The following is a 112,111-nucleotide window of genomic DNA, read 5'->3' on the forward strand; positions in this document are numbered from 1 at the left end:
CCTCAGCCTGTGGACGCTCCGCTGGCGCTTCCCGACAAACCATCCATCGCGGTGCTTCCCTTCCAGAATATGAGCGGCGATCCCGAGCAGGAATACTTCGCCGACGGCATGGTCGAGGACATCATCACCGCGCTTTCGCGATTCAAATCGTTGTTCGTCATCGCGCGCAATTCGAGCTTCACCTACAAAGGTAGAGCCGTCGATGTGAAGCAGGTCGGTCGGGAGTTGGGCGTCCGCTATGTTCTTGAGGGAAGCGTACGCAAGGCGGGTGGCCGCGTGCGCATCACCGGCCAGCTCATCGATAGCGCGACTGGCACTCATCTCTGGGCCGACCGCTTCGACGGATCGTTGGAGGACGTGTTCGAGCTTCAGGACCAGGTGACGACGAGTGTTGTCGGTGCGATCGCGCCGAAGCTCGATCAGGTGGAAATCGAGCGCGCCCGACGCAAGCCGGGCGAAAAACTCGATGCCTACGATTGCTACCTTCGAGGCATGTCGTACGTTCGTGTCCTGACACGGGAGGCGCAAGACCAGGCGCTACGATTGTTCTATCGCGCCATTGAACTCGACCCCGACTTCGCCACCGCCTACGGTATGGCGGCACGTTGCTATTCGACCCGCAAGCTCCAGGGCTGGACGGTCGATAAGATTGGGGAGGAAGCCGAGATCAGACGCTTGGCGTCGCGCGTCTCGGCCATCGGCCGTGACGATGCGTTAGCACTCTGTTGGGCGGCTCATCCAATGGTGTTCGTCTGTCGAGAATACGACACCGGAGCGGAGCTGACGGACCAGGCGCTTGCCATCAACCCCAATCTAGCTGTTGCATGGCAAAATCGTGCGTGGGTTAGCGTGTATCTCGGGCAGCACGAAGCGGCGCTGGGCCAGATTGCCCGGGCCCAGCGATTGAACCCTGTAGACCCGGAAATCCATCGCTCGGAAGTGGCAATGGCGTTCGCTCTCATGTTCTTAGGCAGGTATGAGGAAGCGTCGCAATGGGCTGCCAAAGCCCTGAGACATCAACCGGACAGTATAGCGGTACTGCGCATCTCGGCGGCCTCGAATGGCTTGGCCGGGAACTTCGACAAGGCACGCAAGTTCATGGCGAGACTACGCCAACTGGTCCCCGACATGCGTTTGTCCGTCGAAGAGGACTTCGCCCCTTTCCGCCGGCCGCAGGACGCTGAACGGATGACTGAAGGCCTGCGCCTCGCCGGGATGCCCGAATGAGGGAGCAGCGCCGCCTCGCCGCGATCATGTTAGCCGGCGTCGCCGGCTAAACATTGCCGAGGACGGCTATGGGTCAAGAGATGACATCCCGGGGGCGTCGCTGCATGTCCGCTTTGCCTCGAAAAGCGGACAGTCCCGTATTTATAAGTTTACGCCCTGGTAGCGTCGCCTTGGGCGGCATGACCAGTTCCTGGCGCGCACTCACCACGTCGAGCGTCGCTTCGAGGGGTGCCCGATCGAAGGCCGGCGCCTGTATCAACGACTACATCTTTACGTGAGCTTGTATTGCCTCTGAAAAAACGCCGAATGCAGTCCGCCGTCGGGCGGTCTGGCGGCGATGTGTTGTGTGACCTGGGAATTTTCCGAACCGTTCCCGGCGACCATCAGCATGACGCGGTTGACCGGAATGGTCTTGAGCGTCTCCCGCTTCAACATTTCATGGAGAATATTCTCCGGCTCACCCTCGGGAACGGCAATCCAGTATCGCAATGCCTTGATCATGCTCTGCGTTTCGGGGTCATACGCCCTGTAATCGCCGGCAAGGTAGTGCGTTCCCAGGGTTTCGATCCTGGCGATGCAGATCGGTTCTCCCGCGCCCGCAGGATCCTCCGCACTATGGTCGGTATGCAGGCCATGCGGCTGAGGAGCCGTGAATTTTCCGTACGAATAATGCCCCTTGCGATAGCGCGCGGGAGGGACGAGGACGCCCATCATCTCGTCGACGTCGTCGTTATAGAAGCGCACAAAATGCGCCATCGTGTCGGGCGTACCGCGGCCAAAGTTTTCTGCAAACCATCCGTCATCGACAGCTACCGTCGTGACATCATCGAACTGCGTCGCATGTTCTTGGATCTTTTTCGTTGCGGTCTCGCGGAAGCGGGCAATCGGTATGGGCAAATGAGTGTGCGCTTCGCGGTCGTTGAAGCTCACATGCAGGCGCTCGATCAGAGACCATTGGTCGGAAGAGAACGGCAATGGCTCCAATATCTTCAGCCTGGGCTGCAGGGCCGCCCATGCCTGATGAAGAGATGTCATCGTCAGATGGCAAGCCCTCTCAAATCCTGAGATTGGTCCGCGCCAGATCGATCAGCTCCGAGGCGCGGCCGTCCATCACCGCCTTCAGGGTGAACAGGCCGAAGTGATAGGCCTGGTCGAGCGTCGCCTTGGGCGGCATGACCAGCTCCTGGCGCGCGCTCACCACGTCGACCAGCACCGGGCCCTTGTGCGCCAGCGCTTCCTTGAGCACACCCTCGAGCTGGGCGGGGTCCTCGACCCGGAAGCCCTTGATGCCCATCGCCTCGGCCATCGCCGCGAAGTTGGGGTTTTTCAGGTCGACGGCGGTATCGACGAAACCGCTCGCCTTCATCTCCAGTTCGACGAAGCCCAGCGTGCCGTTGTTCAGCACCACCACCTTCACCGGCAGGCCGAGCTGGGTGAGGCTGATGAAGTCGCCCATCATCATGGCGAAGCCGCCGTCGCCCGACATGGAAATCACCTGCCGGTCCTTGTGCGAGGCCTGGGCGCCGATCGCCTGCGGCATGGCATTGGCCATCGAGGCGTGGTTGAACGAGCCGAGCAGCCGCCGCTTGCCGTTCATCTTCAGGTAGCGCGCCGCCCATACCGACTGCGTGCCGACATCGCAGGTGAAGACAGCGTCGTCGTCGGCGAGTTCGCTCAGCAGCCGGGCGACATACTGGGGATGGATCTTGCCGCCGGCCGGGCCGCCCTCGGCCAGCTTGTCGAGGTCGGCGCGCGCCTTCCTGTAATGCGCGAGGGCGGCGTCGAGGAAGGCGCGCTCGCGCTTGGCCTTCAGCCGCGGCAGCAGAGCGGCGATCGTGTCGGCGACGTCGCCCACCACGCCGATGTCGAGCCGGCAGCGGTTGCCCAGGCTCTCGGCGCGGAGGTCGACCTGCGCCACCTTGGCGTGTTCGGGATAGAACTGCCGGTAGGGGAAGTCGGTGCCCAAGAGCAGCAGCGTGTCGCACTCCTTCATCGCCGCGTAGCCCGAGGCGAAGCCGATCAGGCCGGTCATGCCGACGTCGAAGGGATTGTCGTATTCGACATATTCCTTGCCGCGCAGCGAATGGACCATCGGCGCGTTCAGGACCCGCGCGAGCTCGATCACGGCATCATGGGCGCCGGCGCAGCCCGCACCGCACATCAGGGTGACCTTCTCGCCGTCGTTCAGCAGGGCCGCCAGGGCATCGAGTTCGGAGTCGGAGGGCCGCACCACTGGCGGCTTGGGCGCCAGCCACTTTGCCGCCTTGGCGGCTGTGGTCTGCAGCGCCACGTCGCCCGGGATCACCACCACCGACACGCCGCGCTCGGCCACGGCGACGCGGATCGCCTTGTCGAGGACGCGCGGCATCTGCTCGGGATTGGAGATCGTCTCGACATAGTGCGAGCACTCGGCGAAGAGCTGTTCGGGGTGGGTCTCCTGGAAATAATGGCCGCCGATCTCGTTGCTCGGGATGTGGGCGGCGATGGCCAGCACCGGCACGCGGCTGCGGTAGCAGTCGAACAGGCCGTTGATCAGATGCATGTTGCCGGGTCCGCAGCTGCCGGCGCAGACGGCAAGCTGGCCGGTCAGATGGGCCTCGGCGCCGGCGGCGAAAGCGCCCGCCTCCTCGTGGCGCATGTGGACCCAGTCGATCTCCTTCATGCGACGCAGCGAATCGGTGAAGCCGTTCAGGGAGTCGCCGGCCACGCCGTAGATGCGCTGCACGCCGGCGGCACGCAGGGTCTCGGCCATCAGGTCGGCAATCGTTCGCGCCATGTCGGGACTCCGTCACGAGAAATGAGGTTGACGGCGACTATGCCATGTTTGCTGCAATGTTTGCTAAGGAGTTGATGTCAGCCCGAGTCCGTATCAGGCACGACCCCTTTCGAAGCCCGCCAGGAACTGCACCAGATTGTGGCCGAGGTCGTCGCTGAGATAGCCGCCCTCCTGGACCAGCACCGTCGGCAGGCCGAGGCGGGCGATCTTTCCCGCCATGGCGGCAAAGCCCGCGGCTGTCACCTTCAGGCCCTGCAGCGGATCGCTTTCGCTGGCGTCGAGACCCAGCGCCACGACCAGCGCGCCCGGCTTGAAATCGCGAATGCGCGCCAGCGCCGTGTCGCCTGCGGCGAGCCACGGCGCATCGGCGGAGCCCAGGGGCAACGGCAGGTTGAGATTGAAGCCGTCGCCCTCGCCGGCGCCGGTTTCGTGCGCATGTCCCCAGAAGTACGGGTAGTACGCACTGGGATCGGCATGGATCGAGACGGTGAGCACGTCGGCGCGCTCGAAGAAGATGCCCTGCGTGCCGTTGCCGTGATGGACGTCGACGTCGAGTACGGCGACGCGTGCGTGCGTCGCGCGCAGATGCTGGGCCGCGATGGCGGTATTATTGAGGAAGCAGAAGCCGCCCGCCATGTCGGCATAGGCATGATGGCCGGGCGGCCGGCAGAGCGCATAGGCTTCGCGCGTGCCCGACAACACCATGTCGGCTGCGGTCGTGGCGACCTCGGCCGACGCGAGGGCGGCCGCCCAGGTGCCCGGCCCGATCGGACAGCCGGTATCGACCTGATGCCAGCCGGCGCGGCCGACCAGGCTTTTCGGGTAGGTCGCGGGATAGCGCGCGGGATGGACATTGGGCACGACTTCGGGCGAAGCGCCTGGCAGCTTCGCCCATTCGCGCGCGGCGATCTGGAGGAAGTCGATGTATTCCGGCCGGTGGATCGCCTGGACGGGGGCGAGGCCGAAGGCTTTTGGTGCGATGACCTCGTGGCCGGCGTCTTTCGCTGCCGCCAACAGGCGCGTCGCGCGCTCGGGCTGCTCGGCGCTCCTCTGCTTCACGCCGCGGACGATGAAGGTCTGCGGGTCGTGCTGGGCGTGCTTGTCGGAATAGACGATCTTCATGGCGCACCGACGGCCTTGGAGTGGCGGAGCGCCGCGATCTCGGTGTCGCTGAAACCGACGTCGCGCATGATCTCGATCGTGTGCTCGCCGACCCGCGGGGCGAGGCGTCTCACTTCCAGCGGCGCCTCGGAGAGTTTTATGGGATTGGACGCGGCCTTCACCGGGCCGAGGCCGGGATAGTCGTACTCGACGATGCTGCCGCGCGCCTTCGCATGTTCGTTGTCCATCAGGTCGCTCACCTTCTGGACGGCCGAGCACGGCATGCCGGCAGGCAACAGCACGTCCAGGAGCGCCTCGCAGGTATGCTCGGCAAAATGCTGCTCCATCATCGGCTCGAGAATGGCGCGATGGGAGACGCGGCCCTCGTTGGTGGCAAAACGTGGATCGGCCAGCCACTCCTCGCAACCCAGCGCCTTGCACAGGATCTTCCAGAAAGGGTCGTTAGTGCCGGCGATGTAGATCGGCTTGGTCCTGGTCTCGAACACGCGGAGCGGAAACAGGATCGAATTGCCGGTGCCCATGCGCACCGGATCCTCGCCGGTGAGGCCATGATTGGTGATCCAGTGGCTCATCAGATGCACGCCGACGTCGAACAGCGAGAGGTCGAGGCGCTGGCCGCGGCCGGTCTTGTGGCGGGCGAGCAGAGCGAAGGCGATGCCGCCGGCGCAGGCCAGGCCGGTCGAGTAGTCGACCGCCGCCGTGCCGACCCGGCACATCTCGCCATCCATCGGCCCGGTCGCCTCGATCAGGCCGACCTCGGCCTGGATGCAGGGATCGTAGCCGGCGCGGCCCGAGTAGGGGCCGGTCTGGCCGTATCCCGAGACCGAGGCATAGACCAGTTTCGGATTCGCCTTCGATACGGTTTCCCAGCCGAAGCCCAGCTTGTCGATGACGCCCGGCGTAAAGGCTTCCATGAACACGTCGGCTTTACGGACCAGACGCATCAGCACGTCGCGGCCGCCCTCGGTGCGGAGATCGAGGGCGAGACCGCGCTTGTTGCGGTTCATCGACGGTACCCAGGCGCCGCCGAAGTGCGGCCGGAAATGCTCGCCCTGGAGCGGTTCGACCTTGATGACGTCGGCACCCATGTCGCCCAGGATCTGGCCGGCGGTGGGACCGGCGATGACCTGCGTGAGATCGAGAACGAGCGTGTCGGAGAGCGGAAGCATGCGGACGGGATTCCTCCTGGGAGCCGCACCCTTGCAAGCGGATGGGGCCAAGCTCAAGCACTACCTTTCGCTGGCTGGCATTTGCCGCCGGCACGGCTATTTTGGCCGCCTGTTTATCCGGAGTTCGCCATGAAGACCCCCGACCGTCCCAACCTCAGCATCGATCCCGACCGGCTGTGGTCGAGCCTGATGGAACTGGCCGAGATCGGCGGCACCGAGAAGGGCGGCGTCTGCCGCATTGCGCTGACCGACCTGGACCGGATCGGGCGTGACCTGTTCGTGCGCTGGGCCAAAGAGGCGGGCTGCACGATCAAGATCGACAAGCTCGGCAACGTCTTCGCCCGCCGCGAGGGCCGCGATCCCGCGCGGCCGCCCGTGATGACTGGTTCGCACCTCGATACTCAGCCGACCGGCGGCAAGTTCGACGGCGCCTATGGCGTGATGGCGGGGCTCGAAGTGCTGCGCGTGCTGCACGATTCCAACTACGTCACCGAGGCGCCGATCGAGGTCGCGGTGTGGACCAACGAGGAGGGCTGCCGCTTCGCGCCGGCCATGGTGGCCTCGGGCGTGTTCGGCGGCGCCTTCGAGCTCGACTATGCGCTCGGGATCAAGGACCGCGATGGCGTGAGCTTCGGCGAGGCGCTGAAGAAGATCGGCTATGACGGCAAGGAACCGGTCGGTGGCCGCGAGGTCGGTGCCTTCTTCGAGGCCCATATCGAGCAGGGCCCGATCCTGGAGCGCGAGAAGAAGACCATCGGCGTGGTGACGGGCGCCCAGGGCCAGCGCTGGTACGAGATCAACTGGACCGGCATGGAAAGCCACGCCGGCACCACGCCCATGGAAGGCCGGCGCGATGCGCTGGTGGGCGCGGCCGAGCTGATCGTGGCGGCGCGAAAAATCGGCAACAGGCCGAACGGCCGCTCGACGGTGGGCGTGATCGAGAGTCAGCCGCAGTCGCGCAACACCATTCCGGGCCGCCTGTTCATGACCCTCGACTTCCGTCATCCCGACGACGCCGAACTCACGAAGATGGACGCCGAGATGCGCGCCGCCGTGGCCGACATCGCTGCACGGCATCGGCTGGACGTGAAGGTCGAGCAGATCTGGTACTTCCCACCGTCGCCCTTCGCCAAGGACCTGGTCGAGGCGGTGCGTCGCGGCGCCCAGCAGGCGGGCTACCCCCACATGGATATCGTGAGCGGCGCCGGCCACGACGCCTGTTATGTCAGCCGCGTGGCACCGACGGCGATGATCTTCGTGCCCTGCAAGGACGGCATCAGCCACAACGAGATCGAGGACGCGACCAAGACCGACATCGGCGCGGGCGCGCAGATTCTCCTGCAGGCGATGGTGGAACGGGCGAATGCTTGAGCAAGCTCTCCTCCTCTGCGCGGAGTCCGCGCAGGGGAGGTGTCGTCGTCACACGACGACGGAGGGGTCATGAGTCAGACGAGTCGCCTCGACCCCTCCGTCCGCGAAGACGCGGACACCTCAGGTGCTAGGTCGCACGACGACCTAGCACCGACTTCGCGGAGTCCGCGAAGGGGAGGAGGTCTGATTTCCGTCGCGACCGCAGCTCTGGTCGCGACCATCGCCGGCGTGGGCGGCACCCTTCCGATCGTGCTGGCGGCGGCGCAGGCCGTCGGCGCCACGCCGGAGCAGGCGAGTTCGTGGGTGTCGGGACTTGGCCTCGCCACCGCGCTCAGCGCACTGGCGCTCAGTGTCCGCTATCGCATGCCGATCATCACCGCCTGGTCGACGCCGGGGGCCGCGCTGATCGCCTCCACGGCGGGCGTGCCGAGCTTTGCCGCCGCGGTCGGCGCCTTCGTGCTGGCGGCCATCCTGATCCTGCTCACCGCCGCGATCCGGCCGCTCGGCCGGCTGATCGAGCGGATTCCGGCCAGCATTGCCGCCGCCATGCTGGCCGGCATCCTGTTGCGGCTGGTCGTGGCGATGGTCGAGCATGTGCCGTCCTCGCCGCTGCTGGTCCTGCCGCTGATCGCATTGTTCCTGATCGCACGCGCCTTCCTGCCGGCGCTCGCCTCGCTGGTCGTGCTGGTGGCCGGCGCGCTGCTCGCCTGGTCGCTGGGGCTGGTGAAGCCGATGCCGGGGATCGGCCTCTCGACTCTCGTCGTCACGGCGCCGGCGTGGGACGCGGCCACGCTCGTGGGGCTGGGAGTGCCGCTCTATCTCGTCACCATGGCGTCGCAGAACCTGCCGGGCTTCGCCGTGCTGCGCGCTTCGGGCTACCAGCCGCCGACGCAGCCGATCCTGGCCGTCACGGGTGCCGTCTCGCTCGGCACGGCGTTCATGGGAGCGCACACCTCCAATCTCGCGGCGATCTCGGCCGCGCTCTGCACCGGGCCCGACGCACACCCCGATCCGGCGAAGCGCTGGATGACGGGACCCTTCTATGCCCTCTTCTGGGGCCTGATCGCCCTGTTCGGCGCGTCGCTGGTCGGCATCTTCGGGGCTTTGCCGCCGGCCCTGCTGGTCACCGTCGCCGGCACGGCGCTGTTGGGCTCGATGGCTGGCGCCATGGGGGCTGCGCTTGCGGGCGACCAGGATCGCCTCGCCGCCGCCGGCACGCTCGCCGTCACCGTCTCGGGCGTGACCTTGATGGGCGTGGGCTCGGCCTTCTGGGGCCTGGTGTTCGGCTTGCTGATCCTCGGGATCGACCGCTTCCTCAAGCGCTAGGAAAGCGAGCGGCATAGGGTTCCAGCGGCAGTTCCAGTCCGCGGCAGAGGAAGCTGATGGTGTGGTAGTAGCCCACCAGCGCGATCGTCTCGAGGATCTGCGCATCGTCGAAATGCTGCTTGAGAGCGGTCCAGGTCGCGTCAGTGATCGTGCGACGGTCGACGAGATCGTCGACGGCGGCGAGCAGGGCCTGCTCGTCGGATGCCCAGCAGGCGTCGTCGGCCGGCCCATGGACGATGGCGGACACCTGTTCGCCATCCATCGCCACACGCTCGGCAAAGAAGGCGATATGGACGCCCCATTCATATTCGCAGCCCAGCCGCGCTGTCGTGCGGTCGATCGCGATCTCGCGCTGGCGCAGCGACAGCGGGCCTTTGTCGAGGAGGCCAGCGGCAAACATCTTTTCGAACACGCGCGGGCTTTTCGCCATCGTGCGGAACAGGACCAACGGCTCGACGCCCCTCGGCATGATGCGGGCGAGTTCGGCCGCGATCTGCGGCGGATAGGGGGCTTGGGCGGGGGCGATGCGGGGCATGGTTGGTCTCCGGTTCAGGTGCTACAATTTATGTAGTGTGGCAGATCGGCGGGCGCTACAGAAAATGTAGTAACGGAGTGTAATAGATGGTGAAGCGAGTCCGTGGCTCCCGGACGGGCCGGCCGATTATGGTGCTGCTCGACCTGCTGGGCAGGCGGTGGGTGCTGCGCATCGTCTGGGAGCTGCGCGAGGAACCCCGGCGCTTCCGCGAGCTGCAGGACCTGATCGGCGCCAGCCCGACCATCGTGAACGGCCGGCTGGCCGAACTGCGCGAGGCGAAGCTGGTCGAACTCGACGCCGACTCGGGCTATCGCCTGACGGCGCTCGGCAAGGAGTTGCTGCGCCTGTTCCTGCCGCTGCACGCCTGGTCGGAGAAGTGGGCGAAGGCTACTTGAGAAACGGATTGTCGGCGTTGCGGCCACGCCGGCGCGGCGGGAACTGCTCGGTGAGATAGTCGAGAACCTCGGCACGCTCGGCCGGCTTGACCGGCGGCATGCGGTGTTTCTCGATCATCAGGTCGATACTCGAATCCCAGAGATCGCGCGTCAGGCCCTGCGCCTTGATCAGCGCCACGCCGTGGCAGGCGGTGCAGGTGTAGAAGGTGATCTCGCGGCCCTTGCCCTCGGGCAGATCGTCGACCGTATCATTGTGCGGCGGCGGCTTGCCCTTCTCGCTGTCGACCGCGGGCGCCGCCGCCTGGACGGGCGCTGGCGGCGTGTAGGTCGGCTGGGGGCCGCGCAACGCGCCGCCGCGATCCATGGCGACGAGGACGAACACCGCCGTCAGGGAAATGACGACGACATGCGTGATGTTGAGCTGGGTCAAGAAGCGACGAGCACCCGGATGCGGTTGATCGGATTGCCACCGTAGCCCTGCGGGTTCCAGTTGCCGGCGACGAAGGGCTGGGTGACGCCCTTGCTGTCGGTCGCCTTGGCCCAGACCTCGTAGTAGCCGGCCGACGGCAGATCCACCGATGCGGTGAAGCGCTGCCAGGCATACTTGTTGGGCGGTGCGTCGACCTTGGCCGGCTTCCAGGTCACGCCATAGTCGGTCGAGATGTCGACCGTCTTGACGTCGTTCTCGCCGGCCCAGGCGTGGCCGCGCAGATCGAGCTTCCTGGTGCCGGCGGCGAGGCGGCTGCCGTCGGCCGGAAAACTGATGACCGCGCGGACCGGCATTGCCTCCAGGATCACGGTATCCTTCTCGTCGCCCTTGCTGCCGGGCACGATCGGCGTCTTGGCGAGGCGGTAGGAGAAGCCGCCCATGCCGGGACCGTCGTGTATCTTGTCGCGCACCCAGATGCGGGTCAGCCACTTGGTCGAGGTCGAGCCAGCCCAGCCCGGCACGATCAGGCGTACCGGTCCGCCGTGGATCAGCGGCAGGTCCTTGCCGTTCATCTTGAAGACGATCAGCGTGTGCGGCTCCATCGCCTTGGCGATCGGCACGCCGCGCGAGATCGAGGGCTTGGTGGCATCGCCGCTGAGGTGCGGATCGGCACCATACTGGCCCGTGTAGACCGCGCTCGGCTTCACGCCGGCGGCCTTGAGTACGTCGGCCAGTCGCACGCCGGTCCACTCGGCGCAACCGGCGCCGCCGTTGGTCCACTGGTTGCCGCGCGCCTCGGGCGAGAAGAACGAGCGGCCGTTGCCGCCGCACTCCAGCATCATCTTGTAGGAGACGTTGGGGAAGCGGCTCATGAGATCGCCCAGCGTGATCTCCATGGGCTTGTCGACCTCACCGTCGACCTTGATCTTCCACGCCTTGGCGTCGGCCGGCGCGTCGGGCACCAGGCCGTTGTTGCGGATGAAGAACTTGTCGATGGGTGTGACGTCGTCGTCCATCAGCTCGGCCTGGGTCTCGGCGACCAGCGGCTTGTCGCCCAGCACCGCGAGCTTGGCCTTGCCGTCCATCTCGAGAAGTTTCGGTCCCTTCGGCGCGGCGACGGGCGCCGTCCCTTGGGCCAAGGCCGCCCCGGCGGGCGGCAGTGAAGCACCGACAGCGGCCATTCCGACCCCCTTCAGCACGTTACGCCGTGACGCCTTGATGGTTCCGGATTTCGGCATTTTTTCCTCCCGAGTTGAGGATTCTTAGCTCAAACTTTCCTGCGCGTCAGCCAGCCGGAGAAGATAAGTGCACAGGCCGCCACCACCACGATCACGGTGGCCAGCACGTTGATCTGCGGGTCGACGCCCAGGCGGACGCTGGAATAGACGCGCATCGGCAGGGTCTGCGACTGCGCGCCGGCCACGAACTGGGTCATGATCAAATCGTCCAACGACAATGTGAACGCCAGCAGCCAGCCCGAGGCGACGGCCGGCGCGATCAGCGGCAGGGTGACCGTCAGGAACGTGACCCAGGGCGTGGCGCCGAGATCCATTGCCGCCTCTTCGAGCGAGTGGTCGAAATCGGCGAGCCGCGCCTGTACCACGATGGCCACGAAAGCGATCGAGAAGGTAGCGTGGGCAATGGCGATGGTGAGGAAGCCACGCTCCGGTCCGCCGAACATGCGCTCGGCGCCGACGAACAGCAGCAGCATGGAAATGCCCATCACCACCTCGGGCATCACCATGGGCGCGATCACCAGGCTGCCGAACAGGCCGCGGCCCGGGAACCGCGGCGCGCGGGCCAGCGCATAGCCCGCCGCCAGGCCGATGATCGCGGCCACCGTGGCGCTCACGAAGGCGATCCGGATCGACAACCAGGCAGCCTGCAGCATCGCCTCGTTGGCGAACAGCGCGCTCCACCACTTCGTCGAGAAGCCACCCCATACCGTCACCAGGCGCGACTCGTTGAAGGAGTAGATCATCACCAGGGCGAGCGGCAGGTAGAGGAAGGCGTAGCCGAAGCCCAGCACGGTGAAGGCGAAACGGGCGCGACCGATCATCGGCGTCGCTCCCGTGCGGGTTCGGGGCCGCGCGCCTGCTGGCGCTGGAACAGCGCGATCGGAGCCGCCAGCAGCACCAGCAGGCAGATCGCCACGGCGGAGGCGAGCGGCCAGTCGGCGTTGGTGAAGAACTCGTCCCATAGCACCTTGCCGATCATCAGCGTCTCGGTGCCGCCCAGGAGGTCAGGGATCACGAATTCGCCAACCGCGGGGATGAACACCAGCAGGCAGCCGGCGACGACGCCGGGCAGCGACAGTGGCAGGGTGATGGTCAAGAAGGCCGCGATCGGCCGGGCGCCGAGATCGGCCGCGGCTTCGAGCAGGCTCACGTCGAGCTTCTCCAGCACGGCGTAGAGCGGCAGCACCATGAATGGCAGGTAGGCATAGACGATGCCGAGCTGGACCGCCCATTCGGTACCCAGGATCGTGCCGGGATTTGCAGCGATTCCGCTCCAGCGCAGGAACTGGTTCAGGAGTCCGTTCTCGTCCAGCAGGCCCATCCAGGCGTAGACCCGGATCAGGAACGAGGTCCAGAAGGGCAGCACCACCAGCATCAGCAGCAGCGGCCGGCGCCGGGGCGCCGCGCGGGCGATGGCGTAGGCCATGGGATAACCCAGGAGCAGCGCCACCAGGGTCGAGGTGGCGGCGATGCGAAGCGAAGTGAGCCAGGCCGCGAGGTAGAGATCGTCGGTGAACAGCAGCGTGAAGCTTTTTAAGCCAATGCCAAGGTCGACCGGCGGCACCGAGTCGGGGGCATTGGTGCCGAGCGCGATCGCCAGCACCAGGGCAAACGGCAGCAGGAAGAAGATCCCGAGCCAGAGAAAGGGAAGGGCGATCACGTAGCGCATGGTGTCACGCGTCGAGCGGATGCCCGGCGTCGGCCGCCCAGCCCAGCCAGACCGAATCGCCGCGACGATGCGAGAGGTTGGGCGTGGTCGACACGATCATCACGGCACCGTCGGTGGCGATCCTGTAAAGCGAGCGATCGCCCTCGTAGGCGATGTCGACGATCTTGCCGGCGGCGACATTTGGGAGGCCGGGGCGTTCGACCGACAGGGCGATCTTCTCAGGCCGCAACGCCAGCCAACCGCCCTCGATCTTCAGTATGTTGGCGACGCCGATGAAGTCGGCGACGAAGCGCGAGGCGGGACGTTCGTAGATGTCGTACGGCGTGCCGACCTGGACGATGCGGCCGGCGTCCATCACGGCAAGCCGCGTCGCCATCGACATCGCCTCCTCCTGATCGTGCGTCACCATCACGAAGGTGATGCCGAGTTCGGCCTGCAATCGCACCAGTTCGAAGCGCGTGCCTTCGCGCAGCTTGCGGTCGAGCGCCGCCAGCGGCTCGTCGAGCAGCAGGATCTTGGGCCGTTTCACCAGCGCGCGTGCCAAGGCAACGCGCTGGCGCTGGCCGCCTGAGAGTTGCGCCGGGCGGCGCTGGGCATATTCGGCGAGACGGACCTGTTCGAGCACATCGGCAACGCGCGTCGCGGCTTCGGCCTTGGCCATGCCTTCGCGACGCAGCCCATAACCCACGTTCTCTGCCACGTTCATGTGCGGGAAAAGGGCGTAGGACTGGAACATCATGTTGACCGGCCGAAAATGCGGCGGCACGCCGGTCATGTCCTGGCCGTCGATCAGCAGTCGGCCCGCGTCGGGCGTCTCGAAGCCCGCCAGCAGGCGCAAGAGCGTGGTCTTGCCGCAGCCTGAGCCACCGAGGAGGGCGAACAGCTCGCCGCGCGCGATCTCGAGATCGACCCTGTCGACGGCGGCGACGGCCCCGAAGCGCTTGGTCAGGCCTTCTATCTTGACGATGGGTCCGCTCACCGGCCCGTCTTCACGGTGGTCCACAGCCGTGTCCGCTCGCGCGTCTGTTCGGGCGTCCCGGCAGTGATGGTGTAGAACCTGTTGCGCACGTCGGCCGGCGGATAGATCAGCGGATTGCCGGAAATGTCCTTGGGCAGCAGCGCGAAAGCAGCCCTGTTGCCGTTGGCATAGCCGGTGAGCTCGCTCGAGGCGGCGGCGACCTTGGGCTCGAGCAGGAAATCGAGGAAGCGCAGCGCATTGGCTGGGTTCGGCGCGTCCTTGGGGATGGCCGCCACGTCGATCCAGAGCAGCGAGCCTTCCTTCGGAATGGCATAGGCGATGTCACGCTTGTCCTTGGCCTTGGCGGCGCGGTCGCGCGCCTGGAAGACGTCGCCGGAGAAGCCGAAGGCAAGGCAGATGTTCCCGCCCGCCAACGCATTGATGTACTCCGAGGAATGGAACTTGCGGATGAAGGGCCGCACCGCCTTCACGACGTCGGTTGCCTTGGCGAGGTCCTCGGTCTTCTTCGAGTCGGGATCGAGGCCGAGATACTTCAGCGCGGCCGGCAGCACGTCGGTGGCGCTGTCGAGCATCATGACGCCGCAATCCTTGAACTTCGACACCACCGCCGGGTCGAAGATCATGCGCAGGGAATCGACCGGCGCGTCGGGCAGGCGCTTGCTGATCTCGGCCACGTTGTAGCCGATGCCCGTCGTTCCCCACATCCACGGGATGCCGTGGGCGTTGCCGGGATCATACTTTGCCAGTGCCGCCATGATCTCGGGATCGAGATTGTTCCAGTTCTTGAGCTTCGCCTTGTCGAGCGGCAGGTAGAGGGAGGCCGCGAGCTGGCGCACGAAGAAGGGCGAGGCCGTAGGCACCACGATGTCGTAGCCCGATTTGCCGGTCCTGAGCTTGGCGTCGAGGATCTCGTTGGAATCGTAGGTCGTGTAATTGACCTTTGTGCCGGTGTCCTTCTCGAAGACTTTCAACTGGTCCTCGGCGATGTAGTCGGACCAGTTGTAGACATTGACCGAGCCCTGAGCCCATGCCTGAACGGGTGCGACGAGAGCGAGCAGAGAGGCGAGAGCAAGAAGACGCATCGAAAACTCCGCAGGATCAGACGCCAAGATACCTGTGCTGCAATTCCTTGTCGCGGGCCAGGGCGTCGGACGTGCCGGACCAGACGACGCGGCCCTTCTCGACGATGTGATGGCGGTCGGCGAGGCCGATCAGGGCGCCCACGTTCTTGTCGATCACCAGGATCGCCTGGCCTTCGCGCTTCAGCCGGCCGAGGCAGGACCAGATCTCGTAGCGAACCAGTGGCGCCAGCCCCTCGGTCGCCTCGTCGAGGATCAGGAGCTTGGGATTGGTCATCAGGGCGCGGCCGACCGCGAGCATTTGCTGCTCACCGCCGGAAAGCTGGTTGCCCATGTTGCGCTGGCGTTCGGCCAGACGCGGGAAGAACTCGAAAGCGCGCTCGATGGTCCAGGGATTGGCGCGGGCGCTGCGGTTGGCGGCGGCAGCCAAAAGATTCTCACGCACCGAGAGATTGGGGAATATCTGCCGCCCCTCGGGCACCAGGCCGAGGCCGAGACGGGCGATGCGGAATGAGGCCATCTGGTCGACTCGGCTGCCCTCGAACTCGACGATGCCGCGCCGGGTCTCGAGCAGCCCCATGACCGCGTGCACGGTCGTGGTCTTGCCCATGCCGTTGCGGCCCATCAAGGTCACGACCTCGCCGGCATCGACGCTGAGCTCCATGCCGAACAGCGCCTGGCTGGCGCCGTAGAAAGCCTCGAGGTCGCGTACCCGCAGCATCATGCGATCTCTGCAATTTCGTCGCCGAGATAGGCTTGGCGGACCTCGCCATTGGCGCGGATCTCGTCGGGCGTGCCGCTGGCGATGGCGCGGCCGTAGACCAGGACGGTGATGCGGTCGGCGAGTTGGAACACGGCATCCATGTCGTGCTCGATCAGCAGCATGGCGCGCTCGGCCTTCAGCGCGCGGAGGAAGCCGATCATGCGCTGGGATTCCTCTACGCCCATGCCTGCCATCGGTTCGTCGAGCAGCAGCAGCTTGGGATCGCCGGCCAGCGCCATGGCGATCTCGAGCTGGCGTTGCTCGCCGTGGCTGAGGGCGGCGGCCGGCGTCTCGGCGCGCGCCCCCAATCCCACCGCCTCGAGGCCGCGGCGGGCGGGTGCGCGCAGGCGCTCGTCGCGGCGCGCATCGGCCAGGAAACGGAACGAGTGGCCGGCGTGGGCCTGGAAAGCCAGCGCGACGTTGTCGAGGGCGGTGAACTCGCGCAGCACCGAGGTGATCTGGAAGGAGCGCGCCAGCCCCAGCCGCACGCGGGCGTGGGTCGGCAGGCGCGTGACGTCGCGGCCGGCGAAATGGATGGTGCCGGCATCGGGCGTCAGGTTGCCGGTGAGCTGGCTCACCAGCGTGGTCTTGCCGGCGCCGTTGGGCCCGATCAGGGCGTGGATCTCGCCCGGCCTGACGTCGATCGAGACCGTGTCGGTCGCGACCAGCCCGCCGAAGCGCTTGACCAGGCGGTCGGTGCTGAGCAGCGGCTCAACCATGGCGGCGTCCAAACAGCGAATCAATGCCGCCGCGGGCATAGAGCGCGATCAGCACCAACATCGGGCCGAACACGATCTGCCAATACTCGCCCCAGCCCTTCTGTACGAGATTGAGGACCGGCGGCAGGGACTCCTCGAGCACGAAGAAGGCAATCGTGCCGTAGAGCGGACCGAACAGCGTGCCCATGCCGCCCAGCACGACGATCACGATCAGATCGCCCGACTTCACCCACGACATCATCGCGGGCGAGATGTAGGCGCCTTCGTTGGCGAGCAGGATGCCGGCCAGGCCGCCGAAGGCGCCGGAGATGGTGAAGGCTGCCAGCCGATAGCGGAATACCGGGAAACCCAGTGCCGTCATGCGCAGGTCGTTTGACTTCGCGCCACGGATCACGAAGCCGAAGCGCGCGTTGGCGAAGCGGCTGCAGAACCACAGCGTGCCGCAAAGCAGCACGAAGCAGAGCCAGTAGAAGCTCGCCTTGTCGCGCATGTCGATCAGTCCGGCGAAGCGGCTGCGGCTGATGTTGAGGCCGTCGTCGGCGCCATAGGCCTCCAGCCCGACGCCGACGTAGTAGAGGAGCTGCGCGAACGCCAAGGTGATCATGATGAAGTAGACACCGCGGGTCCGGAGAGACAGCGCACCCACCAGCGCCGCCCACAGCGCCGCCATGGCGACGCCGACCGGCCACTGGATCCAGCCCGACGAGACGCCGTGGGCGTCGAGGATACCGACGGCATAGCCGCCGATGCCGAAGAACACCGCATGGCCGAAGCTCACCAGCCCGCCATAGCCCAGGATCATGTTGAGGCTGACGGCGGCAATCGCCCAGATGACGATGCGTGTGCCGATTGACAGCAGGTAGCGCTGGTCGAAGGCCTGGGTGAGCAGCGGCAGGACAGCGAGCACCAGCAGGATCGCCACAGTCGCGAGGCCGCGCGGCGTGCGGAAGGCGGCCATCATGTCCACACGCTCATGTTCTTTGACCGAACAGGCCGGTCGGCCGCCAGATCAGTACGCCCGCCATGACGACGTAGACCAGGACCTGCGAGATCGCCGGCGCCGCGCTCGAGGCTGCAGCGTTGCTCATGAAGGTCTTGAGGAAGTCGGGCAGGAAGGCGCGGCCGACGATGTCGATCTGGCCTACCACCATGGCGGCCACGAACGCACCCTTGATCGAGCCGATGCCGCCGATGACGATGATGACGAAGGCCAGGATCAGGATGTCGTCGCCCATGCCGATCTTGACCGAGGTGAGGGGTGCGGCCATCAGGCCGGCCAGCGCCGCGAATACCGCGCCCAGGCCGAATACCAGGCTGAACAGCAGCTCGATGTTGACGCCGAGTGCGGCGATCATGCGCCGGTTGGAGGCGCCGGCGCGGATCAGCATACCGACCCGGGTGCGGGCGACCAGCCAGGCCAGCAGCACCGCCACCACGGCGCCGACCGCGATGATGGCGAAGCGGTAGGCCGGGTAGGGCACGCCGGGCAGGATGTCGACGGTGTGGCTCAGGAACTGGGGCACCGAGATGCTCTTGCCGGCCGGCCCCCAGATCACGCGCACCAGTTCGTTGAAGAACAGGATCAGGCCGAAGGTCGCCAGCACCTGGTCGAGGTGGTCACGGGCATAGAGCCGTCGCATGACCACGGCCTCGACCACGATGCCCAGCAGGAAGGTGGCGGGCAGCGTCAGGATCGCGCCCAGCACGAAGGAGTCGGTCCAGCCGATCAGCGTCCATGCGATGTAGGCGCCCATCATGTAGAGCGAGCCGTGCGCCAGGTTGACCAGATCCATGATGCCGAAGGTCAAGGTCAGGCCGGCGGCGAGCAGGAACATCAGCAGGCCGAGTTGCACGCCGTTCAGCACCTGGAGCAGCAGATAGTCCATCCCCAACCCTCAAACGAAACGGGAGCGCGTCACCGCGCTCCCGTCCATGATCACGCCCCCATATCCAATCAGGGAGGCGTCACTTCATCGGGCACTTGGACGCGTACGGATCGACCGCCGCCGTCACCGCGGTCGCAACGGTCTTCAGCGTCAGCATGCCCGCCGCATCCTTCACCGTGTCCTGGATGTAGAAGTTCTCGATCGGGAAGTTGTTGTTGCCGAACTTGAAGTCGCCGCGCACCGACTTGAAGTTGGCCTTCTTCATCTCGGCCCGGACCTTGTCCTTGTTCGAGAGATCGCCCTTCAGCGCCTCGGCCGCCGAGGCGATCAGCATGATCGCGTCGTAGCTCTGGGCGCCGTAGAACGACGGGTAGGTGCCGTGCTTCTTCTTGAAGTCGGCGACGTACTTCTTGTTGGCGTCGTTCGGCAGGTCGTTGACCCATTCCTGGGCGCCGAGGATGCCCAGCGCCAGGTCCTTCTGCTGCGGCAGCGTGATCGCGTCGATCGAGAACACCTGGTAGAGCGGCACCTGGCCCTTCAGGCCCGACGCGGCATACTGGGTCAGGAACTGCACGCCATGGGCGCCCGGGTAGAAGATGAAGATGCCCTCGGGCTTGGCGGCGCGGATCTTGGCGAGCTCGGCCGAGAAGTCGAGCTGGTCGGGCCACTTGGTGTAGTCCTCGCCCTTGATCTCGCCTTTGAAGGTGCGCTTGACGCCGGCCATCATGTCCTTGCCGGCGGCGTAGTTGGGGGCCATCAGGTAGAGGCTCTTGACGCCCTTCTTCTGCAGGTACTCGCCCATCGCCATCGGCGTCTGGTCGTTGTTCCACGAGGTCGAGAAGAAGTTCTTGTTGCAGAGCTCGCCCGCGATCTGTGACGGCCCGGCGTTGGCCGAGACCAGGATGGTGTCGCCCTCGTCGGTCACGGTCTTGAGCGAGGCCAGCAGCACGTTCGACCAGATGTAGCCGGTGACGAAGTTGACCTTGTCCTGTTGTACGAGCTTCTCCGACTTCTGCTTGCCGACGTCGGGCTTGAAGGTGTCGTCCTCGTAGACGATCTCGAACGGCTTGCCGCCCATCTTGCCGCCAAGATGCTCCTTGGCGAGTTCGGCGGAGCGCCGCATGTCCTCGCCGATGGCGGCCTGCGGGCCGGAGAAGGTGCTGACGAAGCCGATCTTGATCGGGCTCTGCGCCATTGCCGGCAGGCCGAGTGCCAGGGCCATAATTGTTGTGGGCCCAAACAATCTGATCTTCATTGGTCGCTCTCCCTGTTTCCCTGGACGCTATAAGAGCGGAAAATACCGCCTCACGCACGCAATTTGAAGCGCTGGATCTTGCCGGTCGCGGTCTTGGGCAGCTCGGGCAGATATTCGACCCAGCGCGGGTATTTGTAGGGCGCCAGGGTCTTCTTGCAGAGCGCCATCAGCGCCTCGGTGAGCGCGGCGTCGCCGCTGCCCGCCTGCTTCAGGACGACGATCGCCTTGGGTTTTATCAGTTCGGCCTCGTCGGCATGGCCCACGACCGCGGCCTCGAGCACGGCGGGGTGGCCGATCAGGCAGTTCTCGATCTCCACGGGCGAGCACCAGATGCCGCCCACCTTCAGCATGTCGTCGCTGCGGCCCTCGTAGATGTAATATCCATCCTCATCTTCTCGGTACGTGTCGCCGGTGTTGAGCCAGCCGTCGACCATCGTCTCCGCCGTTTTCTCCGGCTTGTTCCAGTAATATTTCGCGGCCGACTCGGCTTTCAGCCACAGCGCGCCGCTCTCGCCCCGGGCCACCGGCTTGGCGTTCTCGTCGAGGATGCGCGCCTCGTAGCCCGGCACCGGCTTGCCGCTGGTGCCCGGCCGGTAATCGTCGAGCCTGTTGCCGATGAAGATGTGCAGCGCCTCGGTCGAACCGATGCCGTCCAGGATCACCGTGCCGGTCCTTTCCTTCCAGCGCCGGAACATGTCGGCCGGCAGCGCCTCGCCCGCCGAGACACAGGCCCGCACCGACGACAGATCGCGCGGCCTGGTCTCGAGGGCGGCGAGTTGCGCGGCATAGAGCGTCGGCACGCCGTAATAGAGCGTCGGCCTGAAGCGCTCGATGTTGTCGAAGGTCGTGTCCGGCGTCGGCCGCCGATCGTCGAGCACGGCCGTGCTGCCGGTCCACAGCGGGAAGGTCATGCCGTTGCCGAGGCCGTAGGCGAAGAAGAGTTTTGCCGCCGAGTAGCTGACGTCGTCTTCCATGACGCCCAGCACGCGCGCGCCATAGAGCTCGCTGGTCACCACCATGTCGCGCTGGGCATGGACCGCGCCTTTTGGCCGGCCGGTCGAGCCCGAGGAATAGAGCCAGAAGCAGTCCTGAGTCGGCGCCGCCAGCCGCGGCTCCAGCTCGTCGGACGCCTTCGCCATCTCGGCCAGGAACGCATCGACGGTGAGCGCCCTGGCCGGCATCTGTTTCAGCGCCGGTTCGATCTCGCCCGCGAATTCCGTCGAATAGACCACCAGCGCCGCGTCCGAATCCTCGATCATGTAGGCATAGTCGGGTGCCCGCAGCAGCGTGTTGGGCGGCACCGGCACGATGCCGGCTTTTATGGCGCCCCAGAAGAGATAGAAGAACGCCGGGCAATCCTTCACCACCATCAGCAGCCGGTCGCCGGACTTCAGCCCGAGGCCCAGCAGCGCATTACCGGTGCGGTTCACGCGCTCGGCGAGTTGGGCGTAGGTCACCGTCTCCTGTGCCATGCGGATCGCGGCCTTTGCACCCCTGCCTTCACCGACGTGTCGGTCGATGAACGGCACCGCGACGTTGAAGCGCGCGGGCAGGACGACCTTGTGGTCGGAGGAGAAGGAGATGCCGGACGGAAGCGCCATGACGGGACCCGGAAGGAATTGCAGGGTCTTCCTGTAGCCCAAGCCGGTGGCGAAAGGGAGCTACCTGGGCGGTATTTCCGGGCGAACCGGCGGACGCGGCGCGGCACGGGCGGCGGCCTCGTCCCGGAGATGGGCGTAGTGCCGGTTGAGCTGGACCGCCAACGCCAGCGCGCGGCCCTGCATCGCCGCGGCGCAGATCATGGCCACCAGCGCCGCGCCGTAGCGGGCGGGCGCCAGCGCCTCCACCGTGCGCGCGCCCAGGATTTCCACCAGGGTGGCGCCCGCCACCAGGACGGCGACCCAGAGCAGCACGAACCGGGCGGCCCGCGACATGACCACCTTGGGGCGGTAGAGGTCGTGCTCGATGCGCATCATGGAGCCACGCACCACGCCTGCGCCAAGGCCCAGCACCAGGGCCATGACGAAGGTCCAGCCCGGCTGCCGGGCGGAAACGATCTGGATCAGGGCAAGGCCCAGCGCCACGCCGAGCCCGAGTGCCGGCGGGACGAGCAGGCGCCACTGCGAAATGTAGAGCCGGCGCACCTCGCGCCAGGCGAGGTAGACGCCGCCGGCGGCCATGAGGGCCAGCACGATATGTAACAGGGTGAGTTTGGAGATCACGCGGCCGTCCTCTACGTCAATTCGCGGCCGCCCGAAACCTCTCCGGAGTGAAACCTCTAGAGTTTCGCTCCCGAGGCTTTCACCGGTGCCTGGAAAGCCTTTACCTGCGCTGCCACGAAGGCGGTGAACTCGGCCGAACTCATAGGCTTGGTGACGAACCCGAGGTCGCCCAGCCGCTCGACGATTTTCGGATCGGCCAGCACCTCGGCCATCGCCTTGTGCAGCTTCTCCTGCGCACCGGCCGGGAATCCGGCCGGTGCCGACAGTCCGACGAAGTTCTCGGCCACCAGCTTGGGGTAGCCCAGCTCCGTCACCAGCGGCACGTCGGGCGCCGAGGGCGCCTTCTGCGTCGAGGTCAGCGCCAGCATGCGGAGCTTGCCGTCCTTGGCCAGCGGCAGCACTTCGGTCAGCGTCACCACGGCGAAGTCGAGCTGGCCCGCCATCATGTCCTGGAACATCGGCGCCGCCCCGCGATAGCCGATGTGCTCCATGCTGAGGCCGAGTTCGGCCTTGAACATCTCGCCGATGATGTGGCCGATAGAGCCTTGGCCGCCCGAGCCGAACGGCACCGGCTTGCCCTGGCCTTTGATCCAGGCGATCAGCTCCTTCATGTCCTTGGCCGGCACCGCCGGGCGCACCACGAAGGCGTTGGCCACGGAGCCGATATAGAAGACGTGCACGAAATCCTTCAGCGGATCGTAGGGCGGTTTGTCGAACAGGTAGGGCGCGATCGAGATCGGCGCGCTGTTCGACAGCATCAGCGTGTGGTCGTCCTTGGCCGCCAGCACCGCATTGGCACCGATGGTGGTGCCGCCGCCCGGCTTGTTGTCGATCACCACCGACTGGCCGAGCTTTTCCGACAAAGGCCCCGAGATCACCCGCGCCGCCGCATCGGAGGCACCGCCCGGCGGGAAGGTGACGATGATCTTTACTGGCCGTGCCGGCCACTGCTGCGCCGAGGCGCCGCCGCCCAAGGCGGCAAGGGCGGTCATGCCCAGCAAAGTGCGTCGTGCGATCATGTTTTCCCCCGTGACTTGCTTCTTCATCCTCCGACGCCAAGCAATCGGCGTGCCTCCCTCAGGCCCCGCCGCGGAAAAGCGAGAAGCCCCAAGGGGTCATTTTCAACGGCAGGTGATAGTGCTGCGCGAGGTCGGCGACGCCGAAGCGATAGGGCACGCTCTCGAGGAAGGCCGGCGTCGGCACGGGCACGCCCTGCGCGCGATACCAGTCGCCGACATGGAAAATGGCCTCATAGATCCCGGTCGCCACCAGCCCCTCGCCGCGCACCGTCGGATGGTCGAATGCGCCCGAGGCGCCAATCGCGCCCGACGCCAGCAGCTTGCCGTCAGGGCCGCACAGCTCGACGCGCAGCCCGGCGGCGGCGATGCCACGGGAGACGTCGAAGACGTGGATGGAGATGCCGCCAGGGTTCATTTCAATGGTCTATTCCGTGGTCTCGCGGGTGACAACCGCCGCGAGGCCAATGACGCCGGGTCCTGGCGGACTGGCCTGGGACAACGTTGCCCCCGTTTGACCGCGGGCTCGGGAACCGGTAGGGCCGCTATACGTAGATAACCGGGGGCACGCGTCGCGTGTCGCCGCACTTAACTTACGCTCTCTTACTTACCAGGATACAGAAAATGGCTACAGGCACGGTCAAGTGGTTCAACGCCACCAAGGGTTTCGGTTTCATTCAGCCCGATGGCGGCGGCAAGGACGTGTTCGTCCACATCAGCGCCGTCGAGCGCGCGGGTCTCAACGGCCTCAATGAAGGCCAGAAGATCACCTACGAAGTCCAGCAGGACCGCGGCAAGGATGCCGCCGTGAACCTGAAGGCCTAAAGAGCCCAACTGGGTCGATCCGATACCTCCTCCCCTGCGCGAGCGCGGGGGAGGGGCTTTATCGCCACCGCGCAGAAGCGCCGCGGCGCCTTTCCCCCGGCCTGCCGACTGTCCTAGTCTGGTGTGGGGGAGATCATCGCCATGAACATCTCGCGCTGGATGCCGGGGCTCGCCGCGCTCCGCGACTACAAGCCTGCCCATCTGCCGCACGACCTGGCGGCCGGGCTGACCTTGGGCGCCGTGATGGTGCCGGTGGGCCTGGCCTATGGCGAGCTGGCGGGGCTGCCGCTGGCCGGGCTCTACGGCAGCATGCTGCCGCTGCTCGCCTACGCGCTGTTCGGCAGCTCGCGCCAGCTCGTGGTCGGGCCCGACACGGCGATGGCGGCGATCGTGGCGGTCGCGGTGGCGCCGCTCGCCCTGGGCGATCCGACGCGGCTCGCATTGCTGGCGGCGGGGCTCGGCGTGATGGTGGGCGTGCTCTGCCTGCTGGCGGGCGTGCTGCGGCTGGGCTTCGTTGCCGACTTTCTCTCCAAGCCGGTGATCGTGGGTTTCATGCACGGGCTCGCGCTGGTGATCATCGGCGCGCAGCTGCCCAAGGTGCTGGGGATCAAGTCCCAGGGCGAGACGACCCTGGACCAGTTCGCCAGCATCGCGCAGCGCCTCAGCGACACCAATCTCACCGCACTCGCGATCGGAGGATCGAGCTTCGCCGTCATCCTGCTCTGCCGCCGCTTCGTGCCGCGCGTGCCGGGCGCGGTGCTGGCGCTGGTGGGCTCGATCCTGGCCGTGATGTGGTTCGGGTTGGACAGGCAGGGCCTCGCGGTGGTCGGCCGCATTCCGCCCGGCCTGCCCGCGCTCTCGCCGCCGCTGCTGACGCTCGCCGACTTCGAGGATCTGCTGCCGGTGGCGCTGGTGGCGGCGCTGCTCTCCTTCTCCGACACCATGATCACGGCGCGCGGCTTCGCGGCGCGCAACCGCTATCGCATCGACGGCAACCAGGAACTTTTAGGCATCGGCATGGCCAACCTCGTCTCGGGGCTGAGCCAGGGCCTGCCGATCAGCGCCAGCGACACCCGCACCGCGGTCGCCGAGGCGGCAGGCGGGCGGACGCAGGTCGCCTGCGTGATCGCGGCCGCCGTCGTGGCCGGCGTCACGCTGTGGCTGGCGGGGCTCCTCTACTGGCTGCCGCAGGCGGCGCTGGGCGGAATCCTGATCGCCTCGGCCTGGGGTCTCTGCGACTTCGGCGACTTCGCGCGCCTGTGGCGCTTCCGCGGCATCAGCCTGGCCGGCGCGTTGGTGACGCTGCTGGGCGTGGTGGCGCTGGGGGTGATGGAAGGCATTCTGATCGGCGTCGTCTTCGCCCTGGTGCTGCTGCTCAGGGCGCTGGCATTTCCCGTCGACGCCGTGCTCGGCCGCACGCCCGACGGCGGCTGGCACGACACCGCGCACCGCAGCGATGCGACACCGGTGCCGGGTCTGCTGGTCTATCGCTTTTCGGCGCCATTGTTCTTTGCCAACTGCAACCAGTTCCGCGACCGTATCGAGGCGCTGGTCGCGGCCTCACCGGAGCCGGTGCGGGGCGTGGTGCTGGATGGCGGCGCCATCGTCGACGTCGACCTGATGGGCTGCGAGACCCTGTCCGAAGTCTACGACGAGCTGGCGGCGCGCGGCATCGGCTTCGCCATCGGCAACCTGCGCGACCGAGTCCGGCATGACATCGCCCGCGGCCTCGCGCTGGCGCACGGCGGCGGCATCACCTTCCCCAGCGTGGCCGAGGCGGCTGAGGCGACAAGGGAGCGCTAGGGTTCAGTTGAACCTGACGTACTCGAAATCCGCCGCCTGGCCGTTGATGCCGCGCGCCGGCGGCGCGATCCAGTGGGCGAACTTGCCTGCTTGCGTGATCGCCGGGCCCATCAGCGAGGTGACGTAGGCGCGGTCCTCGTCGGTCGGCAGCCACTGGCCCTCGCTCGCCTTCCACTCGGCCTCGGAGAGAACCTTGCCGTCAGGTGAGATGCGCATGCCGGCAAAGGCGCCGATGCGGCGGTTGAAGGCGCGGTGCGGCAGCTTCATCTCGAAGTTGATGCCGGCGCGCTCGATCACCTTGTTCCAGCGCAGCACGCCCCTGGCGCAATCTTCGATATAATCCTGGCGCAGCCGCTCGTTCAGCGCCTGCAGCGCCGGCACCGTCTTCTTCACGATATGGCCGTTCTCGGTCGTGTCGATCTCGTAGGTGGCGTTGGTCAGCAGGTGATCGTCGTCGATGCGTGTCTCGAGGAAGCGTCCCTTCACGCCCATCGTGTAGTAGTTGGCGGCGTTGGTCGACGCTTCCTGGCCGAACAGGTCCAAGGACACCGAAAAGTGGAAGTTCAGGTACTTCTGGATGGTCGCGAGATCGATCGCGCCCAAGCTGCGGACGTCATCCGTCTTGTGCTCCTTCATCAGCTCGCAGGTGCGCTGGAGGATACGGCCGATGCCGGTCTCGCCCACGAACATATGGTGCGCCTCTTCCGTGAGCATGAATCGGCAGGACCGCGCCAGGGGGTCGAAGCCCGATTCGGCCAGTGACGCCAACTGGTACTTGCCGTCGCGGTCGGTGAAGTAGGTAAACATGAAGAAGGAGAGCCAGTCCGGCGTCGCCTCATTGAAGGCGCCCAGGATGCGCGGCTTGTCGGGATCGCCCGAGTGCCGCACCAGCATCTCCTCGGCCTCCTCGCGGCCGTCACGGCCGAAGTAGGCGTGCAACAGATAGACCATGGCCCAGAGGTGGCGGCCTTCCTCGACATTGATCTGGAAGAGGTTGCGCAGGTCGTAGAGCGATGGCGCGGTCTTGCCGAGCAGGCGCTGCTGCTCGACCGAGGCGGGCTCGGTGTCGCCCTGCGTGACGATCAGGCGGCGCAAGGTCGAGCGCAGCTCGCCCGGCACGTCCTGCCACACCGGCTTGCCCTTGTTGTCGCCGTAGGCGATCTGCCGCTCGGCGTCGCGGTCGGCGAGGAAAATGCCCCAGCGGTACTCTGGCATCTTCACGTAGCCGAAGTTCGCCCAGCCGTTGGCATCGGTCGAAATGGCCGTGCGCAGATAGACCTCGTAGGCCGAGGTGCCGTCGGGGCCCATGTCCTTCCACCAGTCGAGGAAGCGCGGCTGCCAGTTCTCCAGCGCGCGCTGCAGCCGGCGGTCGCTCGAGAGGTCGACGTTGTTGGGAATGAGCTGGCTGTAGTCGATGGCCATGATTGCCTCCTATGCCCGCTTCCGGTCGTACTTGGATTGCTTGCCCGTGCCGTAGAGTTTGAGCGCGCCCTCGGGACCCGTCGCGTTCGGCCGCTGGAAAATCCAGTTCTGCCAGGCCGAGAGCCGCGCGAAGATCTTGGTCTCCATCGTCTCCGGCCCGGCGAAGCGCAGGTTGGCTTCCATGCCGATTAGCCCGTCGGGCGAGAAGCCGGCGCGCTCTTCCACGGCAAGGCGGACCTCATCCTCCCAGTCGATGTCGTCGGGCGTGAAGGTGACGAGGCCAGTCTCGTCGGCGGCCTCGGCGTCGAGCGCCTCACCGATCTCTTCCTTCAGTTCGTCCACATGCTTCGGATCGGACAGGAAACGCGTCGCGAGCCGGGTCAGCCCATTGCCCATCGGGTAGGGCCCGAAGTTCATCGACGTGAGCCGTAGTGTCGCCGCCGGCAGGTTGGAACCCTCAACCGTTCCGTCCAGCATGTAGGAGCGATCGGCCGCCAGCACGATTTCCAGCAGCGTGCCGGTGAAGCATGAGCCCGGCTCGACCAGCGCGATCAGGCTGCGCGAGCTGACGTCGAGTCGCTTCAGCGTGCGCTTCCAGTAAAGCACGATCTCGTGCACCAGCCAGTTCGACGCCTCCTTGGCTAGCAGGGCGTCGTAGGCTTCGACCAGCGCGCCGTCGCCCTGGCTGGTCAGAACCCAGGTGCCGATCTCGGTCTCGTTCAGGCGCAGGTGCATCATCGCGTCGTCGAGATCGCGCGCCAGCGCCAGCGGCCAGAAGGTGGCGCCGGCGGCGTGAATGTCGGCGGGCGGCGCGGAGGCGGGGCCGTTGATGCGGATCCTGGCGGAGCGACCCTCGCGATCGATCTCGACGGTGAGATGGCCGTAACGGATCGTGTCACCCTCGATCGTGCGCGCGACGGTGGGGAGCGCGATACCCTTGGCATTCTTCGGCCGCGCGGAGTTGGCCGCGGTCTCCTCGGCGACCTTCCTGGTCTCGTCGACGAGCTTGCTGGGCGGGATCAGTCGGTCGACCAGCCGCCATTCCTGCGCCCGCTTGCCGCGCAGTCCCTCGGCGGTGGTGCAGAAGAAATCGGCGTGGTCGCGCCGCACCAGGCGCTTGTCGACCAGGCGTGTCAGACCTCCCGTGCCGGGCAGCACGGCGAGCAGCGGCAACTCGGGCAGCGACACCGCGCTCGAGCCGTCGTCGGCCAGCAGGATCTGCTCGCAGGCGAGCGCCAGTTCATAGCCGCCGCCGGCTGCGATGCCGTTGATCGAGCAGATGTAGGTCTGGTCCGAATGCTCGCTCGCATCCTCGATCGCCAGACGCGTCTCGTTGGTGAACTTGCAGAAGTTCACCTTGTGGTCGTGGGTGCTGAGACCCAGCATGTTGATGTTGGCGCCGGAGCAGAAGACGCGGTCGCGCTGGCTGCGGATCACCACCGCGCCGATCTCGGGATGCTCGAAGCGCAGGCGCTGCACGGCGTCGGCCAGCTCGATGTCGACACCGAGATCGTAGGAATTGAGTTTCAGCTTGTAGCCGGGCTTGAGGCCGCCATCCTCGTTCACATCCATGGTGAGATAGGCCACGCCATTTTCGAGCGCGAGCTTCCAGTGCCGGTAGAGCTCCGGCCGGGTGCGGAAGTCGATGATGGCGGTCTCGGCCATGGCGTTTCCCATTTAGGTAATTCGGTACTGAAATACCTATTTACTTTCCCTGCCGCAAGTTCATTCTGTCAGCTTCCATGGTCGCTGTACGCCCTGCCCAAGCCTCTGATCTGCCGGCGATTTCGGCATTGGACGCCCGCCTGACCGGCACCTGCAAGCCGGAGTACTGGCGGGAACGGTTGGCGCCGGGCCTGCATTTCCTGGTCGCCGAGACCGGCAAGGGTGCCTTCGCGGGCTTCATCGCGGGCGAGGTCCGGGCCTGGGAATTCGGCCAACCGCCGGCCGGCTGGGTGTTCGCCATCCAGATCGATCCCAAGCTCCGCCTGAAGGGCGCCGGCAGCGCGCTGTTCGAGGCGCTGGTGGCGCGCTTCAAGGCAGAAGGCGTGACGCGCGTGCGCACGCTGGTCGACCGCAAGGACCACCTGATCCTCTCTTTCTTCCGAGCCCAGGGCATGGTCGCGGGGCCGTCGCTCCAACTCGATAAGGAGCTTCCATGAGGGAACTTCCATGAGGGAACTGCCGTGAAGCTGCAGACGGCGACGCGGCTCGGCCTCTACGCGACGCTCGAACTGGCACGCGATCCGGCACAGACCCTGTCGTCCGCCGATCTTGCCGACCGGTTCGGCGTGTCGACGCATCATCTCGCCAAGGTCCTGCGCACGCTGTCGACCGCGGGCCTGGTGCAGGCCGAACGCGGCGCGTCGGGCGGCTACCGCTTCACCGGCAACCGCCGCCGCATCACCTTGATGGACGTCGTGGCCCTGTTCGAGCCTGTGCCGGGCAACCGCGCAAAGGAGCCGGGCGAGGACACTGAAATCGGCGGCGCGCTCCAGCGGGTCCTGACGGAGATCGACGAGATCGCCGAGGCGACATTGCGTTCGGTGAGCCTGGAGACGATGCTCACAAAAGGGTGAACGGCCATGATCTCAAAGTTTGCAACGGTCGCAGTCATCGCGCTTTTGCATTTCCTGTCGGCGCCGGCCTTCTCTCAGGGCGGCATCGAGATCTACGACATGTTCTCGCCAGGCGAACGTAAGAAGATCGAGCCCAACTGGAAAGCCATAGACGCGCGGCCGTTGGGGACGCGTGAAAATCCAGTGCGCGCATTTCAGCCGGAAGGGGAGCACGCCTATCTGCGACGCTTGATTTGTCCGGGCGGGTCGCGGCCGACGTTCAAACGTATCGGCAGCTTTGGGCCAGGGCCTTACACTTCCATTCTCGATGGTTATGAAGTCAAATGCGGTGACGTCGTGCATAACGTCGTGATCGACATGTATCATCCGGGGTATGTGGAATGCCGCCCAGTTCCCGGCTTTTCCATTCTGGGTTCCTGTCCCGGCGCTTAGTGCACGATCGCATGATCGCGCGCGTGGCTTGTCTTGCCGCTCTGCTGTTTCCCGCAGTCGCGCTTGCGCAGGCGGCCGGCGAGGAGGCGAAGGCCTGCGTGCCAAACGGCGCGCCGCCAACCGCGGAATATGAGCGCGACAACCAGACAAAGGAGTGGCCGCAGGAAGCCAAACGCTTCAGTGGCGACGTGCCCAGCGTGGCACGGCAGGGTGACCGGCTTCGCCTGGCAGTCGATGGCGGCAAGTCGGTCGAATTGCAGGACTGTCCCTACGGCGACACTGCCTATCAGTATCTCTACGAAAGGTTCGACGATCCCGGCCGCTTCTACGTGGTCCGCACCCCGGCTTATGAAGACTTCTCCTATACGCTGGTGATGAAGCGAACGGGCCGGCTGTTCACGGTCTATGGTGCACCGGTGTGGGCTTCGGACAAGTCGAAGTTCCTCACTGTCGCCTGCTCGCTCTTGCCGGAACGGGGCACTCTCTCCATTCACAAGCCCTCGGATGACGGTCTCGTCGCCGAAGCGGAAATCGCATTGCCCTGCGCAATGGAAAGCTGTTCGGCACGCTGGGATTTCCAGTCGTGGATCTCGATTGCCTGCACGCCGCGCGACGAACCGGCCAAGAAGGGCACCGAGTTCGTCGTGATTCGCGGCAACGACGGCAAGTGGAACAGGTTCGGCCGCTAGGCCTGACTCCAGCCGTCGCGCGTCTGCGGCAGCTTCTTCTTGAGTAGCGCCCCCGCCACGACGTTACGCAGCACTTCCGCCGTGCCGCCGCCGATGGTGAACATGCGCACGTCGCGCGCCATGCGCTCCAGCGGCAGTTCGCGGCTATAGCCGCGCGCGCCGAAGAATTGTAGCGCCTCGTTCACGATCTGGATGGCGCTCTCCGAAGTGAAGACCTTGGCTTGCGCGGCCATCAGCATGTCGGGAAAGCCGCCTTCGCCGCTCCGCGCGGCGTTGTAGACCAATGCCCGCGCCGCCGAGAGTTTTATCGACATGTCAGCGAGCTTCCACTGCAGGCCCTGGAACTCGTTGATCGGCCGGCCGAACTGGTGGCGCTTTTCCGACCAGTCGAGCGCGAGCTGATAGGCGCCCTCGGCGATGCCGAGCGCCACGGTGGCGGCACCGACGCGCTGGCTGTTGTAGGCGGTCATCAGGTCGGCGAAGCCCTTCTTGAGGCCGCGCGGCGGGATCACCAGGGCCGAGGGCGGCACGTCCATATCCTCGAAGTCGATCACCGCCTCGGGAATGCCGCGCAGCCCCATGGTCGGCTCGCGCTTGGTGATCTTCAGCCCCTTGGTCTCATCGCGGATGGCAAGGAAGCCGCCGATGCCCTCGAACTGGCCCTTCTCGTCGTAGACCTTGGCGAAGATCAGGTGCAGCCGCGAGACGCCGCCGCCGGTGATCCAGTGCTTGCGCCCGTTGATCAGGTAGCGGTTGCCCTTCTTGTCGGCGCGCGTGGTCATGCCGTTGGCATCGGAGCCGGCATCGGGCTCGGTGATGCAGATGGCGGGCTTGTCGCCGGCCAGCACCATGTCGGCGCACATCTTCTTCTGTTCTTCAGAGCCATAGGCCATCACCGCGCTGATGGCGCCCATGTTGGTCTCGACGGCGATGCGGCCGGTGACGGCGCAGGCCGCCGACAGCGCCTCGATCGCCAGCACCGCGTCGAGCCAGCCCTTGCCCTGGCCGCCGTACTGCGTGGGGATCGTCATGCCGATCAGCTTGGCATCCTTCAGCAGCTCGACATTGTCCCAGGGATACTGCTCGGTGCGGTCGACCTCGGCCGCTCGTTTTGCGACGGGCCCTGAAGCCAGTTCGCGGGCGCGAGCCTGCAGCTTCACCTGATCGGACGACAATCCGGACGCGTTCATGAAGGCTTTCCCTGGCTGTTGGGGTCGATGCTGAAGATGGCAACCACATCGCTGCGGCCGCGTACGGTCACGCTGCCAAGTGCTGCAAACGCGAACTCGCCATTGCATGCCGTGCAGGTGCTTTCCGAAACCAGAATGCGCGTGCCGTGTTGCTTGTTCAACTCTTCCAGCCGCGATGCGAGGTTCACCGTGTCGCCCAGCAAGGTGAAACTCATGCGCTGGCCGGCGCCGACCGAGCCGCCGATGACATGGCCGGTGCTGATGCCGATCCGGGTGGCGAAGGCCACGCCTTCGTCGCCGAAGGTGCGGGCGCCGACGGCACGCTGGATGTCGATGGCGGCGCGCACCGCGGCGACGCCGTGGTTCTCGCAGGCTAGCGGCATGTTGAAGCTCGCGAACAGGCCATCGCCGATGAAGGTGTTGACCACGCCGCCATGCGCCCGGATCGGCTCCAGCACCGTCTCGAGATATTCATTGAGCGCCGTCACCAGCCGGTCGGGCGCCAGATACTCGGCGATGGTGGTGAAGCCCGCGATGTCGGTGAACAGGATCGTGGCCTCGCGTGTTTCGCCCGCCAGCACGCCCTGGCCCTCGCGATGCAGGATGGTCGAGGCGACGCTCTCGTCGACGTAGCGGCCGAAGGTCTCGCGGATGCGCTCGCGCTCGCGCAAGCCCTCGACCATGTTGTTGAACTGGCCGGTGAGTTCGCCGACGTCGTCGTTGGAAGTGACGGGCACGCGCAGGCTGAGGTCGCCGTCGGCCACCTTCGTCATCGCGCTCGAGAGCGCGTGGAGAGGGCGCAGCAGCGAACGGCTGATGAAGTAAGCCATGATGGCCACACCCATCGCGGCCGAGGCGACGTCGATCAGGATCTCGACCTGCAGGCGCTCGGCTTCGTAGGAGAAGAGATCGGCCAGGATCGCCGCCAGCGGGCCGATCGAGATCACCAGCAGTGCCACCAGGAGTTTTATCGTGTAGCTGCCAAAGAACAGGGAGAGGTTGCGGCCATAGTGCCTGAAGATGAAGGTGCAGAGGTTGGCGAGGTAGTCGCTGACGACGAAGTAGGTGTAGGAAAAATAGAAGATCGTGAGCACGCCCATCGTGGCCACGAAGTCGCCGATCGTGGGCTTGGGAATATCGGCTGACGAATCGGCCCAGAACGGCACCGAGAGCCGGAAGGCCCAGACGGTGAAGGTGAGGATCGCCGTGGTCTGCGCCGTCAGCAGTGGCAATTGCGTCAAGCGACGCTGGATGTCCTCGAACGGGATCTTGCCGTCGAGATAGCACCGGACCGGCTCGAAGAGATGACGGACGGTCAGCCAGTTGACACCCAGCAGCAGCAGCACGCCGATGCCGGCCGAACGCCAGGCATTGAGCCAGGTATCCGTTGCCGCCATGAAGATCACGATGATGGCGAAGTCGAGGAAGAAGATCGACGTCGCCATCCAGAGGTAGCGACGACGGATCGAGGCGATCTCGGCCGATGTGGCGGGGACGGGAACGTTCATGCCCGCCGGTATATACCCGGCGGGCCGGACGTTCGAAACGCCGAAGAACGCTAGGCTGTCAGCTCGCGCGCCGTGACGCGGTACTTGAACTTGTCGGGATCGAGCGAATCGAGGAAGCCGGCCTTGTTCTCGGCCTGCGGATACATCAGGAACGGGATCGCCGGTTCCCTCGAGCCGGGCAGCTTCACGTCGTGCGCGACGTTGAAGGCGACCCAGTTGCCCTCCCACGAGCCGAACAGCGCCCGGCGCGCGGCCACGACCTTGGGATCGGTCATGGCGAGGTTGGCCGGTGGCTCCTCGAGCACGACCTTGCGCACGTCGGCGGGATCGACCGGTGTCCAGCCGCTGCCGGCCAACCAGACCTCGGCGCGGCAATGTTGCGCCGTGCTGACCACCTCCGAGCCGGCCCCCAACGCCTTGAAGCCGAACTCCGACGGGGCGACGCGAATGCCGTAGACGTCGCGCGCCGGCAGGCCAACGGAACGCGCCAGGCCGACGAACAGCGCATTAAGGTCGGCACATTTGCCGTTGAGGTTGCCGGTCTTGATCATCGTGGTGATGTCGCCGACGCCGCAGCCCAGCGTCTTGGCGTTGCGGAAGGTGTTCTCCACCACCCAGTCGTAGAGCGCGCGGGCCTTGGCAGTATCGTCGCGCTTGCCGCGCACGATTTCCTCGGCGGTCTCCTTGACGAGGCCGTCGGTCGGCAGCAGTTCGGTGGCGGCGAGGCTAAGCTTGCGTTCCGTCTCCGAGAGGGGAGTCACGCTTTGCGCCAGCCCGATGCGGACCGCTCGATTCTGCGTCTGCACCCGGGCTGCGACCTCGATCACCGGCGACTGCTGATCACTCGCCCATTCGACACGCAGCATCTCGGCGCCATACTTGGGATCGCGCACTCGTTCGGCTATGCGCGCGTTGCCGGTCCAGGTGACATTGCCCGGCCGCTGCCAGTCAGCGGCCTCAAAAGTCGGGAGCGGGATCCATGCCTTGTTGGCGCCAGCGGTCGGCTCCACCTGCATGGTCAGCACGAAGCTCCGCCATCCCTTGGGCACGGGCGCGAAGATGGCCTGGGCCGACGCCAGACCCGGCGCGAGACCGACGGCGCCGGCAGCGAGGCCGGCTTTGAACATGTCGCGACGATTCATCATTTCCAGTCCTCGCCATGGCAATGCTTGCCGGAGAGAGCGGACATTCCCGCCGTCGGGGACATCAGAACCATCCCGGATCAAATCCGCGTCGCACGCGACAGCGGTCTGTACCGGAAGCAGGAAGGATTGCAGGGTGATGGTGCAGGCGTCAACTGGCCGTGCTAGTTCGGCCGGCATGACACTGCCGCTGGCCGACCTCAATCGCATGACTCTTCCGACCTTTTCTGGCGCGGTCGGCGAGACCTTCGAACTGGCGCCCTGGGTTGCCGACGCGGCATGGGCCATACGCCCTTTTGCGAGCGTGACGGCGCTGCACGAGGCGATGATGGGCGCGGTACGGGCGGCGCCCCGCGAGCGCCAGCTCGAATTCCTGCGCGGCCATCCCGATCTTGCCGGCAAGGCTGCCCGCGCCGGCGCGATGACCGCCGATTCGAAGAATGAGCAGTCGAGCGTCGGTCTCAATTCGTTGAGCGAAGCCGATTTCGCACGGTTTCACCGCCTGAACGATGCCTACACGGCAAAGTTCGGCTTTCCGTTCATCGTCTGCGTGCGCCGCCACACGCGTGATTCGATCCTGGCACAGTTCGAGCGCCGGCTCGGCCACGACGTCGCCACCGAATTCGCCGCTGCCTTGATGGAAGTCTTCTACATCACGCGGCTGCGAATCGCGGCCAAGGTGATGGGTGAGGGCATGCCCCGCGTGAATGGCCGTCTCAGCACCCATGTCCTGGACACCCATGCCGGCCGGCCTGCGGTCGGCGTCGCGGTCGAACTCTATGAGTTCTCGGGTGAGACGGCACATCGCATCGCCACGTCCGTCACCAATTCGGACGGCCGTACTGACCGGCCGCTGATCGGTGACCGTCCATTGCCGATCGGGCGTTATGAGTTGCGCTTTGCCGTCGGTGACCATTTCCGCAGCAGGGGTATCGAACAGGGAGATCCGCCGTTCCTCGACATCGTGCCTTTGCGCTTTTCTATAGCCGAGCCGGAAGGGCATTATCACGTGCCGCTGCTCTGCACGCCCTGGAGCTATTCGACCTATCGCGGATCCTGAGAACCGGAGGAAATGATGACTGCCTATAATGACGTCTCCCTGATGATCGACGGCGCCTGGACCAAGGGGTCCAAGGGTCGCACGATTCCCGTCATCAATCCCGCGACGGAAGAGGTGATCGGCCAGGTTGCTCACGCCGAGACCGCCGACCTCGACCGCGCGCTCGCCGCCGCCGACAAGGGCTTCAAGGTCTGGAAAAAGGTCTCGGCCTACGAGCGCTACAAGATCATGCGCAAGGCCGCCGACCTGATGCGCCAGCGCCTCGACGAGATCGCCACCATCATGACCATGGAGCAGGGCAAGCCACTCTACGAGGCCAGGATCGAGACCAACCTTGCCGCCGACATCATCGATTGGATGGCCGAGGAAGGCCGCCGCACCTACGGCCGCGTCGTGCCGGCGCGCGCCGAGAACGTCTACCAGCTCGTGCTGAAGGAGCCGGTCGGGCCGGTCGCCGCCTTCACGCCGTGGAACTTCCCGATCAACCAGGTCGTGCGCAAGGCCTCGGCGGCGCTGGCGACCGGCTGCTCGATCATCATCAAGGGACCGGAGGATACGCCGGCCTCGTGCGCCCAGCTGATCAAGGCCTTCGTCGATGCCGGCGTGCCGGCGGGTGTAATCCAGCTCGTCTATGGCGTGCCGTCGGAGATCAGCGCCTATCTGATCCCGCATCCGATCATCAAGAAGGTGACCTTCACCGGCTCGACGCCGGTCGGCAAGCAGCTGGCGGCACTGGCCGGCGCGCACATGAAGCGCGTCACCATGGAGCTGGGCGGCCATGCGCCGGCCATCGTGTTCGAGGACGCCGACCTCGAGCAGGCCGTGAACGTGCTGGGCGCCAACAAGTTCAGGAACGCGGGCCAGGTCTGCGTCGCGCCGACGCGCTTCCTGGTGCACGAGAAGGTCTATCCCGAGTTCGTCGAGCGCTTCACTGCCTATGCCAAGAACATGAAGGTGGGTAACGGCCTCGAGGCGGAGACCAAGATGGGGCCGTTGGTGGCCGAGCGCCGCCTGCATGCCATGGACACTTTCATGAACGACGCAATCTCCAAGGGCGCCAAGGTCCAGACCGGCGGCAAGCGCTTGGGCAACAAGGGCTACTTCTACGAGCCCACCGTGCTCACCAACGTCTCGCCCGATTCGAAGATCATGAACGAGGAGCCATTCGGCCCGCTGGCGCCGATCACCCCGTTCAAGGATTTCGACGGCGTGATGAAGGAGGCCAACCGCCTCGCCTGGGGCCTGGCCGCCTATGCCTATACCAAGAACACCAAGACCGCGGCGGCGGTCGGCGCTGCCTTCGAAAGCGGCATGGTGTCGATCAACCACCACGGCCTCGCCCTGCCGGAAGTGCCGTTCGGAGGCATGAAGGACTCGGGCTACGGCTCGGAGGGCGGTCTCGAGGCGCTCGAGGCCTATCTCAACACCAAGTTCGTCAGCCAGCTCAACATGTGATGATCGGTGACCCTCCTCTGCTCGTGCAGAGGAGGGTCAGCTGCTTTCGCGTAGCTGCTCGCAGAAGGTTGGATCATGGCGGATCGCGACGACCTCGGTTCGGCCTGGAAGGTGCCGCCGAGCCGCTATCTTGCCGGCCGGCCGGCCGAATTCGCGGTGGGCGCGCCGGTCTCCAGCTACGTGACGATGCCGGACGGCTGCCGGCTCGCCGTCGATGTGATCCTGCCTGATGGCGATGCCTCGACGCGCTGGCCGACCGTTCTCATCCTGACGCCCTATGTTCGCCGCTTCGAGTTGGCGTCGGGAACGACCGGTGTCGAGCCATCGCCCAACACCTACCGCTATCGCGACATGTTCGTGCCGCGCGGCTACGCCCTGGTCGTGGTCGACGCCCGCGGCACGGGGGCGAGCTTCGGCACGCGCGATTCCTTCCGCTCGCCGCGCGAGCGCGACGACTGCCGCGCCATCGCCGACTGGATCGTGGCCCAGCCGTGGAGCGACGGCGCCATCGGCGCCACCGGCATCTCCTATCTGGGCGCGGCCTGCGATTTCCTCGCCAGCACCGGGCACAAGGCGGTGAAGGCGATCGCACCGCTGTTCGCGGTCTGGGACACCTGGACCGACAACTATTATCCCGGCGGCATGCTGATCAAGCGGCTGGCGCTGGTCTACGACGAGCTGATGCTGGCGCTCGATCACGACCGGCGCGAGCTGCGCGGGCAGTTCAGCTATTTCGCCAACCCGGCATTGCTGGGGCCGATGCCGGTCGACGAGGATGCCGGCGGCGCACTCGCGACCGAGGCGGTGAAGGGCCACCTCGCGAACTTCCGCATGCCCGACTTCATCAGCGAGTTCAAATTCCGCGACGATGCGCTGGCCTACGATCCCGGTTTCACCAGCGCCTCGTTCAGTCCCTACAATTATCTCGACGAGATCCCCGAGGACATCGCCGTCTATGCCGTCTCGGGCTGGATGGATGGCGCAGGTTACGCCAACGGCGCCCTGTCGCGCTTCCTCACCCTGCCCAATGCCGAGCGCCGACTGCTGCTGGGGCCATGGGACCACGGCGCGCGGGTCAACGCCTCACCGTGGCGCGCACGCATCGAGCCGGAACTGCCGGTGCTGGGCGAGGTGCTGCGCTTCTTCGACCGCCATCTCGCCGGCCGCCAGACCGGTCTCGAACACGAGGACCCGATCCACTATTTCACCGTCCATGCCGAGGAGTGGCGCGCCGCCAAGGTCTGGCCGCCGGTGGCGGCGAAGCGGCAACTCTACGTCGCGCCGGGCCGAACGCTCGCGCCGGCGCGGCCGAACGACGGCGCGTCGGAGGCCTTCCAGGTCGACTTCACGCGAGGGTCGGGAACCCAGACGCGCTACGAGCGCATCGCCGGCATCGATGCCACGGCCTACTACGCCGACTGGACGGAACGGGAGCGGCATCTCCTCGACTTCACGACGCCGCCACTGGAACGCGCGCTGGAGATCGCGGGCCATCCCGTCGTGTCGTTGTGGCTCGCCTCGAGCGAACCCGACGCCGCGGTCTTCGTGTATTTCTCGGAAGTCGAGGCCGACGGCACGGCGCGCTACGTCACGGAAGGCGTGCTGCGCGCCATCCACCGGGCCGAGGCACGGGCGCCGCGCAACTATCGCACCACCTGGCCGTGGCGGACTTTCGCCCGCAAGGACGCCCGGCCAATGCCAATCGGCGAACCGCAGCTCCTGCATTTCGCCCTGTTGCCGACGGCGTGGCGCTTCTCCCAGGGCAGCCGGCTGCGGCTGTCGATCGCCGGCGGCGATGCCGACCATTTCGCGCAGGCGCCGCATGGCCGGCCGCCGCTGCTCACGATTCTCAGCGGCGGCGAGCATGCGAGCTCGATCGAGCTGCCGGTAGGGAAGGTGTCGTAGAGGAGGCTTGAGATGCGCAGCCCGCTCTGGTTCGTCGTCGCCGGTCTGATCGCGCTCGCGGGATTCGCCGGCGCGGCGTTCTATCTGATGCCGCGCCTGGCAGCGGTGGATGCGCGGCTGATGCGGGCCGTCGTGCCCGGCAGTACGGTTCTCGTCCTCGACAAGCCTGGCACCTACACGATCTATCACGAGGAGAGGAGCGTCGTGGATGGCCGCTACTACGCCTCCGATTCGGTCGAGGGCCTGCGCGTCGGCCTCACGGCCGAGGCGAACGGCGCCGCCGTGAGGCTCACCGAACCATCCACCAGCAGCAGCTATTCGATCGGCAGCCGCAAAGGCACCTCGATGTTTGCCTTCACGATCGACCAGCCTGGCCGCTATCGCCTGACGGCTGGTCTGGCGAACGGTCGGGCTGAACCGAAGGTCGTTCTTGCCGTTGCACAGGGAATGATGTCCGCCCTGTTCAGTCTGATCTTCGGCACGCTGGCGATCGCGTTCGGCGGTCTTGGTGTGGCCGGGATCGTTGTCGTCGGGGCGCTGTGGCAACGATCGAAAGGCGCCAGGAGCCGGCCGCAATCGATTGAACCGGGCGGGCCGCGGGGTTAGCCTCCGTCCAAGCCTGCGGCAAACGACGACCCGAATACGGGCGGCCGCCGGCAGCGGGAGGATCGCATGCAGGGAGACGGGACGGCCGCTTTGGCGGCCGCACACCGCTATTGGTCGTGGCTTGAAGACGGGTTGAACCTGATCGCCGCGGCCGCGATCTTCTTCCTGATGTTCGTCGGCGTCTTCCAGGTCATCGGACGTACCGTCTTCGACACTGCGATCAACGGGTACATCGACTATATGGAGCAGGCGAGCGCGCTGTTCGCCTTTCTCGGCATCTCCTACGCCCAGAGGGTAGGCGCTCATATCCGCATGGATTTGCTGCTGCGCGGCTTCTCGCTGCGTTTCCTGTGGTCGATGGAGCTGTTCTGCGTCCTCGTCGCAATGGTCGTCATTACGGTCCTCATCGACTCGACCTATCTGAACTTCCAGCGCGCGTGGCAACTCGGTGATTCGACCATCGATATCAATCTGCCGATCTGGCCGACCAAGCTTCTCGTACCCGTCGTACTCGCCGTCTTGTGGGTGCGGATGGCCCTGCAGTCGATCGACTACGTCCGTCTGATCCGCCACCCGCAGGCGCAACCGATCGCTGTGCCGGTGATCGAGACCATCGAAGTGCAGGCACAGCACGAGATCGAAGAGGCATTGGGCCGCGAAGAAACTGCGCACGAGGAGAAGCGGTCATGAGCATCGAGCCACTCACGCTCGGAATTGTCGGCTGCGGCCTCCTCATCTTCCTTTGCGTTCTCGGCGTGCGTATCGCCTACGCGACCGCCATTGTCGGAGTGTTCGGATTGGCCGCGCTGACCGGCTGGGGTCCCGGCCTGCGCACCGCCGGTGTCGTACCGCACGGGGCAGTCGTGAACTATACGCTGAGCGTCCTGCCGATGTTCATCCTGATCGGCTATCTTGCCTACTATGCCGGTATCACCCAGGCCGCCTTCGAGGCGGCGCGGCGATGGCTGGGTTGGCTTCCGGGCGGTCTCGCCATTGCCACCGTCTACGCGGTCGCCGGTTTCTCGGCGGTGTCGGGCGCCAATACCGCGGCAGCCGCCGTGTTCGCCAAGGTGGCGATCCCTGAGATGCTGAAGGCAGGCTACAACAAGCGCTTGGCGGCTGGCGTGGTCGCGGCGGGCGCCACGCTCGATTCGCTGATCCCGCCCAGCGCGCTCCTCGTCGTCTATGGCATCATCACCGAGCAATCGATCGGCAAGCTGCTGGTCGCGGGCTTCGCGCCGGGACTCTTCTCGGCCCTGGTCTATACCCTGATCATCCTCGTCATGTGCTGGCGCAATCCCGAACTCGGCAAGCCGATCCGCGGCTACACCTGGCCACAGCGCATCAAGTCGCTGCCCGGTACGGCGCCGATCGTGCTGGTGATCGGCATCATCTTTTACAGCATGCTGTTCGGCTGGGCGACGCCGACCGAAGCGGGTGCGCTGGGCGCCCTCTGCGTCTTCGTCATCGCGCTAATGAACGGCATGAAGTGGCCGGAGCTGCGCGGCGCGCTGCTGGAGACGGCGCGGCTCACGGCGGTGATCTTCACCGTGATCTGGGGTGTCTTGATTTTCGTGCGCTTCCTGGGCTTTGCCGGATTGCCCGAGGAAATCGCGCGCTGGGTCACCAGCCTCGACGTGCCGCCGCTCGCCGTCCTGCTGGCGATTTACGTCATCTACCTGATCCTCGGCACGATCCTGGAAGGCATCGGCATGTTCCTGCTGACGCTTCCTGTGATCTTCCCCGTGGTCGAGGCGATGGGCTACGATCCGATCTGGTTCGGCATCATCCTGGTCAAGCTGAACGGCATTGCGACGCTGTCGCCGCCGGTCGGCCTCGTGGTGTTCGTCGTCAACGGCGTCCGGCCAGACATCTCGGTCGCCGACATCTTCCGAGGCATCTGGCCGTTCATCTTCGCCGACATCATCACCATCGGCTTCCTGACCGCCTTCCCAGAGATCGTGACGTTCATCCTTGACGCGGCGGCCTGAGGGAACGCCTTCAGGATTTTGGTGAAGCGGCTGTCTTGAGCAGGAAGTCCAGCACTTCGCGACCCGGGATGCCCTGGGCGTCACGCTTGACGACCCATTCGTCCCACACCGGCTGGCCGCCGGCCTTGCGGAAGGCGGCCAGCTCGTCGGGCGTGAACTTGAGGAACTGCAGCTTCTTCTTGAACAGCGGGATGTTCTTCTCGTCGGCCTCGCGATAGGCCTTCTTGACCGCGGCATGGGCAAGCGGCTGCGCCTCGATCAGCAGGTCCTTGTACTGTTGCGGCAGCTTGGCCCACTGCTCGGTATGAATCAGGGTCGGGCAGGCAACGTTGCCCAGATTCATGTTCTCCGTGTACCACTTGCCGACCTCGTAGGTGCGGTACGACTGATGCGCGTAGGTGGTCGGGAAGGCGGCGGCGTCGACCGTGCCACGCTCGAGCGAGGTGTAGACTTCGGTGGCGTCGACCGAGGTCGGCACCGCGCCCAGCTTGCGCATTGCCTCGCCGATACCAGCCAGAGCCCGTACGCGCATGCCCTTGAAATCGTCGATGTGCTTGGGTGCCTTGCCGCGGCCGACGAACTCGTTGGTCGGCAGCACCGCCGAGAGATACGGCATGGCGTTCCAGGCGGCGAACTCTTTGACGATCAGCGGGTGCTTGTAGAAGGCGAGATGCACCTTTTCCTGCGTGTCGAGATCGGGGATTGGCAGGAACGGCAGGTCGAGGGCGGAGAAGACGGGGAGTTTCTCCGGATGGTAGGAGGCGCAGATGTTGGTCATCTCGAGGCTGCCGACCTTGAGCGAGTCCAGCAGTTCCTTGGGATTGCCGAAGCTGCCGTAGCCGATCTGGATCTTGAACTTGCCCCCGGTGCGTTCCTCCATGAATTTCTTGAGGACCTCGACATTCTGGGTAGCGGCGCGCGGTTTGCCCCATGCCCCGAGCTTCCAGTTCACTTCCGGCCCATCGACGATCTTCGCCTGGGCGAACGCGTTACCCGACCACGCAATCACGCTTGCCGCCACGATGGCAGCGACTGTTAAGCCCTTGTGACGGCTCATGGGTGCCTCCTTGAATGTTGCCTCCGAAACTTTCTCTTCCTTGGTCCGGCCATTGGCGTGGCTGACGGCCAAAAGCCTACCCCATCGGCGCGCAATGCGGTAGCGAGGGCGCGGCCCTCTCGCTAAGTTCTCGGCCGCATGATCGAGATGACGAGGCGTTCGGCCCTCGGCGGGCTATTGACGGCAGGCGCTGGGGCGGCCGCGCGCGCCGGTGAATGGCCGGAGCGATCGGTGGCCTGGATCGTGCCGTTTCCGGCCGGCGGCGGTTCGGATCTGTTCGCCCGTCCGATCGCCGCTCATGTCGCCGACCGGCTCGGCCAGACGATGATGATCGACAACAGGAGCGGCGCCGGCGGCACGCTCGGCACGGCCATCGCGGCGCGCGCCGCGGCCGACGGCTACACCGTGCTGGTGGGCGACACCGGCCTCACCTATGCGCCCACGATCTACCCCAGGGCGGGCTTCGACTTCGACCGCGACTTCGCGCCGATCAGCGCGTTCGCGCGTGTGCCGTACGTTCTGGTGGTCAATCCGGTGCGGCTCGACGTTGCGTCCCTTGCCGGGTTCATCGCGGCGGCGAAGCAGAGGCCCGGCGCGATCGATGTCGGATCGGCGGGCCTCGGCACCGTGACGCATCTTGCCATCGGCCTGTTCGAGGGGCGTGCCGGCGTGCAGCTCAATCACGTGCCCTATCGCGGTGGCGCGCCGATGCTGCAGGACCTGCTGGCCGGGCAGATCGCCGCCGCCTTCGTTCTGGTCAGCACCGTTGCGGGTTACGTCAAGTCCGGCAAGCTGCGTGCGCTCGCGGTGGCTAGCCGTCGCCGCGAGGCGCTGCTGCCCGACGTGCCGACCGCACACGAGGCGGGCCTTGCCGATTTCCGCATGACCACCTGGTTCGGCCTGTTCGCGCCGTCGCGTACGCCCGATGTCGCCCTCGACCGGCTGCATGGTGCCGTGCAGGAGGCGCTCGCCAGCGAGGGCGTGAAACGCCTGTGGCGCGAGCAGGGCGCCAAAGTTGAACTCGAAAGTCGCGCCGATTTCGCTCGCTTCGTCGCGCGCGAGACCGAGCGCTGGAGCCGCATCGCCAAGGCCGCCAACGTCCAGATCGAGTAGCGCGCGCTACTTGACCAGAAACACCGCCTCGACCGAGCAGGCGAGATCGCTTCGTTCGATCCGTCCGCTCATGTCTCCGCGCCGCCGTTCACCTGGATCATCTGGCCGTTGATGTAGGCGCCAGCCTCGGAGATCAGGAGCCGTGCGGCGGCGGCGACTTCGGCGGGCGTGCCCATGCGGCCAAGCGGCACCTTGGCCATCGTCTCACGCCGGTGATGCGAGGAGGCGTCGTCCCCCTCGACGTCGGAGGCGATGGGACCGGGCGAGATGGCGTTGGTGGTGACGCCCTTGGGTCCGAACTCCTTGGCCAGCGACTTGGTGAGGCCCCAGACGCCGTGCTTGGCGACCGACACCGGTGCCCGTCCCGCATAGCCATGGATGGCGTTCATGCCGGTGAAGTTCACGATGCGGCCCCAGCCCTTCTTCAACATGCCGGGCAGGCAGGCGCGGGAGAGCCAGACGGCCGCGTCGAGGTCGACGGCGATCACCCGTCGCCAGGCGGCTTCGCTCATTTCCAGGAACGGCTTGCCCGGGCGAAGGGCGGCATTGTTCACCAGCACGTCGACGGCGCCGAATTCTTTGATCGCCTCGGCCGCGATCCGCTTGCATTCCTCCGGCTTGCCGACATCGCCCATGACGACCAGGGCCTTCGCGCCAAGCTTGCGGGCTTCCTTGGCGACTTTCTCGCAGGCCGCGCGATCGCTGGAGCCGTTGATGGCGACATTGAAGCCGTCGGCGGCGAGGCCGAGGACGCAGGCGCGGCCGATGTTACGACCACCGCCGGTGATCAGCGCGGTCCGCTTTGCCCTGGCTTTCGGAGTGCGGGCCATCAGACGACACCGCCCGCGCGCAGTTCCTTGATCTTCTTCGGGCTCATGCCGAGGCTCTTGAGCACCGCGTTGGTGTGCTGGCCGAGATCAGGCGTGGGCTTCAGCTTCCTGGGCTGCGGCGAGCCCGTGAGGTTGATCGGGTTGCCGACCACCTTGATCTCTCCGAGCTTGGGATGCTTGACGCCGCGCGCGATGCCGAGATGTTTCACCTGCGGCTCGGCGAAGGTCATGTCGATCGAATTGATCGGCCCGCACGGCACGCCCGCCTTGTTGAGCGCCGCGATCCAGTGCGCCGACGTGTTGGTCCGCGTGACGCCGCTGATGCGTTCGTTCAGCGCCTTGCGGTTCTCCGAGCGCAACGCAGGCGTCGCATGCTCGGGATGGTCGAGCAACTGGCCGCCGCCCATTGCCTGGGCGAAGCGCTTCCACATGCTCTGTCCGGCGGCGGCGATGTTGATGTAGCCGTCGCTGGTCGGGAACACGCCGGTCGGGATCGAGGTCGGATGGTCGTTGCCCGCCTGCTTGGGCACCTCGCCCTTCATCAGCCAGCGCGCGGCCTGGAAGTCGAGCATGAAGATCTGCGCTTCGATCAGCGAGGTGTGGACCCACTGGCCCTTCCTGGTGCGTTCGCGATTGTAGAGGGCGAGCGTGATCGCCTGGGCGAGCAGCAGGCCCGCCGTGAGATCGCAAATGGGAATGCCGACGCGCATCGGCCCGCGACCGGGCTCGCCGGTGATCGACATCAGCCCGCCCATGCCCTGCGCAATCTGGTCGACGCCGGGGCGCGCCGCGTCCGGACCGCTCTGGCCGAAGCCCGCGATCGAGCCGTAGATGATCTTCGGGTTCACCTTCTTGACCGACTTGTAGTCGACCTTGAGGCGGTACTTCACGTCAGAGCGATAGTTCTCGACGATCACGTCGGCCTTCTTCGCGAGCTTCATGAAGATCGCGTGGCCTTCCTTGCTCTTGAGGTTGAGCGTGATCGCCTGCTTGTTGCGATGAAGGTTCTGGAAGTCGAATCCGTGGCGCGCGCCGCCCATCGAATCGGTCGTCGTGCCCGGCTCGGGGGGCTGCTCGATCTTGATCACCTGCGCGCCCCAGTCGGCGAGCTGGCGCACGGCGGTCGGGCCGGCGCGATGGGCGGTGAGGTCGAGGACCTTGATGTGGGAGAGGGGAAGCTTGGCCATGGTGTTTACCGTCCCTTGAACATCGGCTTGCGCTTTTCCATGAAGGCGCGGCGGCCTTCCTTGAAGTCTTCGCTGTCGAAGCAGGCCACCGCCATCTTCTCGAGCTTCTTGTGGTCCTGCTTGGACTCGGGCTTGGCGATCTCGCGCGCAGCGGCCTTGGCGAGCGCGATGGTGAGCGGGGCGTTCTGGGCGATGGCGCCGGTGATGCCGTCGACCATGGCATCGAGCTCGGCGTCGGCGGCGACGCCGTGCACAAGGCCCATGTCGTAGGCCTCCTTCGACGAATACTGCTTGGCCGTGAACAGGAACTCCATGGCCCGCGGCAGGCCGACGATGCGCGAGAAGCGCTCGATCCGCAGGAAACCGTAGCCGAGGCCAAGCTTGGCCGCCGGTACGCCGAAGCGGGCACCCTCGTTGCTGTAGCGCAAGTCGCAGCAGGCCGCGAGGTTCATGCCGCCGCCGATGCAGTAGCCGGTGATCTTGGCGATGGTCGGCTTGGAGAAGTTGTAGAGCGACTCATAGCCTTCCTTGGAGATGGCGTCGTAGCGGACCTGGGCCTCGGCATTGGCGCGCTCGCTCTCGAACTTGGAGATGTCAGCGCCCGAGACGAAAGCCTTGCCGCCGGCGCCGCTCACCACCAGGCAACGGATCTCCGGATCGGCGTCGAAATCCTTCAGGATCGACACGAAGCTGTCCCACATGTCGAGGGAGACGGCATTCAACTTGGCCGGATTGTTGAAAACGAGGTGTCCGACCGCGCCGTCGCGCCGTCCATAGAGCTTCTGTTCCTGCATGCCGCGATCCTCCGATAAGGTCGGGAATATAGCGCGCGCCGGGGGATTTGAATAAGGTAAGCGCAACTGGGAGGAAACGTGGCCTCGGTAGAACTGAAAGGCCTTACAAAGCGCTATGGCGCGGCGGTCGCTGTGGACGACGTGTCGCTGCGTGTCGAGCATGGCCAGCTCGTTTGCCTGCTGGGGCCGTCGGGCTGCGGCAAGACCACGACCTTGCGGCTGATCGCAGGCTTCATCGAGCCCTCGGCAGGCGAAATCGTGGTCGGCGACAAGGTGCTGTCCTCGCCGGCGCGGACCGTGCCGCCCGAAGGTCGCAACATGTCGATGATCTTCCAGAGCTATGCGCTGTGGCCGCACATGACGGTGGCCGAGAACGTTTCCTACGGCCTCCGGATCCGCAAGCTCGACAAGGCCACGATCGACGCCAAGCTGAAGGCGATCCTCACCACCGCCCGGCTCGAGGCGCTGGCCGGGCGCTATCCCGGCGAGCTGTCGGGCGGCCAGCAGCAGCGCGTGTCGCTGGCCCGTGCGCTGGTGGTCGAGCCCGAGACGCTGCTGCTCGACGAGCCGCTCTCCAATCTCGACGCCAACCTGCGCGAGGAGATGCGTTTCGAGATCCGCCGCCTGCACGACCGCTACCGCTACACCACGGTCTACGTCACCCACGACCAATCGGAGGCCATGACGACGGCCGACCTGATCGCGGTGATGAACCACGGCAAGGTCGAGCAGCTCGGCACGCCCGAGGACATTTATAGCCGGCCGCGCTCCGAGTTCGTCGCCCGCTTCATCGGCGGCTCGAACATCCTGCGCGGCACGGCGCTCGACGCGAACCGCCTGTCGATCGGCAACGCCTCGGTGCGCAGCACGGGACGCACTCTGCAGCCAGGCAGGCCGGTGGCCCTGTCGATCCGCCAGCACGAGGTCGGCATCGCCCTCGAGGCGCCGCGGTCGGATGCCGAGAATCACCTTCGTGCCGTCGTGGCGCGGCAGGTCTTCCTCGGCTCGGCGCGGGACTATACCGTCCAGCTCGACGACAAGACCGAACTGCGCGTGACGGCGCCGCCCGGCCAGAACATCGCGCCGGGGCAGGCGGTTTGGCTGCATCTGCCGGCGGAGCAGTGCCGGGCATTGGCGGAGGATTAGCGCATGACCAGGAAACTGACGCGACGTCACGTGCTGGCGGCCTCGGCCGCGGCGACGGCTGGTTCTTTCGTGACGCCGGTGCGCGGCGCGCCGCCGGAGGCGCAGAAGATCACGCCGGCGCTGATCGAGGCGGCCAGGAAGGAAGGCAAGCTCGCCTGGTACACCTCGGTCGATCTGCCGGTTGCCGAGAAGATCGCCAAGGCCTTCGAGGCGGCCTATCCCGGCATTGCCGTGAAGGTCGAACGCTCCGGCGCGGAGCGCATCTTCCAGCGCATCGGCCAGGAGTATCAAAGCAAGATCTACAATTGCGACGTCGTGAACAGTTCCGACGCGGCCCACCTCATCGTCTGGAAGCGGGCCAGCATGCTGGCGCCGTTCGTGCCCGAGGACGTGGCGCAGTATTTCCCGGCGGCGCACAAGGACCCCGACGGGATGTACGCCTCGTGGCGCATCACGCTCTCGCCGATCGCCTACAACACCAAGCTGGTGAAGCCGGAGGACGCGCCCAAGGGCTTCATCGACCTGCTCGATCCCAAGTGGATGGGCAAGATCGTAAAAGCGCATCCGGGCTACAGCGGCACCATCATGACGGCGACGCAGCAGCTCAGCCGCGACCTCGGCTGGGAGTATTTCGAGAAGCTCGCCAAGCAGAAGGTCATGCAGGTCCAGTCGGCCGCCGATCCGCCGAAGAAGCTGGCGCTGGGCGAGCGCGCGGTGATGGCCGACGGCACGGAGTATGTCGTCACCATGCTCCAGGCGCGCGGCGAGCCGATCGCCGAGGTCTACGCCGTCGAGGGCACGCCGCTGGTCACCGGGCCGTCGGCGATCATGGCGCGCGCCGCCAATCCCAGCGCGGCGCGGCTGTTCACCGCCTGGTCGATGAGCGCGCCGGCGCAGCAGATGAACGTCGATGTCGGCGCGTTGCGCTCGGCCCATCCGCAGGTCAAGGACCGGGCGGACCGCCGCAAGCTTGGCGACATCAAGACGCTGCGCGAGGACGCCGCCGCCGTGGCCGACCAGGCCGACGCGATCAAGACGCGCTACACCCAACTCTTCAAGGTCTAGACCATGCGCCGCAGAACGCTCCTCGCTTCGACCGCCGCCTCTACTTTCCTGGTGCCGTTCGGCGCCCGAGTCGTCTCGGCGGCGCCGCCGCCCGAGCAGATCACCCCGGCGCTGATCGAGGCGGCCAAGAAGGAAGGCAAGGTGAGCTACTACACGGCGATGGATCTCTCCGTCGCCGAGCCGATGGCCCGGGCCTTCGAGGCCAAGTACCCCGGCATCAAGGTCGCGGTCGAACGCACCGGCAGCGAGCGCCTGTTCAACCGCATCGCCCAGGAAGTGGCGAGCAAGATCTACAGGGTCGACGTCGCCAACAGCGCCGATGCCGCCCACTTCCTGCCGTGGAAACGGCAGGGCTGGCTGCAGCCGTTCGTCACGGTCGACATCGCCGAGAACGTGCCGGCCGAGCAGCGCGACCCCGACGGCACCTGGGTCAACCAGCGCACGCACCTGAGCGCCATCGCCTACAACACCAGCCTGGTGAAGCCCGAGGATGCGCCCAAGGGCTTCAAGGACCTGCTCGATCCCAAGTACGCGGCCAAGATGGTCAAGGCCCATCCCGGCTACTCCGGCACCATCATGACGGCCACCCAGCAGCTCGCGCAGGCGCTGGGCTGGGAATACTTCGAGAAACTGGCCAAGCAGAAGGTGCTGCAGGTCCAGTCGGCCACCGAGCCGCCCAAGAAGATCGAGGCCGGCGAGCGCGCCATCGCCGTCGACGGCAGCGACTATCTCTTCTGGATGGCCAAGGAACGCGGCGCCCCCATCCAGGTCGTGCACGCGGTCGAAGGCACGCCGCTCATCACCAACCCGATGGCGGTGTTCAAGGCCGCGCCCAATCCCAACGCCGCCCGCCTGCTGGTGGCCTGGATCATGTCGGCCGAGGGCCAGCAGTTCATCGTCGACCTGAGCGGCCAGTATCCCGCCAACAAACTGATCAAGGCCAAGGCCGGCCGGCCGGCGCTGGCTTCGATCAAGACCTTCAAGGAGGATCCCGCCCTGGTCGAGAAGCAGGCCGACGAGATCAAGGCCAGGTACGCGAAGATCTTCAAGGTATGACAAGGTCGCTCGACCTCTCGCGGCCCATCCTCCTCGCCGTCGCCGCGCTTCTCGCGGTGATGATCGTCCTGCCGGTGGGCTGGCTGGTCGTCTACAGCCTCTCCGACAAGGAGGGCGCCGCGACGCTCGGGAACTTCGCGACGCTGTTCACCGACCCTACGTTTGTCGACCCGCTGATCACGACCCTGATCATCGCCGTCTCGGTGAGCCTGCTGTGCTGCCTGATCGCCGCACCGCTCGGCTGGCTGGTGTCCCGCACCGACATGCCGCTCCGCCGGAGCGTGCGCACCCTGGTGATGGCCTCGCTGGTGACGCCGCCCTTCGTCGGCGCCATCGCCTGGGAGATGCTGGCCGCGCCGAACTCCGGCCTGCTGAACCAGCTCTGGCGCTCGATCAGCGGCATGCCGGCCGACGAGGCGCTGCTCGATATTTATAGTCTCCAGGGACTGATCTTCGTCATCGCCTGCTACACCTTTCCCTATGTCTTCATCCTGGTCGCCAACGCGCTCGACCGCATGCCGGGCGAACTGGAAGACGCCTCCTCGATGCTGGGCGCCAAAACCTGGGACACCGCGCGGCGCATCACGGTGCCGCTTGCCCTGCCGACCCTGCTGGCGGGCGCGCTGGTCTCCTTCCTGCAGGCGATGAACCTGTTCGGCTCGCCCGCCATCCTCGCCATCCCGGCCGGCTTCCACACCCTCACCACCCGCATCTGGAGCCTGTTCCAGTTCCCGCCCAAGCCCGAGCTCGCCGCCGCCGCCTCGCTGCCGCTCCTGGTCCTCACCATCCTGCTGCTGCGCGCCCAGGCCCGCGCGCTCGGCCGCCGTGGCTATGCCGTGCTTGGAGGAAAATACGGCGAGCCGCGCCTGATCCGCCTCGGCCTGCTCAAATGGCCCGCCGTGGCGCTCGCCATGATCGTGCTCGCCATGCCGCTCTTCCTGCCCTACGCGGCGCTGTTCAACTCGGCCTTCTCGCGCGTCGCCTCGCGCATCGTGAGCTTCGAGACCGCGACCCTGCACAATTTCCGCTTCACCTTCCTTGAACTCAGCTCGACCATGCCGGCGCTCAAGAACACCTTCCTGCTCGCCTCCTCCTCGGCGACCCTGGGGGCGCTGCTGGCGCTCCTGATCGCCTACATCGTCGCCCGCAAGGCGGTGACCGGCCACAAGGTGCTGGGCTTTCTGGCGACCGCGCCGCTCGCCATCCCCGGCATCGTGCTGGGCGTCGGCCTCTTCCTCGCCTACACGCGCCCGCCGCTCACGCTCTACGGCACGCTCTGGATCCTGCTCATCGCCTTCGTCACCATCGAGCTGCCGGTGGCCTACCAGCAGCTCTCCTCGGCCTTCCACGCCGTCCATCCCGAGCTGGAGGAGGCCGGCCGCATGCTGGGCGCCTCGCGGCTCCGGACGCTGGCCGACATCACCGCCCCGCTGCTGCGCTCCGCCGTGATCGCCACCTGGTGCTTCGTCTTCGTGGCCGTCATCCGCGAGCTCAGCGCCGCGGTCATCCTCTTCACCTCTGACACCAAGGTCCTCTCGGTGCTGATCTTTGACCTGAAGGAAAGCGGCGACGTCGGCGCCATCGCGGTGCTCAGCCTCACCATGGTCGCCATCACCACGCTGGTCGTGGCCGCCGCCAACCGCCTTTCGGGGACCCGGCTCCAGGCCCGACCGGTGTCCTGACTCTTGCTGGGAGCGCGCCACTCCAGTGGCGCATCTTTTCATGAGCATGAGCGCCACTGGAGTGGCGCGCTCCCAGCGAAGAGATGACCTCCACGACCTGTGGAGGTCCGATGTCCGCCCAAAACGCCTTCACCTCCTTGTTTCCGTTGGCCTTTCCCGGAGTCTCCGGGGACGCGCTGTGCGCGGCAAAAGCGTGCAAACTTGAAATCGTCTTCTGGAGAATCGCCATCTCATCGACTGTGACGGGATCGGACTCGGGACATTCTGTTGCGCCACAACCAAGGCGTTGAAGACAAAGGATAAGATGCCATTTCCTGTCGGCAAATGTGTCGAATTTCACGCGCGACTGTGACGGCGGGAGAACTTGCCGAGCACATGCATGAGCTGGCGGTCGTTCATGCGGTCGGGCGCCATCGCGAAATAGGCGCGCCGCCGCGGCCGGGTCGCCGCCTCGGCAAGGGCCGCCTCCCAGGCCGACGCGAAGCCGGGGAGCGTGTTGCGCCAGGTATAAGGCGTGGTTCGGTCGACATCGACGATGGCCGCGGCATGGGCCACCGAGCCGGTCTCGCCCAGCGCCTTCAGGAACGCCATCTGGCGCTCCCGGCGGCGGCTGAACTTGCGGCCGTTGCGGTAGGTCAGGGAAAACGCATTCATGGTGCCTCCTGACAGGAAATATAGGAAACGGACGGTTTCCTGTCAAGGACGCTCCGCCAACGACTTGCGCCCGCTATTACCTAAAAATGTGGCCGGGCTGGCAGGTTCGCGTATCGTAGATTGGAGTTAGTTGCGTCCACGTTCGAACAAGACATCAGCCGTTGCCCTGGTTATTCGGAGCGCGAAAGCGAATGCCAGCATGTAGGGCGCCCAAAAGAGTAGCAGTAGCTCTCCAGCACCCTTGTCCTTGAGCTTCCGCAAGCCAGCGTCATCGTCTTGTCTACGCACGACTTCGCGATAAGCGTCACGTACCAAACTTTGGTCGGAAAGGTGTACCCTGTCTGTTAGTTCGGCGGGTGGCTCGAAGGTAGATGAGACAGCACGGCTGCGGCGCTCAAGAACGGTAGAGACTGCTGCTTTCATCTTCAACGAATGCTCACATGCTAGTTTCGTTTGAGCAACGATCTCGTCGAAATTCGGCGGGGAGAATTCCGTTCGCCGCGCCACGTTTCCGCAAAGTCGGCCAACGAGGCTGTCTGCCATTTCGTTTAGGCGTTGCTCGGCATTGAAAAGCTGCTTGAAATTACTCTCCCAAGCTATCTCTGCGTAAGAGCGTTGCGACGCATAGGCATAGCCCAAGATCGAGAAGCAAGTAAGAAACAGCCAAAGATAGTCCGTCTTCTTCCACCATAGTTGCGGCCGTGGATTCCAAGGGAGCCATGGCGATACAAGCAATAGGTGGAGAACGGCACAAAACAGGACCAGCACCAAAATCGGGTACCAGACGAAGGTTAACAGCGCGTCGCTCATTTGGGGGCAGGCAGCGTTGACGGCGAAATAATATCCGCGATTTCGAGTAACAAGCGCTCAAGTCTTGCGCGGTCCACGCGCCTCATGGCGACATCAATTCGAGACGAAACATAATCATCGTAAGCAAAATTTTCGGCACGGGTTCGGACGGCGCTTGCGACGCTGTCTCGATCACCCTCCGCGAACAGGGGCGTCTTAGAAAGTCTCTTGGTTAACGCACCTTTCAGACCCATTTCGCCAGCCCCGTCGACATTCATTAACGCAAGCGTAGCAAATGCACAGATCGCATCTTCCGCGCCTGACCAGCGATTTTGGTGACCGCGACCAAAGGTCAATTCCATCAACACACGTTCCGCCGCATCGAACACTTCCGCGCACGAGCGATGGATAGCTGCCTCGGCTATCTCGAATAGCTCTTCGTCAAGTCTGTAGTTCTCAACGAAGTCCAAGGACGCGTTGTCGTCTGGCACCCATGACAACACTGACACTAAGTTGCGGGCGTTCTTTTTCAACGATTCTGCAGTATGAGGCCGGCATGAATCGGAAGTAGAGACTGCCATGAGCGTTCGGCAAACATGGCCGATCCACGAAATCAAGTCGCCAGTGAAATTTGAGCGCTTCTCAATTGCCAGGACGAAGACCGGTTTATGTCGCTGAAAGAGTTCTTCCGACCAATCTTCCAAATGATCCGCGATGCGTCTTGCCGCCAGATCATCTGCCTTCGTTGTGAGAAGTTCGTTCCCAACCTTCATCAACCAGTAGGGAAAAGTCCCTTCCGCTCGAAGCGAATAAATCGGACCAAGGTTGCTTCCATGAGTGTCGGATAGCGCCTTGTCAGGTACTCCATCGATGAAAATTGTGACTAGTAGTTCAATCCCTTCATTGATCCTCTTGGCGGCATACCCAATGTCGTGAAATTTGGAAACTAGAAGGCCGCAAAGAATGCCTTTTAATTGCTCCATGACCGTCATAGTGACCGGTCTAAGTTTCTCATGAGCGACGCCGACCGCGCCCAGCGGCGTCAGCTTCTCGACCACGGCCAAAAAATCATTTGGGTCACCGTTTGCCAACAGCGTGGTCGCAGCTATGCCCATTTGGCGGACACCGTTCATGACCACATCAGGCATGTCATGAGGCAATGTCGACGTCACGCCTTCACACAAATACCCGGCTACAAGCTTCGCGTGATATTTGCCGCCCGACTGACGGTCTCCGTAGTCGATGCGACTATAAATTACTACGAGTGAGGAAAGCGTCTGGAAGGCCAGCTCGACTCCCGTTTCGTCTTTCCGTGAAATCGCATCCCGAAGATGCTGCCGAAGGCGTTCAAGCGTCGAATTAACAAACTCATCCGTGACTAGCGGGCTGCCGCCAAAAGGTAGAAGAGTGAAGAAAGTCTTCCCCTTCGCATCGATATAGGCCGCGTTTATTTGGACGACCCCGACCAACGCCACGCGAGATACTTCGTGATCGCCCAGAACGCCGTGGGTCCGAGAAAACGCAATAGCATGATCAATGGAACGACGCGCCTCTATCGACCAATTGGGATTCGCCAGAAAAAAGCCCGCCCTCGAAACGTCATGCGAGGCAGGTTTTCCGTTTGAAGTCTCGTTGACAATCAGCGCCTTTACTCGTGTGGCGCGTCTGCTCCACCACCTTAGAGTCTTGGTGGCATGGCTGACAATCAAGCCAACTTGAAAAACAGGATTGATAAGTTCGAGCGCTCTACGATAGGCAAGAAGAAACAACAGAAATGATAGGGCTGAACCCCACCCGGCCACGAGAACACCCTCCGCAATTCGGTCTCCTGGAATGAGCGCTGTAGCCGCCACTAGGAAGGCTAGAATGAATGTGCCCCCAAAGTAGCCTAACAAAATAAAATCAGAGGAGAGACGACGAAACAGGCCATAAGGCATTCGCGCAAAATTTATCTGCACCGATATCATGACCACAGAGAATGCGATTGCCGTAGCGCCAACTAACGCACCACCGATGGTTCCCACCAGCGCACGGAAGATGGAGAGCTTGTCGCTTTGGTCGGCGGAAATCTGTTCGAAATATTGAACGAGGCGCGGTCGAAACCATGGAAGCGTGAAACACGAGGCCAAGACGGCTAGGATTGCCGCTGCCCACATCATTGCAGTCCGATGACGCCTTAAGAATGCCAAGCCCGCATAGTACGCGGACTCAATTCTTCCCATTGCGAGAATGCGTCGCCGCAAGAGTGCGCTATTCAGCGAAGCCAATTGTTCCATCGCGAGAACGCGCCGGTGCAGCACTGCGCTTTCCAGCGAACCCCACTTGAGTCTGACAACGCTGAACAGGCGCAAGAGTTCACCTCGAAATAGCACCCACCGCTATTGCGGGTGGTCGCGCTAATTCTACCACCGGCACGAGAGGTTGGCTCTGAAGTAGACAATCTCGCCCTGTGAATGCTTCCGGAGTTGGCTACACGTGTGCCGGTAGGCGTCGATATCAAGAAACTCTGGCGTCAGGCAGATCGCCAGTCGGGAGCAAACTTTGTCCATGAGATGATGCTGATCCAATTGGTCGAGGTCACCAGGCCAACAAGGCAATGCACGCTGGATTGGTGCTACAATAGTGACTGTGCGTTTTCGCAATGCAATGAAAGAGGGGAGACATGGGTAGGCTCGACGGCAAGATCGCGGCGGTGACGGGCGGGGCATCGGGGATCGGCGAGGCGACGGTCAGGCGTTTCGTCGCCGAGGGCGCAAGCGTGGCGTTCTGCGATCGGGACGGCGAGCGCGGCCAGCGCGTGGCGGCCGAGCTCGCGGCCGCCGGCGCCAAGATCGCCTTCACGCAGGCCGACGTCGGGACCGAGGCCGCCTGCCTCGCCTTCGTCAACGGCGCCGCGCAAAAGTTCGGGCGCCTCGACATCCTCGTCAACAACGCCGGCATCCGCAAATACGAGAAGATCGACGAGGCGAGTGCGGCGAGCTGGAACGAGATCCTGAACGTCAACCTGATGAGCTACGCCTTCTGTGCCAAGGCGGCGGTTCCGCTGATGCGCCGGCAGAAGGGCGGGGCCATCGTCAACGTCGCCTCCGTCCGTTCCGTCGTCGCCGGCGGCGGCAACCTGCAGTACGACACCACCAAGGCCGCGATCGCGGGCCTGACGCGGGCGCTCGCCGCCGACCACTCGCCGGAGGGCATTCGCGTGAACGCCGTGGGCCCAGGTCCGATCTTCACGCCGTTCCATGCACGCCGCATCGCGGCGGCGGGCGAAACCGTCGAGCAGTACAACGCGAGTGCGGCGAAAGGCACCATGATGAAGCGCCCGGGACGGGCCGAGGAGGTCGCCGCCGCGATCCTGTTCCTGGCCTCCGACGATGCCTCCTACGTCACCGGCGCCCTGCTGTTCGTGGACGGCGGCATGACGGCGATGTAACGCTTGATGCGCACGCGACCTCTTCACGCAAAAGCCCCCAAGGAAAAACCATGACGACCCCCTCCGGCCTGCAGATCATCGATACGACCGTCGGCACGGGCGCCAGCCCGAAGACCGGCCAGACCTGTGTCATGCACTACACCGGCTGGCTCTCCGAAGGAGGGGCGAAAGGCCGGAAATTCGATTCGTCCGTGGACCACGGGTCGCCCTTCGAGTTTTCCATCGGCATGAAGCAGGTCATCGGCGGCTGGGACGAGGGCGTCGCCAGCATGAAGGTCGGCGGCAAGCGCACCCTGATCATTCCGCCGCAACTGGGCTACGGCGCGCGCGGCGCCGGCGGAGTCATCCCGCCCAACGCGACGCTGATTTTCGACGTCGAGCTGCTGGCGGTCAAGTAAGCCCCCGATTTTGCGCCGGCGGCCGCGAGCGCGTCCGCCAGGCGCTGGCCGCGCTCGCCGATCCCCGATGCCTCGCCCGTCACCGCGCCTATTCCGGCTTGACGCCGGCTTCCTTGAGAAGCGCCGACCAGTACTTCACTTCCGCTTTGAGTTTCGCGGCGAGCGCGGCCGGCGTCGCCTGGTCCTGCGACACGGGTTCCATGCTGAGCTGGGCGAAGCGCGTCTTCACGTTGTCGTCCTTGAGGGCGCCCTGCAGTGCCCCCGCGAGCTTGTCGATGGCGGCGGCCGGCGTGCCCTTGGGCGCGTAGAGACCGTACCACGTCGTGATGCCGATCTCGGGGAAGCCCGCCTCGGCCGTCGTCGGCACGTCCGGCAGGGTCGCCACCCGGCGCTTGGTGGTGACGGCATAGGGCTTGATCTTGCCGGCCTGGATATTGGCGGTCGTGCCCGTGGCCGGCTCGCAGTAGACGTCGATCGTGCCGCTGAGCAGATCCTTCATGACCTCGCCGCCGCCCTTGTAGGGAATGACGGTCATCCTGGTCTTGGTCGCGCTCATGAACATCAGGCCGCACAGATGCGCCACCGAGCCCAGGCCCGAATGGGCGTAGTTGATCTTGTCGGGGCGTTCGCGGACGTAGGTGACGAGCTCCTTCATGTCCTTCGGGGCGAAACCGGGCTTGCCGACGATCGTCATCGGCACGTCGGTGATCAGGCCGATGGTCTCGAAGCTCTCCACCGGGTCGAAGGGCAGCGACTTGTAGAGGCTGCTCATGGTCGACTGGCCGACGTGGCCGAGCAGGATGGTGTAGCCGTCGGGCTTGGCCTGGGCCACGCGGGTGGTGCCGATCGTGCCGCCGGCGCCGCCGACATTCACGACGATGACCTCCTGCCCCAGGCTGCGCCGCATCGCGTCCGCCACGAGGCGGGCGATGATGTCGCCCGGCCCGGCGGCGGCGAACGGCACCACCAGCGTGATGGGGCGGTTCGGATAGTCCTGCGCCTGCGCCGTTACCGTGCCGCACAGGAGCAGGAGTGCGGCTGCGATCGATTTCCAAAGTTTCATTGTGACGTTTCCTTCCTCAAAAAACCCAACCTCATCCTGAGGAGGCGCGGAGCGCCGTCTCGAAGGATGGGCCGCAGACAAGGTGCTCGTTCCCACCCCAGGGCGGAGGTTACTCCGCCCGACGAGACGCATCGCTGCGCGATGCTCCTCAGGGTGAGGTGGTGTTTTCATTGGCCGAGCGCTTCGCGTGCTTTGCCTCTTCCTCGAGATAGCCGTCGCGGTAGAGGCCGACGGTGCGTTCGTGCATTTTTACTTCGTTTTCGCCCAGCTCGTCCTTCGGCCAGGCGGCCGGCTCGAAATTTCCGTGGCGATCGGTGCCGCGGACGAGAAGTGCTGCCTGCCGGACCGAACCGGCCGGCCGGGCGTGGGCCGGGATGTAGTTCAGCCCCAGGCCGATGCGGCGGTGCGACGAGGTGTTGGGTCCGGAGCGGTGCGGGCAGAGCCCATGATGCATCGAGAACCAGCCGGCTTTCAGCGGCATCGGCACCGGCGCGCCGTCATCGAGCGGCTCGGTGATGACCTGGCCGGCGCGGTTGACGCTGTTCTTCACGACCCGCGACACGTGGCTGAGCTGGCGCGGCTTGCCGCTAAAGGACAGCGCGTCCATGCAGCCGGCCGCTTCGCTCGCCTCGGTGAGCGCGATCCAGACCGTGACCTCTTCCCGGGGCTCGATCCCGTAGTAGGTCGAGTCCTGGTGCCAGGCGGCGATGGTGGGCGAGTGCGGCTCCTTGATGAAGAAGGTGCTGGTGAAGATCAGGATGTCCGGCCCCAGCAGATCCTCGACCTTGTCGAGGATGCGCGGGTCGCGGGCCAGCCGGGCGGCCCACGGCATCAGGAGATAGGGCATCGTCCGCCATTTCATCTCGGGATGGGCGTTGACCGGCGCGCCGAGCCACGCCTCGTAGCGCGCGAGGCCCTGCCGGCACGCCTCCAGTTCCGCCGCGTCGAGCATCGGGAACGGCGACAGGAACCCGTCGTGCTTCCACTGCGCGACCTTGTCCGCCGGCAACGCACCCATGGATCGTCTCCTCCTCGTTGACGCGGGCGGTTGCACGCCTCTATATTCCGGTGAGCGGGATTTGTTCCCGAAACTATCGCAAGGGCTGCGGATCGTTGTCAACAAGAGCAGACACGCCAGGAATGGACACTGGGGGCACGGTGGCGCGCACGCTTGCGGTGCTGACGGTCATGGCCGAGGCCGGCGGCTCCGTCGGCGTGACCGATGTCGCCACCGCGCTCGGCCTGCCCACCAGCACGTCGCACCGCCTGCTCGACCTGCTGCGCGGCGCGGGCTTCGTGGAGCGGGATGCCACGCAACGGCGCTACAGGCTCGGCCTGCAGTTCCTGCGAGTCGCCAGCCTGGTCACGCAGAACACCTCCTTCGCGAGCCTGTGCCAGCCGGCGCTCGACCGGCTCACGGCCGAAACCGGCGAGACCTCGATGTTCTGCGAATACCTGCCCGACCATCCCGCGGACCGGCACATGGCCGCCTACACGGCCAAGTGCGACAGCCCGCATTCGCTGCGCTACCGCATCGCGCTGTTCGAGCCTGCCCCGGTGGAGTGCGGCGCGTCGGGGCTCGCCATCCTGGCGTTCCTTCCGCCCTCGCTGCGCGCGAGCCTGTGCGCCGCGCCGCGACCGTCGCCGCTGACGGGCAGGCGCCCGTCGGGCCGCACCCTGGCCGAGTTGATCGAGTCCACCCGGCGCAAGGGCTTCGCCTTCAGCAGCGGCGAGAAGCTGCCCGATTCGGTCGGCATTGCCGTGCCGATCGGGCTCGCCGAGGAGCGGCCGGTCGGCTCCCTGACGCTGACGATCCCGCTCGCCCGCTTCGTGAGATCGAAACTGAAGGGCTATGTGGCGCTGCTGTCGGAAGAGGCCCGATCGCTGTCGACCGCGCGGATTTCCTGAAGGCCGCAAAACCCTGGTTATAAGCGGCTGACGGGAACCTATTCGCTTCCCAGGCCGTTGTTCGTCTTGAGAAGGACAGAATCATCGAGTGAGTTGGGGAACTTCACTTCCTGGCTTGGAGGAATCGCCATGTTGAGGCTCTTTCCGAAACTGATGCTCGTTGCGGCCATCGGCATCACCGGGGCGGCGTGCCAGGACGACGGCACTGCCGCACCGCGCGGCTCCTATCAGCCGGCGGCGACGGGCTACAATCCGTACTACGGCAGCGGCTACGGTCCCGCGCCTGCTCCATATGGCTATGGCTATTCGCAGCCTGCGCCGTACGGCTACGCTAATCAGCCGGGCAATCAGGTCTGGTACAACCAGGCCGATGGCCGTCGCTATACCACGGTGACCGTGACGAACCGCGGCCAGAACGGGTATCGCGACGACGTCGTCCAGCAGCAGGTCGTCTGCGGCAGCCAGTACTACGACGGCTACCGTACCCGCACCGCCCCCCGGTGCTGATCGCATTGACGCGCGCGTCCCCCGTCAACTTTGAGCAGCGACACCCTGCTCAAGTCCCGCGACCGGAAGCATCGCCGGGCCCGGGCGCCGGTCCGAGAGCAGATGCCGGGCCTCCGCCACGCGTCCGGCGTTGAGATACGCCCGCAGCAACGTCGCCTCCACCAGATCGACCTGCGCCCGGCTGCCGCCCATGCGTTCCCGCTCAGACAGCATGGGCACGATCAGGTCGATGGCCGCGGCATAGTCCTTCCGCTGGAAGGCGGCGAAGGCGCGCGCCACGGCGGGGATGGTGGCGCCGGAGGGATAGCGGCCCGCCTTCACCAGCGCCTCGATGCCCTGGATCCAGCCTTCTAACGCGGCGTCATCACCTGTGGCGGCAAACGCGAGCGCCACGTGCCAGTCGGCGAGGGAAAAGCCCGGGCGGGGAATTTTCGCGCGTGCGTAGTCCAGGAGCGTCGCCCAGCGCGCGGGATCGCGGGGGTGACCCGCCAGTTCCGAGCGCCACAGGAACGAGGCGGAATCAGAGAGCTTCTGATGCACCGCACCGCGATGATCGTCTGCGCAGAAGGCGTCGTTGTAGAGGCGAAGCCCCGCGTCCAGATGGCCGGCGTGCAATTCGAACAGGCCGAGGTGCCAGTTCAGGTGGCCGAACAACCCGCCGCCGCGATCGTAAAGCGGCAGCCAGTCGCGCATGAATTCGATGCCGCTGTCGCGCTCGCCGGTTTCGTAACAGAGATGGGCGAAGGCGTGGGCGGCATAGGCGTTGCGCCTGAACTGGGCCAGGGAACGTTCGATCCTGGGGCGCGCCGCGTCGTGCCGGCCGATTTCCGACAGCGCCATGCCGTAATGCGCCTCGAACCACCAATCCTCGCCGTAGTGCGGGGCGAGGGGCTCGAGAAAATCGATGAGGCCCTGTTCCCTGCCGGGCAGGCCGGACATGCCGATCAACCCGCCCTGGTTGGCGGCGAGGCTAAGGATCAGCGCGTCGCGCGGCCATGTCTCGACATGGATGCGGAGCGCTGCCAGGGCTGCGACGGCCTGGCCGGCGAACAGGTGGCGAAAGACATCGATATGGCTGGTTTCGCGCGCCGAGGCTCCGTCACTGAGGGCGAGGGCCGTGGCGAGGGACTCGCGCATGCCGGCAGCATTGCCCGCGAGATGGAAGGTGCGGGCCTTGCCGATATGGGCGAGCGCGAAGCCCGGATCGGTGGCGAGGGCGCGATCGAAGGCCGCGGCGGCGCCGGGGTAGACGGTCAGGAGAAGATTTACGCCCTCGACGTAGGCATCGCGCGCGGCGGCGTCGGTGGTGGAGAGCGGGAGGCCGTAGCGTTCCGTCAGCATTGGTTTCCGTGGTAGTTGTCCGGCGAGATACCCATCGAGCATGAGCCTGCGCCAGGGGGCCGGGGCTTTCAAGGCGCGGCATCATGCAATCACCCGGAGCCTGCCAATGACCATCATCCTTACCGCCTTCGAACGGTCGCCCGATGGCGGCAGGGGACTGGCACGCGATACGCGCGTTCGCTGGGCGCTTGAAGAAGTGGGCCAACCCTACGAGGTTCGCCTCGTGTCGTTCCGTGCGATGAAGGAACCCGCGCATCTGGCGCTTCATCCGTTCGGCCAGATTCCGACCTACGAGGAAGGCGATCTCGCCCTGTTCGAGACAGGAGCGATCGTGCTCCATATCGCCGAGCGCCATGCGGGCCTGTTGCCGTCGGACTCCGATGGCGATGCGAGTGCCCGGGCGCGCGCGATCACCTGGATGTTTGCAGCACTCAGCACGGTGGAGCCGCCGATCCTCGAATTTGCAAACGCCAGGCTTCTGGAGGGCGACAAGCCCTGGAGCAAGGAGCGCCTGCCTCTGGTCGAGGGTCGGGTCCGCGACCGGTTAAAACAACTTTCCGCGCGCCTTGGCCGTGCCGACTGGCTCGATGGCGGGTTCAGCGCCGGCGACCTGATGATGGTGTCGGTGCTGCTCAGGCTGAAACCGTCGGGCATCCTGGACGGAACGCCGAACCTGGCCGCCTACGTCGCCCGCGGCGAAGCGCGGCCCGCCTACCAGCGGGCTTTCGCCGCTCAGTTGGCGGTCAACGCCGGCAAGCCGCCGACCGCGTAGTCGAACAGCCGATACGCTCCTGGAGGACGCGGTGAGGATGCGGTTCGCCGGCAGGAGGGCCTTCGCCTGACGAAAAATCCGTGTTGGTTGTCGTGCGGACTTCCATCAGGATGACCTACGCGTTCTCCGCGAAGGGAGCACCTCATGACCGTCACCATCAAGCCGCTGACGCCCGTCTTCGCCGGCGAAGTGGGCGCGATCGACCTGCGCCAGGTGCACGATCGCGAATCGCTGGAGGCGATCCGCGCCGGCATGGACAAATACGCCGTGCTGGTGTTCCGCGACCAGGATTTCACCAACGAGGAGCAGCTCGACTTCGCCCAGCGTTTCGACGGCACGCTGCATGCCCGCACCTCTTCCTCGGCCATCGGCAGCAACCGCTTCGGCAACGAGGCGATCGCCGACGTCTCCAACGTCGACAAGGACGGCAAGATCCGGGACGCCAACAACCGCATGCGCGCCTCCTCGGTCGCCAACCGGCTGTGGCACACCGATGCCTCGTTCGTCGATCCGCCCGGCCGCTACTCGATGCTGTCGGCGCGCGTGGTGCCGCCAGTGCGGGCCGATACCGAGTTCGCCGACATGCGCGCGGCCTACGATGCGCTCGACGCGGAGACCCGCGCCACGATCGAAGGGCTCAGCGTCTATCACTCCATCGTCTATTCGCGCCACGTGCTCGGCTTCGACTTCAGCCCGGACGAGGCCGACAAGCTGAAAGGCGCGGTCCATCCGCTGGTGCGCACCATCCCCACCTCGGGCCGCCGCGCGCTTTATCTCGCCTCGCACGCCGCCCATGTCGAGGGCTGGCCGGTGCCGGAGGGAAGGCTCTTGCTGCGCGACCTCAGCGACCATGCCACGCAGCCGCATTTCCTCTATCGCCACGCCTGGCGGCCGCATGATTTCGTGATCTGGGACAATCGCTGCACCATGCATCGCGCCCGGCCGTTCGACGACAAGACCCACCGCCGCGAACTGCGCCGCACCACGACGCTCGACCTGCCGCTGCCTGTTTCGGCTTAGGTGTCTCAAGCTGCTCGATCGGTCGCCGTGCAGAAAAGCGCCAGCTTGTTGCCCAGCGGATCGCGCAGATAAGCCACGAAGAAGTTCTTGCTGTACCGGGCGCGGAAGCCCGGCGCGCCTTCGTCGGTGCCGCCCGCCGCAATGCCGGCGTCGTGCAGGGCGCGAACCTGGGCATGGCTCGGCACCCGAAAGGCGATCATCGAGCCGTTGCCGACCGTGGCCTCCCGCCCATCGTAGGGCTTCGTGACATAGACGGTGGGACTGTTGAAGCGATCGGGAACGTCGGGGAGCGTGTAAGTCACCGCGTCCTTCTGCTCGGCCTTCTCATAGCCCAGCGGCACAAGGACCGCCGTATAGAACCGCTCCGAGCGCGGAATATCGTTCGCACCGACATTTATATAACTCAGCATCGCTTTCTCCGTGAAGCAACGTCAGAGCTTTTCGACCCCGGCGCGGGCGCAATCCTCGTCTTCCTGTGCGGTCCCGCCGCCGACGCCGCAGGCGCCGATCAGGACACCCTGGCGGAAGATCGGCACGGCGCCCTGGCCATAGAACATGTGGTTGCCTTCGGCCGCGGCGATGCCGCGCAAGGTCGGATGGTCGGCACGCGGCGTCAGATCGCCACTGGGGCGTCCGAAGGCGGCCGAGGCCATGGCCTTGCCCTGGCTGCCGAAGGAGCCGGCCCACATGGCGCCATCCATGCGCTGGAAGGCAAGGAGCCGTCCGCCGGCGTCGCACACGGCGATGTTCATCTTCGCGCCAATCTGGTTGGCCTTCTCGATGGCGCCTTCGATCACGCGATTGGCATCCGCGAGCGTGAGGGTCATGAGGTCGGTCCTTTTCTTCCTTCTGGGCCTTTCCGGTCGGCAGGCAAATATGCTCTGTCAGCCGCCGTCGCGCCAACCGCGTCGCGGCATCGTGAGCGCCATCGCCATGCCGGCGATGTTGGCGAAGGCTGCGATCAGCACCGCGGTGCCGTACGCGCGGGTGATGTCGAACAGGTAGCCGGCCAGGACGGGCAGGCTGATGGCAGCCAGGCACCAGGCGACGTGGGTTCGCCCGGCGACAGGCCCGTAGTCGGCGGGCCGCTATAGTCAGCCCTCTGCCAGAGCACGGCTCAGCCGGTCCTTGGCGGACATCATCATGGGCAATCGCTGCCAGTTCCTGTGTTAAAGTTGTCTCCTCTCTGCGCGGATGGATGAGGCTCTTGATGGGCTGCGCTGGCTGTGGTTACGAGCTTTTGGCGGAATTCACTTTCTGCCCTCGCTGCGGTCGCCCGAAGTCGGCGCCGGCGTTGGAGCCAGCAAAGCCCGCAACGAGTGAGAAGAATCGGCAGACCGATGCCGACCGACGGCAGGTGACCGTTCTGTTTGCCGACCTCTGCGGCTTCACCTCACTCTCCGAACGTCTTGATCCCGAAGAGGTTCGCGCTTTCCAAACCGTATTGTTCCAGTCGCTTGGTCAGGCGATCACCCGTTATGGCGGTTTTGTCGTCAAGTACCTCGGGGACGCCGTCTTGGCCATCTTCGGCGCGCCGGTCGCTTCCGAAGACGATCCCCAGCGTGCTCTCGAGGCGGCGCTGGACATGCTGGAGCGCGCAGCAGCGCTGAACGATCCTTGGGCAGCGCGGCTCGGTCAGCCGGTGACCCTGCATATCTCCGTGCACACCGGGCCTGTCGTGGCCGGCAGCCTGGGTGATGGGGAGGGCGCCGCATATGATGTAACGGGGGACGCCGTGAATACGGCCTCCCGCCTTCTCGGCGCTGCAGTTCCTGGGGCCATCTTGGTCGCGGCCTCTACCCATGCTCTGACGCGGCATCGCTTCGAGTTCGAGCCCGCCGGCGAGGTCAGCTTGCGCGGCAAAGCCGAGCCGATAGTCGTCCATCGGCTGCTGGGCGCGTCGGCCGAACCGCAGTCCGCGCGCGGCCTGGCCGTCCACGGGCTCGACTCTCCCCTGGTGGGACGCACCAAGGAACTGGACCAGCTCCTCTCGGCCTTCGATCGCATGCAGAGCGGCCGCGCCCAGAGCGTGAGCCTCGCCGGCGAAGCGGGCACCGGCAAATCTCGCCTCGTCGGGGAGTTCCTGACGCAGCTCGGAATGCGCGGCGAGTTGGACCGCACGATCGTACGGCGGGTGAATTGCTCGTCGCTGGGTGAGCCGACATATGGCGTGTTCGCCGCGTTGTTCCGCGAAGGCTACGACGTCAAACCCGACGACTCGCTCGATGTGGCGCGGCAGAAACTTGCCGCGGGCCTGAGCGCGCTCGGCGCGCATCCCGAGATGGTCCAGGCGACGGCGCCGGTCCTGGGCTATCTGCTCGGCGTCGAGGAGGCGGGTCCACCCGACGTCGATCCCGAGCAGCTCAAGCGCCAGATCGTGTTTGTCGGCCGCACCTTGATCGAGCGCCGCCTCGAGCGGGGACCGCTGCTGATCATCGTCGACGATTTCCACTGGGCCGACGCGGCCTCGATCGACCTGCTGCGGGCCGTCGCCGATCACCTGGCGGCGCGTTCCCTTATGATGGTGTTTGCGCATCGCCCGGACTGCCGTTTGCCGGCCATAGACGGCTTCGCGCAAACCGCCATCCGGCTTGCCGCACTTTCCCTGGGTGAAACGCAGGACTTCCTCAGCGGCCTGTTCGGCCCGGCGGCGGACCCGGACTTCGTCCGGATCCGCGACCTCATCGCGATGCGGGCTGGAGGCAATCCGCTGTTCGTCGAAGAGATGGTCCGCAGCCTCGTGACCTCGGGCGCGCTCGTTCGTGATGGCGATCGATGGAGATGCGCCGCAGGCAGCGAGACGGCGAACATCCCGACGACACTCCAAGGCCTGCTGCTGTCGCGCGTCGACAAGCTTTCCGTCGCCGCGAGGCGCGTGCTGCAGGCGGCGGCCGTGCTCGGAATGACATTCGACGAAGCGATGCTGCGGGCAATCGCTGACGATGTGGCGGCGCCTCTCGGGTATCTGGTCGAGTCCGACTTCGTGCGCGACATCGGTCAGGACCACGACGGCCGTCGTTATCGCTTTACACACGCTCTCGTCCATGAAGTCGTCTATGAGAATCTGCTCCTGTCGCACCGCAGCGAGCTGCACGAACGTGCTGCCCGCGCGCTCGAACGCACCGTGGGCCCATCGCCGTCGCGGCTGAGCGATCTCGAGGCGCTCGGCCATCACTGGAGCTTTACGTCGGACAGCACAAAGGCCGCGCGCTACCTGGTGACCGCGGGTGATCGCGCGCGCGCCGTGTATGCCAACGAAGACGCCATCCGGCACTACGAACGGGCCTTGCGCACGCTTGCATCCTGCCTGGATTGCGGCAACCAGATCCGTCTCGTGCGCGAGCGGCTGGCCGATGTTTTCGCTCTCATCGGACGGCATGCCGACGCACTGGCCCACTACGAGGCTGTCTGCGGGGAACTCGAGGCGGCAAAAGACCAGGCAGGCGCCGCACGGCTTCATCGCAAGATCGGTGGGCTGTACTGGGAGGCCGGCCAACGCGAGCGGGCCAGCGCCTGCTTTGCGGCCGGCATCGGGCAGCTTGGCGAGGACGAGCATCCCATCGAGCGCGCGCACCTCTACCAGGAGATCGGTCGGCTGGCTTTCCGCGCCGGCGACAATGCCGATGCCATCGCCTGGGCGGAGCGGGCGCTTGCCGAAGTGGCGAAGAAGCACGCCGATTTCGAAACCGAGGAGGGCACCAGGGAAAAAGCCATGCTGCAGGCGCAGGCCTACAACACTCTGGGCGTGGCTCTGGCGCGGACAGACCAGCTTCACGAGGCGGTCGATCGGATCCTGCAAAGCATCAGTCTCGCCCAGGCGCACGATCTCCTGCAGGCGACCTGCCGCGGCTACACCAACCTCAGCGTTCTCTACAGCTCCCTCGACCCGCAGCGCAGCATCGAAACGTGTCTCAAGGGGTTGGAGATTGCCAAGAAAGTCGGCGATCTGGCCTTTCAGTCACGGCTCTACGCCAACCTCGCGGTCGCCTATTGCGCGCTGACCGATCGGTGCGAGGCCGAAGGCATCGAGGCGGCGGAAACGGCGATCGATCTCGACCGTCGGTTGGGGCTAGTCGACCATCTCGCGGTGCCCCTGATCGTCCTTGGACAGATCCGGCAATGTCATGGCGATCAAACGCTTGCCCTTGCCTCCTATCAGGAGGCGCTGGCGCTGGCCGAGCGAGTTGGCGAGCCGCAGCTCCTATTCCCTTGCTACGATGGCCTTGCTACGCTTCATCTCGATGCCGGCAACGAAGCAATGGCTGAACTTTACTTCGCGAAGGCCAAGCAGGTGTGTGAACGAGCTGGCGTGGAGCCGGACGCGCTGCTGGTTTTGCCGTTTCTCTGTTAGTATTTCAATTTGGCCGACGGTAGACGGAGGTTTCACATGACCGCCACCACCCCATCGCCATCAACCGCTTCTCCCGGCGCGAAGGCGCCTGAGTTCGCGCTTCCGGCCGTCGATGGAACGGGGACCATTTCGCTGGAAGATTATCGCGGCAGGAGCCCGCTGTTCCTTGCCCTGTTCGTCGGCCTGTGGTGTCCCTTTTGCCGCCGGTCGATTGCCCAGATGGCCACGATCGAGCCGGCGCTCAAAGAGGCGGGCGTCGAAACGCTGTGTGTGGTGGCTACGCCGCCTGAGAATGCCCGACTCTATTTCAAGTATCGGCCGACGCGCCTGAGACTGGCAGCCGATCCCGCCCTCAATACCCACCGCGCCTACGGCGTACCCAAACCCGCTCCAACGCCTGAGCTGATGAAGGAGCTCGAAGAAATACGCATCAATCCGGATGGCATGTTCCCCAGGCCGCTGCCGGTCCAAGAGGCGGCAGCCACGGTCGGAAAGATGGATGGCTATGCCGACAACCAGACGGATCAGACCGATATGGAACGCCAGTGGCCGCAGCTAAAGGGCCAATTCCTGATCGACCGCGACGGCACGATCCGCTGGGCCAACATCGAATGCGCCGAAGGCTTAGCCGGTCTCGGAAAATTCCCCTCGCGCGACGAGATTCTGAGCGCGGCTCGGGCGCTGGGTGCCTAGCCCATACAAAATTGGGCAAAAGCCAGAGACCGTTGGATATCAGTTTCCTCCCTCCCGCCCACCGCTTCGCGGCATCGTGAGGGCCATCGCCATGCCGGCGATGTTGGGCACCGGCGGCGATCCCAGTTATTCGATTATCTCATCGGCGCGTGCGAGCAAGGTCGGCGGCACGGTGAGGCCGAGCGCCTTCGCGGACTTCAGGTTGACGATAAGCTCGAACTGCGTCGGCTGCTCGATCGGCAGGTCGGCCGGCTTGGCGCCCCTGAGGACCTTGTCGACGTAGGCGGCGGCGCGACGATGCTGCAAGGCCGAAACCGGTTGATAGCTCATCAGGCCACCAGCCTCGGCTATGACTCTCAGGTGGTACACGCCCGGCAGTTTATGGCGCGCCGCCAGCTCCGCCAGACGGGCGCGGTTGACCGCGAATATGCTCTCGCCGGTGTTGATCACTCCTTCGGCGCGTTCTTTCACTCCCGCTTCGAACGTAGCGGGAAGATCGCCGGGAGTTCGAATATCTCGGATTTGCAACTTTATGCCGAGCGAGCGGGCCGCCTCTTCAAGGGCTTTCACCGAGGATGCCGCAACCGGGTCGGACAAATGCGTCAGCACGAGCACACGCGAGATTTGCGGCACGAGCTCCCTCAGCAACTCCAGCCGCTTGACGGCGAGTGCGGGAAACATCTGGGACAGCCCGGTGACGTTTCCGCCGGGACGGGCAAGGCTGTCGACCAGGCCGGTCCCCACAGGATCGCCAAGGCCGATCATGACGATCGGGATGGTCTGCGTCGCGCTCTTCGCGACCAGAGTGGCCGGAGTCGTCGATGTCGCTATGACATCGGCGCCAAGGCGCACGCATTCAGCGGCAAGGGCCGAATAGCGTTCGGCCTGACCATCGGCGGTCAGATAGTCGATGAGTATCGATTGCCCCTGGACATATCCCAGATCGCGCAATCCCTCGAAGAATGCGCCAAATCTCGTCGACTGCAATGATCCGGGATCGAATGTCAGGAAACAGAGCCTCGGAAGTTTTTTCGGCTGCTGTGCGCGCGCAGCGATCGGCCAAGCCACAGCGGCTCCGCCGAGCAAGGTGACAAAATCGCGCCGTCTCATGTGCCCACTCTTCCAGTGGTTCAGGACCACGTCCAGTCTGGCTCAGAATTTGGTCGATCAAATCAAAAAAGGCGAGCCCAGCAGAGCGGTCAGCCGCCCTCCCGCCAACCGCGTCGCGGCATCGTGAGGGCCATCGCCATGCCGGCGATGTTGGCACCGGCGGCGATCAGCACCGCGGTGCTGTACTCGCGGGTGATGTCGAACAGGTAGCCGGCCAGGACGGGCAGGCTGACGGCGGCCAGGCACCAGGCGACGTAGGTGCGCCCGGCGACGCGGCCATAGTCGGCGGGCCGCCAGTAGAGGCCGATCCCGCCGGCGGTGGCGCCGGAGACGAAGCCGTAGCCGAGGCCGATCATCCCCAGCCCCACGAACGCGGTGAGAGGCGAGGGCAGGAGCGTGAGCAGCAGCCCGCCGCCCAGCGCCAGCCCGTGCGCCGCGCACATCACGTAGGGCACCGCGAAGCGATCGACCAGCCAGCCGCCGCTGATGCGCGCGGCCGCGATCGCGCCGGTGATGCCGGTCGTGGCCGCCACCGCCAGGGCTGCCGCCCCGCCATAGGCGGCTACGATCTCGCGCGCCTGGCTCAGCACCATCAGCCCGGCCGAGGCGGCGAGGAAGAAGGTCGCCGAGAGCTTGTAGAAGGTCGGGCCCAGGATCGCCGGGCCCGTCGCCGGCCCCGTTGTCGTACTGCCAGTCGCCGCGGGGGCGACCAGCCGCGCCCCGCCATGCCGGGCGAGCAGCGCCGCCGCGATGCCGCACGCCACCAGAACGGCCGCCAGCCCCCAGAGCGTCGTGCGCCAGCCGTAGGCTTCATTGCAGGCATGGAAGAGGGGCGTCGCGATCATGGCGCCCAACGGGTAGAGGCTGACGATGTAGCCGTTCACCAGCCCCTGGCGCCGCCGCACCAGCATGTTCACGCCCTGCTGCAGCAGGATGTAGGTCACGCCGCCGCCGGTGCCGAACACGACGCCGTAGCCCAGCAGCAATTGCGTGAGCCCCGACGCCGTCGCCGCCATCGCGATGCCGCCGGCGGCGACCAGCGCGCTCGCCAGCACGAGGACCGGTGCGGGGGCCACGCGATAGAGGAAGGCGGCGCCGACCGAGCCCACGGTGAAGCCTACCGTACACAGGCCGAAGACGAGCGACAGCGCCGAGCGCGGGATGGCCAGCTCCTGCTCGATGGGGCGCAGCAGCACGCTGAAGGAGTAGACCGATCCCAGGGGCAGGTTCATCAGCGTCGCCGCCAGCAGCGCCGCCCACAGGCGCTCGGCTCGGACGGGGAGGGCGGGCGTGGCAACGGACATTGCCCGACCCTCGACCGCCACTTCCGACCGGTCAAGTTGCAGTGGACCGCCCTTCGGAACTGGCCGATCGCGGCCTTCTCTGGCGGTCTGTCAGGAGAAGGGGCATTGTCACGTCAAGCAATCCACCAGGAGGGGACGACCGTGCGACCGAATAAAATCAAGCAAATGTGGCGTGAAAAGAAGACCGCGACGATGGGCTGGCTGTCCGTCGGGCACAGCTTCACCGCCGAGGTGATGGCGCGTCAGGGCGGCTTCGACTCCCTCTGCGTCGACCTCCAGCACGGCACCAGTGAATGGAACAACGTGCTGTCGATGCTGCAGGCGATCTCGCAGACCGACGTGACGCCGTTCGTGCGCGTCAACTGGAACAATCCCAACGACATCATGCGGGCGCTCGATCTCGGCGCCTACGGCATCATTGTGCCGCTGATCAACAACGCCAAGGAAGCCGCCGCCGCCGTGGCCGCCTGCCGCTTCCCACCGGTCGGCTTCCGCTCGAACGGCCCGATCCGGGCCGCGCAGTATGGCGGTTCCGACTACGTGGCCAACGCCAACGACGAGATCATCGTCATGGCGATGATCGAGACCAAGGAAGGCCTCGCCAACCTCGACGCGATCTGCGCCACCCCCGGACTCGACGCCGTCTATATCGGCCCGGCCGACCTGTCGTTCGCGCTCGGCATGCCGCCGCGCGGCGACAATCCCGATCCGCTGCACATGGCGACCTGCGACAAGATCCTCGCGGCGGCGCACAAGGCCGGCATCAAGTGCGTCATGCACTGCGCCAGCGGCGCCTTCGCGGGCGGCGCGCTGAAGCGCGGCTTCGACATGGTGATGGTGACGTCCGACATCTCCTGCATGCTTGCGGGCGTAAAGAGAGAAATGGCGGAACTCAAGGCCAAGTCGGCCTGAGGCTGGCGTTGCCCGAGATCAGGGACGATACGACCATCGCCGCGGCGTTTGCCGCGGCGGTCGGCGCGCATGCCGGTCGTCCGTTCCTGGCCGTGCCGGCCAACGAAGAGCGCGGCTATCTGCCGTCGGGCTTCGAAATGTCGTACGGCGAGGCAGGCCAACGCGTCGAGGAACTGGCGGGACTCTACCGGCGGGCGGGCTACGGCGTCGGCCACCGCGTCGCGACGCTGCTGGAGAACCGGCCTGAGCACGTGCTTCACACGTTGGCGCTCAACACCATCGGCGTCTGCTGCGTGCCGATCAATCCGGACTACCGCGCCGCCGAGATCGCCTATCTCATCGACCACAGCGAACCCGACCTCGTCCTGACCCTGGGGGCGCGACAGGCGTCGATCGGGGAGGCATTGGCGCAGAGCGTGCACCGGCCGCGCGTGGTCGTATCGGAGGAGATTGCCGGATCGCTGGAGAAGGTGGCGCACCCGGCACGCGACACGCGACCCGTCCCCGAGACGCCGGCCAGCATTCTGTACACTTCCGGCACGACGGGCCGTCCCAAAGGGTGCGTCCTGTCCCATGGCTACGAGGTGGCCTGCGGTGCCTGGTACGCCTCTCTTGGCGGCGTGGCCGGGCTGCGCACGGGCGAAGACCGCATCTACAATCCGTTGCCGCTCTATCATGCGAACGCCGGCGTCGTGTCGCTGATGGGCGCCATCCTGACGGGCAACTGCCAGATCCAGCCCGATCGCTTCCATCCGCAGCGCTGGTGGCGGGAGGTCGCCGAGACCGGCGCCACCATCGTTCACTATCTCGGAGTGATCGCGCCGGTGCTGCTGAAGCTCGCGCCCGGCGAGTATGAGCGGCGCCACAAGGTCCGCTTCGGAATCGGCGCCGGCATCGAGCCCGAGCTGCACGCGGCCTTCGAGCAGCGCTTCGGCTTTCCCATGATCGAGCTCTGGGGCATGACGGAGATGGTGCGCGTGCTGGGCGACACCGCCCCGCCGCGTCAGGTCGGCACGCGCGCCTTCGGTCGCGCCGTGCCGGGTGTAGAAGTTCGCGTCGTCGATGACGCCGATCGCGACGTCGCCGACGGCCAGCCCGGCGAGATGCTGGTGCGCCACTCGGCGGAGACACCGCGCCGCGGCTGCTTCTCCGGCTATCTCAAGGACGAGGCGGCGACCGAAGCCGCCTGGAAGGGCGGCTGGTTCCACACCGGCGACGTGGTGTGGCGCGGGCCGGACGGCATGCTGCATTTCGTCGAGCGCAAGAAGAACATCATCCGTCGCTCGGGCGAGAACATTGCGGCGGCCGAGGTCGAGGCCGTGCTGCTCACGCATCCCGACGTGCAGCAGGTGGCCGTGATGGCGGTGAAGGACGAGATGCGCGACGAGGAGGTGCTGGCCTGCATCGTGCTCAAGCGCGAGATGGCGGAGAACGAGGCGGCGACGACGCTGTTCCACCATTGCAACGAGCGCCTCGCCTACTACAAGCCGCCCGGCTGGGTCCACATCGTGCAAAGCCTGCCCACCACCGGCACGCAGAAGATCCAGAAGCACAGTATCTATCCCGCCGGCACCGATCCGCGCACCCTGCCAGGGATCATCGACCTGCGCGCCTTGAAGCGCCGCCAGCATGGATGACTCCTCCCCCGTCTCGGGGGAGGTGGCCGTAGGCCGGAGGGGGTCATGACCCCATCGCCCTCGTAAGACGAGGGCACTTTCCCTTCGCGGAGTCCGCGAAGGGGAAGAAAATGAGCTACTGCTGTAGTACGCCGAGCGCTTTCAACCGCCCGATCTCGTCGGCCGAGTAGCCGGCATCGCGCAGTACCGTTTCCGAATGCTGGCCGACCGCGGGCGCGCGGCGCGGGGCGACCTTGGTTGCACCGTCGATGTGGAACGGGCTCGACACGGTGAGGCCGGCGCCGTCGGCGAAGGGAACCAGGGCGCCGATCTCGCGCGACTGCGGATCGTCGGCGGCCTCGTCGACGGTGAACACGGCGCCGAAGGTGACGCCGGCCGCTTCGAGGATCGGCTTCCAGGCCGCGAGGTCGCGCCGGGCGAAGATCCCGTCGAGGATTTCGGTCAATGCCTTGTGGTTGGCGCGCCGCGCCAGCTGGGTGGCGAAGCGCTCATCCTGAGCCAGATGCTCGGCGTCGATCGCTTTTAGGAAGCTCGCCAGCTGACGCGCCTCGTTGTGCAGCGCCATCAGGAACCAGCGTCCGTCGCGACAGCGATAGTGGTTGGCGAGCGCACTCGGCGTCTCGGTCCGGGGCGGTCGGTGCCGGACGTGCTCGCCGAACAAGCGGTTCTGCACGAAGCAGCCGTTCGCCCACAGGCCGTTCTGCAGCAGCGAGGTCTGCGCGACGCCGCCCAATCCGGTGCGCTCGCGCCGGTAGAGCGCCGTCGCGATGGCGGCATAGAGCGCCGTCGCCGTCGGGTGGTCGCCCATGCCCGGCATGGAGCGCACCGGCTCGGTCTCGGTGTTGGCCCGCACCATGTCCATTAGTCCCGTGCGCGCCCAGTAGGCGGTGGCGTCGAAGCCGGTCCGGGCCGCCTCCTCGCCGGTCTCGCCATAGGCCGTGATCGAGCCATAGACGAGGCGCGGGTTGATCGCGAGCAGGTCGGTGGCGGCGATCTTCAGGCGTTCGCGCACCGGAAGCGGGAAGTTGGTGATGAAGACGTCGGTCGAGCCGATCAGGCGGTTGAGAACGCCAAGCCCCTCGGCGTGCTTGAGATCGATGGCCAGGCTGCGCTTGTTGCGGGCGGTCAACTGCCACCAGTAGTCCGTGACCTTGCCGGGCACCGGCGCCGACGCCCGCCACGGATCGCCGGCGCCCGGCGGCTCGATCTTGATGACCTCGGCGCCGAAGTCCGAGAGGATCGTTGCCGCTGCCGGCCCGGCGATCCAGCTCGCGCAATCGATGACCCTGAGGCCCGCGAATATTCCATCAGCCATCCGACGCATCCTTGTTAGGTGGCCGATCATGCCATTCGGGGCAGGCCCTATACCACGCCGTCGGCACCAAAGCCGCGATGCGGCTCGGCGGCGCGAGAGGGCAGACGCCTTCCCGACACCGTCGTATCGTGGCGTCCTGCGCGCCATCGAAGGGGAACGCCATGACGATGCCGGCCGAGACCGATGCCACCAGCCCAAAACATCTGCGCGACAAGTACGCCATCGTCGGTGTCGGCGAGACGACTTATACGCGCGGCTCAGGCAAGACGACGCGCGCGCTCGGCACCTGGGCGGTGAGGAACGCCATCGAGGATGCCGGCCTGAAACCGTCCGACGTCGATGGCATCTTGTCTTACCAGTCCAGAGATTCGACCTTCTCCACCTTCATCGCCGGCGATCTCGGCATCCGGCCCAACTTCTACATGGACGTGTTCGGCGGCGGCTCCTCGACCGAGGCACTGGTCGGCATGGCGATGGGGCTGATCGAGGCCGGCATGTGCAAGGTCGTGGTGATCTTCCGCGCCATGAACGGTTTTAGCCAGGTCCGTATCGGCGGCACCGGCGCACGCGCGGTGGCGCCCGTCTCGGGCGACATGCTGCACAGCCGCGCCTACGGCTGGCAGAGCGCCGGCCAGATGTTCAGCCTCACCTTCATGCGCCACATGTACGACTACGGCACGCGACCCGAGCAGGTCGCCGCGGTGAAGGCGATCCATTCCGAGCACGCCTCGAACAATCCCAAGGCCTTCTACAAGCAGCGCTTCACCGTCGAGGACGTGCTCAAGAGCCGGATCATCTGCAAGCCGCTGCATCTCCTCGACTGTTGTGTCGAAACCGACAACGGCACGGCCCTGGTCGTCACCAGCGCCGAGCGCGCCCGGGATTGTCGCCATCCGCGGACGCTGATCCGGGGCGTGGTGGGGCGCTGCAACAAGCCGCGCACCGACATGCACTACCAGCACGGGCCGATCTCCACCGTCGCCGGCAAGTATGCGCGCGAGATCCTGTGGCCCAATGCCGGCGTCGGGCCCGAGGACGTCGACATCACGGGCTCCTACGATGCCTTCACCTTCACCACCATGCTGCAGCTCGAGGATTACGGCTTCTGCAAGAAGGGCGACGGCGGGCAATACGTCAGCGACGGCACGATCCGACTCGGCGGCCGGCGGCCCAACAACACCAGCGGCGGCCATCTCTGCGAGGGTTATACGCACGGCCTCAACATGGTGATCGAGAACGTGCGCCAGCTCCGCCACGACGCCGATGATTCCTGTCCCATGGGGCCCGACGGCAAGCGCCGCCACACCTACGACTACCGCGAGGGCGGCTGCCGCCAGGTGAAGAAGTGCGAGGTGTCGGCCAACATGGGCTGGGCCAATCCGGGCACCGGGTCGGCCATGGTCATGCGGAACGAGTAGGGGGCGGACCATGGCGACACAAGCGACCTATCTCGGCATGCCACTCGACCTCAACGATCTCGATGTCGAGAACGTGGCCTACTTCAAGCATTGCGCGGCGCACGATTTCCATCTGCAGAAGTGCGGCATCTGCGGCCTGCTGCGCTATCCGCCGACCACGGCGTGCCCGTGGTGCGCCAGTCCCAGGTCCGACTGGGTCAAGGTCGAAGGCAAGGGCGAGGTGCACTCCTACAGCGAGGTCCACCACGCCATCCAGCCGGCCTTCAAGGCGCACACGCCGTACCTGATCCTGCTGGTCGACCTCGACACGCAGAAGGGCCATCCGACCGAGCACGAGTCGCTGCGCGTCGTCGGCAACCTCACGACACCGGACGGCAAGCTGGCGCCGCCCGACATGGTGCGCCGCGTCGGCATCGGCACGCGGGTGCGCATGGTGTTCAGCGACGTGGCGCCGGGCCTGGCGATCCCGCAATGGACCATCGACGAGGGCGCCGCCCAGCCGGCGAAGCCCTGGCGCTATCCCCAGGAGTGATTGCGCGCGGAAGTATTCTGCTCAATGAGCGGCTGCGGAAAGTTCCTCTGCGACCTCGACGATTTCGCGCGTGCGCGTGACCTCGGTTCCCCAGAAGTGGTCGAACTCGGCGATCTGGCCGGCCAGTGCTTCCGAGTCGAGGATGGCCTCGGCCTCCTCGACGCTGGGGAATTCGTAGAGTGCCAGATGTACCAGCGGATTGGTCCGGCTCCAGCAGCGCCAGGCCCGTTGCGCCCGGAAGGCGCGGAGCGCCGATGGAAGATGTTCGGTCCGGTACCAATCGTCGAACTTCCGCCGGTCGGACAGGTTGTTCAGTCTGGCCCGAACGATGAGAACGGCTGTAGCCACGAGCACCTCCTGGTCGGTCTGGACGTCAGGAAACGGTACGCACGCGGAGAGGGCTTCTTGCCGTCAAAGCATAGGCGCGCAGCCGACGCGCCGTCACCCTGTCAATCGGGCGCCCGGCTGACCGGATTGCAGCAAGATTGGTGTCAGCGGTTTCGGAACGCCTCGGCCAGGCGCAGGAACGCCGCATCGAGGGGCGTCCGCATTTCGGCCGGCACCCCGCAGTCTTCCAGGGCCCGGCGCATGCACATCATCCATTCGTCGCGCTCGGCCGGGCCGATGGCGAAGGGCCGGTGCGCGGACATGATGCACTTGTGGTCCGGCCGCTGGAAGTAGAGCGGCGGGCCGCCCAGCCAGCCGCTCAGGAATTCGAACAGGCGGTCGCGCACGGCGGAAAGATCGCCCGCGTGCAGGGCGCGAATGCGGGCGGCCTCGGGGGTGCTGTCCATGATGTCGTAGAAGCGATCGGCAATGCGCCGGACCATCGCCTCGCCGCCAACCAGCTGGTACGGGGTCGGCGGGCGGGCGGCTGTGGTCGGGGCTTCGGTGGAACTCATGCGGCCAAAATAGAGACGCCTTGGTCCGCAATCTTGATTTGGGTCAATATCTCCCCTGACAGTGTCCAGGCGAACATCACGACCAGAAGAGGGAACACAAGATGGCCAAAGATCCCGGGAGCAAGAGCAAGGGCAAGCCGGTCGCGGTGGTCGTGGGCGCCACGTCGAAATGGCAGTCCGATGGGCGCAACACCAAACTGGTCCATGGCAAGGCGGTGGACGACAGTGACCTGCCGGTCGGCGTGCGCTGGGGCATCGGCGGTGCCATTGCCCAGAAGTTCGCGGCCGAGGGATTCTTCGTCGTGCTGACGACGCGCAGTGCGGCCAATGCGGCCGGCCTCGCCGCGGCGATCCGGGCGCAAGGCGGCGATTGCACGACCGTCGAGCTCGATCTTTCCAAGCAGGAGTCGGTCGCCGCGGCCTTCGCCACGATCCGGAGCGAGGCGGGCGATCCGCATGTCCTGGTCTATAACGCGGGTTATCTCGAAGGCCGCGACCTGCCGCCCGAGAAGGAGCTGCTCGAACATATCCCGGTGGAAATGTTCGACACTGCCCAGCATATCGCGAGCCGCGGCCCTTTCCTCGTGGCCAAGGAAGTGCTGCCGGCGATGCGCAAGCGCGGCGAGGGCTCGTTCTTCTTTTCCAACAATTCGAGCTCGCTGCGTGGGCGCAAGCGGATGACGGGGCAGTCGCTCTATTATCCGCGGGTGATGATGCGCACGCTGGCGCAGGTGCTCACCGAGGAATATTCCGAGCATGGCGTGCATGTCGCCAACGTGGTGATCGATGGCCTGATCGATTCGCCCGGCACGCACGCCCTGCCGCGCGCCCGGCAGAACCCCGAGCAGGTGATGAACCCGGTGAAGATCGCCGAGGCATTCTACTACCTGCATACCCAGGATCGCTCGGTCTGGACGCACGAGCTGCAGCTGACGCCGTTCTCGACCAAGCCGAGTTACTGAGGCGCCATGCGATGAAGAGGATCGCGGCGCTGTTGGGTCTGGTGCTGGCGCTTGCGGCGCCCGTTGTCCCGACGGGAACGCGGGCGGCGAAACCCGTCGACATGCTGCTGGTGCTGGCTGCCGACGTCTCACGCAGCGTGACCGCGCCCAAGTTCAAGCTTCAGCGCGAGGGCGCAGCCGCCGCCGTCACGCATCCGGACGTGGTGAGGGCGATCACGTCGGGCCCGAACCGGCGCATCGCCGTGTGCTTCGTCGAATGGGCGACGGCCGGGCAGCACAATATCGTCATCGACTGGATGGTGATCGGAGACGCTGCCGCCGCGCGCGGCTTCGGCGACAGGCTGGTCGAGGCGCCGCGATCGTTTTCCGGCAGCACCTCGATCAGCAGCGCCATCGACTTCGCCGTGAGCCAGCTCGAGCGCGCGCCGTTCGCCTCGGAGCGGCGCGTCATCGATGTGTCCGGCGACGGCAACAACGTATCCGGCCGTTCGGTCACCGACGCCCGCGACGAGGCCGTGGCGAAGAACATCGTCATTAATGCCTTGGTGATCCTGACACCGCTCGCCGAATCGTTCCGCCCGGATCACACGAATCCGCCGGGCGGGCTCGAGAAATACTTCCAGGACAACGTCATCGGCGGCCCCGGCGCCTTCACCGTCGTGGCCGAAGGACATGCCTCGTTCGGCCGGGCGCTCACCAAGAAGCTGATCCAGGAAATCGCCGGCCTGCCCCGTCCTCAGCTCGCGGCCGCGGAGTAGAGCGGCAGCGCCTTTCGTCCGGCGATTTCTGCAGCGCAGCATGCAGGCCTGCCCTGCGTGCTTATCCCTGTCATTCGACCTCGTCCTGCCGAATGATTGACCTAACGACAATAAGAACGACATGCCGGGATGAACGCCATCGCTGAGAAGGGCGGCCTCTTCACGATCAGTGGACGGCAGTGGCTCATCCTGCTGATGGTCCAGCTCGCCAACATGCTGTTCGGCATGACCATTACGCTCGCCAACCTGGTGCTGCCGCAGATGCGCGGCAACCTATCGGCGACGCAGGAGGAGATTTCCTGGGTCATCACCCTCAATCTGGTTGCGACCGCCGTTGCCACGCCGATGACGGGCTGGCTGTCGAGCCGGCTGGGCTGGCGCAACCTGATGTTCTTCACGGTGCTGGGCTTCACCGTCACCTCGCTGCTGTGCGGCATCGCCAACAGCCTGGAGACCCTGATCCTCGCCCGCGTGGCGCAGGGGGCGTTCGGCGCCCCTATCATGCCGCTTGGCCAGGCCATCCTGCTCGCGACCTTTCCCAAGCATCTGCAGCCGATGGCGCTGGTGATGTGGGGTGTCGGCGCGGTGTTCGGCCCCGTGCTCGGGCCCATCCTGGGCAGCGTCGTCACGGAGGCCTACGACTGGCGCGCCGCCTTCTTCATGATCGTCCCGCCCGGGATTTGCGCGCTGGTCTGCATCTGGTTCGCGCTGCGCGATCACACGGCGCGGATGCCGGTGAAATTCGACTGGATCGGCTTCATCGCGCTCTCCATCGCGATGGCGGCCGCGCAGCTGATCCTGGACCGCGGCCACCGGCTCGACTGGTTCGAATCGACGGAGATGATGCTGTTCGCCTTCATCGGGGCGCTGGCCCTCTGGGTCTTCGTCGTGCATTGCCTGACGGTGCCGGAGCCGTTCCTCGATCCGCGCCTGCTGCTCGATCGCAATTTCACCATCGGCATCCTGCTCGCCTTCATCATGGGCATGCTGAACTTCGTCAGCATCGTGCTGTTCCCGACCCTGTTCCACGACCTGCGCGGCTATCCCGACAATGCCATCGCCATGCTGATCGCCGCGCGCGGCGTGGGCAACTGGACGGCCTTCCTGTTCATTGCCCAGCTCACCCGCATCGCCCCGCGCTTCGCCATCGTCTGCGGCATGGCGCTCCAGGCCGGGGCGGGCTTCTGGATGGCCCAGTTCGACATCAACCTCACCGACGCCGACGTGTTCTGGGGCAACTTCCTGCTCGGACTCGGCCAGTCGATCGCCTTCACGCCGATGACGGTGATGGCCTTCTCGACCCTGCCCGCCCGCCAGGTCACCGAGGGGTCCGCTATCTTCACCCTGATGCGCAACTTCGGCTCCAGCCTGTTCATTTCCATCGCCGTGCTGACGGTCAGCCGCTCGACCGCGTCCAACTATTCGCGGATGACGGAATTCATCACGCCCTACAATAAGACCCTCGCGGACCTGCCGGCGCAGTGGAACCTTGAAAGCCCCATCAGCCTGCAGGCCCTGTCGAACGAGATCCTGAGGCAGGCCACGATGATCGGTTACCTGAATGCCTTCTACCTGATGGCCTTCGCAGCACTTGCGGCGACGCCGCTTGCCGCCTTCATGAGCCGGGTCCGGCGAGACCCGTGATAGAGTCCGTGGAAACGCGAGGGAGAGGACAATGAAGCCGACGACACCCGTAGCCTCTGGGGCGACGCCGATCAGTTCGCATCTGGTCGTGCGGAAGGACTGGCTCGCGCGGCGTCGCGAGGAGATCCTCGAGCCCGACTTGCCGATCGTCGACCCGCACCATCACCTGATCGACCGGCCGGAGAGCGGGACCTACCTGTTGCCGGATCTGCTGGAGGATATCGCCAGCGGCCACAACGTCGTGGCCACCGTCTATCTCGAATGGCTTTCGATGTATCGCGCCGACGGGCCGGAGGAAATGCGGCCAGTCGGCGAGATCGAGTTCGCCAACGGCGTCGCGGCCATGTGCGCGAGCGGCGGCTACGGCCGCCCGCGCGTCTGCGCCGGCATCGTGGGGCATGCCGACCTCATGCTGGGCGCGCGCGTGGCCAAGGTGTTGGAGGCGATGATCGTGGCTGGCGGCGGCCGCTTCCGCGGCATCCGCTACATCGCGTCCAGCGATCCGGACCAGGCCCAATGGGGCGCCACGGCCGTGCGGCCGGAGGGCCTGCTGCTCGACAAGCGGCTGCGTGAAGGCTTTGCCCAACTGGCGCCGCTCGGTCTTAGTTTCGACGCTTGGGTCTATCATCCGCAGCTCGGCGATCTGGTCGACCTGGCGCGCGCCTTTCCGGGAACGCCGATCGTGCTCAACCATGTCGGCGGGCCGATCGGGCTCGGCCGCTACAAGGGCAAGCGCGACCAGGTCTTCGCCGACTGGAGCGCGCGCATCGCCGAGCTGGCGGCATGCCCAAACGTTCAGGTGAAGCTGGGCGGCCTCGGCATGAAGATGTTCGGGTTCGACGTCCACGAAGGCGAGCTACCGCCCAGCTCGGAGCAGCTTGCAGCGGCCTGGCGGCCTTATATAGAGACCTGCATCCAGGCGTTCGGCTCCAAGCGTGCGATGTTCGAGAGCAATTTCCCGGTAGACAAGGGCTCCTATGGTTACGGCGTGTTCTGGAACGCCTGCAAGCGGCTGGCGCAGGGGGCGAGTTCCGCCGAGAAGGCCGATCTGTTCCGCGGGACGGCGTCGCGGGTCTATCGCCTCGGTCTCTGAGCGAGCTTTTGCTCGTAATGCGCCCGGAGCAGTGCGATTATTCACAAATGTCCAGCAAGACGAAGCCGGTGGTGGGCGTCATCGGCAACGCCCATGTCGTCAACGACCGGTACAATGTGCAGCTCGTGGGGCAGCGCAACATGCGGGCGATCGCCGAGGTGGCGGGGGCGCTGCCGCTGATGTTCGCCGGCACGCCGGACATCACCGATATCGACGCGCTGCTGGGTGCGGTCGACGGGATCCTGCTGACCGGCGGCCGGGCCAATGTCCATCCGACCCATTTCGGCGTCGAGCCGCATGCCCGGCACGAACCCTATGACCAGGATCGCGACGCGATGGCGTTGACGCTGATCGATGCCTGCGTGGCGCGCGGCGTTCCGCTTTTCGGCATCTGCCGGGGACTGCAGGAAATGAACGTCGCGTTCGGCGGCTCGCTGCATCCGGAGATCCGCGAATTGCCGGGACGGATGAACCATCGGATGCCGCGGCTGGCGAATGGCGAAATCCATCCCGACCCCGAGGTCGTGTTCGCCGATCGCCACGAGGTGAAGCTGGTGGCGGGAGGATCGTTCGCGCGGATTCTCGGCTGCGAGACGATCCGGGTGAATTCGCTCCACGGCCAGGGAATTCTCCAACCCGGTGCCCGCATCGTCGTCGAGGGGGTGGCGGAAGACGGCACCATCGAGGCGATCCGTGTCGCCGACGCGCCCGCCTTCGCTCTGGGTGTCCAGTGGCACGCCGAATACGATCCGCAGAGCAACCCGGTCAACCGGGCCCTGTTCAAGTCGTTTGGCGCCGCCTTGCGGGATCACCAGCGGGCCGCCTGAAAAAGCTGCGCGACGAACGCGCTCGCGACCTGTAGGAATTTGGGCAAGCAGCCTGAACGAAAGAAACCGAGGAAACGTCCATGAGTACGTCCATGAACAAGAAGGCCGCGGCCATCCGCCCCGATCTCGATGCCGACCTCAACAACCTCGCCATGTCGGCGACGTCGCAGCCGCTGTTCGACGCAGTGAAGGCGCACATCGCGGAGAACGTCGCGCCGATCGTCGAGGAGTTCTTCAAGCTCGGCGAGGGCCGCAAGGAGCGCTGGAGCTGGGCGTCGGGCCAGCTCGAACTGCTGGAGACGGCCAAGGACAAGGCCAAGAAGTCCGGTTTGTGGAACTTCTTCCTGCCCCACTCCGAGATCGGCCGCGGGCTCACCAACCTCGACTACGCCTATATCGCGGCCGAGCTCGGCAAGTATCCGCTGGCCTCTGAGTCGCTCAACTGCTCCGCGCCCGACACCGGCAACATGGAGGTGCTGGAGCGCGTCGGCACGCCCGAGCAGAAGGAGAAGTGGCTAAAGCCGCTGCTCAACGGCGAGATCCGTTCGGCCTATGCCATGACCGAGCCCGGCGTCGCCTCGTCCGACGCCAAGAATATCGCCACGCGCGCCGAACTCGTCGGCAACGAGTGGGTGATCAACGGCGAGAAGTACTACATCTCCGGCGCCGGCGACCCGCGCTGCAAGATCATGATCGTCATGGTTAAGACCAGCCCCGACGCCTCGCCGCAGTTCCAGCAGTCGCAGATCCTGGTGCCGATGGGTACGCCCGGCCTCGAGATCGTGGGCCCGATGACCGTGTTCGGCCACGACCACGCGCCGCGCGGCCACATGCATTTGAAATTCAACAACTGCCGCGTGCCGGCCGAAAACATCCTGCTGGGCGAAGGCCGCGGCTTCGAGATCAGCCAGGTCCGCCTCGGCCCCGGCCGCATTCATCACTGCATGCGTTCGATCGGCGCCGCTGAGAAGGCGATCGAGCTGATGGTCAAGCGCGGCTCCACGCGCACCGCCTTCGGCAAGCCGATCATCCAGCTCGGCAAGAACCTCGAGCTGGTGTCGCGCGCCAGGATCGAGATCGAGGCGATGCGCCTCATGGTCCTGAAGGCCGCGAAGGCGATGGATGTGCTCGGCAATCGCGAGGCCCGCGTGTGGGTCAGCATGGTCAAGGCGATGGTGCCGGAGAAGGTCTGCACCATCATCGACCAGGCGATCCAGATCCATGGCGCCACCGGCATCTCGCAGTGGTCACCCTTGTCGGAGATGTATGTCAACCAGCGGCACCTGCGCTTCGCCGATGGCCCGGACGAGGTGCATCACATGGTGGTGGGCCGCGCCGAGATGAGCCGGCACTAGAGGGGAATCTCCCCACTGATGTCGCCTGCGCTTCGGCGGCAGGGCCTGGCGATCGTCGCCACCCTGGCCACCGCCTACGTTGCCAGCCATTTCTTCAGAGCGTCCAACGTCACGATCGGGCTCGACCTGATGCGCGACCTGGACATCGGGCCGGAAGCACTGGGCGCGCTCACCGGCGCCTTCTTCTTCGGTTTTTCGGCGATGCAGATTCCCTGCGGCTTCTTCTTTGACCGTTACGGCCCGCGCCGCACGGTCTCCGGGATGCTGCTGCTGGCGGTGGCGGGGGCGGCGCTGTTCACCCTGGCGCCCAGCTGGCCGCTGCTGCTGACGGGGCGGGCGCTGATGGGCGCGGGCTTCGGCGTCATGCTGATCGGCACCATGGTGGTGATCTCGCGCTGGTTTCCGCCCGACCGGTTCTCCACCCTGTCGGGGATCGTGCTGTCGATCGGCTTGATGGGCAATCTGCTCGCGACCACGCCGCTCGCCTGGGGCACCGAGCAGATCGGCTGGCGGGGCGTGTTCGCCATCGTGGTCGTCTTCTCTGCGATCGCAGCCCTTGCCGTCTGGCTGATCGTGCGCGATGCGCCGCCCGGCCACCCGTTCCTGGAACGCAAGGCCGAATCGCCCGCCGAGATGCTGCGCGGCCTGGGCGAGGTGCTGCGCAATCCGGCGCTGCCCTACATTCTCACGCTCAATTTCTGCAACTACGCCTGCACCTTCACCGTGCAGGGATTGTGGGGCGGGCCGTTCCTGCGCGAAGTGCACGGCCTCAGCCGGATCGACTCCGGCAACGTGCTGCTGGTTGCCGTGATCGCCTATCAGGTCGGCATGCTGGTGTTCGGTCCGCTCGATCGCCTGCTCGATACGCGCAAATGGATTGCCATCGGCGGAACGTCGGCGATCGTCGCGATCCTGGGCACGCTCGCCCTCTGGGGACAGCCGCCGCTGTGGTTGGCGATCGGCGCGATCGTGGCCATTGGTTTCCTCAGTGCCTCCAGCACCATGGTCATGACGCACGGTCGCGGCATCTTCCCCGATCGCCTGATCGGCCGCGGCATGGCCACCATGAACACCAGCGTGATGCTGGGCGTCGGCTGCATGCAGACGCTGTCGGGGATCATCCTGGGGGCGTTCGCGCCCCTGGCCGATGGCGCGCGATCGGAGACGGCGTATCGCACCCTGTTCGGGTTCATGTGTCTGGTGCTTCTGGCGGCGCTCAGCGTCTATGGCCGGGCGGCCGATATCAAGCCGAGCGACGAACTGCGCGACAGGCAGGCGGGACGCCGCTGAGAAGCGCGCCCATCGCGACGGGTCGATCTGCATACATGATCTCTATCGGCAAGGTAGGATGTCCTCACAGCAAAGGCCCCCAATCAAAAAAGGACTCTTAGGATGAGCAGCCCAACCGACTACGTCCCGCCAAAAGTCTGGACCTGGAACAAGGCGAACGGGGGACGTTTCGCCAGCATCAACCGTCCGATCGCGGGCCCCACGCACGACAAGGAACTGCCGGTGGGCCGCCATCCTTTCCAGCTTTATTCGCTGGGAACGCCGAACGGCCAGAAGGTCACCATCATGTTCGAGGAGCTGCTGGCGGCGGGCCACGCCGGCGCCGAGTACGATGCCTGGCTGATCCGCATCGGCGAGGGCGAGCAGTTCGGCTCGGGCTTCGTCGCGGTCAATCCCAACTCCAAGATCCCGGCGCTGGTGGACCGCAGCGGGCCGACACCGATCCGTGTGTTCGAGTCGGGCGCGATGCTGCTCCATCTCGCCGAGAAGTTCGGCGCGTTGCTGCCGAAAGAGGGTGCTGGTCGCGCAGAGTGTCTGTCGTGGCTGTTCTGGCAGATGGGCAGCGCGCCCTACCTGGGCGGCGGCTTCGGCCACTTCTACGCCTATGCGCCAGCCAAGATCGAATACGCCATCGACCGCTTCGCGATGGAAACCAAGCGCCAGCTCGACGTCCTCGACCGGCGGCTGGCGGAGAGCCAGTATCTCGCCGGCCCCGACTACACCATCGCCGATATCGCGGTGTGGCCGTGGTACGGCGGCCTCGCCAAGGGCCTGCTGTACGGGTCGGGCGAATTCCTGTCGGTGCAGGACTACAAGAACGTCCAGCGCTGGGCCGACCTCATCGGCGCGCGCCCGGCCGTCAGGCGTGGGCGCATCGTCAACCGGATGCAGGGCGATCCCAAGAGCCAGCTGCGCGAACGCCACGACGCCAGCGATTTCGACCTGAGGACCGAGGACAAGCTCGCCGCCGCGAGTTGACCTAACTCAAGGCCGGGAGCGCGCTTTTCAGTCTCACTTGCCGGGCGAAATGGTCGCGGACGCTGGCTTGCTGGACGGCAAGAGCGGCGCGTAGTGTTGGCTGAAAGCCAAGACTTGAGGGAACGGTTCCATGGACGGTGTTCTGACCGACACGTCGGCGAAGGCGGCGGCCGAAAGCTGGCTCGGCGACTTCGCGGCGGCGCTCGCTTCCGGCGATACCGCGCGCATCGCAGCGCTCTTCGCACACGAATGCCACTGGCGGGACATCCTCGCCTTCACCTGGGACCTGCACACGATCTCCGGCGCCGACGCCATCGCCCAGCGCATGGTGCCTGCCGCCCCGCCCATGGCCCCGCGCGGGCTGAAACTTGCCGCGGGGCGCACACCGCCCCGGCCCGTCAAGCGCGCGGGAACCGACGCGATCGAGGCGATCTTCACCTTCGAGACCAAGATCGGTCCCTGCAATGGCGTCGTGCGCCTGGTCTCCGAGGGCGGCAAGCCGCGCGCCTGGACGCTCCTGACCGCGCTCGACGAGATCCGCGGACATGAGGATCCGGCCAACGGCCGGCGCTGGCAGAACGTCGACTGGAAGCGCAATTTCGGCGGCGAGAACTGGGCCGACCGCCGCCGCCAGGCCATCGCCTACGAGGATCGCGATCCCGCCGTGCTGGTGGTGGGGGCGGCGCAGGCGGGGCTGATGATCGCCGCGCGGCTCAGCATGCTGGGTGTCGATACGCTGGCGATCGACCGCGAGAAGCGCATCGGCGATTCCTGGCGCCGCCGCTACCACGCACTCACCCTGCACAACGAGACGCGGGTGAACCATTTCCCCTACATGCCGTTCCCGCGCTCCTGGCCGGTGTTCATTCCCAAGGACATGCTGGCGAACTGGTTCGAGCTCTATGCCGAGGCGATGGAGCTGAACGTGTGGACCGCCACGGAGTTGACCGCTGCCACCTACGACGAGGCGGCAAAGCGCTGGACGGTAACCCTGAAGCGGGCCGACGGCAGCGAGCGGATCATGCACCCGCGCCATGTCGTCTTCTGCAACGGCGTCAGCACGATCCCGAAGGTGCCGGATCTGCCGGGCCTTGGCGAGTTCAAGGGTGCGGTGCGCCATTCGGGCGAGGCCGGCAGCGGCACGGACTGGAAGGGCAAGCGTGCGTTGGTGCTGGGCACCGGGACGTCGGGCCATGACGTGGCGCAGGACCTGGTCGTCTCCGGCGCGGCCGAAGTCACGATCATCCAGAACCGGCCGACGCTCGTCGTCAGCCTGAAGGAGGCGCAGGCGCCCTACGCGCTCTACGACGAGGACATTTCCTTCGACGATTGCGACCTGCTCGCCGCCTCCTTCCCGTATCCCATCTATGCGCGCGCGCATCAGAGCATCACGAAGATGAATGCGGAGGCCGACAGGGACCTGCTGGAGGGTCTCAAGAAGCGCGGCTTCAAGCTGACGTCGGGTGCCGACGGCACGGGCTGGCAGATCATGTACGGCAACCGCGGCGGCGGTTACTACTTCGACGCCGGCTGCTCGCAGATGATCGTCGACGGCCGCGTCGGCCTGATCCAGTTCGCCGACATCGAACGCTTCTCGGCCGATGGCGTGCGCCTGAAGGACGGCACCGTCCGGCAGGCCGACCTGATCGTGCTGGCGACCGGCTACGAGGGCCAGAAGGAAGCCGTCCGTCCGGTGTTGGGCGATGAGACCACGGAGCGCATCGGCCCGGTCTGGGGCTTCGATGCCGAAGGCGAGCTCGCCGGCATGTGGCGCCCGACCGGCCAGCCCGGCTTGTGGTTCCTGGCCGGTGGCCTGGCGCAATGCCGCATCTTCTCCAAGGTGCTGGCGCTGCAGATCAAGGCCCGGGAGCTCGGCCTCCACTCATGAGCGGAGACGCGTGATCGGTGCCTCGGTGATGGCCCCGCGCTTCCTCTGGCTGCTGCTTGGCCTTGGCGCCACCGGGTGCGGCATCGCGGGCGCGGTGCTGCCGCTGGTGCCGACGACGCCGTTCCTGCTGCTCGCCGCCTTCGCCTTCGCCAAATCCTCGCCACGCCTGCATGCCTGGCTGACGACGCATCCACAGTTCGGTCCGCTGATCGACAACTGGCAGCAGCACTGCGCCATCGGCCGCGGCGCCAAGCGGGCGGCGCTCGTCGTGATGGGGCTGGCGCTGGCGCTGAGCTGGCTGCTCGCGGTGCCCGGGTGGGTCCTCGCCGTGCAGGCGGTCGTGCTCGCCGGCGTCGCGACCTTTATCCTGTCGCGGCCTGACGGGCCGGCGGGGCCACAGGCTTGATCCCGGCCTTGATTTCAGCCTTGTTCAGGAATCGCTGGGTAAGGATCGGCCCCACCACCGAAGTCACGATCACGAGCACCAGCACCGCGTTCAGCATGCGCTCGTCGATCAGGCGCTGGCCGGCGGCGTTCATCGCCTCGTAGCCCACGATCGCCGTGGCCAGGGTCGCGGCGACCTGGGGGAAGGTGAGCGACCCCATCAGGCCGCGGTCGTCGGCGGAAAACTTCCAGGCCCGGCCCACGAGCTGGGCGGCGATCCATTTCGATCCCATCAGCCCCAGCACGATGGCGGCGACGAGGGCGGCCTGGCTCGACAGCGTCGCGGCGAAGACTTTCAGGTCGATCAGGAAGCCGGTGACGATGAAGAAGCAGGGGATGAAGAAGACGTTGCCGAGGAACTCGATCTTCTCCTTGGCCGAAGTGTCGCGCACCGCCTCGTTGACCGCGATTCCGGCCAGGAAGGCGCCGAGTATGCCCTCGAGCTGCAGCGTTTCAGCGAGCGCCGCGCCGATGGCGACGATGCCCAGCATCAGAACGAAAGAAGCCTCGTCGGTCTTGCCCAGCCACTTGAACAGGCGGCGCCCGGTGCGGCCGAGCACATAGACCATGATGAAGACGAACAGGACGAGTTCGGCGAGCTGCAGGGCGAGCGCGGCCGGGCTCATGAAGCCCGCCTTGTGGGTGGTGACGCAGACCGCCAGCACCAGCAGTGACAGCGTATCGGTGAGGATGGTGGCGCCCACCGTCACGGTCACCGGCAGGTATTTGGCGAGACCGGCCTGCATCACCAGCGGATAGGCGATCAGCGTGTGCGAGGCGAGCAGCGAGCCGATCAGGATGGCCGACAGCGTCGAGTAACCGAAGACCAGGCCAATGGCGACGCCGGCCGCCATGGGCAGGGCGAAGGTGGCGAGCCCGAACACCAGAGACTTGCGGCGATGCTCGCGGAACTGCTGCATATCGATCTCGAGACCGACGAAGAACATCAGCAGGAGCTTGCCCAGTTCGGCAAAAAAGTCGCCGACCTTTGAGTTGCCCGGCAGGACGCTCAGCACATGCGGGCCGACCAGGATTCCGACCAGGATGTAGCCGACCACGGCGGGGACCTGCAGGCGCCGCGCGACATAGGGCGTGGCCAGCAGCAGGAACATGACGATGGCAAAGCGCGCCATCAGCGGCACGTGGATAGAGGCGGTATCGATTTCCATTGCCCACACCGTGATTGAAAATGAAACGGCGGGCAATAGGATGGTGTCATGAACATCACGAAACTGCTGGCCATCGTTGCCACTCTCCTTGCCATCGCCCTGCCTGTCGCGGCCCAGTCGCTCGAGGCCGAGATGCGCGAAGCGGCTGGCGCCTACGAGCGCAAGGACATGGCGACGGCGGCCAGGATCTGGAAGGCGTGGGCGGACAAGGGCAATGCCGAGGCCCGGACACTGCTGGGCGCGATGTACTGGAGCGGCGAGGGCGTGCCGCGCGATCACAAGGAGGCCGCACGGCTCTATCTGCTCGCCGCCAACCAGGGCTATGCCCGGGCGCAGAACGACATCGGGTTCATGTACGGCTTTGGCGAAGGCACGCCGCCCGCCAACGACATCGAGGCCTACAAGTGGCTGACGCTCGCCATCAAGGGTTACACGTCGAAGAACCAGGACCGTCTCGACCAGGCGATCAAGGACAAGGCGACGCTCGCCAAGCGCATGACCAAGGCGCAGATCACCGAGGCGGAAGCGCGTGTGAAGGGTTGGAAGCCCGTCGCTCAGTAGCCGAAAGGGTCGGCCAATCCGGTCATTTTCAAGGCACGAGACTGCGACACAGGCGGGCGACGCAGGCATGGCGGCCGGGACTGCAAATGCGGTAGTGTTTTGCCACATGAACAGGTCATCTCTCGTCACGGCGCTCGCCGCCGCGTTGCTGTTCGGGCCGGTCGCCGCGGGCCATGCCGACGACGAGCCGACGCGCGAGCTCCTGCCGTTCTCCCGCCAGATTGCGGCCGGGGGCATCGTCACGGAGTCGCTCGAGGCCTCGATCGCCGCATCAGGCGTGCCGGCGCCGGCGATGATGGACGCGCTGCAGGCCTTCGCGTCCTCGATCGACCTTGCCGGCGAGGTCCGGGCCGGCGACCGCTTCCATGTCCGCTACGAGCGGACCTTCATCGCCGAGGGCGTGCCGATCGGCCCCGGTCGCGTGCTGTGGGCGGAACTGCAGACCGCCGCCAAGGGCACCCTTGCCATCCACCGCTTCCGCACGCGCGACGGCGCCGAGCATTTCTGGCTGGCCAACGGCCAGGCGACGATGGCGCCTGAGATCCGCCTGCCGGTCGATATCGTTTCCATCTCCTCGGGCTTCGGCCTGCGCGCCGATCCGTTCGACCAGCCGCCGCCGCCGCCGACCGCCGGCAAGTCGGGTGCGATGGGCGGGCCGATGCGCGCGCCGCCGGCGCTGCCGCCCGGCCTGAAGCCCGGCACCATCACCGGCGAGACGCCGCTCGCATCGTCAGGAGGGTCGTCGTCCTACGGCAGGCCGCCGGTCGTGCATTCACCCTATGGCAACTGGCAACAGGCGCCGCGCGTCACCCGCTCGCTGTTCATGCACGAGGGCGTCGATCTGGTGGCGCCGGCCGGCACGCCGGTCCATGCCGCGGCCGACGGCCTGGTGATCGGCGCCGGACCCAACGGCCGCTACGGCAACTGGATCCGCATCGACCACGCCGGCAAGCTGACGACGGTCTACGGGCATCTTTCGGGCTTCGCGCCGGGCCTCAAGGTGGGCACGATCGTGTCGCGCGGCGAGGTTATCGGCTTCGTCGGCAGCACCGGCCGCTCGACCGGCGCGCATCTGCACTTCGAGTTGCTGGCCGACGGCAAGCCGGTCAATCCGATCAACCATCCGGAAACAAAGCGCAGCATTCTGCGCGGCCCCGACCTCGACCGCCTGCGCAAGCAGGTGGCACAGAGCCAGGCCGAACGCGACCGCGAGGCCACAGTCGCGGCTTCATTCCGCGACTGATCTTTCAGCTTCCAGCGCGAAGACTTCTTCCGGCGACAGGACGAGGCGGTGGCGGCCGACGGCGGCAAACCAGGCGATGCCGATGGCAAACCAGACGCCGACCCCCAGCACGCCTGTCACGAACACTGGATCGAGAAGCTGGAAGGCGAGCGTGGCCAGCGCCAGTACCAGCGTCACGGCGGCACCCGCGATTCCCAGCGGTGAACGATAAGGGCGGTCGAGGCCGGGCCGGTTCAGACGCAGCACGATGAAGCTCAGGGCCTGCGCCAGATAGGAGAGCATGGCGCCCGCCACCGCCATGTTGAGCAGCATCCCCTGGATCGCTGCGGCGCCTGATTCCGCGCCCATGCCGAACCACAGCGCGAACATGATCGCGAGCGCGACCGCCGAGCCCACGAGCAGCGCCACGTGCGGCGTCTTATGGAGTGGATGGGTGATCGAGAGGAAGCGCGGGAAGTAGCCGGCGCGCGACAACGAATAGATCTGCCGGCCCTTGGCGAACAGGATGGTGTGGAAGCTGGAAATCAGGCCGACACAGGCGACCAGCGCCAGCACCTTGGCGAGGGTGCCGCCGGTGGTGGCGCGGAAGCCGTCGAGCAGCGGCTCGCCCGAGGTCGCGAGCTTGAAGCTGCCTGGACCGACCGAGGGATTGAGCCAGACGATCAGCGCGGCTGAGACGAGGAGCGTAAGAAGCGCCGCGATGATGCCTCGCGGCATGTCGCGGCGTGGGTCGAGCGATTCCTCGGCGGCGAGCGGGAGCTGTTCGATGGCGAGAAACAGCCAGACCGCAAAAGGCATCGCCGCCAGCGCGCCGTAGAGGCCGAACGGCAGCAGCGGTCCGCCACCTTGGGGCAATTCGACCGGCTTGCCGTCGGGCCCGGCGCCGATGTTGAGCGCGAAGCGATGAAAGTCGGCCACAGGCAGCGCCGTGATCCAGAACAGGGCGAGGCAGGCCAGCGCCGCCACGGTGACGACGACGGTGACCTTGAAGGAGAGTTCGACGCCCCGGACGTTCAGCGCGATGAAGATCGCGTAGCAGCCGAGCCAGTAGAGCGGCAGCCAGGCCGGCGGTGTCTCGAAGACGGCAGAGAGGTAGGTCGCGAGAAAAGAGACGACAACGGCGGGCGTCAGCACGTACTCGACGTTTTCGCAGAGGCCGGTGATGAAGCCGCCCCACGGGCCCATCGAGGCACGGGCGAAGGAATAGGCGCCGCCGGTGTGCGGCAGCGCCGCGCCCATCTCGGCGATGCAGAAGACGAGGCAGAGATACATGACGGCGACGATGACGGCCGCCAGCGCAAAGCCGCCCCAGCCGCCGGCCAACAGGCCGAGGTTCCAGCCCGAATAGTGGCCGGAGATGACGGCGCCGACCCCGAGCGCCCATAACGAGGCAACGCCGGCGTAGCGGCGCAGACCGCGCCGGTCGAAGTAGTCCTTGCCGACCGGCCGATAGCCGGTGCCGGTTTCGCTCATGCCTCGTCCCCTCGCTCCGCGCCGCTTTATGGCACGGAGGAGGGGCGAGACGTAAAGCTCAGGATCTTACGATCAGGTCTTGGGTGTCGGCGGGTTCGCCAGGATCTCGGCACAGGCGCGGGCGACGTCGGAGTCCGTCGTCTTGCTGCCCGGCATGGTGGCGAAGCCGCTCTTCTCGACGACATTGCCGCGATCCCACGAGCTCGCCTTGGCGAGCTCGGCGATCTTCATCGCGGAATCGCCCTGGGCGCGGAAGCGATCGGCGCAGATCGGCGCAAGCGCGGCCACCTTGGCGTCGCTGGCGGCAGCGGCGGCCGTTTTTGCCGAAGTACCGCCGGTCACCCAGCCACCCCAACCGAAGCCGACGACGGCGAGCGCAATGGCGCCGACAGCGGCGCCCCACAGATAGGCATTGGTGTTTTCAGGTAGCTTCATGGGAAGGCCTTTCGGGACCGTCGAGCGGTCTCTGTGTCGGCGCCGCAGGAGCGCGTCGCCGTCGATGTCAGCAGGATCAGGAACAAGGTGGCGATACGAGCCAGTCTCTCGTCGGCGCACGTCGCATCTGAGGCGGGAGCGCACGCATCTCTCAGCCATCGCAAAGCCGTTGGCTTGGTGGGCGATGGTCGTTCAGACCTACACCCCCGGTGCGGGCGCGTCCAATGAACGCGGTGTCCTAAATTAGACGACGACGTCGGCGAAGCGCACCAGCCGCCGCCGCTCTTCGTCCCAAAGCGTGAGCCGGGGCGCGCCGAGACCGCCGCGGAGGCTGAGGCCGCGCACCGGCCGCAGCGCCTGGACGGCGTCGTGACAGGCGCTCAGCCGGTAGTTCGGCACCCGGGGGTTGAGATGGTGGACGTGGTGGAAGCCGATGTTGCCGGTCAGCCAGTGCAGTGCGCGGGGCAACTGGAAATACGACGAACCCTCGAGGGCGGCCTCGACGAAGCTCCAGTCGCCGTGGCCGAGCCAGCGCGAAGTCTCGAAGCGGTGTTGTAGCGAGAACAGCCAGACGCCCAGGATCGAGGCCACGACCATGACCGGCAGATGGACCAGCAGCACCTCGCGCCAGCCCAGCAGCGCGACCAGCGATCCGAACAGTGCGACCAGGGCGAGGTCGGTCAGCCAGACCGAGCGGCGCTCGCGCACCCAGGCCGGCGGCGTATCGAAAGGGACGCGATAGAGCAGCAGAAAGACCAATGGCGGCAGCAGGAGGTTGGCGATCAACGGATGGCGCGGCAGCCGGTAGAGGAAGCGGCGCCATGGCGACAACGCCAGGTATTCGCGCACCGTCAGGCAGGCGGAATAGATGTCGCTGCCGGCGCTCTGGCGGTCGAGGTTGTTCCAGTTGGCGTGATGGGCGGCATGCTGGCGGCCCCAGTTGGCGTAGGGCGTGAAGGTGATCAGGCTGCACAGGCGGCCGACCGCCGTGTTGGCCAGGGGCGAGGCAAAGAAGGAGCCGTGGCCGCAGTCGTGCTGGACGATGAAGATGCGCACCAGCAGGGCCCCGGTCGGCAGGCTGAGCGCCAATGTCAGGAACGGGGAAACCGGGTAGGCCAAGTACATCGCCGCGCAGCCGGCGAGAAAGGGGCCAAAGGAGGTCGCGAGCTGGAGGAGGCTGCGCCAGGCTGTCGGCCGGGCAAACGCCGCCGCGGCCCGCCGGAGCGTCGTATCCGAGGATGAGGCAGCCTGTTCGTTGGCCATTTGGGGCCTTTCGGGTCGCCAGGACCGCGTAAATGCCGCTACAATGGGCAAATGAGGGCTGAGGCGCTCCGATGCAAGGGCAAGAAGGCGAGATAGCCTCTTGCAAAACCCTGCATTAGCGCCCATATGCCTCTCGTCGATACACGGAAAGATGACTTTGGCCACGCCCCGACCCTAGGTCAGCGCTACGCCACCCAACTCAATCCCGAAATAAATGCGACTTCGACGGCCCGCGCACAATTGCGGGTAAGCATATCTACGTTTGTGAAAGGGTTCTCCCATGGCTACGGGAACCGTGAAGTGGTTCAATATCCAGAAGGGCTTTGGTTTCATCCAGCCCGACAACGGCGGCAGCGATGCCTTCGTGCACATCAGCGCCGTCGAGCGCGCCGGCCTCGGCAGCCTCAATGAGGGCCAGAAGGTCGAGTACGAGCTCGTCGCCGACCGCCGCAGCGGCAAGATGTCGGCCGACAACCTCAAGGCCGTCGGCTGATTTCGAACAGCCGACTTTGATCGGCTGAACAAAAAAGCGGCTGATCGCGCCGCTGCCTTCTTCGCTCCGCCCGACCATGGATGTACCGGCGAGTGGACGCAGGAGAGGATAGCGCCGATCTAGCCCGACGGATGCAGCGCTTACGTGCGGCATCCGGTGGCCCCGCGCCTCACAGTGCGGGGCCTTTGCATTTCTGGCGGGGCATTTCTAGGCGGTGGCGTCTGCTTCGAACGCCGTCGCGAGTTCGGCGGCGTCCACGGGCACGGCCTCGCTCTTGCTTGTCAGGACCGAGACCGCCGGAAGATGTAGGATCGTCGCCGTGCGGTGGAAGGCTGCGAACGACAGGCCGGGAATTTCCTCCTCGTCGATCGTGAGACGGTAGGTGCCCGCCGGCTGGAGGTCGTCGAGGGCAGCCAGGCTGAAGGGGCGGCGGAAAGTGACCGTCGTCTCGGTGGTGCGGACGGACATGATCTGCTCCCGTTCTCTACCCGACGCACATGGTCCGGTGCGGCGGCCATTGCAAGGCATGCCCCGGAGGCGCCGATGATCGCCCTCACCATCCGTCACAGGACGACCTACCTTTACCATCAGCCGGTGAAGCTGGGGCCGCATCGGATGATGCTGCGGCCGCGCGAGAGTCGCGACCTCCGCCTGATCTCGAGCGACGTCACGGTGACGCCTGCCGCCACGGTGAACTGGGCGCATGATGTTTTCGGCAATGCCATCGCGACCGCCAGCTTCGAGGCCATGACCGACAAACTGGTGATCGACAGCGCGGCCCTCCTGCAGTTGGGCGGCGACCCGTGGCCGGTGTTCGATATCGCGGGCTCGGCGATCCGTTATCCGTTCCGCTATTCCGACGACGAGTGGACAGATCTCGGCGCGCTGGCGGTGCCGCAATATGAAGATTCCGGCGACCGCCTGAAGAAGTGGGCTGCCGCTTTCGTGCGCAGCAATCCCACCGACACCCTGTCGCTCCTCAAGGACATGAGCGTGGGCGTGGCGGAGCGGATCCGCTACCAGAGCCGCGAAATCGAGGGCACGCAGGCGCCGCTCGAGACGCTCGACCGCGGCTGGGGCTCATGTCGCGACTTCGCGGTCCTGTTCGTCGAGGCCGTGCGGGCGCTGGGCTTCGGCGCACGGATCATCTCCGGCTATCTCTACAATCCCGACCGTGATCTAGTCGGATCGGGCGACTCCGGATCGACTCATGCCTGGGCCGAGGTCTACGTGCCGGGCGCCGGCTGGATCACCTTCGATCCGACCAACCGCAGCGTCGGCGGCCACAATCTCATTCCCGTCGCCGTCGCGCGCGACATCGGTCAGGCGACGCCGGTGACCGGAAGTTTCGTCGGCATGACGGATGCGTTTCGCGGCATGTGGGTCGAGGTGAGCGTGCTGGCGCGGACCGCGCCCTTGCGCGACGGCGGACCCGGATAGTTTTCGTTTGTCAGCCGGCGCCAAGTCCGACTATCGTGATATGCGAAACGCGGCCGTCGCGCGTCACGCGTCTGAATTCGATCGGAGATGACATGACTCAGGATCGTCGTTCGCTGCGCGCCCTGTCGGCCCTGCTGCCCACCGGCATTCTCGGTCTTTCCATCGGCCTCGCCTCGGCCGACGGCATGGCCGCAACCTCGTCGGGCGAGCGCGCGATGCCCAAGGATTCCGACTCGGTGGCGCTCCGTCTCCAGGCCATCCGCAATTCGGTGTCGGTGGTTGTGCAACTGCCGGCACCGGTAGGCGACGAGGCCGGATTGCCGGAGGCCGAGCCGCGGCTCGCCTGGTGGGGCAACGGCTGGCATCGCGGCTGGGGCTGGCACAACGGCGGCTGGGGCAACGGCGGCTGGCACAATGGCGGCTGGGGTAACGGCGGCTGGGGCAATGGCGGCTGGCACAACGGTGGCTGGGGCAACGGCGGCTGGCATAATGGCGGTTGGGGCAACGGCTGGCACAACTGGTAAGCACGTGCAGAGCTTCGCCCCCTCGCAGGCGCCGGTCGGCCGGCCTGAAATCGAGATGGTGATCATCCAGCCGACCGCCTTCTGCAACATCAACTGCAGCTACTGCTACCTGCCCGATCGCTCCAACAAGCACGTCATCGCCCAGTCGACGGTAACCAGGCTCTTCACCGAACTCTTTGCCTCGGGTTGGTGCAACCCGGAGATCACGGTGCTGTGGCATGCCGGCGAGCCTCTGGCGGTGCCCGTCTCCTTCTACCGCGAGGCCTTCGCCACGATCGAGCGGCTGCGGCCGAAGGGCGTCGAGGGTGGACCCGGCGCCGTCAGGGTACAGCATTCGTTCCAGACCAACGGCATGCTGATCGACGCCGAATGGTGCCGGCTCTTCCGTGACTGGCAGGTCGGTGTTGGCGTCAGCATCGACGGCCCGCGCGAGCTGCACGACGCCCACCGCAAGACGCGGAGCGGCGCCGGCACCTTCGACAAGACCATCGCCGGCATCCGCTGCCTCAAGGCAGCGAACTGGCCGGTCCACGTCCTCTCGGTGTTGTCGCGCGCCAGCCTTGAGATGCCGGAGGAGATGCTGGCCTTCTATATCTCGGAAGGCATCGACCACGTCTGCTTCAACGTCGAGGAGTCCGAGGGCGACTACGTCTCCGACCTGTTCCAGGGCGCCGAGCTGCGCCAGCGCTATGAGAGGTTCCTGCGCACCTTCTGGCATCTGGCGCGCGCCGATGGCCGCGTGAAGTTCGTGCGTGAGATCGACCACGCCCTGCCGCGCGTGTTCCGCCCCGAGGGCGTGCGCGCCCGCAACATCCAGGTCGAGCCGCTCGGCATGATCAATGTCGACAGCCACGGCAACGTCTCGAGTTTCTCGCCGGAGCTGCTGGGCTACAAGAACGCCGACTATGGCGACTTCCTGCTGGGCAATATCAACACCCAGTCGCTGGCCGAGATCTACGCGACCACCCTGGGCTCGGCGCTGCTGCGCGACATAAGGGTGGGCACCGAGGCCTGCCGCGCGAATTGCGAATATTTCTCCGTCTGTGGCGGCGGCGCGCCGGTCAACAAGCTGTTCGAGAACGGCCGCTTCGACAGCACGACGACGTCATTCTGCACGCTGACGCAGATGGTGCCGACCGACCTGATCCTGGAAGCCTACGACAAGCTCGAGCAGAACTGGACCGGCAACGGTCTTCCCGCCATCGCCCCACCCGCCGCCCAACCGGCGCCGTCACCGAGGATGCCATGAACAGATCCTTGCTCTTCACAATCGCCTGCCTGTCGGCCGTGAGCTGGACGCTGGGCGTCCAGGCGCAACAGCAGCCACCCGCGGCGGGCGCCAAGCCGCCGGCTGGCTACAGCCAGGGCGGGCCGCCGCCCGAGGCCGGCCCTCCCGCCGACGTGGTGCCGTGGCCGGTGATGATGGTGACCAGCGTCGAGGTCCTGCGCTCGACGCGCTCTGGCGGCCTCGACATCATCCGCGCCCGCGGCCTCGTCACCTCCTCGGCCTGGGGCTCGCCGCACCTGGTGCCGATCACGCGGGGCGAGCCGGTCGACGGCATCCTCGACCTGATCTTCCAGGGAGCCGTGCCGTCGAGCCCGGCGCCGCTCGGCCCCTTCATGTCCTTCGAAGCGCTGCTGCCGGTCGCCCCGGGACATCCCTACAAGGGCGTCCGGGTGCGTTCGGGCACCAACGCCATCGTGGTGAAGACCCTGCCGGGTTTCGCCGAGACCGCGCCGCCCAAGGAGGATTGCGCCAAGTGCCGCGGCAAGTTCTTTGTCGCCAAGGGCGCCACCGCGCCGGCTGGCGCGGCGCCCGACAGCATCGTGCGTGAGGCCGACCTGCCCTATATGCTGCGCGTCATCAAGCCGACCGACGGCCTGCCGAGCTATGCCTTCGATCCCAATCGCCTGACGCTCGTACTGTCGGAGGACAACCGCATCGTCGATGCGGCGTGGGACTGAGGCTAGGAAGGGCTCACGAACTTGGCGAGCGGCTTCCACTTGGCGTAGTCGGCCTCGACACGGGCCCGGAAGACGGCGGGTGTGCCGGCCCGCGCCTCATTGCCCATGCTTTCGAGGCGGGCCTTCACGTCCGGCCGCGCAACGGCGGTCACGACGGCCTTGGACAGCTTGTCGGCGATATCGGCCGGCAGGCCGGCAGGGGCTGCAAGCCCCAGCCAGGAGACGACCTCGTAGCCCGGCACGGTGGCGGCGATCGGCGGCACGTCGGGGTTGAGCGGCCAGGTCTCCTTGGAGGTGACGCCGATGGCGCGTACCTGCTTGTTGGCCAGCGCGCCGTGGTAGCCGGTGAAGGTGCTGATCGCGAAGTCGAGGCGGCCGCTCATCACGTCGGCGATCTGCTGGCCGGTGTCCTTGTAGGCGACCGGCTCGATCTTCATGCCGGTCAGCGCCTTCAGGTATTCGATGGCGAGATGCAGGGTGTTGCCGATGCCGCTGTGGCCGTAGTTGAGCTTGCCCGGATTGGCCTTGGCAGCTGCCAGCAGGTCCCCGAACGTCTTGAGCGGCGAATTGGCGCCGACGACCAGGACGAACGGGAAGAGGGTGATCGTCGAGACGTAGGAGAAGTCCTTCAGCGTGTTGAAGGGCGTCTGCGGATCGGTCGCGCTGATGACGTTGGCGCCGCCGGTTATGAGATAGAGCGTATAGCCGTCCGGCGGCTGGCTCATCAGGTATTGCGCGGCGATGCGCTCGCCGGCGCCGGGCTTGGGTTCGACGATCACGCTCTGGCCCAGCGTCTCGATCAGGCTCGGCGAGATGACGCGGGCGATGGTGTCGGGGTTCGAGCCCGGCCCGTAGCCGTGCACGATCCGGATCGGCTTCGAAGGAAAGGCGCCTTGCGCGCGTGCGGTGCCAGCCAGGGTGAGTGCGCCACCGGCAGACAGCAGGAGTGTCCGGCGATTGAATCCCGTACGCATCATGTCCTCCCAAGTCTGGCGGCTTATGTGCCGCCTTGTGTCGAAATTACATAGATTTTCGAAACTTGAGGCAAGGCCCTTGATGCCGGCCGTTCCGCTGGCCGCTACGGCGCGAGAGGCGCGAGCGCGGTTCGTAGTGCCCGACTGGAAATCTGCATCAGCCCATTGAACGGCTGGCCCATCTCGAGGATCAGGAAGATTGCGCCCGATGCCGACAGCGCGATGAATACCAGCGCGACGATGGAGGTCGGATTGAGCGGAGAGAACAGGCAGAAGCTGACGAAGATCATCGTCAGCCAGAAGATCAGGATGGCCAGGAAGGGTGCCGGAATGCCCGCATGCGAGCGCTCGAACAGCATCAGCCGCGACCTCTGGGTATCGGTCGCGGTCTGGAGCGCCAGGCTCTTGATGGAGTGCTGCGCGTCGGTCTGCGGTGTGAGATCGTGCAGCGCCATGTAGGCGCGCGAGGCGTTTCCGCTGGGTTCCGTGGCCATGGCCTGGGGACCGCGCGCGCCCAGCTCGCCCCAAAGCTGAAGGACCAGGGGCTCGATGGCGGCGCGGAGCGTCTGCCGGATCGGCCGCGCCTCCGGTCCGTACCGCTCGAGGAGCTCGTCGAGCAGGATGAGGTTGGCCGCCATCTGCCTCACTTCGTTGCGCTGGGCTTCATAGGAGCTGCTGGCCGAACTGATCAGGAGGCCGAGCACCAGGGCCGAGATGGTGGCAACGAGGCCGGCCCCCAGGCGGACGATGTCCTTGGCGTGCTCGTCGAGGTGATGGTCCGGCAGGGCCCGACGCAACAGGGACCCGGTGGCCGCGCCGCCAAGCATGAGCGCGAAGCTCAGTAACGATATCTCGATGGGGCTCAAGCGGCGTTTCCTCTGTCTTGGCGCCATCATGCCCGAATCTCCCGAGGGCGTCCCATCTGGTCGGCGGTGCTGCCGCGCGCTAAGAAACCCATGGCGATTCAATCCGGGGAGCGCCCGCCGATGACGGAGCAAGCCGCACCGCTCGCATTTCATTTCGCCGACGATGGCGAGACGCCGAACAATCCGGTGTTGCCACTGTTGGTCTATCGGGGTGCCTTTGCGTGCAATGCAACCGATCCGGCAGTGCCGTTCGAGCAGGCGTTTGCCAGGCATGGCTGGGGGCGCGCCTGGCGCAACGGCATCTATGACTTCCTGCATTTCCACACGCGTACGCACGAGGTGCTCGGCATCGCCCGAGGCCACGCCCGCGTGCAGTTCGGCGGTGCCGGGGGCCGTGAACTCGACGTCGAGGCGGGCGACGTCGTCGTGCTGCCGGCCGGCACCGGCCATCGCCGCGTCTCCGCCAGCGCCGACCTGCTGGTGGTCGGCGCCTATCCCGACAACTCGGGCTTCGACCAGAAGCGACCGGGCGAGATCGACCACGCGAGCGCTGTTGCCGCGATCGTGGCTGTCCTCATGCCGGGCGGGGATCCGGTTTATGGGCGGGACGGCCCCTTGATCCGGATGTGGTCACGACCGGAGTCTCGATAAAATCACGGCAGGCTCCAGCCGGCGGGAGACCGGCCGCCAGATCGCGCGGCAGAAAAACTCCAGGATCACCCCGAACAGGACCAGCACGAAGCCGTTCACGGCGACGACATAGGCGTGGCTGGGGAGCGCGAGCGCGGCCTGGGCAAGGAAAGCCAGGGCGAATGCCAGGGCCACGACCTCGACGATGAGACCCTGCACGAAGGCCAGCCGCCGCCACGCCCCGAACAGCGTCGCAATGAGAAGATGAATGGCCGCGATCGCGAGGAAGACGCCGAAGGGCGGTCCGGGATGCATCGTCGGGCGGGCGAGGGTCTGCATCGCTTTTTCGACGTAGATGCGCGCCACCTCGAGCGGATCTTCCAGCACCTGGTCGATATAGAGCTTCCGCATGATCCGGAAATATTCGGTGGAGCCCAGGACCACATCGGGGTCGACCCTCCTGGCGACTTCCTCGCCGAAGGCATCGTCGTAGCGGATCCCCAGACGATTCTCTACGAAGCCGAGACCTATATAGAGAGTGTGGGAGAGCCCGTGGGTCTGCACGTGCCGCGCCGGCTCCATGGCAAACGAGGCATCGCGCGCCATGGTTGCCCACTGCGGGGCAGCGACCGCGACGACCACGGAGGCGGTGATTGCAATGAGCCCTGGCAGAGGGCGCTTCATCTGCCGGCGGCGCAAGGCCGCCACGACGATGGCGGCGAGACTGATGGCGCAGGCCATCAAGCCGATCGGTTCGCGCACAAGTGCTGCGACCGCGAGCGCGATCACGCCGATGGCAATGAAGGCCTGTCCGGCACGGCGCGACAGCAGCGCTTCCTCCTTCGCCACCAGCGCCATCGGCAGAACCGACGCCATGCTGACGATGCCGATGAAGCTCCAGTGCGGCGACGTTCCCATCCATCCCAGATACTCGACCGGTCCCAGCACGAGCAGGACGATCGACGTCAGGGTCGCGCGAACGGCGAGCAGGAAGCCCGCCAGGATGACGAGCCCCAGCGTGTTGAGGAGAATGTTCAGGCGGGCGATATCGACCAGCGTCGCCCTGCGTTCGCTCAACCGCGACCACAGGCCGAGGAACAGCGCATGCCCCGGGTCGTCGGCGATCGCGACCTCCGAGATCGGCACGAGCCTGTCGTCCTTGCAGATCGCCAGCCAGGCGCCACGCGCCAACGCGCAGTCGGCGCTTTCGAGCCATATATTTGCGGCGGCCCAGTCGGACTTGATGATGTCGACGTGACGGTCGTAGCGGGCGACGTCGCGATACGCCGCGCTGAAGGGTCCCTGCACGAACATCAGGACACCGACGAGAAATGCCAGCCACTTCAGGATGCTTTGCCGTGCAGGGCTGGCGTCGGCCAGCTTGCCGAGAATGGTCAGAATCTGCAGGCGGCTTTCCCCTGGATACGCGCTCCATGGTAGCCGAATTCGGCAGGACGCCCTAAGATTGAGGAAGGGGAATTCCATGTCCATCGTGCCGAACACGCCACGCCTTTTCGTGACGATCGCCGCCTGTCTGCTGGCCGGATTTGCCGGCGGCGGCCCGACCCGGGCGCAGGGCAGCCCGGCAAGCCTCTACAGCGGCCTCAGCACGATCGAGATCCCCTATGCCAACGGTCCGATGCGCGCCGAGCATACGCCCGAGATCCGCCTGAAGCTCCGGGGCGCGGCGCCACGGCGCTTCGGCATGGACACCGGCTCAACCGGCATCGTCGTCTCGGCCGATCACTACGAACCGGGACCGGGCGATACCAACGACGGGCCGGGCCAGCTCACCTACAACAGCAGTGGGCGCGTCCTGCACGGGACCCACCACACGACCGACGTCGAGATTCTGAACAATGACGACAGGCCGGCGGCGACCGCGCGGGTGCAGGTGCTCCGCGTCGATCGCATCACCTGTCTGCGCAACGCCCGCGACTGCGAGCCCAACCCGCGCCCGCGCGGCGTGGCCTTCATGGGCATCGGCTTCGACCGCGCCGCGGCGCAGGGCACCGGAGACGCGGCGCCGCGCAATCCGTTCGTCAACATCACCTCGCCGGGTTCGGTGCGGCCCGGCTACATCGTCACCCGGACGGGTGTCCACCTCGGCATGAGCGCGGCGCTCACGCGCAACTTCGCCTTCGTGAAGCTCTCGTCAAAGGGCACCAGCTCGTCGGGTGGCCTGACGCAGTGGAACGCAGCACCGCTCACCGTGTCGGTCGATGGCCACGTCGGTACCGGCACCATGCTGCCCGACACCGGCATCAACTACATGTTCCTGTCGCCGCCGCCCGGCAGCCCGCTGGAGCGTGGTGAGCGCGCGCCGCCCGGAACGCGGATCGAGATGTGGATGCCGGGCCAGGGCGGCCCCGGCGCCTTCTACCAGTTCGCGGTCGGCAACAGGGGCAATCCGCTGCACCCCGAGAGGGTGGTGGTCGTGCGCGATCCCGGTGTGTTCGTGAACACCGGCCGCATGTTCTTCGAGGGCTTCGACTATCTCTACGATGCCGTCGGCGGCCACGTCGGCTACGGCTGGAACGGGCGGGTGAGTGGTGTCTACGGCCGGGTGACTCCGGGTTCGCGCTGAGCCGGGCGCGCCGGCCTCAGGTGAAGCCGCGATAGACCACCGTCGTGAACATGCCGGCGGCCATGTGATAGAGGTTGTGGCAGTGGTAGGCCCAGATGCCGGGATTGTCGGCATCGAACACGACCTTCACCGTCGCATGGGGCGGCACCAGGATGGAGTCGCGGACTGCGCCCGCGAGCTTGCGGTCGTTGATCTCCGTCACCTGGAACGAATGACCGTGCAGGTGCATGGGGTGCGCCATCATCGTTTCGTTCTGCATCACCAGCTCGACGCGCTCGCCGCGCGCGACCGTGACCGGTGCACCGATCATGTCGTGGACCGGCATCGACCATGTGTAGCCCATCATGCTGCCGGTGAGACCGACCGGGATGGAGCGATCGACCCGCCGCGACGGCAGCGGCCTGAGGGCACGCAGCAGGACCTCCTGCTTCAGTCCGACCTCGGGCCCGTCGACGTCGCCCTCTTCGGGAATCCTGGCGACGGTGGCGCGCGGCGGGCGCAGCACGATCCCGGCCTGCAGTTTCCGGCCCTCGCCGCGCGCCAGCACCGACACCGCCCGCCCGTCGCCCAGCAGGCGTACCAGGATGTCGGCGCGCTGCGCCACGGCGAGCGGAAACAGGCTGGCCTTTAGCGGTTCCACCGGATTGCCGTCGACGGTGAGCAGCGTGCCTTCGTCGGCGCCGAGATCGATGGTGAAGTTGCTCGAGGCCGATCCGTTGATGAGACGTAGCCGCACTTCGCCGGCGCGCTCGACATCGACCACCTGCGGATCGGCCAGCGTGCGGTCGTTGGCGAGGTAGGCGTCGTAGTCGACGTCGTTGAGATCGGGCTTCGCCGGGTCCATCGACATCTTCATGCCGCCCGGCGCCATGCCACCGGACGGGGGCTGGCGCAGCCTCTCGAGGATCGTCGCAGGCTTGGTCCAGGAAAAATCCTCGAACAGCACGACGACCTCCTGCCGGCCGCTCCTGATCGCCTCGGTCTCGCGCACGATCAGAGGTGCCGCCAGAAGGTTCTGCTCCTGCAGGCCGAAGTGCGAGTGCATCCAGCGCGTCCCCACGGGCACCGCCGGGAATTTGTAGGTCGCCGACTGGCCGGCGGCGATCGGCGGGCCCGAAATGTAGGGCACGCCGTCCTGCTGCCACGGCGGATTGAGCCCGTGCCAGTGAAGGCCCGACGTCACCTTGAGCGTGTTCTCGACGCGCACGTCGAAGGTGTCGCCCTCGTCGAGGCTGAGGCCCACGGCGCCGGACGGCTGGGCGACGCCGTAGCGTGTCGCGGCCTTGCCGCCGACCTCGATCTGCCGTGTCTGCAGGCGCAGGATCTTCTGCCCGCCGGCTGCCTTTGCACCACGCGGCGCCATTGCCTCGGCCGCCGCGAGCGCCGTGGCGCCGACGAGAAGGGATCGTCGTGAAGGATCCATCAGAGCCCCCCGGTTTTCTTGCCGGCAGCGTATGCGTTTCGCGTCGAGCCGTCATTCGAAGGCTCCTCGGCGGGTGGTTTGGGCGAGCTGGGGAAGGTGGCGGGAACTTTATAATGTGGCGACGGCGTGGCGGGCATCGGTTCCGGTCGGCTTGACAGGTTCACCCGACTTCGGCTCCCCTGCTCGCATCTGCCGGCGGCTGCCGCGAGCGCACCGCCATCCTAACGGCTTGCTCGTACAACTAGGATACAGACGATGGCTACAGGCACGGTCAAATGGTTCAACGGCACCAAGGGTTTCGGGTTCATCCAGCCGGACGGCGGCGGGAAGGACGTGTTCGTCCATATCAGCGCAGTTGAGCGCGCCGGCCTCAATGGCCTCAACGAGGGCCAGAAGGTCAGCTACGAAGTGGCCAGCGAACGCGGCCGCGAGGCTGCCGTGAACCTGAAGACGGTCGGCTGACCAACACCCGCTGAAAAGCGCACCAATGAATGCAGTTCCGCTGCGATAATCTTCGGCGGGACTGCGGGAGGGAGATCGCCGACGGCGAGTTTCCCGACAGACTGACGGTTTGTCGACTGAAGGCCCGCCCGGGTGCCCGGCGCGGGCCTTTTGCCTGTCCGAGATGAGGCCGTGGAATTTTCAGGCGGGAGGATTGTCATGATGAAGTTCCGTCGTCGCAATCTGATGGCGCTCACAACGTCGGCGCTCGCCGTTCCAGGCTTCGTCTCCCGCGCCGCGGCGCAGGATGGTGGCGCGGGCGTGCAGGCGGCTGTCGTCCGCTTCGCGGCGCTACCGTCGGCCAGCTGCCTGGTCGTGGCGGACCATCCGACCGCGCCGTGGCGGGCCGCGCATGCGCCGGCGGCACGCCTGTTCGTCGGCAGTGCGGTCAAGACCTTCATCCTGGCCCAGTATCTGCGCGAGGTGGAGGCGGGGCGGCTGACCGAGGACCAGCCGCTCGCGATCGACGATTCCGTGCGCTCGCTCAGCAGCCCGGTATTCCTCGACCTCACGGGCAAGACCGCGGCCCGCAATGTGCTGGAGGCGATGATCTCCCACAGCGACAACACCGCGACCGACGCAGCCCTTGCGGCGGCCGGGGTCGACAGGGTCCGCGCGCTGATCGCCGAGGCCGGGCTTCGCGCCACCCAGATTCCCAATTCGACGCGCCGGCTGTTCTCATATCTTGCCGGCGCGCCGGAAGGAGTCGATGTCGGCTGGGCGGGTATGCAGCGCCTGATCGCGGCGCCGTCGAGCGCGGCGGCGGCGCCCACGCGTCCGGCGCTGAACGACCACCAGACGATGGCCAGCACCGCCGAGGACATGGTGCGCTGGTATCAGCAGGCCCTGCGCGGCGCCTTCTTCAGGAAGCCCGGGACGCTGGTCGAATTCAAGCGCATCCAGGCGATGGCCGATGCCATCGTCCATGTCGTGCCGCCCGACACGATCGCCTATGCCAAGGGCGGCAGCATCGAATGGGCGGGCTTCCATTGCTTCAGCCTTCCCGGCCAGATGATCGTGGGCAAGGTGCCGGTCACCTTCTGCTTCACCATCAACTGGAGCGGCCCGGACGACGGCGTCGGCGCCATCTTCAAGTCCTACGTGGGTGCCGTGGCCGACGTGCTGAAGGAGGCGGCGCGAGCGGTCGGATAGGCGCACCATGTACCGGAAATTCTCGGCGATCCTGCTGGCCGGCGCGGTGTTCTCCGCCGGCGCCTGGAAGATCATCCGGTATATTGCCCACGAGGCGCCCTAAAGCACGTCCCGATCAGACGGAGTCATTGCTGGGAGCGCGCCACTCAAGGGCGGGGGCTACCCCGCCCTTGAGTGGCGCGCTCCCGGCGAAGAAGGCTGGGCTCATCCAACCGGAATATGCTCTAGCGGCGCCTTTGTGGATCAGCCCTTCTGCGCGCGACCGGCGCCGGGGCGCTTGTTCTTCTTCTCGGTCTTGGGGCCGCCGCGGACCGCGTCCTTGGCGATCTGCTTGGTCGAGACCCGCAGGGCTGCCTGGTGCTGCTTGTCGCTGCTCTTCTTGTCGCGGGAGGTGGGCTGGGACATGGAGCCTCAACGTTGAGCGGTCCCGGCTGGTTGCCCAGCCGGGCCGACATTTCCTGTTCGATCCGCGGGGGGCGGCTATTCGGCCGCCATCCTCGGCGTCGCCGCATCGAGCGCCGCGCTGAGGCGCGGCGGCGACATCGGCAGGTCGGTCATGCGCACGCCGGTGGCGCGGGCGATGGCATTGCCCACGGTGGCGAGCGGCGGCACGATCGGCACTTCGCCGACGCCGCGCACGCCGTAGGGATGATGCGGGTTGGCAACCTCGACGATGACGGTCTCGATCATCGGCAGGTCGGAGGCGACCGGCATGCGGTAGTCGAGGAAGCCCGCGTTATCGAGCTTGCCCTTGGCGCTGTAGATGTATTCCTCGTTCAGCGCCCAGCCGATGCCCTGCACGGCGCCGCCCTGCATCTGGCCCTCGACGTAGCTCGGGTGGATCGCGGTGCCGACGTCCTGCAGCGCGGTGTAGCGGCCGATCTCAACGATGCCGGTATCGCGGTCGACTTTTAGGTCGACGATGTGGACGCCGAAGCCGGGGCCTGCCCCCTGGGCGTTGAGCTGGTTGTGGCCGTTGATCGGGCCGCCGGTCTTGCCGGCCGTCGCGGCGAGCTGGGCAAGCGACAGCGGCTCGAACTCGCCGACGTTGCTGCCGGCGGGCTTGGCGCAGCCGTTCTCCCAGATCACGCCGTCGGGATCGACGCCCCAGGTCTTGGCGGCGCGCACCTTGCACTCGCGGATCAGGTCGCGCACCGAATTCACCACCGCGAGGCCGGTGGCGAAGGTGACGCGGCTGCCGCCCGTGACGAAGTTGAAGCCGATCGAGCTCGTGTCGGCGATCACCGGCCGCACCTTGTCGTAATCGACGCCGAGCTCCTCGGCCGCCATCAGGGCGAGCGAGGCGCGGGAGCCGCCGATGTCGGGATTGCCCGAGATGATCGTCACCGTGCCGTCCTCGGCCACGTGTGCGGCCGCGCTCGAATCGGCGCCGACGTTGAACCAGAAGCCGGCCGCCACGCCGCGCGCCATGCCCGGCTTGGGCTTGCTCTTGTAGTGCTCGGACTTCTTGGCCGCTTCCAGTGTCTCGACGAAGCCGATGGTGTCGAACACCGGACCGTAGCTGGTCTTGGTGCCCTTCTTGGCGGCGTTCTTGAGGCGGAGGTCGATCGGATCCATGCGCAGTTCCTGCGCCAGGATGTCCATGGTGGATTCGACGCCCCACGCCGAGATCGGCGCACCGGGCGCGCGGTAGGCGGCGACCTTGGGCCGGTTGCTCACCACGTCGTAGCCGATCACCTTGATGTTCGGGATGTCGTAGCAGGCGAAGCTGGTCCAGCAGGCGGGACCCACCGGCGAGCCCGGGAAGGCGCCGGCCTGCAGCGCGATGGTGCATTCGGCGGCGACGATCGTGCCGTCCTTCTTGGCGCCGATCTTGACGTGGACGGTGCCGCCCGGCGCCGGGCCGGAGGCGCGGAACACCTCGTCGCGGCTCATCACCATCTTCACCGGCTTGCCGGACTTCTTGGACAGCATCACGGCGACCGGCTCGAGATAGACCACGGTCTTGCCGCCGAAGCCGCCGCCGATCTCGGTCGGCGTCACGCGGATCTGCGAGGTCTCGATGTTCAGGAGCCGGCTGCAGAAGCCGCGGACCTGGAAGTGGCCCTGCGTCGTCGACCAGATCTGGACCTGGCCGTCCTCGGCCATGCTGGCGAGGCAGGCATGCGGCTCGATGTAGCCCTGGTGCACGGGCTGGGTGGTGTAGTCGCGCTCGACCACGATCTCGGCCTGCTTGAAGCCGGCGTCGGTGTCGCCCTTCACGTTGTCGATGCGCTTGGCGATGTTCGACGGCTTGGTCGGCACCGGCTTCACGCCTTCGGTGATGAGATTGTCGTGCAGCAGTGGTGCTCCGTCCTTCATCGCCTCGGCGACGTCGATCACGTGCGGCAGCACCTGGTACTCGACCTTGATCAGGGCGAGGGCCGCATTGGCGATGGCGTCGGTGGTGGCGGCGACGGCGGCGACGGGATGGCTCTCATAGAGTGCCTTCTCGCGCGCCATGACGTTGCGCGTGATGTCGCGCAGGTTGACCTGCATCTCGCCGGTGGGAACGATCAGGTTGGGCTGTTCGGGGAAGTCCTTGGCCGTCACCACGGCCTTTACGCCCGGCAGCTTCTCCGCGGCCGAGGTGTCGATCGACTTGATGATGGCGTGGGCGTGCGGGCTGCGCAGCACCTTGCCGACCAGCTGGCCCGGCATGTTGAAGTCGGCGCCGAAGCGGGCGCGGCCCGTCACCTTGTCGGCGCCGTCGGGGCGGTCGGGACGCGTGCCGACCCACTTGTACTTCTGCTTGCTCATCGTGCGGCTCCCCTCATGTCGGCGGCCACTTCCATGACCGCGCGGACGATCTTGTCGTAGCCGGTGCAGCGGCAGAGATTGCCGGCCAGCCAGTAGCGCACTTCGGTCTCGGTCGGGTTGTTGTTGCGCTCGAGCAGCGCCCTGGAAGCCATGAGGAAGCCCGGCGTGCAGATGCCGCACTGAAGCGCCGCGAACTCGATGAACTTCTTCTGCAGCGCATGAAGATGATCGCCCTGGGCCATGCCCTCGATGGTCTCGATCTTCTTGCCCTCGGCTTCGGCGCCGAGCACCAGGCAGGAGCAGACCATGCGGCCGTCGAGCATGATGGTGCAGGCGCCGCAGTCGCCCGAGCCGCAGCCTTCCTTGGTGCCGGTGAGGCCGAGCTGGTCGCGCAAGACGTCGAGGACGGCTTGCGTCGGCTCGCACAGGAACTCGGTCGGCTCGCCGTTGATGGTGGTGGTGACGTGAAGTTTCGACATGATCTCTGTTCTCTCTCAGTTCTTGGCGGCGCGTTCGGCGGCGATGGCGGTGGCGCGCTTGAGAAGTACGCCGGCGATCTTGGTGCGATAGACGATGGTGCCACGCTTGTCGTCGATCGGCTTGCAGACGGCGCGGCAGGCGGCAGCCGCCGCCTCCAGCGCATTGGCATCGAGCTTCGAGCCGATCAGCGCCTTGGCCGCGGCCTCGACCAGCAGCACGGTCGGCGCGACGGCGCCGAGGCCCACGCGGGCGGCGGTGCAGATGCCGCCCTTCATCGTGAGGTTGACGCCGCAGCCGACGACGGCGATGTCCATCTCGGTGCGCGGGATCAGGCGCAGGTAGGCGTCGGACGAGCCCGCCGGGCGCGCCGGCAGGGTGAAGCTCACCACAATTTCGCCGGGCTCCAGCGTCATGCGGCCGGGACCGGCCGGGATCTTCTCGACCGCCACCTCGCGCCGGCCCTTGGGACCCTGCACGGTGACGGTGGCGCCCGCGGCGACCAGCGCCGGCACGCTGTCGGCGGCGGGCGAGGCGTTGCAGAGATTGCCGCCGGCCGAGGCGCGGCCCTGGATCTGCTTGGAGCCGATCAGGTTGATGGCCTCGAGCACGCCGGGCCAGGCCTTCTTGAAGGTCGGATGGTCGTGGAGCTGCATGCCGGTGACGGCGGCGCCCACCTTGAAGGAGCCTCCGCCCTTGTCCTCGATGCTCGTCATCTCGGCGATCTTCTTGATGTCGACGATAATGCTGCCGGGCTTCACGAAGCCGGCCCGCAACTGGACCAGAAGGTCGGTGCCGCCGGCCAGGATGCGCCCGGCGCCCTTGGCGGCGACCATGGCCGCGACGGCCTCGTCGATCGTCTTTGGTGAGCTATAGCTGATATCGGTCATTTCTGGTCCATCCCGCTCGCGTTTCAGTGCCCGGATCGTCCGGTGACCCGGTTCTTCTTGGGCCACAGCTTTTCATTATATTAGCCGTCTGGCACCCCCGGCAGGCAAAATTGCTGCGAAATGGCGCGAAAAAGGCCCGCAGGGCGGACGAAAGCCGCCGTCGTCAGAGGATTCCGAACAGCCGGGCCACGCGCTGCACGGCCTGCCAGGCCGGATCGAGGGTGGCGAAGGTGCGCGCCATCTCGTTGGCATCGGCCAGCAGGGCCTTGAGCTTCT

The 112,111-nt window shown here is 66.1% G+C and carries 110 protein-coding genes and 1 pseudogene (1 of these 111 cut by a window edge); 55 read left to right on the forward strand and 56 right to left on the reverse strand.

Annotated features, from left to right (window positions below; translation table 11 throughout):
* Positions 1-1,227, forward strand: a 1,227-nt coding sequence (locus EPO55_RS02485) for a tetratricopeptide repeat protein (protein ID WP_296334810.1), incomplete at its 5' end; no start/stop codon positions are given.
* 270 nt (positions 1,228-1,497) lie between these two features.
* Here EPO55_RS02485 and EPO55_RS02490 read toward each other — a convergent pair.
* The 4 genes from EPO55_RS02490 to EPO55_RS02505 all read right to left on the reverse strand — a co-directional run bounded on the left by EPO55_RS02490 (position 1,498) and on the right by EPO55_RS02505 (position 6,294).
* Positions 1,498-2,262, reverse strand: a complete 765-nt coding sequence (locus EPO55_RS02490; RefSeq protein ID WP_296334811.1) for a hypothetical protein — start codon at positions 2,260-2,262, stop codon at positions 1,498-1,500.
* Positions 2,263-2,281: 19 nt separating this feature from the next.
* Positions 2,282-4,003 carry a ubiquinone-dependent pyruvate dehydrogenase gene (gene poxB, locus EPO55_RS02495; protein ID WP_296334812.1) on the reverse strand — a complete coding sequence of 574 codons (1,722 nt, stop codon included), beginning with the start codon at positions 4,001-4,003 and terminating at the stop codon, positions 2,282-2,284.
* A gap of 93 nt (positions 4,004-4,096) precedes the next feature.
* Positions 4,097-5,125: a histone deacetylase family protein gene (locus tag EPO55_RS02500; RefSeq protein ID WP_296334813.1), complete on the reverse strand. Its 1,029-nt coding sequence runs from the start codon at positions 5,123-5,125 to the stop codon at positions 4,097-4,099.
* Positions 5,122-6,294 (reverse strand): CoA transferase, encoded by a 1,173-nt coding sequence (locus EPO55_RS02505; protein ID WP_296334814.1) that lies wholly within the window; start codon positions 6,292-6,294, stop codon positions 5,122-5,124. The genes EPO55_RS02500 and EPO55_RS02505 overlap by 4 nt, the downstream gene beginning before the upstream one ends.
* Before the next feature lie 129 nt (positions 6,295-6,423).
* On the opposite strand from EPO55_RS02505, the gene EPO55_RS02510 reads away from it, so the two are divergent.
* Both EPO55_RS02510 and EPO55_RS02515 read left to right on the forward strand, forming a co-directional pair.
* Positions 6,424-7,665, forward strand: coding sequence for a Zn-dependent hydrolase (locus EPO55_RS02510; RefSeq protein ID WP_296334815.1), 1,242 nt, complete (start codon positions 6,424-6,426; stop codon positions 7,663-7,665).
* Positions 7,666-7,851: 186 nt separating this feature from the next.
* On the forward strand, positions 7,852-8,991 hold the full coding sequence (locus EPO55_RS02515; RefSeq protein WP_363718402.1) for a benzoate/H(+) symporter BenE family transporter: 1,140 nt from the start codon (positions 7,852-7,854) through the stop codon (positions 8,989-8,991).
* Here EPO55_RS02515 and EPO55_RS02520 read toward each other — a convergent pair.
* Complete coding sequence (locus EPO55_RS02520; protein WP_296334816.1) at positions 8,981-9,526, reverse strand: carboxymuconolactone decarboxylase family protein; 546 nt, start codon at positions 9,524-9,526, stop codon at positions 8,981-8,983. The two genes, EPO55_RS02515 and EPO55_RS02520, sit on opposite strands and share 11 nt — an antisense overlap.
* 86 nt (positions 9,527-9,612) lie before the next feature.
* Here EPO55_RS02520 and EPO55_RS02525 point away from each other — a divergent pair, with 86 nt between their 5' ends.
* Positions 9,613-9,921 (forward strand): helix-turn-helix domain-containing protein, encoded by a 309-nt coding sequence (locus EPO55_RS02525; protein ID WP_296334817.1) that lies wholly within the window; start codon positions 9,613-9,615, stop codon positions 9,919-9,921.
* Here EPO55_RS02525 and EPO55_RS02530 read toward each other — a convergent pair.
* The 15 genes and pseudogenes from EPO55_RS02530 to EPO55_RS02600 form a co-directional block, all read right to left on the reverse strand.
* The gene (locus tag EPO55_RS02530) at positions 9,914-10,351 is read right to left on the reverse strand and encodes a hypothetical protein (RefSeq protein WP_296334818.1); all 438 of its coding nucleotides are present in this window, start codon (positions 10,349-10,351) and stop codon (positions 9,914-9,916) included. The two genes, EPO55_RS02525 and EPO55_RS02530, sit on opposite strands and share 8 nt — an antisense overlap.
* Entirely contained in the window at positions 10,348-11,589 is a 1,242-nt protein-coding gene (locus EPO55_RS02535) for a sulfite oxidase (RefSeq protein WP_296334819.1), read from the reverse strand. The genes EPO55_RS02530 and EPO55_RS02535 overlap by 4 nt, the downstream gene beginning before the upstream one ends.
* Positions 11,590-11,618: 29 nt before the next feature.
* Positions 11,619-12,410, reverse strand: coding sequence for an ABC transporter permease subunit (locus EPO55_RS02540; RefSeq protein ID WP_296334820.1), 792 nt, complete (start codon positions 12,408-12,410; stop codon positions 11,619-11,621).
* Positions 12,407-13,258: an ABC transporter permease subunit gene (locus tag EPO55_RS02545; protein WP_296334822.1), complete on the reverse strand. Its 852-nt coding sequence runs from the start codon at positions 13,256-13,258 to the stop codon at positions 12,407-12,409. The genes EPO55_RS02540 and EPO55_RS02545 overlap by 4 nt, the downstream gene beginning before the upstream one ends.
* Before the next feature lie 76 nt (positions 13,259-13,334).
* Positions 13,335-14,261: pseudogene (locus EPO55_RS02550) on the reverse strand (ABC transporter ATP-binding protein); the annotation flags it as partial.
* Positions 14,234-15,319: a polyamine ABC transporter substrate-binding protein gene (locus EPO55_RS02555; protein WP_296334823.1), complete on the reverse strand. Its 1,086-nt coding sequence runs from the start codon at positions 15,317-15,319 to the stop codon at positions 14,234-14,236. The pseudogene EPO55_RS02550 and the gene EPO55_RS02555, both read right to left, overlap by 28 nt.
* A 16-nt stretch (positions 15,320-15,335) precedes the next feature.
* Entirely contained in the window at positions 15,336-16,040 is a 705-nt protein-coding gene (locus EPO55_RS02560; protein WP_296334824.1) for an ABC transporter ATP-binding protein, read from the reverse strand.
* Positions 16,037-16,798 (reverse strand): ABC transporter ATP-binding protein, encoded by a 762-nt coding sequence (locus EPO55_RS02565; protein ID WP_296334825.1) that lies wholly within the window; start codon positions 16,796-16,798, stop codon positions 16,037-16,039. The genes EPO55_RS02560 and EPO55_RS02565 overlap by 4 nt, the downstream gene beginning before the upstream one ends.
* Entirely contained in the window at positions 16,791-17,759 is a 969-nt protein-coding gene (locus EPO55_RS02570; RefSeq protein ID WP_296334826.1) for a branched-chain amino acid ABC transporter permease, read from the reverse strand. The genes EPO55_RS02565 and EPO55_RS02570 overlap by 8 nt, the downstream gene beginning before the upstream one ends.
* A gap of 10 nt (positions 17,760-17,769) precedes the next feature.
* The gene (locus EPO55_RS02575) at positions 17,770-18,684 is read right to left on the reverse strand and encodes a branched-chain amino acid ABC transporter permease (protein ID WP_296334827.1); all 915 of its coding nucleotides are present in this window, start codon (positions 18,682-18,684) and stop codon (positions 17,770-17,772) included.
* A gap of 79 nt (positions 18,685-18,763) precedes the next feature.
* Positions 18,764-19,906 (reverse strand): ABC transporter substrate-binding protein, encoded by a 1,143-nt coding sequence (locus tag EPO55_RS02580; RefSeq protein WP_296334942.1) that lies wholly within the window; start codon positions 19,904-19,906, stop codon positions 18,764-18,766.
* Positions 19,907-19,989: 83 nt separating this feature from the next.
* The gene (locus tag EPO55_RS02585; protein WP_296334828.1) at positions 19,990-21,540 is read right to left on the reverse strand and encodes a benzoate-CoA ligase family protein; all 1,551 of its coding nucleotides are present in this window, start codon (positions 21,538-21,540) and stop codon (positions 19,990-19,992) included.
* 60 nt (positions 21,541-21,600) lie between these two features.
* Complete coding sequence (locus EPO55_RS02590) at positions 21,601-22,161, reverse strand: hypothetical protein (RefSeq protein WP_296334829.1); 561 nt, start codon at positions 22,159-22,161, stop codon at positions 21,601-21,603.
* A 56-nt stretch (positions 22,162-22,217) separates the two neighbouring features.
* On the reverse strand, positions 22,218-23,180 hold the full coding sequence (locus EPO55_RS02595; protein WP_296334831.1) for a tripartite tricarboxylate transporter substrate binding protein: 963 nt from the start codon (positions 23,178-23,180) through the stop codon (positions 22,218-22,220).
* A gap of 58 nt (positions 23,181-23,238) precedes the next feature.
* Positions 23,239-23,595, reverse strand: a complete 357-nt coding sequence (locus EPO55_RS02600; protein WP_296334832.1) for a hydroxyisourate hydrolase — start codon at positions 23,593-23,595, stop codon at positions 23,239-23,241.
* Positions 23,596-23,801: 206 nt separating this feature from the next.
* On the opposite strand from EPO55_RS02600, the gene EPO55_RS02605 reads away from it, so the two are divergent.
* Together EPO55_RS02605 and EPO55_RS02610 are read left to right on the forward strand one after the other, a co-directional pair.
* Positions 23,802-24,002: a cold-shock protein gene (locus tag EPO55_RS02605; RefSeq protein WP_181536066.1), complete on the forward strand. Its 201-nt coding sequence runs from the start codon at positions 23,802-23,804 to the stop codon at positions 24,000-24,002.
* Between the two features lie 141 nt (positions 24,003-24,143).
* Positions 24,144-25,805, forward strand: a complete 1,662-nt coding sequence (locus EPO55_RS02610) for a SulP family inorganic anion transporter (RefSeq protein ID WP_296334833.1) — start codon at positions 24,144-24,146, stop codon at positions 25,803-25,805.
* 3 nt (positions 25,806-25,808) lie between these two features.
* Here the strand turns inward: EPO55_RS02610 and boxB are convergent, their stop codons facing one another.
* The gene (gene boxB, locus EPO55_RS02615; RefSeq protein ID WP_296334834.1) at positions 25,809-27,227 is read right to left on the reverse strand and encodes a benzoyl-CoA 2,3-epoxidase subunit BoxB; all 1,419 of its coding nucleotides are present in this window, start codon (positions 27,225-27,227) and stop codon (positions 25,809-25,811) included.
* Between the two features lie 9 nt (positions 27,228-27,236).
* On the reverse strand, positions 27,237-28,892 hold the full coding sequence (gene boxC, locus EPO55_RS02620; RefSeq protein WP_296334835.1) for a 2,3-epoxybenzoyl-CoA dihydrolase: 1,656 nt from the start codon (positions 28,890-28,892) through the stop codon (positions 27,237-27,239).
* 128 nt (positions 28,893-29,020) lie between these two features.
* On the opposite strand from boxC, the gene EPO55_RS02625 reads away from it, so the two are divergent.
* Genes EPO55_RS02625 through EPO55_RS02640 form a run of 4 tightly spaced genes read left to right on the forward strand, consistent with a single transcriptional unit; the run spans position 29,021 to position 30,927 of the window.
* Complete coding sequence (locus tag EPO55_RS02625; RefSeq protein ID WP_296334836.1) at positions 29,021-29,389, forward strand: GNAT family N-acetyltransferase; 369 nt, start codon at positions 29,021-29,023, stop codon at positions 29,387-29,389.
* Between the two features lie 24 nt (positions 29,390-29,413).
* The gene (locus tag EPO55_RS02630; RefSeq protein ID WP_296334838.1) at positions 29,414-29,806 is read left to right on the forward strand and encodes an Rrf2 family transcriptional regulator; all 393 of its coding nucleotides are present in this window, start codon (positions 29,414-29,416) and stop codon (positions 29,804-29,806) included.
* Positions 29,807-29,812: 6 nt separating this feature from the next.
* On the forward strand, positions 29,813-30,238 hold the full coding sequence (locus tag EPO55_RS02635) for a hypothetical protein (RefSeq protein WP_296334839.1): 426 nt from the start codon (positions 29,813-29,815) through the stop codon (positions 30,236-30,238).
* Positions 30,239-30,249: 11 nt separating this feature from the next.
* Positions 30,250-30,927, forward strand: a complete 678-nt coding sequence (locus EPO55_RS02640; protein ID WP_296334840.1) for a hypothetical protein — start codon at positions 30,250-30,252, stop codon at positions 30,925-30,927.
* Here EPO55_RS02640 and acdA read toward each other — a convergent pair.
* Genes acdA through EPO55_RS02655 form a run of 3 tightly spaced genes read right to left on the reverse strand, consistent with a single transcriptional unit; the run spans position 30,924 to position 34,770 of the window.
* A complete protein-coding gene (acdA, locus tag EPO55_RS02645; RefSeq protein ID WP_296334842.1) occupies positions 30,924-32,117 on the reverse strand; it encodes a 3-sulfinopropanoyl-CoA desulfinase in 1,194 nt (397 codons plus the stop codon). The genes EPO55_RS02640 and acdA overlap by 4 nt on opposite strands.
* Complete coding sequence (locus EPO55_RS02650) at positions 32,114-33,625, reverse strand: adenylate/guanylate cyclase domain-containing protein (RefSeq protein ID WP_296334843.1); 1,512 nt, start codon at positions 33,623-33,625, stop codon at positions 32,114-32,116. Before EPO55_RS02650 ends, acdA begins: the two co-directional genes overlap by 4 nt.
* 50 nt (positions 33,626-33,675) lie before the next feature.
* The gene (locus EPO55_RS02655) at positions 33,676-34,770 is read right to left on the reverse strand and encodes a transglutaminase domain-containing protein (protein WP_296334844.1); all 1,095 of its coding nucleotides are present in this window, start codon (positions 34,768-34,770) and stop codon (positions 33,676-33,678) included.
* Between the two features lie 175 nt (positions 34,771-34,945).
* Here EPO55_RS02655 and uraD point away from each other — a divergent pair, with 175 nt between their 5' ends.
* The 6 genes from uraD to EPO55_RS02685 all read left to right on the forward strand — a co-directional run bounded on the left by uraD (position 34,946) and on the right by EPO55_RS02685 (position 41,784).
* On the forward strand, positions 34,946-35,827 hold the full coding sequence (gene uraD, locus EPO55_RS02660; RefSeq protein ID WP_296334845.1) for a 2-oxo-4-hydroxy-4-carboxy-5-ureidoimidazoline decarboxylase: 882 nt from the start codon (positions 34,946-34,948) through the stop codon (positions 35,825-35,827).
* A gap of 15 nt (positions 35,828-35,842) precedes the next feature.
* Positions 35,843-37,282, forward strand: coding sequence for an NAD-dependent succinate-semialdehyde dehydrogenase (locus tag EPO55_RS02665; RefSeq protein WP_296334846.1), 1,440 nt, complete (start codon positions 35,843-35,845; stop codon positions 37,280-37,282).
* A 75-nt stretch (positions 37,283-37,357) separates the two neighbouring features.
* On the forward strand, positions 37,358-39,187 hold the full coding sequence (locus tag EPO55_RS02670; RefSeq protein WP_296334847.1) for a CocE/NonD family hydrolase: 1,830 nt from the start codon (positions 37,358-37,360) through the stop codon (positions 39,185-39,187).
* Positions 39,188-39,199: 12 nt separating this feature from the next.
* The gene (locus EPO55_RS02675; protein ID WP_296334848.1) at positions 39,200-39,793 is read left to right on the forward strand and encodes a hypothetical protein; all 594 of its coding nucleotides are present in this window, start codon (positions 39,200-39,202) and stop codon (positions 39,791-39,793) included.
* Between the two features lie 90 nt (positions 39,794-39,883).
* Entirely contained in the window at positions 39,884-40,483 is a 600-nt protein-coding gene (locus EPO55_RS02680; RefSeq protein ID WP_296334849.1) for a TRAP transporter small permease, read from the forward strand.
* Positions 40,480-41,784, forward strand: coding sequence for a TRAP transporter large permease (locus tag EPO55_RS02685; RefSeq protein WP_296334850.1), 1,305 nt, complete (start codon positions 40,480-40,482; stop codon positions 41,782-41,784). Before EPO55_RS02680 ends, EPO55_RS02685 begins: the two co-directional genes overlap by 4 nt.
* 10 nt (positions 41,785-41,794) lie before the next feature.
* On the opposite strand, the gene dctP is transcribed toward EPO55_RS02685, so the two are convergent.
* Entirely contained in the window at positions 41,795-42,841 is a 1,047-nt protein-coding gene (gene dctP / locus EPO55_RS02690) for a TRAP transporter substrate-binding protein DctP (RefSeq protein ID WP_296334851.1), read from the reverse strand.
* A gap of 147 nt (positions 42,842-42,988) precedes the next feature.
* On the opposite strand from dctP, the gene EPO55_RS02695 reads away from it, so the two are divergent.
* Positions 42,989-43,954: a tripartite tricarboxylate transporter substrate binding protein gene (locus EPO55_RS02695; RefSeq protein ID WP_296334852.1), complete on the forward strand. Its 966-nt coding sequence runs from the start codon at positions 42,989-42,991 to the stop codon at positions 43,952-43,954.
* A 68-nt stretch (positions 43,955-44,022) separates the two neighbouring features.
* Here the strand turns inward: EPO55_RS02695 and EPO55_RS02700 are convergent, their stop codons facing one another.
* From EPO55_RS02700 to EPO55_RS02710, 3 genes are read right to left on the reverse strand one after another with little or no spacing between them, the layout of a single operon-like run.
* Positions 44,023-44,784 carry an SDR family oxidoreductase gene (locus tag EPO55_RS02700; RefSeq protein WP_296334853.1) on the reverse strand — a complete coding sequence of 254 codons (762 nt, stop codon included), beginning with the start codon at positions 44,782-44,784 and terminating at the stop codon, positions 44,023-44,025.
* Positions 44,784-45,971: a CoA transferase gene (locus EPO55_RS02705; RefSeq protein WP_296334854.1), complete on the reverse strand. Its 1,188-nt coding sequence runs from the start codon at positions 45,969-45,971 to the stop codon at positions 44,784-44,786. Before EPO55_RS02705 ends, EPO55_RS02700 begins: the two co-directional genes overlap by 1 nt.
* Positions 45,972-45,976: 5 nt before the next feature.
* Positions 45,977-46,765 (reverse strand): enoyl-CoA hydratase, encoded by a 789-nt coding sequence (locus EPO55_RS02710; protein WP_296334855.1) that lies wholly within the window; start codon positions 46,763-46,765, stop codon positions 45,977-45,979.
* Between the two features lie 78 nt (positions 46,766-46,843).
* On the opposite strand from EPO55_RS02710, the gene EPO55_RS02715 reads away from it, so the two are divergent.
* From EPO55_RS02715 to EPO55_RS02730, 4 genes are read left to right on the forward strand one after another with little or no spacing between them, the layout of a single operon-like run.
* A complete protein-coding gene (locus EPO55_RS02715; protein WP_296334856.1) occupies positions 46,844-47,911 on the forward strand; it encodes an ABC transporter ATP-binding protein in 1,068 nt (355 codons plus the stop codon).
* Between the two features lie 3 nt (positions 47,912-47,914).
* Complete coding sequence (locus EPO55_RS02720; RefSeq protein WP_296334857.1) at positions 47,915-48,976, forward strand: extracellular solute-binding protein; 1,062 nt, start codon at positions 47,915-47,917, stop codon at positions 48,974-48,976.
* Between the two features lie 3 nt (positions 48,977-48,979).
* On the forward strand, positions 48,980-50,032 hold the full coding sequence (locus EPO55_RS02725; protein ID WP_296334858.1) for an extracellular solute-binding protein: 1,053 nt from the start codon (positions 48,980-48,982) through the stop codon (positions 50,030-50,032).
* On the forward strand, positions 50,029-51,714 hold the full coding sequence (locus EPO55_RS02730) for an iron ABC transporter permease (RefSeq protein WP_296334859.1): 1,686 nt from the start codon (positions 50,029-50,031) through the stop codon (positions 51,712-51,714). Before EPO55_RS02725 ends, EPO55_RS02730 begins: the two co-directional genes overlap by 4 nt.
* A gap of 336 nt (positions 51,715-52,050) precedes the next feature.
* On the opposite strand, the gene EPO55_RS02735 is transcribed toward EPO55_RS02730, so the two are convergent.
* From EPO55_RS02735 to EPO55_RS02745, 3 genes are all read right to left on the reverse strand, one after another.
* Positions 52,051-52,368, reverse strand: coding sequence for a hypothetical protein (locus tag EPO55_RS02735; RefSeq protein WP_296334860.1), 318 nt, complete (start codon positions 52,366-52,368; stop codon positions 52,051-52,053).
* A 126-nt stretch (positions 52,369-52,494) separates the two neighbouring features.
* The gene (locus EPO55_RS02740) at positions 52,495-53,178 is read right to left on the reverse strand and encodes a hypothetical protein (protein WP_296334861.1); all 684 of its coding nucleotides are present in this window, start codon (positions 53,176-53,178) and stop codon (positions 52,495-52,497) included.
* Complete coding sequence (locus EPO55_RS02745) at positions 53,175-55,508, reverse strand: hypothetical protein (protein ID WP_296334862.1); 2,334 nt, start codon at positions 55,506-55,508, stop codon at positions 53,175-53,177. Before EPO55_RS02745 ends, EPO55_RS02740 begins: the two co-directional genes overlap by 4 nt.
* A 311-nt stretch (positions 55,509-55,819) precedes the next feature.
* Here EPO55_RS02745 and EPO55_RS02750 point away from each other — a divergent pair, with 311 nt between their 5' ends.
* Together EPO55_RS02750 and EPO55_RS02755 are read left to right on the forward strand one after the other, a co-directional pair.
* Positions 55,820-56,587 (forward strand): SDR family oxidoreductase, encoded by a 768-nt coding sequence (locus EPO55_RS02750; RefSeq protein ID WP_296334863.1) that lies wholly within the window; start codon positions 55,820-55,822, stop codon positions 56,585-56,587.
* 50 nt (positions 56,588-56,637) lie between these two features.
* Positions 56,638-56,985: an FKBP-type peptidyl-prolyl cis-trans isomerase gene (locus EPO55_RS02755; RefSeq protein WP_296334864.1), complete on the forward strand. Its 348-nt coding sequence runs from the start codon at positions 56,638-56,640 to the stop codon at positions 56,983-56,985.
* 88 nt (positions 56,986-57,073) lie between these two features.
* Here EPO55_RS02755 and EPO55_RS02760 read toward each other — a convergent pair whose 3' ends face one another.
* On the reverse strand, positions 57,074-58,048 hold the full coding sequence (locus EPO55_RS02760) for a tripartite tricarboxylate transporter substrate-binding protein (protein ID WP_296334865.1): 975 nt from the start codon (positions 58,046-58,048) through the stop codon (positions 57,074-57,076).
* A gap of 148 nt (positions 58,049-58,196) precedes the next feature.
* Complete coding sequence (locus tag EPO55_RS02765) at positions 58,197-59,066, reverse strand: phytanoyl-CoA dioxygenase family protein (protein WP_296334866.1); 870 nt, start codon at positions 59,064-59,066, stop codon at positions 58,197-58,199.
* A 122-nt stretch (positions 59,067-59,188) separates the two neighbouring features.
* Here EPO55_RS02765 and EPO55_RS02770 point away from each other — a divergent pair, with 122 nt between their 5' ends.
* Both EPO55_RS02770 and EPO55_RS02775 read left to right on the forward strand, forming a co-directional pair.
* Entirely contained in the window at positions 59,189-59,956 is a 768-nt protein-coding gene (locus EPO55_RS02770) for an IclR family transcriptional regulator (RefSeq protein WP_296334867.1), read from the forward strand.
* A gap of 129 nt (positions 59,957-60,085) precedes the next feature.
* A complete protein-coding gene (locus EPO55_RS02775; protein ID WP_296334868.1) occupies positions 60,086-60,463 on the forward strand; it encodes a hypothetical protein in 378 nt (125 codons plus the stop codon).
* A gap of 24 nt (positions 60,464-60,487) precedes the next feature.
* Here the strand turns inward: EPO55_RS02775 and EPO55_RS02780 are convergent, their stop codons facing one another.
* Complete coding sequence (locus EPO55_RS02780) at positions 60,488-61,804, reverse strand: tetratricopeptide repeat protein (RefSeq protein ID WP_296334869.1); 1,317 nt, start codon at positions 61,802-61,804, stop codon at positions 60,488-60,490.
* Between the two features lie 106 nt (positions 61,805-61,910).
* Here EPO55_RS02780 and EPO55_RS02785 point away from each other — a divergent pair, with 106 nt between their 5' ends.
* Together EPO55_RS02785 and EPO55_RS02790 are read left to right on the forward strand one after the other, a co-directional pair.
* Entirely contained in the window at positions 61,911-62,576 is a 666-nt protein-coding gene (locus tag EPO55_RS02785; protein ID WP_296334943.1) for a glutathione S-transferase family protein, read from the forward strand.
* 144 nt (positions 62,577-62,720) lie between these two features.
* Entirely contained in the window at positions 62,721-63,596 is an 876-nt protein-coding gene (locus EPO55_RS02790; RefSeq protein ID WP_296334870.1) for a TauD/TfdA family dioxygenase, read from the forward strand.
* A gap of 5 nt (positions 63,597-63,601) precedes the next feature.
* Here EPO55_RS02790 and EPO55_RS02795 read toward each other — a convergent pair whose 3' ends face one another.
* Positions 63,602-64,006, reverse strand: coding sequence for a VOC family protein (locus tag EPO55_RS02795; protein WP_296334871.1), 405 nt, complete (start codon positions 64,004-64,006; stop codon positions 63,602-63,604).
* Positions 64,007-64,027: 21 nt separating this feature from the next.
* Positions 64,028-64,423, reverse strand: coding sequence for a heme-binding protein (locus tag EPO55_RS02800; RefSeq protein ID WP_296334873.1), 396 nt, complete (start codon positions 64,421-64,423; stop codon positions 64,028-64,030).
* A 49-nt stretch (positions 64,424-64,472) separates the two neighbouring features.
* On the opposite strand from EPO55_RS02800, the gene EPO55_RS02805 reads away from it, so the two are divergent.
* From EPO55_RS02805 to EPO55_RS02815, 3 genes are all read left to right on the forward strand, one after another.
* Entirely contained in the window at positions 64,473-64,601 is a 129-nt protein-coding gene (locus EPO55_RS02805) for a hypothetical protein (protein ID WP_296334874.1), read from the forward strand.
* 352 nt (positions 64,602-64,953) lie between these two features.
* Complete coding sequence (locus EPO55_RS02810) at positions 64,954-67,947, forward strand: adenylate/guanylate cyclase domain-containing protein (RefSeq protein ID WP_296334875.1); 2,994 nt, start codon at positions 64,954-64,956, stop codon at positions 67,945-67,947.
* Between the two features lie 36 nt (positions 67,948-67,983).
* Positions 67,984-68,640: a redoxin domain-containing protein gene (locus EPO55_RS02815; RefSeq protein ID WP_296334876.1), complete on the forward strand. Its 657-nt coding sequence runs from the start codon at positions 67,984-67,986 to the stop codon at positions 68,638-68,640.
* Between the two features lie 126 nt (positions 68,641-68,766).
* Here EPO55_RS02815 and EPO55_RS02820 read toward each other — a convergent pair whose 3' ends face one another.
* A complete protein-coding gene (locus EPO55_RS02820; RefSeq protein ID WP_296334877.1) occupies positions 68,767-69,750 on the reverse strand; it encodes an ABC transporter substrate-binding protein in 984 nt (327 codons plus the stop codon).
* Positions 69,751-69,839: 89 nt separating this feature from the next.
* Positions 69,840-71,054 (reverse strand): MFS transporter, encoded by a 1,215-nt coding sequence (locus EPO55_RS02825; protein ID WP_296334879.1) that lies wholly within the window; start codon positions 71,052-71,054, stop codon positions 69,840-69,842.
* A gap of 141 nt (positions 71,055-71,195) precedes the next feature.
* Here EPO55_RS02825 and EPO55_RS02830 point away from each other — a divergent pair, with 141 nt between their 5' ends.
* Together EPO55_RS02830 and EPO55_RS02835 are read left to right on the forward strand one after the other, a co-directional pair.
* On the forward strand, positions 71,196-71,966 hold the full coding sequence (locus EPO55_RS02830) for an aldolase/citrate lyase family protein (RefSeq protein ID WP_296334880.1): 771 nt from the start codon (positions 71,196-71,198) through the stop codon (positions 71,964-71,966).
* A gap of 8 nt (positions 71,967-71,974) precedes the next feature.
* Positions 71,975-73,603: an AMP-binding protein gene (locus tag EPO55_RS02835; RefSeq protein WP_296334881.1), complete on the forward strand. Its 1,629-nt coding sequence runs from the start codon at positions 71,975-71,977 to the stop codon at positions 73,601-73,603.
* 115 nt (positions 73,604-73,718) lie between these two features.
* On the opposite strand, the gene EPO55_RS02840 is transcribed toward EPO55_RS02835, so the two are convergent.
* On the reverse strand, positions 73,719-74,918 hold the full coding sequence (locus EPO55_RS02840) for a CoA transferase (RefSeq protein ID WP_296334882.1): 1,200 nt from the start codon (positions 74,916-74,918) through the stop codon (positions 73,719-73,721).
* Between the two features lie 161 nt (positions 74,919-75,079).
* Here EPO55_RS02840 and EPO55_RS02845 point away from each other — a divergent pair, with 161 nt between their 5' ends.
* Both EPO55_RS02845 and EPO55_RS02850 read left to right on the forward strand, forming a co-directional pair.
* Entirely contained in the window at positions 75,080-76,336 is a 1,257-nt protein-coding gene (locus tag EPO55_RS02845) for a hypothetical protein (RefSeq protein WP_296334883.1), read from the forward strand.
* Positions 76,337-76,346: 10 nt separating this feature from the next.
* Positions 76,347-76,868: an OB-fold domain-containing protein gene (locus tag EPO55_RS02850; RefSeq protein ID WP_296334884.1), complete on the forward strand. Its 522-nt coding sequence runs from the start codon at positions 76,347-76,349 to the stop codon at positions 76,866-76,868.
* 21 nt (positions 76,869-76,889) lie between these two features.
* Here the strand turns inward: EPO55_RS02850 and EPO55_RS02855 are convergent, their stop codons facing one another.
* Positions 76,890-77,216: a hypothetical protein gene (locus EPO55_RS02855; RefSeq protein ID WP_296334885.1), complete on the reverse strand. Its 327-nt coding sequence runs from the start codon at positions 77,214-77,216 to the stop codon at positions 76,890-76,892.
* Between the two features lie 143 nt (positions 77,217-77,359).
* Positions 77,360-77,770, reverse strand: a complete 411-nt coding sequence (locus EPO55_RS02860) for a group II truncated hemoglobin (protein WP_296334886.1) — start codon at positions 77,768-77,770, stop codon at positions 77,360-77,362.
* A 101-nt stretch (positions 77,771-77,871) separates the two neighbouring features.
* Between EPO55_RS02860 and EPO55_RS02865 the strand changes: the two genes are divergently transcribed.
* The 10 genes from EPO55_RS02865 (at position 77,872) to EPO55_RS02910 (ending at position 88,971) form a co-directional block, all read left to right on the forward strand.
* A complete protein-coding gene (locus tag EPO55_RS02865; RefSeq protein WP_296334887.1) occupies positions 77,872-78,732 on the forward strand; it encodes an SDR family oxidoreductase in 861 nt (286 codons plus the stop codon).
* A gap of 11 nt (positions 78,733-78,743) precedes the next feature.
* Positions 78,744-79,490: a DUF1194 domain-containing protein gene (locus EPO55_RS02870; RefSeq protein WP_296334888.1), complete on the forward strand. Its 747-nt coding sequence runs from the start codon at positions 78,744-78,746 to the stop codon at positions 79,488-79,490.
* A gap of 129 nt (positions 79,491-79,619) precedes the next feature.
* Positions 79,620-81,134, forward strand: a complete 1,515-nt coding sequence (locus tag EPO55_RS02875) for a DHA2 family efflux MFS transporter permease subunit (RefSeq protein ID WP_296334889.1) — start codon at positions 79,620-79,622, stop codon at positions 81,132-81,134.
* Between the two features lie 31 nt (positions 81,135-81,165).
* The gene (locus EPO55_RS02880) at positions 81,166-82,227 is read left to right on the forward strand and encodes an amidohydrolase family protein (protein WP_296334890.1); all 1,062 of its coding nucleotides are present in this window, start codon (positions 81,166-81,168) and stop codon (positions 82,225-82,227) included.
* A gap of 47 nt (positions 82,228-82,274) precedes the next feature.
* Positions 82,275-83,054, forward strand: a complete 780-nt coding sequence (locus EPO55_RS02885; protein WP_296334891.1) for a gamma-glutamyl-gamma-aminobutyrate hydrolase family protein — start codon at positions 82,275-82,277, stop codon at positions 83,052-83,054.
* 80 nt (positions 83,055-83,134) lie between these two features.
* Complete coding sequence (locus EPO55_RS02890; protein ID WP_296334892.1) at positions 83,135-84,409, forward strand: acyl-CoA dehydrogenase family protein; 1,275 nt, start codon at positions 83,135-83,137, stop codon at positions 84,407-84,409.
* Positions 84,410-84,427: 18 nt separating this feature from the next.
* Positions 84,428-85,699 (forward strand): MFS transporter, encoded by a 1,272-nt coding sequence (locus EPO55_RS02895; protein WP_296334894.1) that lies wholly within the window; start codon positions 84,428-84,430, stop codon positions 85,697-85,699.
* Positions 85,700-85,801: 102 nt separating this feature from the next.
* A complete protein-coding gene (gene yghU / locus EPO55_RS02900; RefSeq protein ID WP_296334895.1) occupies positions 85,802-86,677 on the forward strand; it encodes a glutathione-dependent disulfide-bond oxidoreductase in 876 nt (291 codons plus the stop codon).
* 130 nt (positions 86,678-86,807) lie between these two features.
* Positions 86,808-88,565 carry an NAD(P)/FAD-dependent oxidoreductase gene (locus tag EPO55_RS02905; protein ID WP_296334896.1) on the forward strand — a complete coding sequence of 586 codons (1,758 nt, stop codon included), beginning with the start codon at positions 86,808-86,810 and terminating at the stop codon, positions 88,563-88,565.
* Positions 88,566-88,575: 10 nt separating this feature from the next.
* Positions 88,576-88,971, forward strand: a complete 396-nt coding sequence (locus EPO55_RS02910; RefSeq protein ID WP_363718378.1) for a YbaN family protein — start codon at positions 88,576-88,578, stop codon at positions 88,969-88,971.
* On the opposite strand, the gene EPO55_RS02915 is transcribed toward EPO55_RS02910, so the two are convergent.
* Positions 88,928-90,178 (reverse strand): cation:proton antiporter, encoded by a 1,251-nt coding sequence (locus EPO55_RS02915; RefSeq protein WP_296334897.1) that lies wholly within the window; start codon positions 90,176-90,178, stop codon positions 88,928-88,930. The two genes, EPO55_RS02910 and EPO55_RS02915, sit on opposite strands and share 44 nt — an antisense overlap.
* Positions 90,179-90,226: 48 nt before the next feature.
* Here EPO55_RS02915 and EPO55_RS02920 point away from each other — a divergent pair, with 48 nt between their 5' ends.
* A complete protein-coding gene (locus EPO55_RS02920) occupies positions 90,227-90,739 on the forward strand; it encodes a tetratricopeptide repeat protein (RefSeq protein WP_296334898.1) in 513 nt (170 codons plus the stop codon).
* 106 nt (positions 90,740-90,845) lie between these two features.
* Positions 90,846-91,982 carry a M23 family metallopeptidase gene (locus EPO55_RS02925; protein WP_296334899.1) on the forward strand — a complete coding sequence of 379 codons (1,137 nt, stop codon included), beginning with the start codon at positions 90,846-90,848 and terminating at the stop codon, positions 91,980-91,982.
* Here the strand turns inward: EPO55_RS02925 and EPO55_RS02930 are convergent.
* From EPO55_RS02930 to EPO55_RS02940, 3 genes are all read right to left on the reverse strand, one after another.
* The gene (locus EPO55_RS02930) at positions 91,968-93,455 is read right to left on the reverse strand and encodes an amino acid permease (RefSeq protein ID WP_296334900.1); all 1,488 of its coding nucleotides are present in this window, start codon (positions 93,453-93,455) and stop codon (positions 91,968-91,970) included. The genes EPO55_RS02925 and EPO55_RS02930 overlap by 15 nt on opposite strands.
* 72 nt (positions 93,456-93,527) lie before the next feature.
* Complete coding sequence (locus tag EPO55_RS02935; protein WP_296334901.1) at positions 93,528-93,890, reverse strand: hypothetical protein; 363 nt, start codon at positions 93,888-93,890, stop codon at positions 93,528-93,530.
* A 243-nt stretch (positions 93,891-94,133) separates the two neighbouring features.
* On the reverse strand, positions 94,134-95,153 hold the full coding sequence (locus tag EPO55_RS02940) for a fatty acid desaturase (RefSeq protein WP_296334902.1): 1,020 nt from the start codon (positions 95,151-95,153) through the stop codon (positions 94,134-94,136).
* 280 nt (positions 95,154-95,433) lie between these two features.
* On the opposite strand from EPO55_RS02940, the gene EPO55_RS02945 reads away from it, so the two are divergent.
* Positions 95,434-95,646, forward strand: coding sequence for a cold-shock protein (locus EPO55_RS02945; protein WP_296334903.1), 213 nt, complete (start codon positions 95,434-95,436; stop codon positions 95,644-95,646).
* Positions 95,647-95,853: 207 nt separating this feature from the next.
* On the opposite strand, the gene EPO55_RS02950 is transcribed toward EPO55_RS02945, so the two are convergent.
* Positions 95,854-96,114, reverse strand: coding sequence for a hypothetical protein (locus EPO55_RS02950; RefSeq protein WP_296334904.1), 261 nt, complete (start codon positions 96,112-96,114; stop codon positions 95,854-95,856).
* 75 nt (positions 96,115-96,189) lie between these two features.
* Between EPO55_RS02950 and EPO55_RS02955 the strand changes: the two genes are divergently transcribed.
* The 4 genes from EPO55_RS02955 (at position 96,190) to EPO55_RS02970 (ending at position 99,575) form a co-directional block, all read left to right on the forward strand.
* Positions 96,190-97,086 (forward strand): transglutaminase family protein, encoded by an 897-nt coding sequence (locus EPO55_RS02955; protein WP_296334905.1) that lies wholly within the window; start codon positions 96,190-96,192, stop codon positions 97,084-97,086.
* A gap of 92 nt (positions 97,087-97,178) precedes the next feature.
* Entirely contained in the window at positions 97,179-97,610 is a 432-nt protein-coding gene (grrA, locus tag EPO55_RS02960) for a GrrA/OscA1 family cyclophane-containing rSAM-modified RiPP (protein ID WP_296334907.1), read from the forward strand.
* A gap of 4 nt (positions 97,611-97,614) precedes the next feature.
* Positions 97,615-98,859 carry a cyclophane-forming radical SAM/SPASM peptide maturase GrrM/OscB gene (grrM, locus tag EPO55_RS02965; RefSeq protein WP_296334908.1) on the forward strand — a complete coding sequence of 415 codons (1,245 nt, stop codon included), beginning with the start codon at positions 97,615-97,617 and terminating at the stop codon, positions 98,857-98,859.
* Entirely contained in the window at positions 98,856-99,575 is a 720-nt protein-coding gene (locus EPO55_RS02970; protein ID WP_296334909.1) for a hypothetical protein, read from the forward strand. The genes grrM and EPO55_RS02970 overlap by 4 nt, the downstream gene beginning before the upstream one ends.
* 2 nt (positions 99,576-99,577) lie before the next feature.
* Here EPO55_RS02970 and EPO55_RS02975 read toward each other — a convergent pair whose 3' ends face one another.
* Both EPO55_RS02975 and EPO55_RS02980 read right to left on the reverse strand, forming a co-directional pair.
* On the reverse strand, positions 99,578-100,552 hold the full coding sequence (locus EPO55_RS02975; protein ID WP_296334910.1) for a tripartite tricarboxylate transporter substrate-binding protein: 975 nt from the start codon (positions 100,550-100,552) through the stop codon (positions 99,578-99,580).
* 101 nt (positions 100,553-100,653) lie between these two features.
* On the reverse strand, positions 100,654-101,415 hold the full coding sequence (locus tag EPO55_RS02980; protein WP_296334911.1) for a DUF4239 domain-containing protein: 762 nt from the start codon (positions 101,413-101,415) through the stop codon (positions 100,654-100,656).
* A 120-nt stretch (positions 101,416-101,535) separates the two neighbouring features.
* On the opposite strand from EPO55_RS02980, the gene EPO55_RS02985 reads away from it, so the two are divergent.
* On the forward strand, positions 101,536-102,066 hold the full coding sequence (locus EPO55_RS02985; RefSeq protein ID WP_296334912.1) for a cupin domain-containing protein: 531 nt from the start codon (positions 101,536-101,538) through the stop codon (positions 102,064-102,066).
* Here EPO55_RS02985 and EPO55_RS02990 read toward each other — a convergent pair.
* Positions 102,046-103,548: a hypothetical protein gene (locus tag EPO55_RS02990; RefSeq protein ID WP_296334914.1), complete on the reverse strand. Its 1,503-nt coding sequence runs from the start codon at positions 103,546-103,548 to the stop codon at positions 102,046-102,048. The two genes, EPO55_RS02985 and EPO55_RS02990, sit on opposite strands and share 21 nt — an antisense overlap.
* Between EPO55_RS02990 and EPO55_RS02995 the strand changes: the two genes are divergently transcribed.
* Positions 103,529-104,632, forward strand: a complete 1,104-nt coding sequence (locus tag EPO55_RS02995; protein WP_296334915.1) for a hypothetical protein — start codon at positions 103,529-103,531, stop codon at positions 104,630-104,632. The two genes, EPO55_RS02990 and EPO55_RS02995, sit on opposite strands and share 20 nt — an antisense overlap.
* Before the next feature lie 16 nt (positions 104,633-104,648).
* On the opposite strand, the gene EPO55_RS03000 is transcribed toward EPO55_RS02995, so the two are convergent.
* Positions 104,649-106,055 (reverse strand): multicopper oxidase family protein, encoded by a 1,407-nt coding sequence (locus tag EPO55_RS03000; RefSeq protein WP_296334916.1) that lies wholly within the window; start codon positions 106,053-106,055, stop codon positions 104,649-104,651.
* A 255-nt stretch (positions 106,056-106,310) separates the two neighbouring features.
* Here EPO55_RS03000 and EPO55_RS03005 point away from each other — a divergent pair, with 255 nt between their 5' ends.
* Together EPO55_RS03005 and EPO55_RS03010 are read left to right on the forward strand one after the other, a co-directional pair.
* Positions 106,311-106,517, forward strand: coding sequence for a cold-shock protein (locus EPO55_RS03005; RefSeq protein ID WP_296334917.1), 207 nt, complete (start codon positions 106,311-106,313; stop codon positions 106,515-106,517).
* A 198-nt stretch (positions 106,518-106,715) separates the two neighbouring features.
* Entirely contained in the window at positions 106,716-107,708 is a 993-nt protein-coding gene (locus tag EPO55_RS03010; RefSeq protein ID WP_296334918.1) for a serine hydrolase, read from the forward strand.
* Positions 107,709-107,951: 243 nt separating this feature from the next.
* Here the strand turns inward: EPO55_RS03010 and EPO55_RS03015 are convergent, their stop codons facing one another.
* The 5 genes from EPO55_RS03015 to EPO55_RS03035 form a co-directional block, all read right to left on the reverse strand.
* Positions 107,952-108,113, reverse strand: coding sequence for a hypothetical protein (locus EPO55_RS03015; RefSeq protein WP_296334919.1), 162 nt, complete (start codon positions 108,111-108,113; stop codon positions 107,952-107,954).
* 75 nt (positions 108,114-108,188) lie between these two features.
* Positions 108,189-110,468, reverse strand: coding sequence for a xanthine dehydrogenase family protein molybdopterin-binding subunit (locus EPO55_RS03020; RefSeq protein WP_296334920.1), 2,280 nt, complete (start codon positions 110,466-110,468; stop codon positions 108,189-108,191).
* Positions 110,465-110,947 carry a (2Fe-2S)-binding protein gene (locus tag EPO55_RS03025; protein ID WP_296334921.1) on the reverse strand — a complete coding sequence of 161 codons (483 nt, stop codon included), beginning with the start codon at positions 110,945-110,947 and terminating at the stop codon, positions 110,465-110,467. The genes EPO55_RS03020 and EPO55_RS03025 overlap by 4 nt, the downstream gene beginning before the upstream one ends.
* A gap of 15 nt (positions 110,948-110,962) precedes the next feature.
* Entirely contained in the window at positions 110,963-111,826 is an 864-nt protein-coding gene (locus EPO55_RS03030; RefSeq protein WP_296334945.1) for a xanthine dehydrogenase family protein subunit M, read from the reverse strand.
* A gap of 172 nt (positions 111,827-111,998) precedes the next feature.
* Positions 111,999-112,111, reverse strand: partial view of a hypothetical protein gene (locus tag EPO55_RS03035; RefSeq protein WP_296334922.1) — the 3' end only. Its footprint extends 145 nt past the window's final position; the window shows 113 of its 258 coding nt (coding positions 146-258); its start codon lies beyond the right edge, outside the window; the stop codon is at positions 111,999-112,001.

Origin of the sequence: Reyranella sp. (assembly GCF_004296935.1) — a bacterium.
Classification (GTDB): domain Bacteria; phylum Pseudomonadota; class Alphaproteobacteria; order Reyranellales; family Reyranellaceae; genus Reyranella.

Coding starts and splice junctions, on each gene's coding strand:
- EPO55_RS02950 (WP_296334904.1), bottom strand. CDS start 96,114: ATGTCCGTCCGCACCACCGAGACGACGGTCACTTTCCGCCGCCCCTTC.
- EPO55_RS02890 (WP_296334892.1), top strand. CDS start 83,135: ATGAGTACGTCCATGAACAAGAAGGCCGCGGCCATCCGCCCCGATCTC.
- EPO55_RS02695 (WP_296334852.1), top strand. CDS start 42,989: ATGACGAGGCGTTCGGCCCTCGGCGGGCTATTGACGGCAGGCGCTGGG.
- boxC (WP_296334835.1), bottom strand. CDS start 28,892: ATGGCCGAGACCGCCATCATCGACTTCCGCACCCGGCCGGAGCTCTAC.
- EPO55_RS02730 (WP_296334859.1), top strand. CDS start 50,029: ATGACAAGGTCGCTCGACCTCTCGCGGCCCATCCTCCTCGCCGTCGCC.
- EPO55_RS02520 (WP_296334816.1), bottom strand. CDS start 9,526: ATGCCCCGCATCGCCCCCGCCCAAGCCCCCTATCCGCCGCAGATCGCG.
- EPO55_RS02970 (WP_296334909.1), top strand. CDS start 98,856: ATGAACAGATCCTTGCTCTTCACAATCGCCTGCCTGTCGGCCGTGAGC.
- EPO55_RS02940 (WP_296334902.1), bottom strand. CDS start 95,153: ATGGCCAACGAACAGGCTGCCTCATCCTCGGATACGACGCTCCGGCGG.
- EPO55_RS02665 (WP_296334846.1), top strand. CDS start 35,843: ATGACTGCCTATAATGACGTCTCCCTGATGATCGACGGCGCCTGGACC.
- EPO55_RS02930 (WP_296334900.1), bottom strand. CDS start 93,455: ATGAGCGAAACCGGCACCGGCTATCGGCCGGTCGGCAAGGACTACTTC.
- uraD (WP_296334845.1), top strand. CDS start 34,946: ATGACACTGCCGCTGGCCGACCTCAATCGCATGACTCTTCCGACCTTT.
- poxB (WP_296334812.1), bottom strand. CDS start 4,003: ATGGCGCGAACGATTGCCGACCTGATGGCCGAGACCCTGCGTGCCGCC.
- EPO55_RS02710 (WP_296334855.1), bottom strand. CDS start 46,765: ATGCAGGAACAGAAGCTCTATGGACGGCGCGACGGCGCGGTCGGACAC.
- EPO55_RS03015 (WP_296334919.1), bottom strand. CDS start 108,113: ATGTCCCAGCCCACCTCCCGCGACAAGAAGAGCAGCGACAAGCAGCAC.
- EPO55_RS02770 (WP_296334867.1), top strand. CDS start 59,189: ATGGACACTGGGGGCACGGTGGCGCGCACGCTTGCGGTGCTGACGGTC.
- EPO55_RS02845 (WP_296334883.1), top strand. CDS start 75,080: ATGACGATGCCGGCCGAGACCGATGCCACCAGCCCAAAACATCTGCGC.
- EPO55_RS02795 (WP_296334871.1), bottom strand. CDS start 64,006: ATGCTGAGTTATATAAATGTCGGTGCGAACGATATTCCGCGCTCGGAG.
- EPO55_RS03010 (WP_296334918.1), top strand. CDS start 106,716: ATGATGAAGTTCCGTCGTCGCAATCTGATGGCGCTCACAACGTCGGCG.
- EPO55_RS02850 (WP_296334884.1), top strand. CDS start 76,347: ATGGCGACACAAGCGACCTATCTCGGCATGCCACTCGACCTCAACGAT.
- EPO55_RS02565 (WP_296334825.1), bottom strand. CDS start 16,798: ATGGTTGAGCCGCTGCTCAGCACCGACCGCCTGGTCAAGCGCTTCGGC.
- EPO55_RS02700 (WP_296334853.1), bottom strand. CDS start 44,784: ATGGCCCGCACTCCGAAAGCCAGGGCAAAGCGGACCGCGCTGATCACC.
- EPO55_RS02725 (WP_296334858.1), top strand. CDS start 48,980: ATGCGCCGCAGAACGCTCCTCGCTTCGACCGCCGCCTCTACTTTCCTG.
- EPO55_RS02920 (WP_296334898.1), top strand. CDS start 90,227: ATGAACATCACGAAACTGCTGGCCATCGTTGCCACTCTCCTTGCCATC.
- EPO55_RS02765 (WP_296334866.1), bottom strand. CDS start 59,066: ATGGGTGCGTTGCCGGCGGACAAGGTCGCGCAGTGGAAGCACGACGGG.
- EPO55_RS02800 (WP_296334873.1), bottom strand. CDS start 64,423: ATGACCCTCACGCTCGCGGATGCCAATCGCGTGATCGAAGGCGCCATC.
- EPO55_RS02975 (WP_296334910.1), bottom strand. CDS start 100,552: ATGATGCGTACGGGATTCAATCGCCGGACACTCCTGCTGTCTGCCGGT.
- EPO55_RS02820 (WP_296334877.1), bottom strand. CDS start 69,750: ATGAGACGGCGCGATTTTGTCACCTTGCTCGGCGGAGCCGCTGTGGCT.
- EPO55_RS02905 (WP_296334896.1), top strand. CDS start 86,808: ATGGACGGTGTTCTGACCGACACGTCGGCGAAGGCGGCGGCCGAAAGC.
- EPO55_RS02780 (WP_296334869.1), bottom strand. CDS start 61,804: ATGCTGACGGAACGCTACGGCCTCCCGCTCTCCACCACCGACGCCGCC.
- EPO55_RS02535 (WP_296334819.1), bottom strand. CDS start 11,589: ATGCCGAAATCCGGAACCATCAAGGCGTCACGGCGTAACGTGCTGAAG.
- EPO55_RS02540 (WP_296334820.1), bottom strand. CDS start 12,410: ATGATCGGTCGCGCCCGTTTCGCCTTCACCGTGCTGGGCTTCGGCTAC.
- EPO55_RS02580 (WP_296334942.1), bottom strand. CDS start 19,906: ATGGCCCTGGCACTCGGCCTGCCGGCAATGGCGCAGAGCCCGATCAAG.
- EPO55_RS03025 (WP_296334921.1), bottom strand. CDS start 110,947: ATGTCGAAACTTCACGTCACCACCACCATCAACGGCGAGCCGACCGAG.
- EPO55_RS02735 (WP_296334860.1), bottom strand. CDS start 52,368: ATGAATGCGTTTTCCCTGACCTACCGCAACGGCCGCAAGTTCAGCCGC.
- EPO55_RS02560 (WP_296334824.1), bottom strand. CDS start 16,040: ATGATGCTGCGGGTACGCGACCTCGAGGCTTTCTACGGCGCCAGCCAG.
- EPO55_RS02775 (WP_296334868.1), top strand. CDS start 60,086: ATGTTGAGGCTCTTTCCGAAACTGATGCTCGTTGCGGCCATCGGCATC.
- EPO55_RS02885 (WP_296334891.1), top strand. CDS start 82,275: ATGTCCAGCAAGACGAAGCCGGTGGTGGGCGTCATCGGCAACGCCCAT.
- EPO55_RS02490 (WP_296334811.1), bottom strand. CDS start 2,262: ATGACATCTCTTCATCAGGCATGGGCGGCCCTGCAGCCCAGGCTGAAG.
- EPO55_RS02985 (WP_296334912.1), top strand. CDS start 101,536: ATGACGGAGCAAGCCGCACCGCTCGCATTTCATTTCGCCGACGATGGC.
- EPO55_RS02915 (WP_296334897.1), bottom strand. CDS start 90,178: ATGGAAATCGATACCGCCTCTATCCACGTGCCGCTGATGGCGCGCTTT.
- EPO55_RS02750 (WP_296334863.1), top strand. CDS start 55,820: ATGGGTAGGCTCGACGGCAAGATCGCGGCGGTGACGGGCGGGGCATCG.
- boxB (WP_296334834.1), bottom strand. CDS start 27,227: ATGGCCATCGACTACAGCCAGCTCATTCCCAACAACGTCGACCTCTCG.
- EPO55_RS02790 (WP_296334870.1), top strand. CDS start 62,721: ATGACCGTCACCATCAAGCCGCTGACGCCCGTCTTCGCCGGCGAAGTG.
- EPO55_RS02640 (WP_296334840.1), top strand. CDS start 30,250: ATGATCGCGCGCGTGGCTTGTCTTGCCGCTCTGCTGTTTCCCGCAGTC.
- EPO55_RS02740 (WP_296334861.1), bottom strand. CDS start 53,178: ATGAGCGACGCGCTGTTAACCTTCGTCTGGTACCCGATTTTGGTGCTG.
- EPO55_RS02935 (WP_296334901.1), bottom strand. CDS start 93,890: ATGAAGCTACCTGAAAACACCAATGCCTATCTGTGGGGCGCCGCTGTC.
- EPO55_RS03000 (WP_296334916.1), bottom strand. CDS start 106,055: ATGGATCCTTCACGACGATCCCTTCTCGTCGGCGCCACGGCGCTCGCG.
- EPO55_RS02860 (WP_296334886.1), bottom strand. CDS start 77,770: ATGAGTTCCACCGAAGCCCCGACCACAGCCGCCCGCCCGCCGACCCCG.
- EPO55_RS02815 (WP_296334876.1), top strand. CDS start 67,984: ATGACCGCCACCACCCCATCGCCATCAACCGCTTCTCCCGGCGCGAAG.
- grrA (WP_296334907.1), top strand. CDS start 97,179: ATGACTCAGGATCGTCGTTCGCTGCGCGCCCTGTCGGCCCTGCTGCCC.
- EPO55_RS02600 (WP_296334832.1), bottom strand. CDS start 23,595: ATGAACCCTGGCGGCATCTCCATCCACGTCTTCGACGTCTCCCGTGGC.
- EPO55_RS02650 (WP_296334843.1), bottom strand. CDS start 33,625: ATGAACGTTCCCGTCCCCGCCACATCGGCCGAGATCGCCTCGATCCGT.
- EPO55_RS02545 (WP_296334822.1), bottom strand. CDS start 13,258: ATGCGCTACGTGATCGCCCTTCCCTTTCTCTGGCTCGGGATCTTCTTC.
- EPO55_RS02705 (WP_296334854.1), bottom strand. CDS start 45,971: ATGGCCAAGCTTCCCCTCTCCCACATCAAGGTCCTCGACCTCACCGCC.
- EPO55_RS02595 (WP_296334831.1), bottom strand. CDS start 23,180: ATGATCGCACGACGCACTTTGCTGGGCATGACCGCCCTTGCCGCCTTG.
- EPO55_RS02755 (WP_296334864.1), top strand. CDS start 56,638: ATGACGACCCCCTCCGGCCTGCAGATCATCGATACGACCGTCGGCACG.
- EPO55_RS02555 (WP_296334823.1), bottom strand. CDS start 15,319: ATGCGTCTTCTTGCTCTCGCCTCTCTGCTCGCTCTCGTCGCACCCGTT.
- EPO55_RS02720 (WP_296334857.1), top strand. CDS start 47,915: ATGACCAGGAAACTGACGCGACGTCACGTGCTGGCGGCCTCGGCCGCG.
- EPO55_RS02575 (WP_296334827.1), bottom strand. CDS start 18,684: ATGGACTATCTGCTGCTCCAGGTGCTGAACGGCGTGCAACTCGGCCTG.
- EPO55_RS02655 (WP_296334844.1), bottom strand. CDS start 34,770: ATGATGAATCGTCGCGACATGTTCAAAGCCGGCCTCGCTGCCGGCGCC.
- EPO55_RS02525 (WP_296334817.1), top strand. CDS start 9,613: ATGGTGAAGCGAGTCCGTGGCTCCCGGACGGGCCGGCCGATTATGGTG.
- EPO55_RS02875 (WP_296334889.1), top strand. CDS start 79,620: ATGAACGCCATCGCTGAGAAGGGCGGCCTCTTCACGATCAGTGGACGG.
- EPO55_RS02635 (WP_296334839.1), top strand. CDS start 29,813: ATGATCTCAAAGTTTGCAACGGTCGCAGTCATCGCGCTTTTGCATTTC.
- EPO55_RS02865 (WP_296334887.1), top strand. CDS start 77,872: ATGGCCAAAGATCCCGGGAGCAAGAGCAAGGGCAAGCCGGTCGCGGTG.
- EPO55_RS02670 (WP_296334847.1), top strand. CDS start 37,358: ATGGCGGATCGCGACGACCTCGGTTCGGCCTGGAAGGTGCCGCCGAGC.
- EPO55_RS02925 (WP_296334899.1), top strand. CDS start 90,846: ATGAACAGGTCATCTCTCGTCACGGCGCTCGCCGCCGCGTTGCTGTTC.
- yghU (WP_296334895.1), top strand. CDS start 85,802: ATGAGCAGCCCAACCGACTACGTCCCGCCAAAAGTCTGGACCTGGAAC.
- EPO55_RS02955 (WP_296334905.1), top strand. CDS start 96,190: ATGATCGCCCTCACCATCCGTCACAGGACGACCTACCTTTACCATCAG.
- EPO55_RS02945 (WP_296334903.1), top strand. CDS start 95,434: ATGGCTACGGGAACCGTGAAGTGGTTCAATATCCAGAAGGGCTTTGGT.
- dctP (WP_296334851.1), bottom strand. CDS start 42,841: ATGAGCCGTCACAAGGGCTTAACAGTCGCTGCCATCGTGGCGGCAAGC.
- EPO55_RS02570 (WP_296334826.1), bottom strand. CDS start 17,759: ATGATGGCCGCCTTCCGCACGCCGCGCGGCCTCGCGACTGTGGCGATC.
- EPO55_RS02675 (WP_296334848.1), top strand. CDS start 39,200: ATGCGCAGCCCGCTCTGGTTCGTCGTCGCCGGTCTGATCGCGCTCGCG.
- EPO55_RS02825 (WP_296334879.1), bottom strand. CDS start 71,054: ATGTCCGTTGCCACGCCCGCCCTCCCCGTCCGAGCCGAGCGCCTGTGG.
- EPO55_RS02500 (WP_296334813.1), bottom strand. CDS start 5,125: ATGAAGATCGTCTATTCCGACAAGCACGCCCAGCACGACCCGCAGACC.
- EPO55_RS02760 (WP_296334865.1), bottom strand. CDS start 58,048: ATGAAACTTTGGAAATCGATCGCAGCCGCACTCCTGCTCCTGTGCGGC.
- EPO55_RS02785 (WP_296334943.1), top strand. CDS start 61,911: ATGACCATCATCCTTACCGCCTTCGAACGGTCGCCCGATGGCGGCAGG.
- EPO55_RS02685 (WP_296334850.1), top strand. CDS start 40,480: ATGAGCATCGAGCCACTCACGCTCGGAATTGTCGGCTGCGGCCTCCTC.
- EPO55_RS02505 (WP_296334814.1), bottom strand. CDS start 6,294: ATGCTTCCGCTCTCCGACACGCTCGTTCTCGATCTCACGCAGGTCATC.
- EPO55_RS03005 (WP_296334917.1), top strand. CDS start 106,311: ATGGCTACAGGCACGGTCAAATGGTTCAACGGCACCAAGGGTTTCGGG.
- EPO55_RS02805 (WP_296334874.1), top strand. CDS start 64,473: ATGCTCTGTCAGCCGCCGTCGCGCCAACCGCGTCGCGGCATCGTGAGC.
- EPO55_RS02610 (WP_296334833.1), top strand. CDS start 24,144: ATGAACATCTCGCGCTGGATGCCGGGGCTCGCCGCGCTCCGCGACTAC.
- EPO55_RS03020 (WP_296334920.1), bottom strand. CDS start 110,468: ATGAGCAAGCAGAAGTACAAGTGGGTCGGCACGCGTCCCGACCGCCCC.
- acdA (WP_296334842.1), bottom strand. CDS start 32,117: ATGAACGCGTCCGGATTGTCGTCCGATCAGGTGAAGCTGCAGGCTCGC.
- EPO55_RS02585 (WP_296334828.1), bottom strand. CDS start 21,540: ATGGCGCTTCCGTCCGGCATCTCCTTCTCCTCCGACCACAAGGTCGTC.
- EPO55_RS02510 (WP_296334815.1), top strand. CDS start 6,424: ATGAAGACCCCCGACCGTCCCAACCTCAGCATCGATCCCGACCGGCTG.
- EPO55_RS02840 (WP_296334882.1), bottom strand. CDS start 74,918: ATGGCTGATGGAATATTCGCGGGCCTCAGGGTCATCGATTGCGCGAGC.
- EPO55_RS02895 (WP_296334894.1), top strand. CDS start 84,428: ATGTCGCCTGCGCTTCGGCGGCAGGGCCTGGCGATCGTCGCCACCCTG.
- EPO55_RS02870 (WP_296334888.1), top strand. CDS start 78,744: ATGAAGAGGATCGCGGCGCTGTTGGGTCTGGTGCTGGCGCTTGCGGCG.
- EPO55_RS02605 (WP_181536066.1), top strand. CDS start 23,802: ATGGCTACAGGCACGGTCAAGTGGTTCAACGCCACCAAGGGTTTCGGT.
- EPO55_RS02995 (WP_296334915.1), top strand. CDS start 103,529: ATGTCCATCGTGCCGAACACGCCACGCCTTTTCGTGACGATCGCCGCC.
- EPO55_RS02880 (WP_296334890.1), top strand. CDS start 81,166: ATGAAGCCGACGACACCCGTAGCCTCTGGGGCGACGCCGATCAGTTCG.